The organism is Streptomyces sp. BR1, from assembly GCF_052373795.1.
GTDB lineage: Bacteria > Actinomycetota > Actinomycetes > Streptomycetales > Streptomycetaceae > Streptomyces.
This window is the reverse complement of sequence record NZ_CM126252.1, coordinates 3,083,681-3,198,119: the sequence shown is the minus strand read 5'-3', so window position 1 is coordinate 3,198,119 and position 114,439 is coordinate 3,083,681. Positions and strand designations below refer to the sequence as shown.

99 protein-coding genes, 3 rRNA genes and 1 pseudogene (1 of these 103 only partly in view) are annotated in these 114,439 nt (G+C 70.7%); 67 read left to right on the top strand and 36 right to left on the bottom strand.

What is annotated here, in order from left to right; all coding sequences use genetic code 11:
- Positions 1-67 precede the first annotated feature (67 nt).
- Positions 68-610: a hypothetical protein gene (locus ACT1U9_RS13815; RefSeq protein ID WP_444538592.1), complete on the top strand. Its 543-nt coding sequence runs from the start codon at positions 68-70 to the stop codon at positions 608-610.
- 131 nt (positions 611-741) lie between these two features.
- On the opposite strand, the gene ACT1U9_RS13810 is transcribed toward ACT1U9_RS13815, so the two are convergent.
- Together ACT1U9_RS13810 and ACT1U9_RS13805 are read right to left on the bottom strand one after the other, a co-directional pair.
- Positions 742-1,185 (bottom strand): hypothetical protein, encoded by a 444-nt coding sequence (locus tag ACT1U9_RS13810; protein WP_444538591.1) that lies wholly within the window; start codon positions 1,183-1,185, stop codon positions 742-744.
- Between the two features lie 94 nt (positions 1,186-1,279).
- Positions 1,280-2,791: an FAD-binding oxidoreductase gene (locus tag ACT1U9_RS13805; protein WP_444538590.1), complete on the bottom strand. Its 1,512-nt coding sequence runs from the start codon at positions 2,789-2,791 to the stop codon at positions 1,280-1,282.
- A gap of 273 nt (positions 2,792-3,064) precedes the next feature.
- Here ACT1U9_RS13805 and pdxR point away from each other — a divergent pair, with 273 nt between their 5' ends.
- The 5 genes from pdxR to ACT1U9_RS13780 all read left to right on the top strand — a co-directional run bounded on the left by pdxR (position 3,065) and on the right by ACT1U9_RS13780 (position 11,669).
- On the top strand, positions 3,065-4,495 hold the full coding sequence (gene pdxR / locus ACT1U9_RS13800; protein ID WP_444538589.1) for a MocR-like pyridoxine biosynthesis transcription factor PdxR: 1,431 nt from the start codon (positions 3,065-3,067) through the stop codon (positions 4,493-4,495).
- A 48-nt stretch (positions 4,496-4,543) separates the two neighbouring features.
- Complete coding sequence (locus ACT1U9_RS13795) at positions 4,544-6,259, top strand: alpha/beta fold hydrolase (RefSeq protein ID WP_444538588.1); 1,716 nt, start codon at positions 4,544-4,546, stop codon at positions 6,257-6,259.
- 445 nt (positions 6,260-6,704) lie between these two features.
- A complete protein-coding gene (locus ACT1U9_RS13790) occupies positions 6,705-9,740 on the top strand; it encodes a BTAD domain-containing putative transcriptional regulator (RefSeq protein WP_444538587.1) in 3,036 nt (1,011 codons plus the stop codon).
- A gap of 74 nt (positions 9,741-9,814) precedes the next feature.
- Positions 9,815-10,336, top strand: a complete 522-nt coding sequence (locus ACT1U9_RS13785; RefSeq protein WP_444538586.1) for a SigE family RNA polymerase sigma factor — start codon at positions 9,815-9,817, stop codon at positions 10,334-10,336.
- Positions 10,337-10,424: 88 nt separating this feature from the next.
- Positions 10,425-11,669 (top strand): hypothetical protein, encoded by a 1,245-nt coding sequence (locus ACT1U9_RS13780; RefSeq protein ID WP_444538585.1) that lies wholly within the window; start codon positions 10,425-10,427, stop codon positions 11,667-11,669.
- A gap of 252 nt (positions 11,670-11,921) precedes the next feature.
- Here the strand turns inward: ACT1U9_RS13780 and ACT1U9_RS13775 are convergent, their stop codons facing one another.
- Positions 11,922-13,613, bottom strand: a complete 1,692-nt coding sequence (locus ACT1U9_RS13775) for a bifunctional 3'-5' exonuclease/DNA polymerase (protein WP_444538584.1) — start codon at positions 13,611-13,613, stop codon at positions 11,922-11,924.
- A gap of 77 nt (positions 13,614-13,690) precedes the next feature.
- On the opposite strand from ACT1U9_RS13775, the gene ACT1U9_RS13770 reads away from it, so the two are divergent.
- Positions 13,691-14,842: a DUF2786 domain-containing protein gene (locus ACT1U9_RS13770; protein ID WP_444538583.1), complete on the top strand. Its 1,152-nt coding sequence runs from the start codon at positions 13,691-13,693 to the stop codon at positions 14,840-14,842.
- Positions 14,843-14,919: 77 nt separating this feature from the next.
- Entirely contained in the window at positions 14,920-17,004 is a 2,085-nt protein-coding gene (locus tag ACT1U9_RS13765) for an FUSC family protein (protein WP_444538582.1), read from the top strand.
- 1 nt (position 17,005) lies between these two features.
- Here ACT1U9_RS13765 and ACT1U9_RS13760 read toward each other — a convergent pair whose 3' ends face one another.
- Positions 17,006-17,503, bottom strand: a complete 498-nt coding sequence (locus ACT1U9_RS13760) for a hypothetical protein (RefSeq protein WP_444538581.1) — start codon at positions 17,501-17,503, stop codon at positions 17,006-17,008.
- Between the two features lie 306 nt (positions 17,504-17,809).
- On the opposite strand from ACT1U9_RS13760, the gene ACT1U9_RS13755 reads away from it, so the two are divergent.
- Positions 17,810-18,049, top strand: coding sequence for a DUF397 domain-containing protein (locus ACT1U9_RS13755; RefSeq protein WP_188272900.1), 240 nt, complete (start codon positions 17,810-17,812; stop codon positions 18,047-18,049).
- Between the two features lie 101 nt (positions 18,050-18,150).
- Here the strand turns inward: ACT1U9_RS13755 and ACT1U9_RS13750 are convergent, their stop codons facing one another.
- On the bottom strand, positions 18,151-18,654 hold the full coding sequence (locus tag ACT1U9_RS13750; RefSeq protein ID WP_444538580.1) for an ATP-binding protein: 504 nt from the start codon (positions 18,652-18,654) through the stop codon (positions 18,151-18,153).
- Between the two features lie 311 nt (positions 18,655-18,965).
- Between ACT1U9_RS13750 and ACT1U9_RS13745 the strand changes: the two genes are divergently transcribed.
- From ACT1U9_RS13745 to ACT1U9_RS13730, 4 genes are all read left to right on the top strand, one after another.
- Positions 18,966-19,829 carry a helix-turn-helix domain-containing protein gene (locus ACT1U9_RS13745; protein WP_444538579.1) on the top strand — a complete coding sequence of 288 codons (864 nt, stop codon included), beginning with the start codon at positions 18,966-18,968 and terminating at the stop codon, positions 19,827-19,829.
- Between the two features lie 107 nt (positions 19,830-19,936).
- Positions 19,937-21,394, top strand: coding sequence for an aldehyde dehydrogenase family protein (locus ACT1U9_RS13740; protein WP_444538578.1), 1,458 nt, complete (start codon positions 19,937-19,939; stop codon positions 21,392-21,394).
- A gap of 157 nt (positions 21,395-21,551) precedes the next feature.
- Positions 21,552-22,088 carry a DinB family protein gene (locus ACT1U9_RS13735; RefSeq protein ID WP_444538577.1) on the top strand — a complete coding sequence of 179 codons (537 nt, stop codon included), beginning with the start codon at positions 21,552-21,554 and terminating at the stop codon, positions 22,086-22,088.
- Positions 22,089-22,122: 34 nt separating this feature from the next.
- Positions 22,123-22,740, top strand: coding sequence for a PadR family transcriptional regulator (locus ACT1U9_RS13730; protein WP_444538576.1), 618 nt, complete (start codon positions 22,123-22,125; stop codon positions 22,738-22,740).
- A gap of 3 nt (positions 22,741-22,743) precedes the next feature.
- Here the strand turns inward: ACT1U9_RS13730 and ACT1U9_RS13725 are convergent, their stop codons facing one another.
- Together ACT1U9_RS13725 and ACT1U9_RS13720 are read right to left on the bottom strand one after the other, a co-directional pair.
- On the bottom strand, positions 22,744-24,174 hold the full coding sequence (locus tag ACT1U9_RS13725) for a glutamate decarboxylase (RefSeq protein ID WP_444538575.1): 1,431 nt from the start codon (positions 24,172-24,174) through the stop codon (positions 22,744-22,746).
- 42 nt (positions 24,175-24,216) lie between these two features.
- Positions 24,217-24,582: a YbjQ family protein gene (locus ACT1U9_RS13720; RefSeq protein ID WP_188272907.1), complete on the bottom strand. Its 366-nt coding sequence runs from the start codon at positions 24,580-24,582 to the stop codon at positions 24,217-24,219.
- A gap of 184 nt (positions 24,583-24,766) precedes the next feature.
- Here ACT1U9_RS13720 and ACT1U9_RS13715 point away from each other — a divergent pair, with 184 nt between their 5' ends.
- Positions 24,767-25,465, top strand: coding sequence for a DedA family protein (locus tag ACT1U9_RS13715; RefSeq protein WP_444538574.1), 699 nt, complete (start codon positions 24,767-24,769; stop codon positions 25,463-25,465).
- Between the two features lie 202 nt (positions 25,466-25,667).
- On the opposite strand, the gene ACT1U9_RS13710 is transcribed toward ACT1U9_RS13715, so the two are convergent.
- On the bottom strand, positions 25,668-27,314 hold the full coding sequence (locus tag ACT1U9_RS13710) for a threonine/serine ThrE exporter family protein (protein WP_444538573.1): 1,647 nt from the start codon (positions 27,312-27,314) through the stop codon (positions 25,668-25,670).
- Positions 27,315-27,442: 128 nt separating this feature from the next.
- Positions 27,443-27,937, bottom strand: coding sequence for an inorganic diphosphatase (locus ACT1U9_RS13705; RefSeq protein WP_101389400.1), 495 nt, complete (start codon positions 27,935-27,937; stop codon positions 27,443-27,445).
- 211 nt (positions 27,938-28,148) lie between these two features.
- Between ACT1U9_RS13705 and dacB the strand changes: the two genes are divergently transcribed.
- From dacB to folE, 6 genes are all read left to right on the top strand, one after another.
- The gene (gene dacB / locus ACT1U9_RS13700) at positions 28,149-29,537 is read left to right on the top strand and encodes a D-alanyl-D-alanine carboxypeptidase/D-alanyl-D-alanine endopeptidase (protein WP_444539102.1); all 1,389 of its coding nucleotides are present in this window, start codon (positions 28,149-28,151) and stop codon (positions 29,535-29,537) included.
- A 54-nt stretch (positions 29,538-29,591) separates the two neighbouring features.
- Positions 29,592-30,722, top strand: coding sequence for a zinc-dependent metalloprotease (locus ACT1U9_RS13695; protein WP_444538572.1), 1,131 nt, complete (start codon positions 29,592-29,594; stop codon positions 30,720-30,722).
- A gap of 210 nt (positions 30,723-30,932) precedes the next feature.
- The gene (gene tilS / locus ACT1U9_RS13690; protein ID WP_444538571.1) at positions 30,933-32,021 is read left to right on the top strand and encodes a tRNA lysidine(34) synthetase TilS; all 1,089 of its coding nucleotides are present in this window, start codon (positions 30,933-30,935) and stop codon (positions 32,019-32,021) included.
- A 45-nt stretch (positions 32,022-32,066) separates the two neighbouring features.
- Complete coding sequence (gene hpt / locus ACT1U9_RS13685) at positions 32,067-32,606, top strand: hypoxanthine phosphoribosyltransferase (protein WP_067161225.1); 540 nt, start codon at positions 32,067-32,069, stop codon at positions 32,604-32,606.
- 181 nt (positions 32,607-32,787) lie between these two features.
- A complete protein-coding gene (ftsH, locus tag ACT1U9_RS13680) occupies positions 32,788-34,815 on the top strand; it encodes an ATP-dependent zinc metalloprotease FtsH (protein WP_188272913.1) in 2,028 nt (675 codons plus the stop codon).
- Between the two features lie 107 nt (positions 34,816-34,922).
- Entirely contained in the window at positions 34,923-35,528 is a 606-nt protein-coding gene (gene folE / locus ACT1U9_RS13675; RefSeq protein ID WP_444538570.1) for a GTP cyclohydrolase I FolE, read from the top strand.
- Positions 35,529-35,687: 159 nt separating this feature from the next.
- Here folE and ACT1U9_RS13670 read toward each other — a convergent pair whose 3' ends face one another.
- From ACT1U9_RS13670 to ACT1U9_RS13645, 6 genes are all read right to left on the bottom strand, one after another.
- A complete protein-coding gene (locus ACT1U9_RS13670; protein WP_361431302.1) occupies positions 35,688-36,170 on the bottom strand; it encodes a DUF3180 domain-containing protein in 483 nt (160 codons plus the stop codon).
- Positions 36,171-36,221: 51 nt separating this feature from the next.
- Positions 36,222-36,836 (bottom strand): 2-amino-4-hydroxy-6-hydroxymethyldihydropteridine diphosphokinase, encoded by a 615-nt coding sequence (folK, locus tag ACT1U9_RS13665; protein ID WP_188272916.1) that lies wholly within the window; start codon positions 36,834-36,836, stop codon positions 36,222-36,224.
- Complete coding sequence (folB, locus tag ACT1U9_RS13660) at positions 36,833-37,192, bottom strand: dihydroneopterin aldolase (RefSeq protein ID WP_361431297.1); 360 nt, start codon at positions 37,190-37,192, stop codon at positions 36,833-36,835. The genes folK and folB overlap by 4 nt, the downstream gene beginning before the upstream one ends.
- Before the next feature lie 163 nt (positions 37,193-37,355).
- Positions 37,356-37,808: a nuclear transport factor 2 family protein gene (locus tag ACT1U9_RS13655; RefSeq protein WP_444538569.1), complete on the bottom strand. Its 453-nt coding sequence runs from the start codon at positions 37,806-37,808 to the stop codon at positions 37,356-37,358.
- On the bottom strand, positions 37,805-38,665 hold the full coding sequence (gene folP, locus ACT1U9_RS13650; RefSeq protein WP_444538568.1) for a dihydropteroate synthase: 861 nt from the start codon (positions 38,663-38,665) through the stop codon (positions 37,805-37,807). The genes ACT1U9_RS13655 and folP overlap by 4 nt, the downstream gene beginning before the upstream one ends.
- Positions 38,666-38,681: 16 nt before the next feature.
- Positions 38,682-39,164 carry a MarR family winged helix-turn-helix transcriptional regulator gene (locus tag ACT1U9_RS13645; protein ID WP_444538567.1) on the bottom strand — a complete coding sequence of 161 codons (483 nt, stop codon included), beginning with the start codon at positions 39,162-39,164 and terminating at the stop codon, positions 38,682-38,684.
- A 142-nt stretch (positions 39,165-39,306) separates the two neighbouring features.
- Between ACT1U9_RS13645 and ACT1U9_RS13640 the strand changes: the two genes are divergently transcribed.
- Positions 39,307-40,797: an MFS transporter gene (locus ACT1U9_RS13640; RefSeq protein ID WP_444538566.1), complete on the top strand. Its 1,491-nt coding sequence runs from the start codon at positions 39,307-39,309 to the stop codon at positions 40,795-40,797.
- 143 nt (positions 40,798-40,940) lie between these two features.
- Here the strand turns inward: ACT1U9_RS13640 and ACT1U9_RS13635 are convergent, their stop codons facing one another.
- Positions 40,941-42,782: a phosphatidylglycerol lysyltransferase domain-containing protein gene (locus ACT1U9_RS13635; RefSeq protein WP_444538565.1), complete on the bottom strand. Its 1,842-nt coding sequence runs from the start codon at positions 42,780-42,782 to the stop codon at positions 40,941-40,943.
- 153 nt (positions 42,783-42,935) lie between these two features.
- Here ACT1U9_RS13635 and ACT1U9_RS13630 point away from each other — a divergent pair, with 153 nt between their 5' ends.
- On the top strand, positions 42,936-44,048 hold the full coding sequence (locus tag ACT1U9_RS13630; protein WP_444538564.1) for an alpha/beta hydrolase: 1,113 nt from the start codon (positions 42,936-42,938) through the stop codon (positions 44,046-44,048).
- 51 nt (positions 44,049-44,099) lie between these two features.
- Here the strand turns inward: ACT1U9_RS13630 and ACT1U9_RS13625 are convergent, their stop codons facing one another.
- Positions 44,100-45,248 carry an ABC transporter ATP-binding protein gene (locus ACT1U9_RS13625; RefSeq protein ID WP_444538563.1) on the bottom strand — a complete coding sequence of 383 codons (1,149 nt, stop codon included), beginning with the start codon at positions 45,246-45,248 and terminating at the stop codon, positions 44,100-44,102.
- A 174-nt stretch (positions 45,249-45,422) separates the two neighbouring features.
- Here ACT1U9_RS13625 and ACT1U9_RS13620 point away from each other — a divergent pair, with 174 nt between their 5' ends.
- The 4 genes from ACT1U9_RS13620 (at position 45,423) to ACT1U9_RS13605 (ending at position 49,073) form a co-directional block, all read left to right on the top strand.
- Positions 45,423-46,109, top strand: a complete 687-nt coding sequence (locus tag ACT1U9_RS13620) for an ABC transporter permease (protein WP_444538562.1) — start codon at positions 45,423-45,425, stop codon at positions 46,107-46,109.
- Positions 46,109-46,795 carry an ABC transporter permease gene (locus tag ACT1U9_RS13615; protein WP_188272923.1) on the top strand — a complete coding sequence of 229 codons (687 nt, stop codon included), beginning with the start codon at positions 46,109-46,111 and terminating at the stop codon, positions 46,793-46,795. Before ACT1U9_RS13620 ends, ACT1U9_RS13615 begins: the two co-directional genes overlap by 1 nt.
- 80 nt (positions 46,796-46,875) lie before the next feature.
- Positions 46,876-47,859 carry an ABC transporter substrate-binding protein gene (locus ACT1U9_RS13610; RefSeq protein WP_444538561.1) on the top strand — a complete coding sequence of 328 codons (984 nt, stop codon included), beginning with the start codon at positions 46,876-46,878 and terminating at the stop codon, positions 47,857-47,859.
- A 104-nt stretch (positions 47,860-47,963) separates the two neighbouring features.
- Positions 47,964-49,073 (top strand): hypothetical protein, encoded by a 1,110-nt coding sequence (locus ACT1U9_RS13605; protein WP_444538560.1) that lies wholly within the window; start codon positions 47,964-47,966, stop codon positions 49,071-49,073.
- A 77-nt stretch (positions 49,074-49,150) separates the two neighbouring features.
- Here the strand turns inward: ACT1U9_RS13605 and ACT1U9_RS13600 are convergent, their stop codons facing one another.
- Together ACT1U9_RS13600 and ACT1U9_RS13595 are read right to left on the bottom strand one after the other, a co-directional pair.
- Positions 49,151-50,293, bottom strand: coding sequence for an NADH-quinone oxidoreductase subunit D (locus ACT1U9_RS13600; protein ID WP_444538559.1), 1,143 nt, complete (start codon positions 50,291-50,293; stop codon positions 49,151-49,153).
- A gap of 231 nt (positions 50,294-50,524) precedes the next feature.
- Complete coding sequence (locus ACT1U9_RS13595) at positions 50,525-51,484, bottom strand: SAM-dependent methyltransferase (protein WP_444539101.1); 960 nt, start codon at positions 51,482-51,484, stop codon at positions 50,525-50,527.
- A gap of 146 nt (positions 51,485-51,630) precedes the next feature.
- On the opposite strand from ACT1U9_RS13595, the gene ACT1U9_RS13590 reads away from it, so the two are divergent.
- The gene (locus ACT1U9_RS13590) at positions 51,631-52,845 is read left to right on the top strand and encodes a sensor histidine kinase (RefSeq protein WP_444538558.1); all 1,215 of its coding nucleotides are present in this window, start codon (positions 51,631-51,633) and stop codon (positions 52,843-52,845) included.
- An 86-nt stretch (positions 52,846-52,931) separates the two neighbouring features.
- Positions 52,932-53,606: a response regulator gene (locus ACT1U9_RS13585; RefSeq protein WP_444538557.1), complete on the top strand. Its 675-nt coding sequence runs from the start codon at positions 52,932-52,934 to the stop codon at positions 53,604-53,606.
- A gap of 105 nt (positions 53,607-53,711) precedes the next feature.
- On the opposite strand, the gene ACT1U9_RS13580 is transcribed toward ACT1U9_RS13585, so the two are convergent.
- Complete coding sequence (locus ACT1U9_RS13580) at positions 53,712-54,026, bottom strand: ArsR/SmtB family transcription factor (RefSeq protein WP_444538556.1); 315 nt, start codon at positions 54,024-54,026, stop codon at positions 53,712-53,714.
- Between the two features lie 109 nt (positions 54,027-54,135).
- Here ACT1U9_RS13580 and ACT1U9_RS13575 point away from each other — a divergent pair, with 109 nt between their 5' ends.
- Entirely contained in the window at positions 54,136-55,110 is a 975-nt protein-coding gene (locus tag ACT1U9_RS13575) for a quinone oxidoreductase family protein (protein WP_444538555.1), read from the top strand.
- A 170-nt stretch (positions 55,111-55,280) separates the two neighbouring features.
- Here the strand turns inward: ACT1U9_RS13575 and ACT1U9_RS13570 are convergent, their stop codons facing one another.
- The gene (locus tag ACT1U9_RS13570) at positions 55,281-56,369 is read right to left on the bottom strand and encodes a DUF5937 family protein (RefSeq protein WP_444538554.1); all 1,089 of its coding nucleotides are present in this window, start codon (positions 56,367-56,369) and stop codon (positions 55,281-55,283) included.
- Between the two features lie 98 nt (positions 56,370-56,467).
- On the opposite strand from ACT1U9_RS13570, the gene ACT1U9_RS13565 reads away from it, so the two are divergent.
- Positions 56,468-56,695: a hypothetical protein gene (locus ACT1U9_RS13565; RefSeq protein ID WP_444538553.1), complete on the top strand. Its 228-nt coding sequence runs from the start codon at positions 56,468-56,470 to the stop codon at positions 56,693-56,695.
- A 10-nt stretch (positions 56,696-56,705) separates the two neighbouring features.
- On the opposite strand, the gene ACT1U9_RS13560 is transcribed toward ACT1U9_RS13565, so the two are convergent.
- The gene (locus tag ACT1U9_RS13560; RefSeq protein ID WP_444538552.1) at positions 56,706-57,890 is read right to left on the bottom strand and encodes a threonine aldolase family protein; all 1,185 of its coding nucleotides are present in this window, start codon (positions 57,888-57,890) and stop codon (positions 56,706-56,708) included.
- A gap of 117 nt (positions 57,891-58,007) precedes the next feature.
- Here ACT1U9_RS13560 and ACT1U9_RS13555 point away from each other — a divergent pair, with 117 nt between their 5' ends.
- The 11 genes from ACT1U9_RS13555 (at position 58,008) to ACT1U9_RS13505 (ending at position 67,016) form a co-directional block, all read left to right on the top strand.
- The gene (locus tag ACT1U9_RS13555; protein WP_444538551.1) at positions 58,008-58,907 is read left to right on the top strand and encodes a Rossmann-like and DUF2520 domain-containing protein; all 900 of its coding nucleotides are present in this window, start codon (positions 58,008-58,010) and stop codon (positions 58,905-58,907) included.
- The gene (gene panC, locus ACT1U9_RS13550) at positions 58,904-59,890 is read left to right on the top strand and encodes a pantoate--beta-alanine ligase (RefSeq protein WP_444538550.1); all 987 of its coding nucleotides are present in this window, start codon (positions 58,904-58,906) and stop codon (positions 59,888-59,890) included. Before ACT1U9_RS13555 ends, panC begins: the two co-directional genes overlap by 4 nt.
- Entirely contained in the window at positions 59,887-61,626 is a 1,740-nt protein-coding gene (locus ACT1U9_RS13545) for an L-aspartate oxidase (RefSeq protein ID WP_444538549.1), read from the top strand. Before panC ends, ACT1U9_RS13545 begins: the two co-directional genes overlap by 4 nt.
- A gap of 2 nt (positions 61,627-61,628) precedes the next feature.
- Positions 61,629-62,639 (top strand): carboxylating nicotinate-nucleotide diphosphorylase, encoded by a 1,011-nt coding sequence (nadC, locus tag ACT1U9_RS13540; RefSeq protein ID WP_444538548.1) that lies wholly within the window; start codon positions 61,629-61,631, stop codon positions 62,637-62,639.
- 3 nt (positions 62,640-62,642) lie between these two features.
- On the top strand, positions 62,643-63,449 hold the full coding sequence (locus tag ACT1U9_RS13535) for a type III pantothenate kinase (protein ID WP_188272938.1): 807 nt from the start codon (positions 62,643-62,645) through the stop codon (positions 63,447-63,449).
- Between the two features lie 149 nt (positions 63,450-63,598).
- Positions 63,599-64,453, top strand: a complete 855-nt coding sequence (locus ACT1U9_RS13530) for an arylamine N-acetyltransferase family protein (protein WP_444538547.1) — start codon at positions 63,599-63,601, stop codon at positions 64,451-64,453.
- 156 nt (positions 64,454-64,609) lie between these two features.
- Positions 64,610-65,182, top strand: coding sequence for a hypothetical protein (locus ACT1U9_RS13525; protein WP_444539100.1), 573 nt, complete (start codon positions 64,610-64,612; stop codon positions 65,180-65,182).
- A gap of 14 nt (positions 65,183-65,196) precedes the next feature.
- Entirely contained in the window at positions 65,197-65,376 is a 180-nt protein-coding gene (locus ACT1U9_RS13520; protein ID WP_444538546.1) for a hypothetical protein, read from the top strand.
- Between the two features lie 181 nt (positions 65,377-65,557).
- Positions 65,558-65,992, top strand: coding sequence for a BlaI/MecI/CopY family transcriptional regulator (locus ACT1U9_RS13515; RefSeq protein WP_444538545.1), 435 nt, complete (start codon positions 65,558-65,560; stop codon positions 65,990-65,992).
- A 9-nt stretch (positions 65,993-66,001) separates the two neighbouring features.
- Entirely contained in the window at positions 66,002-66,523 is a 522-nt protein-coding gene (locus ACT1U9_RS13510; protein WP_444538544.1) for an amino-acid N-acetyltransferase, read from the top strand.
- Positions 66,524-66,677: 154 nt separating this feature from the next.
- Positions 66,678-67,016, top strand: coding sequence for a histone-like nucleoid-structuring protein Lsr2 (locus tag ACT1U9_RS13505; protein WP_188272942.1), 339 nt, complete (start codon positions 66,678-66,680; stop codon positions 67,014-67,016).
- On the opposite strand, the gene ACT1U9_RS13500 is transcribed toward ACT1U9_RS13505, so the two are convergent.
- The gene (locus ACT1U9_RS13500; protein WP_444538543.1) at positions 66,995-67,660 is read right to left on the bottom strand and encodes an SCO3374 family protein; all 666 of its coding nucleotides are present in this window, start codon (positions 67,658-67,660) and stop codon (positions 66,995-66,997) included. The genes ACT1U9_RS13505 and ACT1U9_RS13500 overlap by 22 nt on opposite strands.
- A 450-nt stretch (positions 67,661-68,110) precedes the next feature.
- Here ACT1U9_RS13500 and ACT1U9_RS13495 point away from each other — a divergent pair, with 450 nt between their 5' ends.
- Positions 68,111-70,636: an ATP-dependent Clp protease ATP-binding subunit gene (locus ACT1U9_RS13495; RefSeq protein ID WP_444538542.1), complete on the top strand. Its 2,526-nt coding sequence runs from the start codon at positions 68,111-68,113 to the stop codon at positions 70,634-70,636.
- Between the two features lie 113 nt (positions 70,637-70,749).
- Here the strand turns inward: ACT1U9_RS13495 and ACT1U9_RS13490 are convergent, their stop codons facing one another.
- Positions 70,750-73,905, bottom strand: a complete 3,156-nt coding sequence (locus tag ACT1U9_RS13490) for an NACHT domain-containing protein (RefSeq protein ID WP_444538541.1) — start codon at positions 73,903-73,905, stop codon at positions 70,750-70,752.
- 408 nt (positions 73,906-74,313) lie between these two features.
- On the opposite strand from ACT1U9_RS13490, the gene ACT1U9_RS13485 reads away from it, so the two are divergent.
- Complete coding sequence (locus tag ACT1U9_RS13485) at positions 74,314-74,937, top strand: M23 family metallopeptidase (RefSeq protein ID WP_444538540.1); 624 nt, start codon at positions 74,314-74,316, stop codon at positions 74,935-74,937.
- Positions 74,938-74,986: 49 nt separating this feature from the next.
- On the opposite strand, the gene ACT1U9_RS13480 is transcribed toward ACT1U9_RS13485, so the two are convergent.
- The gene (locus tag ACT1U9_RS13480; RefSeq protein WP_444538539.1) at positions 74,987-75,577 is read right to left on the bottom strand and encodes a TetR/AcrR family transcriptional regulator; all 591 of its coding nucleotides are present in this window, start codon (positions 75,575-75,577) and stop codon (positions 74,987-74,989) included.
- 111 nt (positions 75,578-75,688) lie between these two features.
- On the opposite strand from ACT1U9_RS13480, the gene ACT1U9_RS13475 reads away from it, so the two are divergent.
- Positions 75,689-77,383: an MDR family MFS transporter gene (locus ACT1U9_RS13475; RefSeq protein WP_444538538.1), complete on the top strand. Its 1,695-nt coding sequence runs from the start codon at positions 75,689-75,691 to the stop codon at positions 77,381-77,383.
- A gap of 302 nt (positions 77,384-77,685) precedes the next feature.
- Here ACT1U9_RS13475 and cseC read toward each other — a convergent pair whose 3' ends face one another.
- The 6 genes from cseC to ACT1U9_RS13445 form a co-directional block, all read right to left on the bottom strand.
- Positions 77,686-78,993, bottom strand: coding sequence for a two-component system sensor histidine kinase CseC (gene cseC, locus ACT1U9_RS13470; protein WP_444538537.1), 1,308 nt, complete (start codon positions 78,991-78,993; stop codon positions 77,686-77,688).
- A 34-nt stretch (positions 78,994-79,027) separates the two neighbouring features.
- Positions 79,028-79,732, bottom strand: coding sequence for a two-component system response regulator CseB (gene cseB / locus ACT1U9_RS13465; protein WP_444538536.1), 705 nt, complete (start codon positions 79,730-79,732; stop codon positions 79,028-79,030).
- A 52-nt stretch (positions 79,733-79,784) separates the two neighbouring features.
- Positions 79,785-80,384 carry a hypothetical protein gene (locus tag ACT1U9_RS13460; RefSeq protein ID WP_444538535.1) on the bottom strand — a complete coding sequence of 200 codons (600 nt, stop codon included), beginning with the start codon at positions 80,382-80,384 and terminating at the stop codon, positions 79,785-79,787.
- Between the two features lie 41 nt (positions 80,385-80,425).
- The gene (locus tag ACT1U9_RS13455; protein ID WP_444538534.1) at positions 80,426-81,031 is read right to left on the bottom strand and encodes a SigE family RNA polymerase sigma factor; all 606 of its coding nucleotides are present in this window, start codon (positions 81,029-81,031) and stop codon (positions 80,426-80,428) included.
- Between the two features lie 260 nt (positions 81,032-81,291).
- Positions 81,292-82,203 (bottom strand): A/G-specific adenine glycosylase, encoded by a 912-nt coding sequence (locus tag ACT1U9_RS13450; RefSeq protein ID WP_444538533.1) that lies wholly within the window; start codon positions 82,201-82,203, stop codon positions 81,292-81,294.
- Between the two features lie 44 nt (positions 82,204-82,247).
- The gene (locus tag ACT1U9_RS13445) at positions 82,248-82,862 is read right to left on the bottom strand and encodes a phosphatase PAP2 family protein (RefSeq protein ID WP_444538532.1); all 615 of its coding nucleotides are present in this window, start codon (positions 82,860-82,862) and stop codon (positions 82,248-82,250) included.
- 112 nt (positions 82,863-82,974) lie between these two features.
- On the opposite strand from ACT1U9_RS13445, the gene ACT1U9_RS13440 reads away from it, so the two are divergent.
- Complete coding sequence (locus tag ACT1U9_RS13440; protein ID WP_444538531.1) at positions 82,975-83,793, top strand: hypothetical protein; 819 nt, start codon at positions 82,975-82,977, stop codon at positions 83,791-83,793.
- Positions 83,794-84,084: 291 nt separating this feature from the next.
- Here the strand turns inward: ACT1U9_RS13440 and disA are convergent, their stop codons facing one another.
- Positions 84,085-85,209 (bottom strand): DNA integrity scanning diadenylate cyclase DisA, encoded by a 1,125-nt coding sequence (gene disA, locus ACT1U9_RS13435; protein WP_188272952.1) that lies wholly within the window; start codon positions 85,207-85,209, stop codon positions 84,085-84,087.
- Between the two features lie 36 nt (positions 85,210-85,245).
- Positions 85,246-86,655 (bottom strand): DNA repair protein RadA, encoded by a 1,410-nt coding sequence (radA, locus tag ACT1U9_RS13430; RefSeq protein ID WP_444538530.1) that lies wholly within the window; start codon positions 86,653-86,655, stop codon positions 85,246-85,248.
- A gap of 218 nt (positions 86,656-86,873) precedes the next feature.
- Here radA and ACT1U9_RS13425 point away from each other — a divergent pair, with 218 nt between their 5' ends.
- Positions 86,874-88,568: a BACON domain-containing protein gene (locus tag ACT1U9_RS13425; RefSeq protein WP_444538529.1), complete on the top strand. Its 1,695-nt coding sequence runs from the start codon at positions 86,874-86,876 to the stop codon at positions 88,566-88,568.
- A gap of 26 nt (positions 88,569-88,594) precedes the next feature.
- Here the strand turns inward: ACT1U9_RS13425 and ACT1U9_RS13420 are convergent, their stop codons facing one another.
- On the bottom strand, positions 88,595-89,407 hold the full coding sequence (locus ACT1U9_RS13420) for a hypothetical protein (RefSeq protein WP_444538528.1): 813 nt from the start codon (positions 89,405-89,407) through the stop codon (positions 88,595-88,597).
- A gap of 40 nt (positions 89,408-89,447) precedes the next feature.
- On the opposite strand from ACT1U9_RS13420, the gene ACT1U9_RS13415 reads away from it, so the two are divergent.
- The 4 genes from ACT1U9_RS13415 to ilvD all read left to right on the top strand — a co-directional run bounded on the left by ACT1U9_RS13415 (position 89,448) and on the right by ilvD (position 94,099).
- The gene (locus tag ACT1U9_RS13415) at positions 89,448-90,380 is read left to right on the top strand and encodes a Ppx/GppA phosphatase family protein (protein ID WP_444538527.1); all 933 of its coding nucleotides are present in this window, start codon (positions 89,448-89,450) and stop codon (positions 90,378-90,380) included.
- A 91-nt stretch (positions 90,381-90,471) separates the two neighbouring features.
- Entirely contained in the window at positions 90,472-91,287 is an 816-nt protein-coding gene (locus ACT1U9_RS13410) for a sugar phosphate isomerase/epimerase family protein (protein WP_188272957.1), read from the top strand.
- Positions 91,284-91,910, top strand: a complete 627-nt coding sequence (locus ACT1U9_RS13405; RefSeq protein WP_444538526.1) for a TetR/AcrR family transcriptional regulator — start codon at positions 91,284-91,286, stop codon at positions 91,908-91,910. Before ACT1U9_RS13410 ends, ACT1U9_RS13405 begins: the two co-directional genes overlap by 4 nt.
- Before the next feature lie 338 nt (positions 91,911-92,248).
- Positions 92,249-94,099, top strand: a complete 1,851-nt coding sequence (gene ilvD / locus ACT1U9_RS13400; protein ID WP_444538525.1) for a dihydroxy-acid dehydratase — start codon at positions 92,249-92,251, stop codon at positions 94,097-94,099.
- A gap of 287 nt (positions 94,100-94,386) precedes the next feature.
- Here ilvD and ACT1U9_RS13395 read toward each other — a convergent pair whose 3' ends face one another.
- On the bottom strand, positions 94,387-96,606 hold the full coding sequence (locus tag ACT1U9_RS13395) for a protein kinase domain-containing protein (protein WP_444538524.1): 2,220 nt from the start codon (positions 96,604-96,606) through the stop codon (positions 94,387-94,389).
- A 148-nt stretch (positions 96,607-96,754) separates the two neighbouring features.
- Between ACT1U9_RS13395 and ACT1U9_RS13390 the strand changes: the two genes are divergently transcribed.
- From ACT1U9_RS13390 to proC, 6 genes and pseudogenes are all read left to right on the top strand, one after another.
- Positions 96,755-97,066, top strand: coding sequence for a hypothetical protein (locus ACT1U9_RS13390; protein WP_444538523.1), 312 nt, complete (start codon positions 96,755-96,757; stop codon positions 97,064-97,066).
- An 81-nt stretch (positions 97,067-97,147) separates the two neighbouring features.
- Positions 97,148-97,636, top strand: coding sequence for a hypothetical protein (locus ACT1U9_RS13385; RefSeq protein ID WP_444538522.1), 489 nt, complete (start codon positions 97,148-97,150; stop codon positions 97,634-97,636).
- 42 nt (positions 97,637-97,678) lie between these two features.
- The gene (locus tag ACT1U9_RS13380) at positions 97,679-98,449 is read left to right on the top strand and encodes a class I SAM-dependent methyltransferase (RefSeq protein ID WP_444538521.1); all 771 of its coding nucleotides are present in this window, start codon (positions 97,679-97,681) and stop codon (positions 98,447-98,449) included.
- A 59-nt stretch (positions 98,450-98,508) separates the two neighbouring features.
- Positions 98,509-99,333, top strand: a pseudogene (locus tag ACT1U9_RS13375) (ABC transporter ATP-binding protein); the annotation flags it as partial.
- 230 nt (positions 99,334-99,563) lie between these two features.
- Entirely contained in the window at positions 99,564-100,301 is a 738-nt protein-coding gene (locus ACT1U9_RS13370) for an ABC transporter permease (RefSeq protein ID WP_444538520.1), read from the top strand.
- 195 nt (positions 100,302-100,496) lie between these two features.
- Positions 100,497-101,306, top strand: a complete 810-nt coding sequence (gene proC, locus ACT1U9_RS13365; RefSeq protein WP_444538519.1) for a pyrroline-5-carboxylate reductase — start codon at positions 100,497-100,499, stop codon at positions 101,304-101,306.
- 5 nt (positions 101,307-101,311) lie between these two features.
- Here proC and ACT1U9_RS13360 read toward each other — a convergent pair whose 3' ends face one another.
- A complete protein-coding gene (locus ACT1U9_RS13360) occupies positions 101,312-101,755 on the bottom strand; it encodes a hypothetical protein (RefSeq protein WP_444538518.1) in 444 nt (147 codons plus the stop codon).
- A gap of 742 nt (positions 101,756-102,497) precedes the next feature.
- Here ACT1U9_RS13360 and ACT1U9_RS13355 point away from each other — a divergent pair.
- The 11 genes from ACT1U9_RS13355 to ACT1U9_RS13305 all read left to right on the top strand — a co-directional run.
- Positions 102,498-104,023, top strand: a 16S ribosomal RNA gene (locus tag ACT1U9_RS13355).
- Positions 104,024-104,303: 280 nt separating this feature from the next.
- Positions 104,304-107,424: ribosomal RNA gene (locus ACT1U9_RS13350) — 23S ribosomal RNA — on the top strand.
- Positions 107,425-107,500: 76 nt separating this feature from the next.
- Positions 107,501-107,617 (top strand): 5S ribosomal RNA (gene rrf / locus ACT1U9_RS13345).
- Together the 16S, 23S and 5S rRNA genes form the textbook arrangement of a ribosomal RNA operon.
- 74 nt (positions 107,618-107,691) lie before the next feature.
- The gene (locus ACT1U9_RS13340; RefSeq protein ID WP_444538517.1) at positions 107,692-108,336 is read left to right on the top strand and encodes an HAD family hydrolase; all 645 of its coding nucleotides are present in this window, start codon (positions 107,692-107,694) and stop codon (positions 108,334-108,336) included.
- 58 nt (positions 108,337-108,394) lie between these two features.
- Positions 108,395-109,609 (top strand): MFS transporter, encoded by a 1,215-nt coding sequence (locus tag ACT1U9_RS13335; protein WP_444538516.1) that lies wholly within the window; start codon positions 108,395-108,397, stop codon positions 109,607-109,609.
- On the top strand, positions 109,578-110,741 hold the full coding sequence (locus ACT1U9_RS13330) for an acetoin utilization protein AcuC (protein WP_444538515.1): 1,164 nt from the start codon (positions 109,578-109,580) through the stop codon (positions 110,739-110,741). The genes ACT1U9_RS13335 and ACT1U9_RS13330 overlap by 32 nt, the downstream gene beginning before the upstream one ends.
- Positions 110,742-110,946: 205 nt before the next feature.
- Complete coding sequence (locus ACT1U9_RS13325) at positions 110,947-111,762, top strand: phosphatase (protein ID WP_444538514.1); 816 nt, start codon at positions 110,947-110,949, stop codon at positions 111,760-111,762.
- 128 nt (positions 111,763-111,890) lie between these two features.
- On the top strand, positions 111,891-112,100 hold the full coding sequence (locus ACT1U9_RS13320; RefSeq protein WP_159047648.1) for a helix-turn-helix domain-containing protein: 210 nt from the start codon (positions 111,891-111,893) through the stop codon (positions 112,098-112,100).
- A gap of 109 nt (positions 112,101-112,209) precedes the next feature.
- Complete coding sequence (locus ACT1U9_RS13315; RefSeq protein ID WP_003948845.1) at positions 112,210-112,308, top strand: 30S ribosomal protein bS22; 99 nt, start codon at positions 112,210-112,212, stop codon at positions 112,306-112,308.
- A gap of 242 nt (positions 112,309-112,550) precedes the next feature.
- Positions 112,551-113,636, top strand: coding sequence for an NAD-dependent epimerase/dehydratase family protein (locus ACT1U9_RS13310; RefSeq protein ID WP_444538513.1), 1,086 nt, complete (start codon positions 112,551-112,553; stop codon positions 113,634-113,636).
- Between the two features lie 14 nt (positions 113,637-113,650).
- Positions 113,651-114,439 carry the 5' portion of a lysophospholipid acyltransferase family protein gene (locus tag ACT1U9_RS13305; protein ID WP_444538512.1) on the top strand. The gene runs 318 nt beyond the window's last position, so 789 of the gene's 1,107 nt are visible here — the first part of the coding sequence; it begins with the start codon at positions 113,651-113,653; the stop codon falls past the right edge of the window.

The window sequence follows — 114,439 nt, the reverse complement described above, 5'->3', positions numbered from 1 at the left end:
TGGGTATGGGCCTCCAGTCTGTGGACGGCAGGCGCAGGTGATCTGGGAAGGTCTCAGGGGGGCGACAGTGCTTCTTGATCAACTTCCGGCGCTGATCGGTGTCGTGGTCGGCTCGACGGCCTCGTACGCGACGCAGAACCTGACGGAACGCCGCAAGTGGAAGCGACAGCGGGAGGAGCGGTGGGACGAGAAGCGCTTTGAGACGTACGGTCGCTACGCCAATGCTCTGAAGGCCCAACTCCGCATCGCCCAGCGCATAGGCGCGGCCAAGGGATTCACCGACGTCGCCGACCCGGCGGACCCGGCTGAATGGCTGCCGTTGCTCGCCGAAGCCGAGTCCCGTCGCGCGGAGGAGTGGGAATCAGTGCTGCTCGTCGGGGACGCGGCGACGATCGCGGCGGCGCGGCGGTGGCACGAGACGATCTGGACGATCGAGCTGCTCGTACGCGAGGGAACGGTTGACAACGCCAAGTGGACGAAGGCCCACCAGCTGGCCAGTGCGGCACGTGATGCCTTCTATGTGTCCTCGCGGCGCGACCTGGGGATCGCCGGCGCACCCCCTCCCTCTGGAGAGTGGCCGCGGCCCTGGCGGGTCGAGCTCTCCGAGTGAGTGTTGGGCGGCGTTCAGGCTCTGGTTCCGGTGGCCCGGCCCTTAGCAGTCTTGATGTCTGCGATCACGACCCGGCGGGTCCAGTTCATGGCGTTCGAACCGCCCCGTGCAGTCGTAGTCGTCCACCATGTTCAGGTGGTGGGGAACTCCGCGCGGAACGCGTCCAGCGCGGCGAGATAGTCCGGGCGGGCGCTGTCGGTGGTGGGGAGGGCGGCCAGGCCCTCGGATGCCAGTCGTTCCGCTGCTCGGAGGACTGTTGCCGTCAGTTCTGCGGCGTTGGCCCTGCCGATGGGGCCGGTTGCCGAGGTGATGGTGAGGTGTCGCTTCTCCTTGTGGAAGGTCAGGCCGAAGGACGTGTCCGCGCCGGTGAACTCCAGGGTTTTGGCCCGGCCCCGCAGCCACCCGCCAACGCCGTCGAGCAGGAGCGGGACGGACAGGTAGATCATCATCCCCTGGTCCGGGGTGTGGCCGGTGGAACGGGCCTCGCCGAGTTCGCCGGAGCAGACCATGTCGCCCAGGTCGAAGCCGTCGGGCTCGCCCTGGCCCGGGCGTACGGAGAACTGCATGGTGATCATGGGGTGCAGCTCATTTCTGATCGGAAGGGCCAGGTGGGACGAGAATCCCACCTGGCCCTCCCCGCACGCCTACCCGTCCTGTTCCGTCAGGGGGTCAGTCGATCCCCTGCGCGAACGAGAACACCCCGTACGGGTCGTACTTGGACTTGAGGTAGGACAGGCGGTCGTAGTTGACGCCGTAGTACGCCTCGCGCCAGTTCTGGAGCTTCGGGTCGATGAAGTTCTGGTAGGACTCGCCGCGCGAGATCGGGTCGACGGCCGCGAAGCCGTTGTCGCAGAAGCGCTGGGCCGAGTCGAGTTCGGCGCCGGACAGGACGCCGTTCGCGAAGCTGTAGTACGACGTCAGGAGCGTGCTGTCGCGGTGGACGTACGCCGTCGCCGTGCGCGAGACCGTGTTCGCGGCGCCGCCGAGCGCCACGATCTCGAACATGTGGAAGTGGCCGGCCGTGCGCTCGGTGTCGAAGACGCCGACCATCCGGGCCCAGTCGGACTCGCTGGGCGTGTCGCTCAGCAGGCGGCCGCGGCCCAGCGCGTTGCCGAACGGGGCGAGCTTGCCGTTCGCCGGGTCCCAGGTGTTGTTGTGGCACTGCTGCTGCGAGTAAGTGCCGCAGCCGAAGATCTTCATCATCGCGGACCGGTACGTGTCCGTGTAGATGTTCTGCTGGACGGGGTTCGTGCCGGTCGCGGCGATCAGGCGGGCGATCTCCGTGTCGAACTCCGCGCGCGTGCCGACCGACGCCACCTGGATCACCACCAGCGGCGCGGCGCCCGGCGTCGCGTCGAACAGGTCGATGTTGGAGCGGCTGCCGAACGTCGTCGGCGCGCCTTCCAGCCACTGGGTCAGGCCGTGCAGCGCGCCGACCGCGTGGTCGTAGGTGAAGGTCAGCTCGGCGAAGTTCAGGTTCGGGACCGCCGACGGGGTCACCGTGTACTGCGTCACGATGCCGAAGTTGCCGCCGCCACCGCCGCGGATCGCCCAGAACAGGTCCGGGTTCGAGGTCGCCGACGCCGTCACCTGGCGGCCGTTGGCCAGCACCACCTTCGCCGCCGTCACGCTGTCCAGGCCCAGGCCGTGCGAGCGGGTGAGCAGGCCGACGCCGCCGCCCTGGAGGAAGCCGCCGAGCGCGACGGTCGGGAACAGGCCGCCCGGGATCGCCAGGCCGCTCGCGCCGAGGCCGTTGACGACGTCGACCAGCTGCGTACCGCCGCCGACGGTCGCCGTGCCGGAGCCGGGCGTCACCGCGTTCAGCCGCGAGACGTCGATGATCATGCCGGTCGTGGTCGAGTAGCCGCCGCCGCTGTGGCCGCCGCTGCGCGCGGCCACTGGAATGTCGTGGTACTGGGCGAAAATCAGGCTGTTGGTCACGTCGTTGGCGTTCGCCGCGTACACGACGGCCTGCGGGTTGGTGAGGCTGAACTGGGCGTATTCGACGGTCTTGGCCGTCTGGTACGAGGAGTCGGACGGCAGCACCAGCGTGCCCGTCAGATTCGCCCGCAGCCGGTCCCATTGGCTGGTGGTCGTGGCGGTCGCGGTGGTGAAGCCCGACAGGGACAGGGCCGCGGCCCCGGCTCCCGCCATCCCGATGAGCGACCTGCGTGTGATCATTCCGTGCTCTCCCCTGTGATGCCGAATGACATGAAGACGACCCATGCCATGAGTGCGATCCCCGGCCCCTGTCCCCCCACCCCAAGGGCTGGGAATCCTGCCATGTTTCCGTCAGGCGGGTGGGGCAGTTGACCAGTACGGCGGAACCTCGACCCCCGCTCAAGTCCCGTTGGAATCAGGGATATTGGGCTGCATCACCACTGGGGGTGGCGTTCAAGTGTGGAGCTCCCGCCTAGGGTGAGGTCACGGCGACCAGACGAAAAGGCGGTGAACATGGCGGACTCATGGGTCAATTCCGCCGAGCGGATCGGTGCCGACCTCCATGTGGAACTGGCCGGATCCGGCAGTCGGCGCGCCGCCCTCATCCGGGCGCTGCGCGAGGCCGTACGGGACGGGCGGCTCGCGCCCGGGACGCGGCTGCCGCCGTACCGTTCGCTCGCCGCCGACCTCGGAATCGCCCGCAACACGGTGGCCGACGCGTACGCCGAACTCGTCGCCGAGGGCTGGCTGACCGCGCGTCAGGGTTCCGGCACCCGCGTCGCGCCGCGCGCGGAGCCGGTGAAGGCGGCCCGGGTGCCGAAGAAGGTGCCGTACCGGGCGCCCGCGCCCGCGCACCAGTTGCGGCAGGGGCAGCCGGACGCCGGGTCGTTCCCGCGCGCCGCCTGGCTGGCGGCCGCGCGCCGCGCGCTCGGCGCCGCGCCCAACGAGGCGTTCGGGCCGGGCGATCCGCAGGGGCGCACGGAGCTGCGGCACGCGCTCGCCAACTACCTCGCGCGCGTGCGGGGCGTACGCACCACCCCCGACCGGATCGTGATCTGCTCCGGCTTCGCGCACGCCCTGCGGCTGCTGTTCGGCGGCGGCGTGCTGCAAGGGCCGCTGGCGGTGGAGGCGTACGGACTCGGCTTCCACCGGTCCGTCCTCGCCGCGGCAGACGTACGTACGGTGCCGATCGGCCTCGACGAGCAGGGCGCGCGCGTGGAGGAGCTGGTGGAACACAAGGGCGTACGCGCCGCCCTCCTCACGCCCGCCCACCAGTTCCCGACCGGCGGGCCGCTGCACCCCGCCCGCCGCGCCGGGGTCGCCGACTGGGCGCGGGCCCGGGGGCGGGTGATCCTGGAGGACGACTACGACGGCGAGTTCCGGTACGACCGCGAGCCCGTCGGGGCCGTGCAGGGGCTTGATCCCGAGCGGGTCGTGTACGTCGGCTCGGTCAGCAAGAGCCTGTCCCCGGCGGTGCGGCTGGGCTGGATGGTGCTGCCGGACCACCTCGTCGGGCCGGTCCTGGCGGTCAAGGGCGAGCGCGAGGCGTGGGCCAGCGTCCTGGACCAGCTCACCCTCGCCGAGTTCATCGAGAGCGGCCACTACGACCGGCATGTGCGGCGGATGCGCCAGCGCTACCGGGGCCGCCGCGACCAGCTCGTGGCCGCCCTCGCCGAACGCGCCCCGCACATCACGGCAACCGGCATCGCGGCCGGCCTCCACGCCGTACTGCGACTCCCGCCCGGCACCGAGCGCGCGGTGCTGAAGGCCGCGGCCTGGCAGGGGATCGCCCTGGACGGGCTCGCGGAGTTCCGGCATCCGGATGCCACGGATGCCGGGATGCGGCACCCGGACGGCCTGGTCGTCGGCTACGCCACCCCGCCCGACCACGCCTACCCGGCTGCCCTGGACGCCCTGTGCCGAGCGCTGCCGCCCGCACCGTGAGTTTTAGGGTGTTCAGGGCAACGCAAGCGGCAAAGGGGAGTGGCAGAAGTGACGGACGTCATAGGCGAGTTCGGCTGGGAACGGCTCACGGGCGAGTTCGACGGCGAGCGCATCAGCTGCGCGACGGCCGAGCCGACCGGAGCCATCGCCTCCGTCACCGTCGTCCTGCTCCACGGCGCCGGACTCGGCGACAAGGCGCGGCTCGTCGAACTGGGGGAGGACTTCCGGGCCAGGGGCCACCGCGTCCTCGCCCTCGACTTCTCCGGACACGGCGAATCCAGCGGCGAACTCGGCGAGTTGAGCCTGGAGCGGCGGTTCGTACAGGCGCGGGCGGCGATCGACGCGTACGTACCGCAGCAGCACAGCCTCGTCCTGACCGGCTTCAGCATGAGCGGCCAGACCGTCGCCGACCTGGCCGCGCACTACGGCTCCCGGGTGGCGGGCATCGGGCTCTGCGCGCCCGCCGTGTACGCGGACGAGGCGTGGTCCGAGCCGTTCGGGGCGGAACCCGGCGCGCCGGGCACCCCGCCGGACGCGCCCGTCTCCCGCTTCACCGAGATCCTCCGCACACCCGACAGCTGGCGCGACTGCCGCGCCCTGGACGTCCTGCGGTCGCTGCGCACCCGCGCGGTGCTGGCCGTACCGGCCATGGACGAGATCATTCCGTACGCCGTCACCGAGGCGGTGGCGACCGCGCTGACCTGCGGCAACGAGAGCCGCGTCAGCCACCTCGTCTTCGAGGGCGCGCATCACCGCCTCGGCGTGTGGTTCCGCGAGAACCCCGTCGAGCGGGCCCGGTTCGTGGACGCCGTCCTCGACGACCTGGGCTCGGACGGCTGGGGGCTGGCCCGGGCGTGGGTCGACAAGACGCTGCCGGCGGGCGAGCGCGTACGGGACGCGGTGGCGCTGCGGGGCGGGTGGACATCGCAGATGCGACGCGTACGTACGGAGGCCGAAGGCGCACAAGAGGGAAGGGAGTTGGTGCTGCGGTCGCTCGCCAAACCGTTCTACCGCCGCCACGCACCCGGCCTCCTCGCACGCGAGGCGGCGGTGCTCACGCTGCTGGCCGACACGGACGTACCGGCGCCCACCCTGCTCGCGGCCGACCCCCACGGCGAACACTGCGACCACCCGTCCCTGCTCATGACCCGCCTGGAGGGCGAGGTGCGCCTGGACGAGGACGGCCTGGACCACCGCATCCCCCTCCTCGCCCGCCAGTTGGCGACGATCCACCGGGTACGGGCGGAGGGCCCCGACCGCCCCCGCACGTACGAGCCCTGGACCTCGGCGGACCGGGTCCGCATCCCCGCCGCCACCCGCCGCCCCGACGTCTGGCACCGGGCGATCGACGTCCTGCGCCAGGAGCCGCCCACGTACGAGGGACGCTTCCTGCACCGCGACTTCCACCCCGGGAACGTGCTGTTCACCGGCACGGGCGACCAGACGCGCATCACGGGCGTCGTCGACTGGGTCGAAACCTCCTGGGGCCCGGCCGACCTGGACGTGGCCCACTGCTCCACAGCCCTGGCGCTGCTGCACGGCGTAAGCGCGGCGACGAAGTTCCGCCACCACTACTGGACCGAATCCCCCCATCCCGCCCAAGCCGCCCCGTACTGGCTCCTCTTGGACGCCCTCACCTACGCGCCTGACGCGGAGAAGCTGGCCACCCCGTGGCGAGACCTGGGCCGCACGGACCTGACGCAGGAGGTGTTGGAGAGGAGGCTGGAACAGTACGTAACGGCAGTCCTGGGTGAGGGCGTGTGATCGGCCCGGAGGGCCGTACTCAGGGGCGCGGGGCTGTGACATTGTGCGGCTCCGCCGCGTGGGCGCGACCAGCCCCCACCGGCCCGCAGCGATCCGGCAACCGACACCTGAACCGGCTCAAAGGTTGTACGCCCACGTAAAATTGCCGCAAAAAGTCCCGCCCGTCGCGCGAGCGGCACTCGCGGTCACCACAGCCATGGGGCGGGCCGGGGACGGACGAGATCCCCGGGCACCACACAAGGGGCACCCGAGGATCTCTCTGTCCTTCGGCTCCGGCCGGACGGTGACACTCCCCCGAGTGTGGGCATCCACCGAGCACCGGCTGGCCGGAACCGATGCATTGATCAAACCAGGCGGCACCAACAGATCGCTAACATGTGGCCAACGGTCAACGGTCAAGAGGGCAGCCGCTGGACGGTCGATGGGGCAACCGGTGGAGGTCGGTGTGTGCATTCGGTTCGGCCTGCTCGGGCCATTGACCGTGCGCGGGGAGCCGGTCGGAAGTGGCAAGATCCGGTCCCTGCTGACCGCCCTGCTGATGCGGCCGGGCCGGGTCGTCCCGATCGAGGACCTGAAGCTGGCGCTGTGGGGCGACGAACCGCCCGCGTCCGCGACCGCGTCGCTGCACAACCATGTCGCCCGGCTGCGTCGGCTGCTCGGCGGCGAGGACCGGGTACGGGCGGTGCCGCCGGGGTACGCCCTGCGGGTCGACCCGGGCGAGCTCGACTCCCAGGTCTTCGAGGCGCACGCGCGCGCGGCCCTCGCCGCGCACAACACGGGTGACTGGCCGGTGGTGGCCGAGGAGAGCGCCGCCGCCCTCGCCCTGTGGCGCGGCGCCCCGCTCGGCGGCCTCTACGACCCGGCCGACGGCGAGCCCGCCCTCGTGCAACGGCTCGGCGAGACGAGACTGCTGGTCCTGGAGTGGAAGTACGAGGCGGAGCTGCGGCTCGGCCGGCATGAGGGGATCGGGCCGGAACTGGCGGCGCTGACCGGGGAGTTCCCGCTGCGGGAGGCGTTCCACCGGCAGCTGATGCTGGTGCTGCACCGCACCGGGCGGCAGGCGGAGGCGCTGGCCGTGCACCAGCGGCTGCGGCGCACCCTGGTCGAGGAGCTGGGGGTCGACCCGGGTCCCGCCGTCCAGGAGGCGTACCAGGAGATCCTGCGCGAGCCCGTCCGGCCCGTCGAGCTGCCCGCACCCGCCCAACTCCCGCCCGGGCCCGCCCACTTCACCGGCCGCACCGATGTGGTGGCCGCGCTGTGCACCGCGCTGACCGGGCGCCGCGAGGGGGACGCGTCCCCGGGCGCCAAGGACCTGGAGCTGTCCGGAATCGTGCGTGCCGGATGCGCCCCGGCCGGACCCACCTACCCCGCCGCCTTCGCCGCGCTGTCCGCACTCGCGGGTCCCGGCGCACCGGTGCTCGGGGGGCGCACCACGGCCCGCCCCGACCCCGTGAGCGCCCCGAGCGCCGCCCCGATCGCCGTGGTCACCGGTATGGCCGGGGTCGGCAAGAGCGCGCTCGCCCTGCATGTGGCGCACACGCTGCGCGAGGAGTTCCCGGACGGGCAGCTCTATCTCAATCTGCGCGGCGCGACCCCCGGGCTCGCCCCGCTCCCGCCGATCCAGGCGCTCTCCGCGCTGCTCAGCGCGCTCGGCGTCGACTCCCGGCAGGTCCCGGACGTGCCGGACGCGGCCGCGGCCCTGCTGCGCTCCCGCCTTGCCCCGACCCGTACGCTGCTCGTCCTCGACGACGCGGCCTCGGCCGCGCAGGTGCGGCCGCTGCTGCCCGCCGGGGACGGCTGCGCGGTGGTCGTGACCAGCCGTTCGCCGCTGGCCGCGCTCGACGGCGCGACCCGCTTCCCGCTCACCCCGATGACCCCGGCGGAGAGCCTGGGGCTGCTCCGGGCCGTCTCCGGGCGCCAACTGCCCGATGGTGCGGCCAGGTTGGTGGAGCTGTGCGGACGCCTTCCGCTGGCTCTGCGCGTCGCGGCCGCCCGCCTCGCCGCCCGCCGCGCGCTCAGCCCCGACGCGCTCGCCGGGCTCCTCGACGCCGAGGACGGGCGCCTGGACCATCTGGAGTACGACGACCTGAGCGTGCGGCGCTCGCTGGCCGTCGCGCTCGGCGCCCTCGACCGGGACGCGGCCCTCGCGCTGCGCCGCCTGGGCGCGCTCGACCTGCCCGCGTACGAAGTCCCGGTCGTCGCCCGACTGATGGGCTGCGACGAGCAGCGGACCGGGGCCGCGCTCGACCGGCTCGTCGACGTCGCGCTGCTCGAAGAGATCTCGTACGGGCGTTACGCGCCGCACGACCTGGTGCGGGACTTCGCCCGCGAGCTGGCCGCCCAGGACGCGGAGCGCGAGGAGGCCGTCGAGCGCGCGCTGCGCTGGTACGCCGAGGCCGCCCGGCAGAGCAGCCTCGTGCTCGCCCCGCCCCACCGCGAGGGCCCGGCGCGGGTCCCGGACCCGGTCGGTGACGCGGCGCCGTTCGCGGACGTGGAGGCCGCGCTGGCCTGGGGCGACCGCGAGATGCCCGCCGTCCAGACCCTCACCGAGCGGTACGCGCGTACGTCGCCGACGGTGTTCCTGCTGGTCCGGGCGTACTTCAGCCATCTCCAGTACCGGGGCCGGTACGGCGTGCTGCGCCACCTCAACCGGTTCGTCCTGACGGCCGCGCGCGCGTGCGGCGACCGGGTCGCCCAGGCGCACGCCATCGGCGACCTCGCCGGGGCGCACTTCCTGGCCAGCCGGATCGAGGAGGCGCTCGCCCTCAACGACGAGGCGATCGCGCTCTGGCGGGAGCTCGGCGAGCGGCAGCGCACCCAGCGCACCCTCGCCAACCGGGGCATGCTCCTGGAGCGCCTGGGCCGTTACGCCGAGGCCGCCGAACCGCTGGAGCAGAGCCTCGCCCTGACCCGTGAACTCGACGACGCGTACGGCGAGGCGATCATCCTCAGCCACCTCGGCAACCTCCATGAGCACACCGACGCGCGCGTGGCGATCGGCTACCACGAGCGCAGCCTCGCCGCCGGGCGCCGCATCGGCAGCGACCTGCTGACCCACACCGCCCACTGCAACATCGGCTACGCGCACATCACGCTCGGCGAATGGGCGGCCGGCGTCGTCCACTTCGAGGACGCGCTGCGCATCCTCGGCGAGCACGGCGACTGGCACGGCCGCTCCCAGTCCGGCGTCGGCCTGGTCCGGGTCCTCGGTGAACTGGGCCGTACGGACGAGGCGTTCACCACCTGCACGGCCCTGATCGACCAGGCGGCCGAGCGCTGCGACAGCTACACCGTGGGCCTGGCCCGCCGCGAGTACGGCCGCCTGGAACACGGTCGCGGCGGCATCGCCGAGGCGCGCACGCAGTGGCGCCTGTCGCTGACGGCCCTGGAGGGCCGCGACGCGAAGGGGTACGCGGAGGTCGAGGCGCTGCTCGCGGCCCTGGAGCCCGATGGCGACGGGGCCACCTCAGAACTCGTGTGAAACATTTCGCGACCCCCGTCGCGTCAGTGAGGTGCAGGGGCGGGAAGTGGCACAGGGGGCGGGGGAGCATGAGAATGCCGGGGCGGCAGCGGCAGTCGCGCGCGGAGGAGTTCATGGAGTTCGCGGCGGGCCGCGCGAACCACCTCTTCCGCTCCGCCTGCCTCCTGACCAGCGGAGATGTCCATCTGGCCGAGGACCTGGTGCAGGAGACGCTGGGCCGGATGTACGCGCTGTGGGGCCGGATGGCCCGTATCGACAACCCGGCCGGCTACGCCCAGACCGTTCTCGTACGCACGTTTCTCACCCACCGACGGCGGCGCTCGGCCACCGAACGCCCCCTCGGGGAACTGCCGGACCGCGCCGAGTACAGCGGCGAGGACCCGGCGCTGCGCCTCGCCCTGCTCGACGCGCTCGCCCGCCTCGCGCCCAAGGACCGGGCGGTGGTGGTGCTGCGGTACTGGGAGGACCGCAGTGTCGAGGAGACGGCGGACGCGATGCACGTCAGCTCGGCCGCCGTCCGCACCCGCTCGGTCCGCGCGCTGGCGAAGCTGCGCGAGCACCTGGGCGCCAGCCTGGCGGAGCTGTCGGCGCACTGAGCACCGAGCACGGAGTACGGAACGTCCGGCATTCGATCACAAAGCTCGATCACAAAGCTCGATCACGACGCAAGGAGTGGGGTTCACCATGCCTTTTGAGGACCAGCTCGGCGAGGCGATGCGCCGCACGGGCGACAGTTTCGATCCGCAGGACCGCCGTGCGCTGCTCGACCGGGGCCTGCGAAGCGGCCGCCGCCGGTTGGCGCGGAGGCGGGCGGCCACGGTGACGGGGAGCGTGGTGGCGCTGGCGGCGGTCGGCCTCGGCGGCGCGTGGGCGGGAGGGTTGACCGACGGTACGTCCGGCAGCTCAGGCTCCGGTTCTGCCTCCGGCGCGACCGCATCCGTAGCGGCGCCGCCGAAGGAGTCGGTCCCGGACGGGGTGGTGGTCACCTCCGACCAGATGATCAAGAACCTGAAGAGCCTGCTCCCGGCCGGGAAGACCAGCCAGGAGATGGGCCAAGGCGCGGGCCCGGGCGACAAGTTCGCCATGCCGACGGCGTCGGTCGTCCTCGACGACGGCAAGGGCGCGGCGGCCGTCGGGATCGCGCTGAGCACGGCCGACCCGGCGGGCCAGAGCGCCGCGCAGTTCGTGACCTGCCCGTCCAAGGCGCTGGTGGACTACGACCAGTGCACGGCCGAGGTGCTGCCGGACGGCTCCAAGTACATGTTGCTCCAGGGGTACGAGTACCCCGACCGCCGCGAGGAGACCAAGAACTGGCGGGCCACGCTGCTCACGCCCAAGGGCGTGCTGGTCGACGCCAGTGAGTACAACGCGCCCGCCGAGAAGGGCGCGAAGATCAGCCGGGTCAACCCGCCGCTGACCGGGGCGCAGATGAAGGCGCTGGTCACCGCCGATGTGTGGCAGAAGGTCATGGCGGGGGCGAAGGTGCCGAGCCGGGAGAAGGAGCCGGGCAACGAGCCGAGCTCGGCGGCGATGCAGCGGGAGTTGACCGCGTCGATGCCGAAGGGGCTGACCGTCGAGGACAAGGGCGGCCAGAGCGGCTACGCGTTCGTGGTCGTGAACGACGGCAAGGGCAAGAGCCTCGTCCAGATCAACGTGCAGCCCGGCATGGGCGACATGCCCCTCCAGGGCACGGTGTGGACCCTGCCCGACGGCACTCGGGTGGCCGCGGACCAGCGCCCGGGCGAGAAGGGCGGCGCGGGCGTGGTGTGGTGGACGGTGGACACGGTCCGCTCGACGGGCCTGCGGGTCGTAGTCAGCGCTTTCAACACGGGCAACCAGAACTCCCCGTCCACGCGCGAGGCTCCCGCCTTGACGATGGCCCAGCTGAAGGCGATCGCCCTGGACAAGAAGTGGACGATGCTGCGGTAGGGCTGCGCCGCTGTTTGGCTTTCGTCTGCGGGGTGGTGGGGGCTGGTCGCCCTTCTTCCCCCACCCCACCCCTTCCCGAAAGCCTCCGGCGGGTGTTGTTCGCCTGCGGACCGTGCTGGGTTGCTCGCGCCCACGCGGCGGAGCCGCACATGTCACAGCCCCGCGCCCCTTGATGGGCCCTTCGGGCCCTCTTAGGGGCGCGGGGAACTGCGCGAGCAACCCCCACCGGCCCGCAGCCGAAGCGCCGCCCACTCACTTCGCCTCGGAGTACCGCTCCACAACCGCCGTGGTGAACGGAAACCGCACCGGGGTGTCCCCAAAGGTGATCCGTCCGGCCAGCTCCCCCGCCGAGCGGATCGCCGTCGCCACATCCGCCGCCTCCTCAAGGGGACAGTGCACGATCACCTCGTCGTGCTGGAAGAACACCAGCTCGGCCCGCATCCCGGCGGACGCGAGCGACGCACGGAGCGCGGCGAGCAGCAGCAGCGCCCAGTCCGCCGCGCTGCCCTGGACGACGAAGTTACGAGTGAACCGGCCCCGTGCACGCGCGTTGCTCGATGCGTACCCCGGGGTGAACTCGCCCTCGGGGGAGGCCAGTTCGGCCTCCTGAGGCAGTCCCGCCTCGCCGTCCTCACCCGCACCGGCCGCAGGTGGGCTGGTCCGCCCGAGCCACGTCCGTACGAGCCGCCCCTCCTCGCCCGCCTTCGCCGCGTCGTCGACGTACGCCACGGCCTTGGGGAACCGGCGCCGCAGCGCGGCGAGGTTCTTCAGGCCGTCGCCGGACGTCTGCCCATAGATCGCGCCGAGCAGCGCCAGCTTCGCGTGCTCGCGGTCGCCGGAGAACGCCCGGTCGGACAGCGACGTGTAGAGGTCGCCGTCGTGACCGGCCACTTCCATCAGCCCCGGGTCGCGGGAGATCGCGGCGAGGACGCGCGGCTCCATCTGGTCGGCGTCGGCCACCACCAGCCGCCACCCCTCGTCGGCGACGACCGCCTGCCGTATGACCTTGGGGATCTGCAGCGCACCCCCGCCGTTGGTGGTCCACCGGCCGCTCACCGAGCCGCCCGGGGTGTACTCCGGGCGGAAGCGTCCGTCCCGTACCCAGTCCTGCAGCCAGCTCCAGCCGTGCGCGGTCCAGATCCGGTAGAGCTTCTTGTACTCGACGAGCGGCGCGACGGCCGGGTGGTCGATCTCCTCAAGCGCCCATCGCCGGGTCGAGGTGATACGGATCCCGGCCTCGGCGAACGCCTTGATGACGTCGGCGGGCAGATCGGGCCGCACCCGTCGGCCGAACGCGGCCGACACCTCGTCCGCGAGCTCGGCCAGGCGCCGGGGCTCGCCACCGCCCGCGTACCGCTCGCCGAGCAGGCCGTGCAGCATCTCGCGGTGGACGTCCGCCCGCCACGGCAGGCCCGCCCGGTTCATCTCGGCCGCGACCAGCATCCCGGCGGACTCGGACGCGGTGAGCAGCCGCATCCGGCCGGGGTGCGCCGCCGCGTCGTGCCGTTTCTGCTGGTCCGCGTACACCTCGACCAGCGCCTCAAGCGGCAGCCCGGTGCCGCTCGGCGGCTCGAACAGCGGGGACTGGCGGCCGGGCTCGGCGGCGCGGGCGGGGGGATCCGGCGGCACGGGCAGGCGGTGCAGCCGGGCCCAGGCGGCCGCCGCCGAACGCGGCTCGCCCAGGCGCCCCTCATGGCCCAGGAGCAGCAGCTCGGCGTCCTCGATGTCGTAGCACCGCTCGACGCGCACGCCCGCCGCGAGCAGGCGCGGGTAGATGTCGGCGGTCGACCGCCACACCCAGCGCGTCACCTCGGGCCGCGTCCGCACGGCGGCGGCCAGCTCGCCCTCGTGCACCACGGCCCCTTCGGGCAGCCCGTCCCGCCCGAGGGCGACGAGCCGCGCGCCGCCGTCCTCGGTGGGGTCGATTGCCCACTTTCCGTCCACGAGTGCGAGTGTGACACCGGGCACTGACAATGCCCTGGTGAGCGCGGCGCGCACGGATACGCAAGGGAGACACTTCGATGTCAGCGGGGAACACGACGGTCGAGCGGGCACTGGCCGCCGCGCTGTACGCGGAGACGGACGCGGGCCTCGACACGGGCGCGTCGCTGCTGGCCGCCGACCCCTCGTCGGACACGGAACTCGCCCTGCGCGGCCAGGAGTTGATCACGGGGGCGTGGGAGAGGGGCTGGCAGCCGGCGGATGTGATCCGTATGGTCCGCCGCGAGCTGGCGGAGCCGCACGTACGGCTGGCGGGCGAGCTCGTACGCGTACAGCTGGGGCGGTACGAGCAGTTGCCGCCGCGCTGGCGGGAGCAGGTGGAGGCGCTGGAGGAGCCCTCCGGTCGGGCGGAGGACCGCTTCACGCGCGCGACGGCCGTCCTGGAGCTGTACCGGCTGCTGCTGCGGCTGCCCGCGATCGAGCCGGTGGGGCCGGTGCCGGGGGCCACCGTGCACGCGCCGCCGCCGCACGGCGAGCCGAAGGCGCTGACGCGGATCCGGGCGCTGCTGGTGAAGGCGGAACGGACCGAGTTCCCGGACGAGGCGGAGGCGCTGAGCGCCAAGGCGCAGGAGCTGATGGCGCTGCACAGCATCGACGAGGCGGTGCTGGCGGCGGGCGGGCGGCGCGCGGACGGGCCGGGGGCGTGCCGGATCGGGGTGGACGCGCCGTACGAGACGTCCAAGGCGATCCTGCTCGACGCGGTCGCCTCGGCCAACCACTGCCGTGCGGTGTGGAACGGCGACCTCGGCTTCTCCACGGTCGTCGGTTTCGAGCCCGATCTGGAGGCGGTGGAGCTGCTCTACACCTCGCTGCTCGTGCAGGGTACGGCGGCGATGACGCGCGCGGAGGCCGCGCAGCGGGCGGGTGGCCGTAAGCGTACGAAGACGTTCCGGCAGTCGTTCCTGCTGGCGTACGCCCACCGCCTGGGCGACCTCCTCGCGGCCACGGCCCGCGACGTGTCGTCGGCGGCTTCGGCGGCCGACGACACCCTCCTCCCCGTCCTCGCCACGCGCGCGGTGGCGGTCGCCGACCGCGCGGACGAGATGTTCCCTCGGACTGTACGGACGCGGGTGCGGGGCGCGTGGGACGAGGCGGGCTGGCAGGACGGCGTGGCCGCCGCCGACCGCGCCCACCGCGCCCCGGGCCGGGGCGCGCTCCCCCCGACAGCCTGATGCCCGGTCCGCACCCGACCAGATCCCTCGGAGTCTCGGGAAGGGGCGGGGTGGGGGATTTGTCCTAGGCTCGGGGCATGAGTTGGCTCCGGTCGCTGAAGCACACCGCCCGCTCAGGGCTGACCGTGGAGCGCAGGCGTCTGGAGCCCGCCGTCGCCCTGCGCGGGGCCGCAGGGCTCGCCCTCGTCGTCGGAGCCAGCCTCACACTGCTCGGCCCCACCGCCGCCGTCAGCTCCGCCTTCGGCGCCTACCAGGCAGCCATCGCCACCTTCCAGCGGAGCTGGCGCCCCAGACCCGTACTCGCCCTCGCCTCCGGCGCCAGCCTCGCCGTCTCCACCTTCCTCGGCTACCTCGTCGGCGCCCACTCCCCGTTCTTCCTGCTCCTGCTCGCCGCTTGGACGTTCGCGTCGGGACTCGCCTGGGCCGTAGGCCCGACCGCCGGCATCATCGCGTCCTCGAACGTCGCGATCATGCTGGTCACCGTCACCCTCCCCACCGACCTCGCCGCAGCAGCGGGCCACGCCGCGATGATCGCGGTCGGCGGGATCGTGCAGGCGGCGCTCATCGTGCTGGTGCCCGTACGCCGCTGGGGCGCCCAGCGCGACGCGCTCGCCGACGCCCTCGCCGCCGAGGCCGACTACGCGCGCCGGCTCAGACACGACCCGCGCGCCCCCTTCGACCCCGAGCCCCTGATGACCGCCCGCCTCGCCGCCGCCGTCACACCCCGCGAGGCCCGTCGCCGCCCGGCCCAGCTGCACGGCACGCGGGGTGTCGCCGAGCGCATCCGCCCGGTCCTGGCCTCGCTCGCCGACCCCGCGCTCGGCGTCCCGGACGAGGGCCCCGAGCGCGACCGGGTGCGCGAACTGCTCGGTGCCGCCGCCTCCGTGCTCGACGCGGCCGCCCGCGCCATCCGGCACGGCGTGGCCGTCGACATCCCCGCCCCCGCCGAGGCGGCACTCCGTACGCCCGACACCGGCGCGATCCTCTCCGGCCCCGCCTACCGCGCCGCCACCCGCCTGACCGCGCTGCTGAAGGACGTCGTGGAGACGGCCGCGGGCACCGGCGGCGACGGCGCCGAGCCGCTGCTGCGGCCCACCCTGCCCCGCCTGGTCCCGCTCGCCCTGCGCACGATGCGCACCGAGTGCGGCCGCCGCGACTCCCCGGTCTTCCGGCACGCGGTGCGCGTCAGCGCGGTCGCCGCCGCCGGATATCTGCTCGCCAAGACCCTGCCGCTGGGCCATGGTTACTGGGCGCCGATGGCCTCGGTCATGGTGATGCGCCCGGACTTCTCGCAGACGTACTCCCGCGCGGTCGCCCGCTTCGGCGGCACCCTCGTCGGTGTCGCCCTGGCCACCGGGATCGTGCGCCTCACCCACCCCGGCACCGCGCTCTCCGCCGCCCTCGCGGTGCTCTGCGCGTTCCTGATGTACCTGCTGATGCGTACGGGATACGCGGCGGCCAGCGCCTGCGTGTCCGCGTACGTCGTCTTCCTGCTCGGCATGGGCGGGCTGCGCTGGACGCAGACCGTGCCCGACCGCGTGCTGCTCACCCTGCTGGGCGGGCTGCTCGCGATGGTCTCGTACGCCCTCTACCCGGCCTGGGAGACGCCCAGGCTGCGCACCCGGCTCGCCGACTGGCTGGCCGCCTGCGGGCGTTACGCGGCCGCCGTAGTCACCCGGTACGCCGACCCCGCGGCCCCCGCCGACGAGGTGCGCCGCGCGCTGCTCGCCACCCGCGCGGCCCGGCTCGCCTGGCAGGAGGCGCACGATCGCGCCACCCACGAGCCCGTACGCCACCGGGGCCTGTCCCGCGCCGCCGCCGACGAGGCCGCGCACGCGGTCAGCCAGCTCGGCCGGATCGCGATGCTGATGGAGGCGCATGTGCCCGAGAGGGGCGCGACCCCGGTCCCGGCCGCCGCCGCGTACGCCGGGGCGCTGCGCCGCGCCACCGAGCGGGGCGCGAAGGCGGTACGGGAGCGGCGCGTCCCGGACTGGGCCGAGGTCGAGCAGGCGCTGGCGGAGTGGGACGGGGAGGGAGTGCCCGACCGTGTCGTACGCAAAGGAGCGGGGCTGCTGCTCCGCTCCCTCGACGACTTCTCCGAAGCGCTCACCGCGCCCGCCCCGCCGATGTCCGTGAAGGACACCGCACCGGAGAGGCCCTAGATCAGGGCTTCGGCAGCCCGGTCGTCGGCACGCTCGTCGGGAACTTGCCGTCCAGCGCCGACTTCGCGAACTTGTCGGTCGTCCCGCTCTCCCACTTGACCGTGAGCGTCTTGCCGTCCGCGCTCAGCGTGGGCATGCCCGCGACGCGGTCGGTGTTGCCGTCCGCGCACTTGAGCTCGATCATCGCCATGCCGTTGTCGTTGACCTTGCCGGTGCACGTGTGCTCGCCGCCGAGCGCCACGGTCGTCCCGCTGATCACCAGCGCGGTGGGCTTGCCGCCCGCGATGGTCGCCCAGGCCCCGGCGATGTCCTTGGCACTCACCTTGGCGCTGTCACCGCCGCTCTGCCCGCCGCCGTTGCCGGGGCTGGCGCTCTGCGCGCCGCCGGTGTTCTTGTCCTTGGGCTTGTCGCCGCCGCTGTCGGAGCTGGAGCACCCGGCCAGGGCGAGACAGGCGGCGAGGGCCACGGCGCCCGCCCCGGTACGTACATGCCTGCGCACTGCGAAATCCCCTTGCTTCCACGCTTCCCGGACCGCGACAAGCTACCAGCCAGTGGCCTTCACCACGTTGCCCCCGCCATCGCCCATTGGTTTGAACCAGAGTTGCCCGCCAGGCGTCTCTTCTGTGGGGGAGGGCCCGCGCTCGTACGCAGTGGACGTGCCCCGGAGCGTACGAGGAATGACTGTAACGGCCCGAGCACCCCGCGTGCACGTGCATATGCTCATGCAGGCGCACATGAACACGGCTATGATCCGGGGCAGTTGACCTTTCACAGATGCACGTCTGCACATCCCCCGGGAGCGACCTTGCACCACGCGTACAACGGCATGGCGGCAACAGAGCTTCAGGGTGTCGTCTGGCAGAAGAGCCGGCACAGCAACTCCCAGGGGACCTGCGTGGAGTTCGCCAGACTGCCGGGCGGAAGGGTCGCCGTCCGCAACTCGACGTTTCCGGACGGACCCGCGCTGGTCTACACCCGGGCGGAGATCGAGGCGATGCTGCTCGGCATCAAGGACGGCGAGTTCGACCACCTGATCGTGGACTGACCAGCCGCCGTGAGTGACCCGTAAGAAGCAGTGACCGGTCAAGAAGCAAAGAAACCGGCCGCCCCGCGCGGGACGGCCGGTTCAGTCGGCAGGACGCCGTCTCACTCGACCGGCTGGAGCCGGAACAAGGCCCAGACCACCTTGCCGCTCAGCGTGCCGGTGAGCGGGTGCCAGCCCCAGGAGTCGCTGAACGAGTCCACCAGGAACAGGCCGCGCCCCGACTCCGCGTCGCAGTCGTCCGAGCCGGGCGAGGACGGGCTGTCCACGCTGGGGTCGCGCACCGCGCACACCAGCCGGCTCGTCCAGCGCATCAAGTGCAGCCGCACGGGCGGCGCGTCGGATTCGCGGGCGGTGTCGGCGGGCAGCGCGTGGCGCAGGGCGTTGGTGACGAGTTCCGAGACGACCAGGGCCACTTCGTCGAACCGCTCCGAAAGATCCCACTGGCCGAGGGTCTTCTTGGTGAACTGTCTTGCTCCGCGCACCGCTTCATAGCGGGCGGGCAGCGCACACGAGGCGGAACTGGCCACGGCGGACGGGTCGATGGGCGGGAGGGCCTGCCTTAAAGGCTCCAACGGCTCCAGCATGGTCGATCCATTCGTCCCCATGCGAGGCACTCCCGGGATTCGCGGCCGTGGCGGTACAGGCGAACGTGGCGTACAGCAGAACAGAACGCTAGGCACAGCAGGACACAAGACGAGCACGCAGGTGCGCGGGGACCATGGTTCCGAATGCCCGCTCCTGATGCAAGGGCAGATGCACGTGCACGCGCCGGACCCGTCCCACCCCGTGGTGATTGTTGCTCATTTCTTCCCGAGGCCGATTTCCGGGCTTGACCATTTCCGTAATCGATTGAGTACGGGGTGAAGCGTTTTGGTGGCAGACTGCCGTGCACCGTCGGTTGGGGAGGGACAGCGAAGTGACCGCAGGAGAGTCGAGCGGGTCGGTGGTCCGGCGCATTCTGCTGGGCTCACAGCTCAGGCGCCTGCGCGAGTCCCGGGGCATCACCCGTGAGGCCGCCGGGTATTCGATCAGGGCGTCCGAGTCGAAGATCAGTCGTATGGAGTTGGGGCGGGTGAGCTTCAAGGCAAGGGATGTCGAAGACCTGCTGACGCTCTACGGGGTCACCGACGACGCCGAGCGCGCGTCGCTCCTGGGGCTGGCCAAAGAGGCCAACATCGCGGGCTGGTGGCACAGTTACGGCGATGTGCTGCCCGGCTGGTTCCAGACGTACATCGGTCTGGAGGGCGCGGCCTCGCTCATCCGGATCTATGAAGTGCAGTTCGTGCACGGCCTGTTGCAGACGGAGGCGTACGCGCACGCGGTCGTCAAGCGCGGGATGCCGAACGGGTCGCACGCGGAGATCGACCGCCGCGTCGCACTGCGCCTGGAGCGCCAGAAGGCCCTGGTCTCCGAGCGTGCCCCGAAGTTCCACGCGGTGCTGGACGAGGCCGCGCTGCGCCGCCCGTACGGCGAACGGGACGTGATGCGCGGCCAGTTGAGGCATCTGATCGAGGTGTCCGAGCAGCCGAACGTGACGCTTCAGGTCATGCCGTTCAGCTTCGGCGGGCACGCGGGCGAGAGCGGGGCGTTCACCTTGCTGCGCTTCCCCGAGTCGGACCTCTCCGACATCGTGTACCTGGAGCAGCTCACGAGCTCGCTCTACCTGGACAAGCCCGAGGAGGTCGCCCAGTACGAAAGGGCGATGGAACGGCTCCAGAAGGACAGCCCGGGACCGGAGGAGAGCCGCGATCTTCTCCGTGGACTACTCCAACTCATCTGATACGTCAGTACGATGACGTCACATCAGGGTTGTGCACCAGAAGCGGGGGACACAGTGGACGCGACGACGGACACGGTGGCGGCGCAGTGGCAGCAGTAAGGGATGGCATGTCCTTCTTCACCGACCTGGCCCACCAGTACATCGACGGCGAGTGGCGCACCGGCAGTGGGTCCTGGGACATCATCGACTTCGATCCGTACAACGGGGAGAAGCTCGCCGCCATCACGGTCGCCACGGTGGAAGAGGTCGACCAGGCGTATCGCGCGGCCGAGCGCGCCCAGACCGGCTGGGGCGAGACCAATCCGTACAGCCGAAGACTGGTCTTCGAGCGCGCCCTGCGGATCACCGAGGAACGCGAATCCGAGATCGTCGAGGCCATCGTCACCGAACTGGGCGGCACCCGCCTGAAAGCCGGTTACGAGGTCCACCTCGCCAAGGAGTTCCTGCGCGAGGCGATACAGCTGGCGATACGGCCGGAGGGCCGCATCCTGCCCTCCCCGGTCGACGGCAAGGAGAACCGCGTCTACCGGCTGCCGGTCGGCGTCGTCGGGGTGATAAGCCCCTTCAACTTCCCGTTCCTGGTGACGATGAAGTCGGTCGCGCCCGCGCTCGCGCTCGGCAACGCCGTCGTCATCAAGCCGAATCAGAACGCGCCGGTGGTCGGCGGCGGCCTCATCGCCAAGATCTTCGAGGATGCGGGTCTGCCCGCCGGGCTGGTGAACGTGCTGGTCACGGACATCGCCGAGATCGGCGACGCGTTGATAGAGCACCCGGTGCCCAAGGTGATCTCGTTCGCGGGATCCGACCGCACCGGCCGCCATGTGGCCGCCGTCGCGGGCAGCCACTTCAAGCGGGCGATCCTCGAACTCAGCGGCAACAGCGCGCTGGTGGTCCTGGAGGACGCGGACATCGACTACGCGGTCGAGGCGGCGGTTTTCAGCCGATTCGTGTACCAGGGCCAGGTCTGCATGGCCGCCAACCGGGTGCTGGTGGACCGCAGCATCGAGCAGAAGTTCACCGAGAAGTTCGTCGCGCGCGTGCTGGCCCTCAAGACCGGCGACCCGTCCGACCCGGCCACCGACATCGGCCCGGTGATCAACAACTTCCAGGCGGACGCGCTGACTTCACTGGTCGACCAGGCCGTCGCCGAGGGCGCCACCGCGCTCGTACGGGGCCGCACGCGCGGCAACCTCGTCGAGCCGACCGTCCTGACGGGCCTGCCCGACGACTCCCCGCTGCTGCGCCAGGAGATCTTCGGCCCGGTGGTGCTGCTGCTCTCCTTCGACGGCGAGGAGGAGGCGGTACGGATGGCCAACGACAGCCCGTACGGACTGAGCGGCGCCGTCCACACCGCGAACGTGGAGCGCGGCGTGCGGTTCGCGAAGCGGATCGTCACCGGGATGATCCACGTCAACGACTCGACGATCCAGGACGAGCCGCTGGTGTCGTTCGGCGGCGAGAAGTACTCGGGGCTCGGGCGTCTGAACGGCGACTCGACGATCGAGGCGTTCACGACGCAGAAGTGGATCTCGGTCCAGCACGGCAGGAGCCACTTCCCGTTCTGAGCGCGGGTTCCGGCTGTTCGGCGAACCCGGCGGCTGTGCAGCGGACAGTTCCGCAGTCGCACGCGGTTCGCCGCCCGTCTAGGACGGAACCTGACCTCATTGGTCCCTAACGTGGTGTTCACCAGCACGGCAGGAACCCTGGAAGGGCGTACGGATCATGGTCACTCACGTTCCCTCTGAGCAGCCCGGTGACGAGCGCGGCGCGCTGCTCGCCTTCGTCGAGGCCCAGCGCGGCGGTCTGCGCCGCGTGGTGCTCGGCCTCACCGAGGAGCAGGCCGCGAGCCGCCCGAGCGCCAGCGAGCTGTCGCTCTCCGGGCTGCTCAAGCACGTCGCCGAGGTGGAGCTCAACTGGCTGCGGCTGGCGCAGCAGCGGCCGAACGAGAAGCAGCGCACGATGGAGACCTGGGGCGACAGCTTCCGGCTCGTCGAGGGCGAGTCGATCCCGCAGACGCTGGCCTTCTGGGACGAGGTCGCGGCGGAGACCACGGAGTTCATCCGATCGGTGCCGTCCCTGGACGACACCTTCCCGCTGCCCGAGGCGCCGTGGTTCCCGAAGGACACGTCCGTCTCGATGCGGTGGCTCATGCTGCATCTGATCGAGGAGATCGCCCGGCACGCCGGGCACGCGGACATCATCCGCGAGTCGCTGGACGGCAAGACGGCGTTCGAGCTGGTCGCGGAGGCGGGCGCCTGACCGTCCGGGAGCCCGGGCGCCCTAGGGTGGTCGTATGTCAGCGATCCGCCTCCTCGTACTCGGCGCGGTCCGCCAGCACGGCCGGGCGCACGGGTACCAGGTCCGCAACGACCTGGAGTACTGGGGCGCCCATGAGTGGTCCAACGCCAAGCCCGGTTCGATCTACCACGCGCTGAAGCAGATGGCGAAGCAGGGCGTGCTGCACGCCCACGAGATCGCGCCGAGCCCGGCGGGCGGCCCGCCCCGCACCGAGTACGAACTCACCGACGCCGGCCGCGAGGAGTTCCTGAAACTCCTGCGCGCGGCGCTCACGTCGTACGACCAGAAAATGGACCTCCTGTCGGCGGCGATCGGCTTCATGGTCGACCTCCCGCGCGCGGAGGTGGTGACGCTGCTCCGCGCCCGCCTGGAAAAACTGGAGACTTGGCGCACCTCGGTGACCGAGTACTACACCCCGGCGGACGGCCCCCAATCGCTGGGCCACATCGGCGAGATCATGAACATGTGGGTCCATTCATCAGACGCGGACGCGGAATGGACGAGAGGCCTGATCGCCCGGATCGAGGCGGGCGCGTACGTGTTCGCGGGGGAGGGCGAGCCGTTCGTGGGGGTACTGGGGGAGGGGGAGGCGAACCCGTACGCGACCCGTTAAGGGTCAGTGGTGGAACGCGGTAGCCACAGACTCGTCCCGGTCCAGCGGACCGGTCTGGCGCCGCAGCTCCGGCAGCAGCCGATCCAGGTCCTCGACCAGCATCGCGGCGAGGTCGGACGAGAACCCGTTGCGGCACACGACCCGCAGCACGGACAGATCCTCCCGGTTCGCCGGGAACGTATACGCGGGCACGAGCCACCCCCGCTCACGCAGTCGACGCGACACGTCGAACACGTCGTACCGCTTGACCTCCTTCGCCGTGGTGAACGCGAACACCGGCAACTCATCGCCCCGCGTGAGGAGTTCGAAGTCCCCCAGCGCCTCAACCCCCGCCGCCAGCGTCCGCGCGACGTCCCGCGTGGTCTGCTGCACCGCCCGGAACCCCTCGCGCCCGAGCCGCAGGAACGTGTAGTACTGCGCGACCACCTGCGCCCCCGGCCGCGAGAAGTTCAGCGCGAACGTGGGCATGTCGCCGCCCAGATAGTTCACCCGGAACACCAGCTCCTCCGGGAGCTCCGCCGCCGACCGCCACAGCGCCCACCCCACGCCGGGGTACACAAGCCCGTACTTGTGTCCCGACGTATTGATCGACGAGACCCTGGGCAGCCGGAAGTCCCACACCAGGTCCTCGTCCAGGAAGGGCGCCACCATCGCCCCGGACGCGCCGTCCACATGGACCGGCACGTCCAACCCCGTACGCTCCTGCAACGCGTCGAGCGCCGCGCAGAGTTCCCCGATCGGCTCGTACGATCCGTCGAAGGTCGAACCGAGCACGCCGACCACGCCGATCGTGTTCTCGTCGCAGAGCTCGGCCGCGGCCTGCGGGTCGAGGTGGAAGCGGCTGCCCTCCATGGGGACCTGGCGCGCCTCGACCTCCCAGAAGGCGCAGAACTTCTCCCAGCAGACCTGGACGTTGACGCCCATCACCAGGTTGGGACGCGCGTCCTTGCCCGGGTAGCGGTCGGCGTTCCGCTTCGCCCAGCGCCGCTTCAGCGCCATCCCGGCCAGCATGCACGCCTCGCTCGACCCCGTCGTCGAGCAGCCGACCGCCCCGGCCGGGTCCGGCGCGTGCCACAGATCCGCGAGCATCGCCACGCACCGCCGCTCCAGCTCGGCCGTACGCGGGTACTCGTCCTTGTCGATCATGTTCTTGTCGCGGCACTCCGCCATCAGCACCGTGGCCTGCGGCTCCATCCACGTGGTGACGAAAGTGGCCAGATTCAGCCGGGAGTTGCCGTCCAGCATCAGCTCGTCATGGACGATCTGGTACGCCGTCGACGGCACCATCGGCCGGTCCGGCAGCCGGTGCCGGGGCGGCGCGGACGTCATGGTGCCGACCGGGTCGGCGTCTCCGAAGAACGGATTGAGGGCGAGCCGCCCGCCCTCCTTCTCGCGCTCCTGATCCTTGTCACTGCCGCCCCGGTGCAACGCCATGGCCGTCCTCTCGCTTCGGATGCGCGTGGCTGGTGTCCCGCGTCAGAGCTTCGTGATCACTACCGCCGTCCCGTAGGCGCAGACCTCCGTGCCCACGTCGGCCGCCTCCGTGACGTCGAACCGCATCATGAGGACCGCGTTGGCCCCACGCGCGCGTGCCTGCTCCACCAGCCGCTCCATGGCCTGGTTACGGGTCTGCACGAGGGTCTTGGTCAGCCCCTTCAGCTCACCGCCGATCATCGACTTCAGCCCGGCGCCGATCTGGCTGCCGATGTGCCGGGAGCGCACGGTCAGACCGAAGACCTCGCCGATGACCTGCTGTACCTGATAGCCGGGTACGTCGTTCGTGGTCACGACCAGTACGTCGGACTGCGCACCCTGCCCGCCGCCGAAATCCTCGATGCCCATCGCGTCTTCCTCCTGGGGTCCTGCTTGAGATCCTGGGACACAGCTTTGTACCGGTCCGAGCACGGCGCATCCCCAGGCACACTCTGGAACCTGGATTGAGCCGAACGCGTTGATAACTTTGGCCCGTCAACGCGCGCTTACGCACCTGTCGCCTCCCTACCCCTGACCCAGGAGCCCGGAACCCGTGACCAACCTCGCACTCGGTCCGAGCTGGCTGGACCCCGACCAGCTGCTTTCGTCCTTCGGGCTGGCCGGTCTGCTGGTGATCGTCTTCGCCGAGTCCGGCCTGCTCATCGGCTTCTTCCTGCCGGGCGACTCGCTGCTGTTCACCACCGGCCTGCTGGTCACCACGGGAAAGATCGGCACGCCGCTGTGGCTGGTGTGCCTGCTGGTGGTGGCCGCGGCCGTGCTCGGCGACCAGGTGGGTTATCTGTTCGGCCGCAAGGTCGGCCCGTCGCTGTTCAACCGGCCGGACTCCAAGCTGTTCAAGCAGGAGAACGTGGAGAAGGCCCACGAGTTCTTCGAGAAGTACGGCCCGAAGTCGCTGGTCCTGGCCCGCTTCGTACCGATCGTGCGGACGTTCACGCCGATCATCGCGGGCGTGAGCCGGATGGAATACCGCTCCTTCATCACGTTCAACGTGATCGGTGGGGCGATGTGGGGCGCGGGGGTGACGCTGCTCGGTGCGGCGCTTGGCAACGTCGAGTTCGTGCACAAGAACATCGAGCTGATGCTGGTGGCGATCGTGCTCGTCTCGGTGATCCCGATCGCGATCGAGTTCCTGCGGGCGCGGGGCAAGGCGAAGAAGGCGGGGCCGGGCGCCGCGTCCCCCTCGGAGATGTCCCAGCGCCCGCCGCAGCGCAGGCGCCACGCGAAGCGCTGACGGCCCCCACCCCGCCCCTTCCCTGGACCCTCCGGGGGCGGGTGGGGGTTGAGGTGGTTTCCCCGGGGGCTGCGCCCCTGCGCCCTGCTTCGTCTGCGGATCGTGCTGGGTTGCTCGCGCAGTTCCCCGCGCCCCTGACTACCTAGGGGCGCGGGGAACTGCGCGAGCAACCCCCACCGGGCCGCAGACGAATAACCGCGCGTCAGAACCCTCGCGTGCGCTTCGCCGCCCGCCGGGCCTCCGCGCCGGGGGCTTTCAGGAACATCCGGGACATCTCGCTTCCGAGATTCACCCCGATCGCGATCGCCATCGCCAGCGCCGCCGCCTTGGCGATGCTGGCGAGGCCCTGGTCCCGGTGGTTCTGGGCGATCGCCAGGACGCCGAAGTACGTCGCGGAACCGGGCAGCAACGGCCCGATCGCCGCGGTCACGTACGGCAGTGCCGACGTGTTCCGATAGCGGGCGATCAGCTGGCCGAAGAGGCCGACCAGGCCGGCGGCGACAGCCGTCGCCATGATCGGCGACCCCTTCGCGGTGACCGCGATCGACGCGTAGATCACCCACGCGATCCCGCCGTTCACCGTCGCGATCCACACGGTGGATCGTTCCTGCTGGAGCAGTACGGCGAAGGTCAGGCACAGCGCCATCGACGCGAGCGTCTGCACGACGGGCCGCTCGATGGGGCTCAGGGCGCCTTCCGGATTCAGCTGGGCGTCGACCTGGAGCCCCCCGTACAACACGGTGAGCACGCCGATCACGATCGCCACGAAGAAGTACCCGACCTCCAGGAGGCGGGCGGAGGCGGTGATGTAGAAGCCGGTCAGGCCGTCCTGGACGGCGGCCACCAGCGCCCGCCCGGGGATCAGCGCGAAGAGACCACCGGTGATCACCGCCGACGGCCGCAGGTCCCAGCCGAGCAGGCTGAGCGCCACACCCATCGCGGCGGGCGGCATCGCCGCCACCACGAACTGGTAGAACTCCGGCAGCCCGCGCGCCGCGCACAGCCAGGCCAGCCGGTCGCCGAGGATCGCGCCGGCCGCCGCCACCAGGAACACCGTCACGCCGCCGCCGACCAGCACCGAGGCCGCCCCGGCGAGGCCGCCCGCGGCGAGGGTGAGGAGCCAGCCGGGGTACGGGTGCCGGTTGCGGCGGATCTCCGCGAGCCGCCGGTAGGCCTCTTCGAGCGTGACGTCGTGGTCGTCGCTGGTCATGTCCGTGACGAGCCGGTGCACGGCCGCGAGCCGCGTGTAGTCGGTGCCCCGGCGGCGTACCGTCCGGTTCGCCGTGACCGGGTCCTCCACCAGCGACGGCTGATGGGTGATCGACAGCAGGGTGAAGGTCACCGTCGGCTCGCAGCGGTCCAGACCGTACGAACGGCAGATCGCGAACATCGCCGCCTCGACGTCCTCCGCGGCCTCGCCGCCCGCGAGCAGCAACTCGCCGATACGCAGCGTCAGGTCGAGCACGCGCGGCACGGCGGGGCCGGCCTCGTCGGAGCGCTGGGGCGACTCGGGCACCGGCCGCTCGCCCACCGGCATCCGCAGCATGGTGCGCATCCGGTCCTGCCAGGGCGCGTCCTTGGAGAGCCGCACCAGCGGCAGCCCGGCGGTGGTGATCAGCGCGGGCGGCGCCTCGCGGGCCGAGTAGGTGCTGGGGGGCGCGAAGGCGGAGGCGGGCTGCTCGACGAGGGGCTCGGGCTCCGGGACACCGGCCGGCAGGGCGAACTCGGAGGTCGGCGCGTCCTCCTCCGGCGGTCCGGGCTGCTCCACCCCCTCGGGGGCCGAGAACGCGCTGCGCGCCTCGTCGGACGACGGCTTCCGGTCCTCGGGCGCGGCCTGCTGCTCAGCCACCGCTTGCCTCCCTCCAGCCCCTTCAGTACGTATGCGTGTGCCCAGTATGTGGGCGCGCATGACCACATACGACAGCGGGCGGCGCACCCCGGAAGGTGCACCGCCCGCTGTGGTGGATCAAAGGCGCGTCAGTGCGCGCCGCCCTGCGCCTCAAGGCGCTTGTAGGAGGCCTTGATCTCCTCCTCGGCCTCGGCGCGGCCGACCCAGTTGGCGCCCTCGACGGACTTGCCGGGCTCCAGGTCCTTGTAGACCTCGAAGAAGTGCTGGATCTCCAGGCGGTCGAACTCGGACACGTGGTGGATGTCGCGCAGGTGCTCCACACGCGGGTCGGAGGCCGGCACGCAGAGCAGCTTGTCGTCGCCGCCCGCCTCGTCGGTCATGCGGAACATGCCGATGGCGCGGCAGCGGATGAGGCAGCCCGGGAAGGTCGGCTCGTCCAGGATGACCAGCGCGTCCAGCGGGTCGCCGTCCTCGCCGAGGGTGTTCTCGACGAAGCCGTAGTCGGCGGGGTAGCTGGTCGAGGTGAAGAGTCGACGGTCCAGGCGGATCCGGCCGGTCTCGTGGTCCACCTCGTACTTGTTCCGCGAACCCTTCGGGATCTCGATGGTGACGTCGAACTCCACGGGTGGCTCTCCTCCATGATCAGCACAAGCTGTGACGGTTCCTGCGTCCCCCGGGCGGACCCGGGGCACTCAGCCGGATGGGCCGCCGGTGCTGACCCGGAGTGCCATGTTCGCGGCAAGACGCAGTTCTGGTGATTAAGTGTCCCTCACGCAGGTGTGTGATCGCGAAAGGGGCTGGTCCTCGGTGCCGGGACCCAAGACGTGGCAGCTCATGGCGGGTGCGGCTGCCGCAGGCCTGGCACTGGCGGCCGGAGCCGTGGCAGCGGCCGGTCCATGGGACTCCGGCCAGCGTACGGCCGAACGCGTCCGGGCCGGCGCCCGCGAGCGGACAGGTGGCGCACATCACGGCCAGGCGCCTCCCGCACCGGCGCCCGCGCCCAGTGCGAGGAGCGTGCTCGCCGCACTGAGCGCCCCCTCGGGCGCCCCTGTGGACGGACTGCCCCAGGCGCTTGGCCCCCTCCTGAGCGCCCCCGGCCTCGGCCCGCAGCCCGCCGCCGCCGTGTTCGACACCGCGACCGGAAAGCAGCTCTACGGGGAGCGCGCGGACGCCGCCATGACGCCCGCCTCGACCGTCAAGATCGCCACCGCCGTCGCCGCGCTCTCCGCCCTCGGCCCCGACCACCGGATCGCCACGACCGTCGTGGCCCCGGCCGACGGCCGGGCGCTCACCCTCGTCGGCGGCGGCGACCCCACGCTCGGCAAGGACGGCCTGCGCGCCCTGGCGGACGCCACCGCGCGCGCCCTGCGCGGCCGGGGTGTCACCGAGGCGACCCTCGCGTACGACACCTCGCGCTACAGCGGCCCCGAGACGCATCCCATCGGCCCGAACGAGAACCTCGCCCCGGTCGTCGCGCTGATGACCGACGAGGGGCGTACGGACGGCTCGGACAGCGGGCCCGCGCCGCGCAGCGGGGACCCGGCGGGGGACACCGCCCGTACGTTCGCGGCGCTGCTCAAGGGGCGGGGCGTCACGGCCGCGGCCCCCAGGCCCGGCACGGCCCCGCAGGGCGCCGCCGAGGTCGCCCGGACGCTCTCGGATCCGCTGGCCTCGCTGGTCGAGCGGATGCTGACCAACAGCGACAACGACATCGCGGAGGCGCTGGCCCGCCAGACCGCGATCGCGGCCGGGCAGCCCGCCTCCTTCGAGGGGGCCTCGCACGCGGTCGTCGACCGGCTCGCCAAGCTGGACCTGCCGCAGGCCGCCGCGGCCCGGTTCGCCGACGGCAGCGGGCTCGACCGGGACGACAAGGTCACCGCCGAGCTGCTGACCCGGCTCCTCGCGCGCGCCGCCGACCCCGGCCACCCGGAGCTGCGCCCGGTCCTGACGGGGCTGCCGGTCGCCGGGTTCACCGGCACCCTGCGCGCCCGCTTCGGCGCCGGCTCCTCCGGTACGGGCCTGGTCCGCGCCAAGACCGGCACCCTCTCCGGCGTCAACACCCTCGCCGGCACGGTCGTCGACGCCGACGGGCATCTGCTGGCGTTCGCCTTCCTCGCCGCGAACACCCCGGGCCCCGACCCGGCCCAGCGCGCCCTCGACCGGCTCGCCGCCGCCCTCGCCGGGTGCGGCTGCCACAGCGGCGCGCCGAGCCCCGCCCCGTAACTGCCCGGCGTCAACCCTCCTCCCCTGGAGGAGGGGACAACGTACGGTTGACGCATGACGAGCATCGGTGGTGCCGAGATGGTCGACTGGAACCTCGCGGTGGCGACCGCGACCCGACTGGTGAGGCCGGGCCCCGACGTGAGCCGGGACGAGGCGCGCGCCGTCGTCGCCGAGCTGCGCCGGCATGCCAAGTCCGCCGAGGAACATGTGCGGGCGTTCACCCGGATGATCCCGGAGGGCGCCGAACCGGCCGACACCCCGGTCCTGGTGGTCGACCGGGCGGGCTGGGTCAAGGCCAATGTGGCGGGTTTCAGGGAGATCCTGAAGCCGCTGCTCGACAAGATGCAGGAGCGCCGGGGGAGCAGCCCGGGCGGCGCCGTGCTCGGCGCGGTCGGCGGCAAGGTGACCGGCGTGGAGCTCGGGATGCTGCTGAGCTTCCTGTCCTCGCGCGTGCTCGGCCAGTACGAGACGTTCGCGCCCGCCACCCGCGAGCTGCCCGCAGGCGCCGAGGGCGGCGGCCGGCTGCTGCTCGTGGCCCCCAACATCGTCCACGTGGAGCGCGAACTCGACGTCGACCCGCATGACTTCAGGCTCTGGGTCTGCCTGCACGAGGAGACGCACCGCACCCAGTTCACGGCCGTGCCCTGGCTGCGCGACCATCTGGAGGGCGAGATCCAGTCATTCCTCGGCGAGACCGAGGTCGACCCGATGACCGTCCTGGAGCGGCTGCGCGAGGCCGCCCAGTCGCTCACCGGCAGCCGCCCCGAGGGCGAGGAGGGCGACAGCGGCCGCTCGCTCGTGGAGCTGGTGCAGACGCCCGCGCAGCGGGAGATCCTGAGCCGGCTCACCGCCGTGATGTCGCTGCTCGAAGGGCACGCGGACTTCGTGATGGACGGGGTCGGGCCGCAGGTCGTGCCCTCGGTCGCCGAGATCCGCGAGAAGTTCCAGCAGCGCCGTGCCAAGGGTGCCTCCCGCCTCGACCAGGCGCTGCGCAAGCTGCTCGGCCTCGACGCGAAACTGCGCCAGTACCGCGACGGCGAGCGCTTCGTACGGGCCGTGGTCGAACAGGTCGGCATGGACGGCTTCAACCGGGTGTGGACCTCGCCGAACACGCTGCCGACCAAGGCGGAGATCGCCAAACCGGCGGACTGGGTCGCGCGGGTGCACCGCAGGACGGAGAGCTGACCACAACAGCGCCGACGGTACCCATGGGCCCGGGGCCCACTGGTGTCCCCCGGAAATGCGCAGGATCACCCATCCGAGGGACCGTAGGGCATGGGTAGGCGTGCAATGCTCGGGTAACGGCTCGGTTCTGTCACCATCTACGCACTCTGTGTGACCGATCTTTTCCCCTCGTCCCGAGGCACCCCCCAACTTCACCGAAGGGCACCGGACATGGGTCCCCATCCTGCGGTCGCGGCGATACGCCTGGCGGTCCGCCGCGTACTCCACGACGTACTGCGCGACGCGCTCGTCCTCCAGGACGCCGACGCAAGCGCACCCCACGACACCCCCGAATCCCCCCGTTCCCCCGAAGCACCCCGCGACCACGCGCGCGAGGGCCGCGTGAGCGACCCGCTGGTCCTCGTCGCCTGCTCGGGCGGCGCCGACTCCATGGCGCTCGCCTCCGCCCTCGCCTTCGAATCCCGCAAGCTCTCCGTCCGGGCCGGCGCCATCACCGTCGACCACGGCCTCCAGCACGGCTCGGACCTGCGCGCCGCCGAGGTCGCCGTCCGGCTCACCGCGCTCGGCCTCGACCCCGTGGAGGCCGTCACGGTGCACGTGGGCCGCGAGGGCGGGCCCGAGGCCGCCGCCCGGGACGCCCGCTACGCCGCCCTGGACGCCGCCGCAGAGCGCCACGGCGCCGCCGCGATCCTGCTCGGCCACACCCGCGACGACCAGGCGGAGACGGTCCTGCTTGGCCTGGCCCGCGGCTCCGGCACCCGCTCCCTGTCCGGCATGGCCGCCGTCTCCGGTACGCGCGGCCGCTACCGCCGCCCGTTCCTCCAGATCGACCGGCAGACCGCCCGCAAGGCCTGCCTCGTCCAGTCGCTGCCCGTCTGGGACGACCCGCACAACGCCGACCCCGCCTACACCCGCTCCCGGCTGCGCCACGAGGGGCTGCCCGCCCTGGAGAAGGCGCTCGGCAAGGGCGTCGTGGAGGCCCTGGCCCGTACCGCCGAGCTCTCCCGCGACGACGCCGACGCCCTGGACGCCTGGGCCGCCGACGCCGACGCCTCGGTCCGCGACGACGCGGGCGAGCTGGTGTGCCAGAAGCTGTACGCGCTGCCCGCCGCCGTCCGGCGCCGGGTGCTGCGCACGTCGCTCATCACCGCCGGTTCACCCGCCGGTTCGCTCTTCGCCCGCCATGTCGAGGAGGTCGACCGGCTGATCACGGGCTGGCGCGGCCAGCGGGCCATCAACCTCCCCGGGCGCGTCGAGGCACGGCGCCAGGGTGGCAGACTGGTCATCCGGCAGAGCTGAGCTCACGTACGTACAACGAAAGTGGCCCGGGTGAACGAGAAGGACATGGGCACCGACCTCCAGTCGGTGCTCATCACCAAGGAAGAGATCGACGCCAAGCTGGCCGAGCTGGCTGCGAAGATCGACGCGGAGTACGCGGGCAAGGACCTCCTGATCGTCGGTGTCCTCAAGGGCGCCGTGATGGTCATGGCGGACCTGGCGCGCGCGCTGTCCACCCCGGTCACCATGGACTGGATGGCCGTCTCGTCCTACGGCGCGGGCACCCAGTCCTCCGGCGTCGTGCGGATCCTCAAGGACCTCGACACCGACATCAAGGGCAAGCACGTCCTGATCGTCGAGGACATCATCGACTCGGGCCTCACTCTGTCGTGGCTGCTCTCCAACCTCGGATCCCGCGAGCCCGCCTCCCTTGAGGTCTGCACGCTGCTCCGTAAGCCGGATGCCGCAAAGGTCGCGATCGACGTGAAGTGGATCGGGTTCGACATTCCGAATGAATTCGTCGTCGGTTACGGCCTCGACTACGCCGAGAAGTACCGCAATCTCCCGTTTGTCGGGACGCTCGCTCCGCACGTCTACGGCGGCTGAGCCGGTAACCCGGTCGGGAACCAAGAGCCCCCTTCCTGCGTTGGAGCTTGGGAAGGCGGGTTTGTCAGCCGTCCCTTGCGGCCGCGGGTGACAATGCTGGGGTACCGTCCGAAGAACAGTCTTTACTCACAGCAGCATTTACCTACGGGCAGGAGGGACGGGGCGTTCTCGCTCCGTATGGATGGACGTGAAGCGATACTTCCGTGGGCCGGTCATGTGGATCGTGCTGGCCGTCCTCGCCGTGGTCGTGTTGATGCAGGTCGTCGGCTCGTCGGGCGGCTACAAGACGGTGGACACCTCCGAGGTCGTCCAGGCGATCGACAAGAACCAGGTCGAACAGGCCAAGATCACCACCGGCGACGAGTCGGTCATCAAGGTCGACCTCAAGGACGGCCAGAAGGTCAAGGGCAGCGGCAAGATCCAGGCGAGCTACATCGGCGACGCCCAGGGTACGAGCCTGGCCAACAAGCTGCAGGGCAAGTTCGACAGCGGGGACCTGACCAAGGGCTACACGGTCTCCCCCTCCAAGCAGAACCCGATCGTGGGGATCCTGCTCTCGCTGCTCCCCTTCGTCCTCATCGTCGTCGTCTTCCTGTTCCTGATGAACCAGATGCAGGGCGGCGGCTCCCGGGTCATGAACTTCGGGAAGTCCAAGGCGAAGCTCATCACCAAGGACACCCCGAAGACGACGTTCGCGGACGTGGCCGGGGCCGACGAGGCCGTCGAGGAGCTCCACGAGATCAAGGAGTTCCTCCAGGAGCCGGCGAAGTTCCAGGCCGTCGGCGCCAAGATCCCCAAGGGTGTGCTGCTCTACGGCCCGCCCGGCACCGGTAAGACGCTCCTCGCGCGCGCCGTCGCGGGCGAGGCGGGCGTGCCGTTCTACTCGATCTCCGGTTCCGACTTCGTCGAGATGTTCGTCGGTGTCGGCGCCTCGCGTGTGCGCGACCTCTTCGAGCAGGCCAAGGCGAACGCCCCGGCGATCGTCTTCGTCGACGAGATCGACGCCGTCGGCCGGCACCGCGGTGCGGGTCTCGGCGGTGGCCACGACGAGCGCGAGCAGACGCTCAACCAGCTGCTCGTCGAGATGGACGGCTTCGACGTGAAGGGCGGCGTCATCCTGATCGCCGCCACGAACCGGCCCGACATCCTCGACCCGGCGCTGCTGCGCCCCGGCCGCTTCGACCGCCAGATCGCGGTCGACCGCCCGGACATGCAGGGCCGTCTGGAGATCCTCAAGGTCCACCAGAAGGGCAAGCCGGTCGCCCCGGACGTCGACCTCTCGGCCGTCGCCCGTCGCACCCCCGGCTTCACCGGCGCCGACCTGTCGAACGTGCTGAACGAGGCGGCGCTCCTGACGGCGCGCAGCAACCAGAAGCTGATCGACAACAACATGCTGGACGAGGCGATCGACCGCGTCGTGGCGGGCCCGCAGAAGCGGACCCGGATCATGTCCGACAAGGAGAAGAAGATCACCGCGTACCACGAGGGCGGTCACGCCCTGGTCGCGGCGGCGTCTCCGAACTCGGACCCGGTCCATAAGATCACGATCCTGTCGCGCGGCCGTGCCCTCGGCTACACGATGGTCCTGCCGGACGAGGACAAGTACTCGACCACGCGCAACGAGATGCTCGACCAGCTCGCGTACATGCTGGGCGGGCGCGCGGCCGAGGAGCTCGTCTTCCACGACCCGACGACGGGCGCGGCGAACGACATCGAGAAGGCCACGGCCACCGCGCGCGCGATGGTCACGCAGTACGGCATGACCGAGCGGCTCGGCGCGATCAAGTTCGGCGGCGACAACACGGAGCCGTTCCTGGGCCGTGAGATGGCGCACCAGCGCGACTACTCGGAAGAGGTCGCCGCGCTGGTCGACGAAGAGGTCAAGAAGCTCATCGAGACCGCGCACAACGAGGCGTGGGAGATCCTGGTCGAGAACCGCGACGTCCTCGACAACCTGGTCCTGCAGCTCCTGGAGAAGGAGACGCTGGGCAAGGAGCAGATCGCCGAGATCTTCGCCCCGATCGTGCGACGCCCCGCGCGTCCGGCCTGGACGGGCTCGTCGCGGCGTACGCCGTCGACCCGTCCGCCGGTCCTGTCGCCCAGGGAGCTGGCGCTGACCAACGGCGCGTCCACCGCCAACGGTGCCGCCCCGACGGACTCGGTCCCGACCGAGCAGCTGCCGGGTGTGGAGGACCGTCCCGAGAGCTGACCGTCTGCTCCTCGGACCCGGAATGCATGCCGCGCCCCCCAGGTTTTAGCCTGTGGGGGCGCGGCGCTTTCGTACGCCCGTGCAGAGCAACGAGGAACGAGGCACAGATGACCGACCCGGTGACGCTGGACGGCGAGGGCCGTATCGGCGAGTTCGACGAGAAGCGGGCCGAGAACGCCGTGCGCGAGCTCCTCATCGCGGTCGGAGAGGACCCGGACCGCGAGGGTCTGCAGGAGACGCCGGCGCGGGTGGCGCGGGCCTACAAGGAGATATTCGCGGGTCTGTGGCAGAAGCCGCAGGATGTGCTGACGACGACGTTCGACCTGGGCCACGACGAGATGGTCCTGGTCAAGGACATCGAGGTCATGAGCAGCTGCGAGCACCATCTGGTGCCGTTCGTGGGTGTGGCGCACGTCGGGTACATCCCGTCTTCGGACGGGAAGATCACCGGTCTGTCGAAGCTGGCGCGGCTTGTGGATGTGTACGCGCGGCGGCCGCAGGTGCAGGAGCGGTTGACCACGCAGATCGCGGACTCGTTGATGGAGATCCTCGAACCGCGGGGCGTCATTGTGGTCGTGGAGTGCGAGCACATGTGCATGACTATGCGCGGGGTGCGCAAGCCTGGTGCGAAGACCATTACGTCGGCCGTTCGCGGGCAGCTTCGGGATGCCGCCACTCGTGCCGAGGCGATGAGCCTGATCATGGCTCGCTAGCGCTTTGCCGGGGCGCGTGTTCGGCTGCGGGCCGGTGGGGGCTGGTCGCGCAGTTCCCCGCGCCCCTGGTACGGCTCTCGGGGATGTATACGCGTCCCCAGACCCCGCGGCCCTATAAGGCGCCCGGGAACGTACAGCGACCCCAGATCCCCGCGGCCCCTACTGCGCCGCAGGCGCCTTGCCCTCGTCCTCGTCTTCTGGGAGTTTGCAGACTCGTTCCAGGAAGAACGCCGCTGCTACTACCGCGATGCCGGCCGCTACCGAGAAGCCGGCGTAGATCGCCTGGTCGCGGCGGGCCGGGATGTCGAGGGAGCCGAGCAGGAAGACGCCCGTGCCGCCGTACATGCCGGAGACCAGCGCGGCCACCAGGGCGCTGGACTGGCCGAAGACCACCGCGCGGGCCGCCATCAGCGGCTCGACGCCCTTCGCGCCGGGGCGGCGCTCGCGCTGGGCGCGCAGCCGGGCGCGGATGGAGAGCGCGGTGGCGAACAGGACCACCGCGATCACCGCGAGCACGATCGGCGCCGCCAGCGGGACGCTCGGCAGGGTGCCCAGCGAGTCCCAGAGCCGGGCGCCGGCCCAGGAGAGCACCCCGGCGACGGCGAACAGTCCCGCCAGTACGCCCAGCCGCAGTTGTTTCACCGAAGAGTGCCCTTCGTCTCCAGAACCGATACGCCGTCAGCAGCCTAACGACTACTCGGGCAGGCGCAGTTCCAGGTCGGCGCGCGGCAGCACGCCTTCGCGGCCGATCGCGGCGAGCAGTTCGGCGACCGGGCCCCGGCCGGGCAGCTGGGCCTCCGGGTCCACGTCGTGCCAGGGGACGAGCACGAACGCCCGCTCGTGGGCGCGCGGGTGGGGGAGCGTCAGAACCGGGTCGTCGCTGATCACATCGGCGTAGGCAACGATGTCCACGTCGATCGTGCGCGGGCCCCAGCGCTCCTCGCGGACGCGGTCGAAGGCCTCCTCGATGGCCTGGCCTCGCTCCAGGAGCGAGCTGGGCGGCAGGGTGGTCTTCACCACGACCACCGCGTTGAAGTACGAGGGCTGCGAGCCGGGGGCGACGCCCCAGGGCTCCGTCTCGTACACCGGGGAGACCGCCTTGACCCGCAGGCCGGGGGTGTCCTCCAGGGCGTCGATGGCGCCCTGGAGCGTCTCCATGCGGTTGCCGAGGTTGGAGCCGAGGGAGATCACGGCGCGTTTCGGGTTGGACAGGGTGACGTCCGCCGCGTCCACCTGCTCGACCACCGAGGCGGGCACCGGCTGTACGGTCGGGTCGCTCTGCGGACCCTCGTGCGAGAACACAGTCATACTCGGCTCCGGGTGATGGTGATGGTCACGTCGTCGAAGGGGACGGTGATCGGTGCGTCCGGCTTGTGGACGCACACCTCCACCTGCTGCACCCCGGCATGCTTCAGGCACTGCTGGGCGATGCGCTCGGCCAGCGTCTCGATCAGGTCGACCGGCTCGCCCTGGACCACGTCCACGACCTCCTCGGCCACCACTCCGTAGTGCACGGTCTTCGTCAGGTCGTCGTCGGCCGCCGCGGGGCGGGTGTCGAGGCCGAGCACCAGGTCCACGATGAAGGTCTGGCCCTCTTCGCGCTCCCGGGGGAAGACGCCATGGTGCCCGCGGGCCTTGAGGCCGCGCAGCGCGACACGATCCACGCGAATCACTCCTGCTGTCGTTGGTCAGACGGGACACGGCCGCGTGCGGGCGGCTCATTACCCACCATCGAATCTACCTGCGGGCACTGACAACGCTCGCCCACGGGGGCTATGGACAGACGGCGTCAGGACTGGTACCCGCCCCTACCCCGAGCCCCCTGTTTCAATCCTCGTCCTCGCCCGTTTCCGCCAGGACGGGCGAGCCGTGGTGGGACCAGAGCTTCCAGCCCTCGGGTGTGCGGCGGAACACATTGGTGGCGACCACGAGCTGGCCGACCAGCGGCCCGAGCTCGGCGCCGTCCTGGGCGGGGCCGCCGCTGAGGATGTTCTCGGTGCAGGTGACCAGCGCGGTGTCGGTCAGCACGACGACCTTCACATCGGTCAGGAAGAACTGGATGTACTCCGTGTTGGCCATGATCAGCGCGTACGAGCGGAGCACCTCGCCGCGGCCGGACAGGACCGGCCAGCCGGGGTGGACGCAGGAGATCGCGGTGTCCCCGGCGTCGGTGGCGCTCAGCCAGAGCTCGGAGAGCTCGTCGAAGTCGCCGCGTTCCAGCGTCTCGTAGAAGGCGGTGTTGGCGAGCTCGACGGCCTCGATGTCCGTACGGGCACTCACGTGGCTCCCTCTACCGCGCGCGCGACGCGCACGGCGTCGGCGGTGGCCCGCACCTCGTGGACGCGGACCGCCCAGGCGCCCTCGTGCGCGGCGATGGCGGAGACGGCGGCCGTGGCGGCGTCCCGCTCGCGGGCGGGCGGCGGCCCGGAGCCGTCCCCGGCGAGCACGTGGCCGAGGAACCGCTTGCGGGAGGCGGCGACGAGCAGGGGGTGGCCGAGAGCGCGCAGGTCGGCGAGGTGGGCGACGAGCGCCAGGTCGTGCTCGGCCTGCTTGGCGAAGCCGAGGCCCGGGTCGACGACGATCCTCTCGGGGGCGATGCCGCCCGCGACGACAGCCTCCACGCGTGCGTGGAGCTCGGCGACGACCTCGGCGACCACGTCCCTGTACACCGCGCGGCTGTTCATGTCCTGGCTGAAGCCGCGCCAGTGCATGACGACGAAGGGGGCGCCGCAGGCGGCGACCGCGGGGATCATGGCCGGGTCGGCGAGGCCGCCGCTGACGTCGTTGACGAGCAACGCGCCCGCCGCGACGGCCTGTTCGGCCACCGAGGCCCGCATGGTGTCGACGGAGACGGCGACGCCCTCGGCGGCCAGGCCCCGCACCACGGGCACGACCCGGCGCAGCTCCTCGTCCTCGTCCACGCGCGTGGCGCCCGGGCGGGTCGACTCGCCGCCGACGTCCACCAGGTCGGCGCCCTCGGCGACGAGGTCCAGGCCGTGCTTGATCGCGGCGGCCGTGTCGAACCAGCGGCCGCCGTCGGAGAAGGAGTCGGGCGTGACATTGACCACGCCCATGACCGCGCAGCGGTCCCACTCGGGCAGCCCGGTGACCGTGCCGCGTCGGCGCAACGTACTCATACGTCCAGCGTAGGCGTCAGCCGAGGGTCCCCGGACCAGACCCCGTACGCGATCCCGGGCCGCCGGTCAGGCGCCGCAGGAGCGTGTGCAGGGCGCCCCGGTCGGCGCCGGGGAGCGCGTCCAGGGCGGTGTGGGTGCCGTGCATGCCGGCCCGGACGGTCTCGACGGCCCGGGCGCCCTCCTCGGTGAGGACGACGTTCTTGACCCGGCGGTCGGTGGGGCTGGGTTCGCGGCGGACCAGGTCGCGGCTCTCCAGGCGGTCCACGATGCCGGTGACGTTGGAGGCGTCGCAGTGCAGCGTGGTGGCGAGCGAGCGCATGGAGGCGGGGCCCCGGCGCAGCACGGTCAGTGTCTTGGCCTGGCTGGCGGTGAGGCCCACCTCGGAGGCGGCCGAGGTGAAGTCGCCGTAGTAGTCCGCCAGGGAGTCCCAGAGGGCGTCCATGAGCACGTCGTTCGTCACGGCGTGGGACACGGCGGCCGGGCGGCTGGTTCCAGACATGACGCCACCTTACCGCGAGAAACTTGACGATCTCAACCTTTGAGGTTTACCGTCACTCTAGTTGCTTGAGGTAATCAAGCACTTGAGGTATTCAAGCATCGACCACCTCAAGCAATCCCTCCGGACTCCTACGGAAGAAACCGTGACTCCCACACATCACGTGGCGCCCGCGCGCCCCACCGGCGGCCCCGCGCTCGTCCTGGTCCTCGGGCTGGCCGCCATGGTCGTCTCGATGATGCAGACCCTGGTCGTGCCGATCCTGGGCATCATCCAGAACGACCTCGGCACCTCCACCTCCAACGTCAGCTGGGTCACCACCGCGACCCTGCTGTCCGCCGCCGTCTTCACCCCGCTGCTCGGCCGCTTCGGCGACATGCACGGCAAGAAGCCCACGCTCATAGGCGTGCTCGTCCTGATGGTCGCGGGCTCGGTCCTGGCGGCCACCACCAGCTCGCTGCTCTGGCTGATCGTCGGCCGGGTGATGCAGGGCGCGGCCACCGCGATCTTCCCGCTCGCCCTGTCCGTCCTGCGCGAAGAGGTCCGCCCGGAGAAGCTGCACGGCGCGATGGCGCTGGTCAGCGGCACCCTGGCGTTCGGCAGCGGTCTCGCGCTCGTCGGCGCCGGCCTGCTCACCCAGGGCGACCACCCCGACTACCACCGGGTCTTCTGGCTCGCCGCAGTCCTCGCGATCGTCGCCCTGGTGGCCGTCGTCGCGGGCGTCCCGGCCTCGCGCCACAAGCCCGGCGGGCGCACCGACTGGCTGGGCGCCGGCACGCTGGCGGCCCTCCTGGTCCTCCTGCTGCTGCCGATCTCGCAGGGCCACGAATGGGGCTGGTCCTCCGGCCGCACGCTGGGCCTGTTCGCCGCGGCCGTCGCCATGACCGTGGTCTGGGTCCTGGTCGAGCGCAAGGTCAAGGCGCCGATGGTGGACATGAAGATGTTCGCCCACCGCCCGGTCTTCTTCACCAACCTGGCCGGACTGCTGCTCGGCTTCGCGATGTTCTCGCAGTTCATCGGCGTCTCGTACCTGGTGCAGATGCCGGACAAGATCACCGGTTACGGGTTCACGGCGTCCGTGCTGCGCGCCTCGGTTGAGTACCTGCTGCCGACCACGATCATGTCGCTGCTCGCCGCCCAGTTCGGCGGCATGCTGGTCCGCCGCATCGGCGCGCGCTTCACGCTGACCATCGGCGCCGTCTTCGGTGTCGTCGGCTTCGCCTGGCTGACCGGCGCGCACGACACCACCGCGTCGGTGATCCTCGCGGGCATGGTGATCGGTGTGGCCATCAGCTTCGGTTACGCGGCGATGCCCGCGCTGATCGTGGCGAGCGTCCCGCACCACCAGACGGGTATCGCCAACGGGATCAACTCGATCTCGCGGTCGGTCGGCAGCGCGATCGCCAGCGCGGTGATCACGTCTCTGCTCGCCTCCAAGACGATCCAGCACCTGCCGCCGGGGATTCCCGCGCTGCCGCAGGAGAGCCAGTTCACGCTGAGCTTCGCGCTCGCGGGTGGGGCGTTCCTGCTGGTCGTGGTGGTTGCGCTTCTCGGGCTGAAGTCCGACCGGAAGCCGCAGGCCGTCGAGGCTGTGGCTGGTGCGGACGCCACTGAAGACGCGAAGGTCAACGCCTGACCGGTGCCTTAGCGGGCAACACGAAAGGGGCCCGGGGATTTCCCCCGGGCCCCTTTTTCGGACTTCGTCCGTCGGACGTTTGCTGCGGGCCGTGCGTGGCTTGTCGCGCAGTTCCCCGCGCCCCTAAAAGCCACAAGCCAGGCTTACGCGGCCCGTACCTCGCTCTCCGTCGACGCGAGGTGTGCGCACGGGCGCTTGCGGTTGGCGCGGCTGAAGCGGGCGAAGGGGCGGGGGAGGGCGAGGTTCACGAAGCCCTCGGCCTGCATCACCGCGAAGCCGATGCGCGGCAGGTCACCGTGGGCGCGGTAGACCATGAAGCGCGGCTCCCAGCGTGGCTGGAACTTGGCGTTGAACTTGTACAGCGACTCAATCTGGAACCAGCGGGACAGGAAGACCAGCAGTCCGCGCCAGAGCCGCAGCACCGGGCCGGCGCCGATCTTCTCGCCGCGCGCCAGGGCCGAACGGAACATCGCGAAGTTCAGCGAGACGTGCTCGATGTCCAGCTTCGGAGCGGCCTGCAGCGAGGCGACGATCAGCAGCTCGTTCATGCCCGGGTCGGCGGACCGGTCGCGGCGCATGAGCTCCAGCGACATTCCGTCTTTACCCCAGGGGACGAAGTGGATCATGGCCTTCAGGTCGCCGTACGGCCCCGGCTCGCCCGAGCCGTCGTCGTCCGCCTTGTGGGCGGTGGCGATCACGCAGTCGCCGTCGTCCGGGTCGCCGATCCGCCCGAGCGCCATCGAGAAGCCGCGCTCGGTGTCGGTGCCGCGCCAGGCCTCGGCGGCCCGCTGAATCCGTTCCAGCTCACCTACGGAGAGATCACGAACGCGCCGTACGCGGGTTTCGTAGCCATTGCGCTCGATGCGCTTGACCATCTGGCGTACGTTCCGCATGGCGCGCCCGGAAAGGGAGAAATCCGTGGCGTCCACCACCGCCTCGTCACCCAGCTCCAAGGCGTCGAGCCCGGTCTCGCGGGTCCACACCTCGCCACCCGTCTCCGAGCAGCCGACCACGGCCGGCGTCCAGGAGTGCGCCTTGGCCTCGTCCATGAAGCGCTCGATGGCGCCCGGCCAGGCCTCGACGTCGCCGATCGGGTCGCCCGAGGCGAGCATCACACCGGAGACGACGCGGTAGGTGACGGCGGCCTTGCCGCTGGGGGAGAAGACGACCGCCTTGTCGCGGCGGAGCGCGAAGTGGCCCAGCGAGTCGCGGGCGCCGTGCTTGGCGAGCAGGTCGCGCAGCTGGCGCTCGTCGTCCTCGGTGAGCCGGGCGGCCGGGTGCTCGGGGCGGAAGGCCAGGTAGATCGTGGTGATCGCGGTGAGCAGGCCGAGCGCGCCCAGCGAGTAGCCGACGGTCCAGCTGGTGTCGCCCGCGTACTCGACGGGGCCCTCGAAGCCGAACAGGCCGTACATCACATGCTGGATACGGTCGGCGATCGACGGGTTGCCGACGACCCGGCCCGGGTGGACCGAGACGATCACCAGGCCGAGGCCGAGCGAGCCGGAGCCGAGCAGGATGAAGTTGGCCAGCGCCTTCCAGCGGCTGCGCGGGTCGGGCAGCGCGGTGAACTCGTCGCGGTGGCGGACCAGCAGCACGAGCAGCGCGAGCGAGATCAGCACGCCGATGATCGAGTGCCGGTACAGGAACTGGGCCACCGCGCCGATCGGCAGCAGGGCGACCGCGGCCCGCCAGGCCCGCCGCTTGCGCCGCTTCAGGCCGTGGGCCAGGAGCAGCAGCAGGACGCCGGTGCTGAGCGCCAGGGCTGCCGCGAAGGGACCCGTCGTGCCCGGTAGGACTTCCGTCACAGCGTGCATCCTGCTGGCGCGGAAGCGCGGGAAGATGCCTGCGGCGATGTTGAGCAGGCCTACGAAGGTCGCAGCCGTGCCGACCAGTGAGGGAACCGAGTCGGGGCGCGGTCCGCGGAGGACTTTGCGCGCGCCGGCCGGAACCGAACCCTTTTTGTCCCCATCTATCCTGACAGACATCGCTTCCCGTGACTCCGCGAGAGATCCTGGTTGTCGGAACAGTGACAAGGTAGCCGCTGTCTTCCGGACAATTTGCGCCCTCTAGGACGGCACTTCCAGGGGGCGGGTTCCCTCGGTCTCAGGAAAATCTCAGTCAGAAAGTTTCTACGACTCATGGGTCTCACGAGCAACACGGTCCTGGCACTCGCCGTCGTTCTGGCGGTGGTGTTCTTCGGGCTCACCATCTGGCTCTGGCCGCGACTGGCCAAGCGCAGCTGGCGAGCCGTCGTGGGCCGCATCGGCCTGCTCCTCGGCACGCAGCTGATGCTCTTCGCCTCGGTGGGCCTCGCGGCCAACAACTCTTTCCTCTTCTACGGCTCCTGGGCGGACCTTTTCGGTCAGGAGCAGGACATGGGCGTGGTGGTCGACCACTCCGCCGGCAGCAAGGACATCAAGGTCACGGGCAAGGAGAAGCCCGACACCCCGGGCGCCGGCAACCGCGCCATGGGGGGTGAGATCCAGAAGATCGTCGTCTCGGGCCAGCAGTCCAAAATAGCCAGCCCCGCCTACGTATATCTGCCCCCCGAGTACTTCCAGAAGAAGTACGAGAAGCAGAACTTTCCCGCCGCCGTGGTCCTCACCGGCTACCCCGGTACCGCCGAGAACCTGATCAAAGGGCTGAGGTACCCGAAGACGGCATGGGCGCAGGTCAAGCAGAAGAAGGCGCAGCCCATGATCCTGGTCATGATGCGCCCGACCGTCGCTCCGCCGCGTGACACCGAGTGCGTGGACATCCCGGGCGGCCCGCAGACCGAGACCTTCTTCGCCAAGGACCTCCCCAAGGCTGTCTCGCAGACGTACCGCGTCGGCACCAAGCCCCAGAACTGGGGCTTCATCGGGAACTCGACGGGCGGCTACTGCGCCCTGAAGATCGGCATCCACCACCCCGAGGTCTTCGGCGCCAGCGCGGGCCTGTCGGCGTACTACAAGGCCGCCAGCGACCCGACCACCGGTGATCTCTTCCACGGCAACAAGAAGGAGCGCGACCGCTCCAACCTGCTGTGGGCCCTGGACCACGTGCCCGCGGGCAAGTCGTCGTTCCTGGTCACCAGCTCGAAGTCGGGCGAGGACAACCTGAAGCCGACGCTGAAGTTCATCGAGAAGGTGAAGTCGCCCGCGCGCGTGTCGTCGATCACGCTCAACAGCGGCGGGCACAACTTCAACACCTGGCGGCGCGAGATCCCGCCGACCCTGGAGTGGATCAGCAGCCGTCTCACCGGCAACTGATCGAATTCATCGGGACGATCATCGGCCGCCTCGGCGGCCGCTTTGGCGTGTTTAGCGTGAACTGATCGTTTCCACTTCGACTTCCGCACGCGGGACGTCCTGGGCGTCCGCGTCGATCGAGCGGCGCAGCGCCTCGTGGAGGCGGGCCGGGGTGAGCACACCGAGGAACCGGCCCGTCTCCGCGTTGTCGATCACCGCGATCCAGCCGGCGTCGTACTGGAGCATCGTCGCGAACGCCTGCTTGAGGGAGGCGCCGACCGGCAGCCAGGCCTCCATCCGGCGGGCGTGCTCGCGCACGGTGCCCTTCTTGCCCCGGGTGGCCTCGGCGGAGATCCAGCCGTGCAGATCGCCGGAGCCGTCCAGGACGACCGCCCAGGGGGCGCCCAGGTCGGCGGGGAGCGGGTCGTCGAGCCGCACCACGGGCGGCTGCTCCAGGTCGCCCTCCTCGATGGGCGTCACCGAGAGGCGCTTCAGACCCCGGTCGGCGCCCACGAAGTCCGCCACGTACGGGGTCGCGGGGGCGCCCAGCACGGCCGCCGGGGCGTCGAACTGCTCGATGCGGCCCTCGCCGTACACCGCGATGCGGTCGCCGAGGCGGACCGCCTCCTCGATGTCATGGGTGACGAACAGGACGGTCTTGCGGACCTGCGACTGAAGCCGCAGGAACTCGTTCTGCAGCCGCTCGCGCACCACCGGGTCGACCGCGCCGAACGGCTCGTCCATCAGCAGCACCGGCGGGTCCGCCGCCAACGCCCGTGCCACGCCCACCCGTTGGCGCTGGCCGCCGGAGAGCTGTTCGGGGTAGCGGGACCCGAAGACCTTGGGGTCGAGGCCCACCAGGTCGAGGAGTTCGGCCGCGCGCTCACGGGCCTTGGCGCGCTTGACGCCGAGCAGATGCGGGACGGTCGCGGTGTTCTCCAGGACGGTCTTGTGCGGGAAGAGCCCGACCTGCTGGATCACATAGCCGATACGGCGCCGCAGTTGGACCGGGTCGACTGTGGATATGTCCTCGCCGTCCAGGAATATCCGGCCCTCACTCGGCTCGATCAGCCGGTTCACCATCTTCATCGTGGTGGTCTTGCCGCAGCCCGACGGTCCGACGAGCGTGACCAGTTCACCCTCGGCCACCTCGAAGGAGAGGTCGTCGACGGCGGTGGTGCCGTCGGCGTACCGCTTGGTGACATGCTCGAATCGGATCATGGTTCCCCATTGTGGCCGGTGTTCGATCCCGCGTGTGTGAACCCCATGTTGCCGCTCTGTGTGCGATGAGCGGATCCGCCGGCCGGCTCTCGGCGATTGTCAGTGGTCGGGGATAAGGTCGCCAGACATACGTTCGGGGGATTCGGGGAGATCCGACGGGGGAGGTGGGGGACCGTGGCAGCGCAGAACTGTCTGGTGCGCAACGACTGGATCTGCTGGGAGTACGTGCGCTCCCGCAGCCATGAGCTGACCGACGCCACGGTCCAGCATGTCTGGATCACGGCGGTGTCGGTGCTGATCGGGCTGGCGATCGCGCTGCCGCTGGCGCTCCTCGCGCGCGGCCGCAGATCGGTCGCGGGAGCGGTGCTGACCCTGACGACCGTGCTCTACACGGTGCCGTCGCTCGCCATGTTCTCGCTGCTGCTCCCGGTGTTCGGCCTCTCGGCGTCGCTGGTCGTCACCGGCCTGGTGCTCTATTCGCTGACGATCCTCGTACGGAACATCCTGGCGGGCCTCGAAGCGGTCCCGGCCGAAGTGCGGGAAGCCGCACGGGGGATGGGATACGGGCGCATACGCATGCTGGTCGAGGTCGAGCTGCCGCTCGCCCTCCCGGCGCTGCTGGCCGGGGTGCGCATAGCGACGGTGTCGACGGTCGCGCTCACCACGGTCGGCTCGGTGGTCGGCAAGGGCGGTCTGGGCAACCTCATCGGCGACGGGGTGCAGTCCACGTTCAAGGCGCAGGTGCTCACCGCGTCCGTGCTGTGCGTGCTGCTCGCGCTGGTGGCGGACCTGCTGCTGCTCGGCCTCCAGCGGCTGCTCACGCCCTGGACGCGGATACGGACGACGGCGGGGGCGCGCTGATGGGGGTCATGGCGGACGCCTGGACCTGGCTGACGACGGGGTCCAACTGGTCGGGCGAGGACGGCGCCTGGCACCGCCTCGGCGAGCACGCGTACGTGAGCGGGGTCTCGCTCCTGGTGGCCTGCGCCATCGCGCTGCCGATCGCCCTGTGGCTCGGGCACCTCGGCCGGGGCGGCGCGCTCGCGGTCAACATCTCCAACGTGGGCCGGGCCGTGCCCGTGTTCGCGGTGCTCGCCCTGCTGATGCTCACCCCGCTGCGCAAGGAGGGGTACCTGCCGACGATCATCGCTCTGGTGCTCTTCGCGGTGCCGCCGCTGCTGACCAACGCTTACGTGGGCATGCGGGAAGTGGACCGGTCGGTCGTGGAGGCCGCGCGCGGGATGGGGATGTCCGGGCCGCAGCTGTTCGCCCGGGTGGAGCTGCCGCTCGCGTATCCGCTGATCATGATCGGGGTGCGGTCGGCGGCGGTGCAGGTGGTGGCGACCGCGACGATCGCCTCGATGGTGGGCCTGGGGGGCCTCGGCCGGATCATCACGGCCGGGTTCGCCACGTACAACACACCGCAGGTGGTCGCGGGGGCGATCCTCGCCGCGCTGCTCGCGTTGCTGGTCGAGGGCGTGCTGGTGGTGGCCGACCGGCTGTTCAGCCCGCTGCGGCGACGCGGCGGACGGCCCACGGCCGCCTGAGCCGACGGCGGACTCCTCCTCGAAATCGCCGGACCCTTCAGATCCTTCGGACTCCTCGAACTCTCGGATGGTGAACGTTCATGAGCAAGATCCTGCGCACGGCCGGTGCGGTCCTCGGCACGGTGGCACTGGCCGGTTCGCTGGCCGCGTGCGGCGGCGACAGCCTGGAGAAGGACAAGGACAAGAGCGGCAGTAGTTCGAGTAGCGGCGGGGGCGGCAAGAAGGGCTCGCTGACCGTCGGCGCCGCCGGCTTCACCGAGTCCGCCGTCCTCGCCGAGCTCTACGCCCAGATCCTGCACGACGCCGGATACGGCACCTCGATCACCACGGTGAAGAACCGCGAGCTGTATGAACTCGCCCTGGAGAAGGGCGAGATCGACGTCGTTCCGGAATACGCGGCTACGCTTACCGAATTCCTCAACGCCAAGGTGAACGGCGACAAGGCGAAGGACAAGCCGCTCGCCTCCAGCGATGTCACGGCGACCGTCGCCGAGCTCACCAAGATCGCCGGTCCGCGCGGGCTGAAGGCGCTCCCGTCGGGCGCGGCCGTCGACCAGAACGCGTTCGCGGTGACCAAGGAATTCGCCGCCAAGAACAACCTCAAGACCCTTTCGGATCTTGGCAGGTCGAAGGTCAAGGTCAAGATCGCGGCGGGCGACGAGTGCACGATCCGGCCGTTCTGCGCGCCGGGCCTCAAGGCGAAGTACGGCATCGACGTCAGCGGGATCGACCCCAAGGGCGTCGGCACCCCGCAGTCCAAGCAGGCGGTCAAGGACGGTGCCGACCAGCTGGTGCTGACCACGACCACGGACGCGACGCTCGACCAGTACGGCCTGGTCCTCCTTGAGGACGACAAGAAGCTCCAGAACGCCGACAACATCCTTCCGGTGGTCAATGCGAAGGACGCCGGCACCCCGGAGATAGCCGACGTACTCGCGAAGCTCACCAAGGCGCTGACGACCAGTGATCTCGTCGAACTGAACCGCAAGGTGGACGCGGAGCGGGCCAAGCCCGCCGACGTCGCGAAGGACTATCTCCAGTCGAAGGGGCTGATCAAGAAGTAGAAAAGCCGTCGGTCGGCCATCGGTTGGCTATGGGTGGCAAGAAGATTCGGGAGATTGGCGGGCTGGGGCTCCATTGGGCGTCTACGCACGGTAAATTTCAGGCCATGCCACGTGGACGCCACCGCCATTCCCCTCCTCTGCACAGACTTCTTCCACCGTCCGCCGTCGCCGGTGCCGCGGTCCTTTGCGCCGGTGGCGCCTGGCTGTTCGATCAGCCACTGGCACTGAGGAGCATCGCCGCGGCCGCCGCGGTGGCCGCCGTCACCGGCTCCGTGCTGATGCGCGGCTGGGACCGGGCCGCCGGTCGCCGGGTCGCCGAGCTGACCCGCTCGCGCGCCGCCGACCAGTGGCGCACCGAGGAGCGGATCGCCGAGCTGGAGGCGGACCTGGAGGAGTCGCGCGAGCTGCGCGGCCGCCTGGACGCCAAGCTCCGCGCCAAGCGCATGGAGCTCGCCGGGCTGCGCGGCGAACATGCGGCGCTGCTGCGTCGGTACGCGACGGCGGAGACCGAGCGGGCCAGCGCCCTGGAGGGCCGCCGCCGGCTCGCCCTGGAGGCGGCCGCCCCCAAGGAGCTGCCCGCGACGTCCGGCCTGCCGGGCCCGGCGGCGTACACGGCCGCGTCCCTGGCCCTGGAGAACCTGCCGTACGTACGTCGGGCTCAGGAGGCCCGGCAGGCGGCTGCCGCCGAGGAGGCGCGCAGGGCGTCGGAGAAGTCCGCGCGGGCCGAACTGGTCGGCAAGCCCCGGCAGATCGAGCAGCCCCGCAAGGCGGACGCGGCCCGGGACTCTGCACAGGACTCCGGCGACTCCTCGAAGCCGGAGGAGCCGCAGGGGAAGCGCTCGGCGGCCGCCGGGAGCGGGGAGCACGTACGCCCGGCGTCCGCCGCTCTTCCCGCGCTGCCCGCGGCCCCGGCGCCGGTCGCCTCGGCGGTCGTCCCGTATGTCGCGCGCCCGGCCGTACGGCCCGAGGGCCGCTTCGACTTCTTCGGGACCGACGCCGAGAAGGAGGCCGCCGAGAAGGAGGCCACCCAGGCCACTCGGGCCGCGATAGCCGCGGCCGAGGAGGAGGACCTGGCCGACGTGGTCGGCGAGGAGGTCCTCGCGGAGCGCCCCAAGGGCGGCCCCGAGCGGGTCGTCGGCAAGGTCATCGACCTGACGGCGCACGACGAGACGGAGCAGCTGGACGTGGTCCGGCTGCGGTCGGCGATCTCGTAACGTCCGTACACGACAACTGAAAGGACGGGCCCGCTCCGCGTGGGCCCGTCCTTTTGTATGCCGCCTACTTGTGCCGCCTACTTGTCGATGTCGCCGACGACGAAGAACAGCGAACCCAGGATCGCGACCATGTCCGCGACCAGCGTTCCCGGCAGCAGCTCGGTGAGGGCCTGGATGTTGTTGTACGAGGCCGAGCGGAGCTTGAGGCGGTACGGGGTCTTCTCGCCCTTGCTGACGAGGTAGTAGCCGTTGATGCCGAGCGGGTTCTCGGTCCAGGCATAGGTGTGGCCCTCGGGGGCCTTCAGGACCTTCGGGAGGCGCTGGTTGATCGGGCCGGGCGGCAGCTCGGCGAGCCGGTCGAGGCAGGCGTCGGCGAGTTCCAGGGCGTTGTGGGTCTGGGCGAGCAGCACCTCGAAGCGGGCCAGGCAGTCGCCCTCGGTGCGGGTGACGACCCGCAGGGTGTCCTGGAGCTCGCCGTACGCGAGGTACGGCTCGTCGCGGCGCAGGTCGAAGTCGACGCCGGAGCCGCGCGCGATGGGGCCGCTGACGCCGTACGCGTGCACGGCCTCCTGCGACAGGATGCCGACGCCCCGCGTACGCCCCCGGAAGATCTCGTTTCCCAGCACCAGCCGGTCGTACACGTCCATCCGCGAGTTGGCGGCGGCGACGGCGTCGCGGGCGCGGCCGAGCCAGCCGAGCGGGAGGTCCTCCTTGAGGCCGCCGACGCGGTTGAACATGTAGTGCATGCGCCCGCCGGAGACCTCCTCCATCACGTGCTGGAGCTCTTCGCGCTCGCGGAAGGCGTGGAAGATCGGGGTGATTCCGCCCAGTTCGAGGGGGTACGACCCGAGGAACATCAGGTGGTTGAGGGCCCGGTTCAGCTCGGCGAGGAGCGTACGGGTCCAGACCGCGCGCTCGGGGACCTCCATGCCGAGCATGCGCTCGACGGCCATGACCACGCCGAGCTCGTTGGAGAAGGCGGAGAGCCAGTCGTGGCGGTTGGCCAGCATGACGATCTGGCGGTAGTCGCGCGCCTCGAAGAGCTTCTCGGCGCCGCGGTGCATATAGCCGACGACCGGCTCGGCGTGCTGGATGCGCTCGCCGTCGAGGACGAGGCGGAGGCGGAGCACGCCGTGGGTGGAGGGGTGCTGCGGGCCGATGTTGAGCACCATGTCGGTGCTCTCCGCCGCGCCGCCGATGCCGACCGTGGTCTCCGTCATGGGCGACAGTATCCCCGGCCGGGGGGTGTTTCCCCCACCCCGCCCCGGGCTACGCGCCCGGACCCCCTCGGGGGCTTCGCCCCCGCCCGTGTTCGGCTGACCGCCGGTGGGGGCTTGTCGCGCAGTTCCCCGCGCCCCTTAATGGGCCCTTCGGGCCCTCCTGGTGGCGCGGATCCCTCGGAGAGTTCCGGGAAGGGGCGGGGTGGGGCAAGCGCCGCAGGCGAACCCCCGTCACACCCGCTCCCGCAGCCACACGAAGTCCCCCAGCCCGCCCCGCGCCACCAGCTCCGCCGCCTCACCCGCCAGGGACAGCGCCCGTACGTACGCGACCGGGTCCGTCGAGGCCAGGGACAGGGGCGGACGGGCGCCCGTCACACCGAGGCGGGACAGGGCCTCACGCTGGGGGACGAGTTCGCCCCGGGGCCCCGCGCAGGCGTCAAGGGCCACATGCGACGTGATGTCGCAGCTCCCGTCCGGCACCGGCGCGCACTCCCGCCCCGCCCGGAACCCGGTGAGCGTGCCGAAGGGCGGCCGCGCGGAGGCCATGTGCGCGTAGTCCACCGCGACCGCCAGTCCCGCCGAAAGCGTCGACACCGCCCCCGCCCACGCCGCGTCCCGCGCCCGCCCCACCTCCGCCCGCGCCCCCGGCTCCCGCAGCGGCCACCACCGCTCCAGCCAGCGAGCGTCCGCGTCCGCCACGCGCGCGCCGAGGCGTTCGGTGCCGTCGGAGCGGACGAGGACCTGGCGGGGCACACCGTCCGCGTCGGCCTCGGCGACGTCGACGGGGACGTTGTCCAGCCACTCGTTGGCGAACAGGAGCCCCCGTACGCCCTGCGGCGGCTCCGCGACCCAGGCCACGCGCGCGTCGAGCCCGGCCGGACGCGCCGCGCGCTCCACGGCGTACGCCCGTACCGGGAAGTCGGCGGGCAGCGCGGCCAGCACACCCGTGACCAGCTCGCCCCGCCCCGCCCCCATGTCGACGAAGGTGACCTCGCCCCCGCCCAGCTCCGCCGCCACCTCCTGGAGCAGCCGGGCGACGGCTCCGGCGAAGAGGGGAGAGGCGTGCACGGAGGTACGGAAGTGACCCGCGGGACCCTCGGGCCGGAGATAGAAGCCGCCGGGCCCGTACAACGCCCGCTCGGTCGCCTCGGCCCAGCCACACCAGTCGCCCGCAACCGCCTCGTCCGTCACATCGCTCACGCCGTCCGACCCGTCCGTCACCTCGTACCTCACAGGGAAAGGCTAGGGGCCCTCCACCTTGGGGAGTACGCCCGGGCGACCCGGATCGACCCTCCGGTTGACCCATGCACCGATCCGGCTTCCCTACGCTGGGTTACGTGCAGCGCCTCTACGACTTCATCCGCAGACACCCGACCGCGGTCGACACCCTCTGGGCCGTCTTCCTGTTCGGGATCTCCGGCATGTCGTACGTGTCCAACCACAGCAGCCACGGCTCGACCGCGGCGGCGTTGCTCTGTGCCGCGGGGCTGGGTGTCGTGGTCGCGCTGCGGCGGCGGGCGCCCGAGAAGATGCTGGTGCTCGCGATAGTGATGGGCCTGGCGCAGCTCGCCCTGAACGTCCGGCCGAACGTGGCGGACATGGCCATGCTGGTCGCCATCTACACGGCCGCGGCCGTCGGCGAGCGCTGGGCCTCGCGGCTCGCGCTCGGCGGTTCGCTCGTCGCCTCGATGATCGCCATGTGGCGCTGGCCGAACGAGTACGGCGACGGCAGCAGCACCATGAGCGCGGGGCAGGTCGCGTTCGTCGCCGTCGTGATGACCGTCCCGTTCGTCCTCGCCTGGGTCCTCGGCGACTCGATGCGCACCCGCCGGGCGTACTTCGCCCAGCTGGAGGAGCGCGCCGCCCGGCTTGAGAAGGAGCGCGAGGCGCAGGCCAAGGTCGCGGTCGCGGCCGAGCGCGCCCGTATCGCGCGCGAGCTCCACGACGTGGTCGCGCACAACGTCTCGGTGATGGTGGTGCAGGCGGACGGCGCCGCGTACGTCATGGAGAGCGCGCCCGACCAGGCGAAGATCGCCCTGGAGACGATCTCCATGACCGGGCGCCAGGCGCTCGCCGAGATGCGCCGTCTGCTGGGCGTGCTGCGCACCGGCGAGCACCGGGAGGCCGGGGAGTACGTGCCGCAGCCGGACGTCGAGCAGATCGAGGAGCTGGTCGAGCAGGTGCGTACGGCCGGGCTCACCGTGGACTTCAAGATCGAGGGCACCCCGCGCCCGCTGCCCAGCGGCGTCGAGCTCACCGCGTACCGGATCGTGCAGGAGGCGCTGACCAACACGCGCAAGCACGGCGGCCCGGACGCGGGCGCCAGCGTGCGGCTCGTCTACTTCGACGACGGGCTCGGCCTGCTGGTCGAGGACGACGGGCGCGGCGCCGTGCACGAGGTGTACGAGGACGGCGGCGCGGACGGCCAGGGGCACGGTCTGATCGGGATGCGCGAGCGCGTCGGGATGGTCGGCGGCACCCTGGACGCGGGGCCGCGTCCGGGCGGCGGCTTCCGCATCAGCGCCCTGCTCCCGCTCAAGCCCGCGCACTAGCAATCCGTGCGCCCCATGCTTGCTTCCACGCCCCGCTGTTTTCCTGTACGCCACGTTTACCCGTACGTCGTGATGAAAGGGACCCGATGACGATCCGCGTGATGCTCGTCGACGACCAGGTGCTCCTGCGCACCGGTTTCCGGATGGTGCTCGCCGCGCAGCCGGACATGGAGGTCGTCGCGGAGGCGGGCGACGGCGCGGAGGCGATCGAGATCCTCCGTGCCACGGCCGTGGACGTGGTGCTGATGGACGTACGGATGCCGAGGCTGGACGGGGTGGAGGCGACCCGGCGGATCTGCTCGGCCGAGGAGCACCCGAAGGTGCTGATCCTGACCACGTTCGACCTGGACGAGTACGCGTTCTCCGGCCTCAAGGCGGGCGCCAGCGGCTTCATGCTCAAGGACGTCCCGCCGGCCGAACTGCTCGGCGCCATCCGCTCGGTGCACAGCGGCGACGCGGTCGTCGCCCCTTCGACCACCCGGCGGCTGCTCGACCGGTTCGCCCCGATGCTGCCGACGACCGGCAAGGAGAGCGGGCCCGGCGGAAGCGCGATGGAGAAGCTGACCGAGCGCGAGCGCGAGGTCATGCTGCTGGTCGCGCAGGGTCTTTCGAATGGCGAGATCGCGGCGCGTCTGGTCCTCTCGGAGGCCACCGTGAAGACCCATGTCGGCCGGATCCTGACGAAGCTGGGTCTGCGGGACCGGGTCCAGGTCGTCGTCCTCGCGTACGAGACGGGGCTGGTCCGGGCCGGGGGGCTGTAGACCGGAGTGAGGCGTCCCGCGGGCGTGCGGGTCCGGTGGGGGCCCGGCGGAACGCGGAGAGGGCCATGCCCTGGCGGCGGGGCGCTTTTCTGCGGTCCCCGGCGGTCAGTCGCCGCGCAGGACCAGTTCCAGCAGCCCCGGGAAGCGGGAGTCGAACTCCTCGCGGCGCAGTCGGTTCACCCGCTTGGGCCCGTTGTCGCGCTGCTCGACCAGCCCGGCGGCGCGCAGCACCGCGAAGTGATGGCTGAGCGCCGCCTTGCGTACGGGCACGTCGAACGAGCCGCAGCTGCGCGTCCACTCCTCCGACTCGGCCAGTTCGCGCACGAGTTGGAGGCGGACGGGGTCGCCGAGCGCGTCCAGCGCCGTGATCAGCGGAACCTTCTCGGGATGCGTGTGCTCAGGGGCCGCGCGATGGGTCATTTGCTGGTCCTTCCTTCAGCCGGTCCTTGCCTGGTGTTCGATGAGGGTCATACACTCCCGAGTGTTCGACCTTCATTGAACACTTTATGCGGCGAGGGGGAACCACGTCATGCGTGCGATTCAGGTCAGCGAGCTGGGCGGTCCGGAAGTACTGCGGTTGGTCGAGGCCGAGGCGCCCGCGCCCGGGCCGGGCGAGGTCGCGATCGACGTGGCGTACGCCGGGGTCAACTTCGCCGAGGTGAAGGCCCGTTCCGACGGCTACCGGGTCACGTCCCTGCCGTTCGTGCCGGGCCTTGAGGTCTCCGGGCGGGTACGGGCGCTCGGCGCGGGCGTCGAGGGGCTCGCGGTCGGCCAGGAGGTCGCCGCGATGGCCGAGGGCGGCGGCTACGCGGACGTCGCCGTGGTCGCGGCCGCCACCGTCTTCCCGGTGCCCGAGGGCGTCGATCTGCGTACGGCCGCGACGCTGCCCACCGTCCTGCCGACCGCGCACGCGCTGATCCACGAGGTGGGGCGGCTGCGGGCGGGCGAAACGGTGCTGGTCCAGGGCGCGGCGGGCGGCGTCGGCACGGTCGTCGGGCAGCTCGCGAAGCTCGCGGGCGCGGGTGCGGTGTACGGCGTGGTGTCCAGCGAGGCCAAGGCCGCGTACGCGCGTGAGCACGGGTACGACGACGCGTTCCTCACCTCCACCTTCGCCGAGGACGTACGCCGTGCCACCGGTGGCCGGGGTGTCGACCTCGTCCTCGACCCGGTCGGCGGCGAGACCCTGCGCCGGGGCCTCGACGCGCTGGCCCTGTTCGGCCGGCTCGTCTCGTACGGCAACGCGGGCGGCGAGCCCGCCTGGCAGGTCGGCCAGCCCGAGCTCTACCCCCGCGCCCTCTCGATCTCCGGCTTCTCGATCCTGACCCTGGCGCAGGGCGCCCCCGATGCCCTGCGCGAGATCGCGGGCAGGGCGTTCGCGTTGGCGGCGGACGGCCGGGTGAAGCTCCCGGTGACGGCCGAGTTCCCCCTGGAGGAGGCGGCCGAAGCCCACCGCCTGATGGAGGGCCGCACGTCCACGGGGAAGCTGCTGCTGCGGGTCAACTAGCCGTCTACGGACCGTGGGTGGCTGGTCGCGCAGTTCCCCGCGCCCCTAAAGGACTGTGGCTGAGCCAGTTCTCCGGCTGCGGCGGACTGCCTAAGGGGCGCGGGGAACCGCGCGACCAGCCCCCACCGGGCCGCAGGCGAAAAACACGCCCCCCGCGAAGCGGCTGGCGGCTAGCGAAGCACCCCTTCCAAGAAGTCACTGCCCAGCCGGGCAACCACAGCCACGTCCAGCTGATGCAACACATAGCGCCCACGCCGCTGCGTAGTAAGAAGCCCGGCTTTCTTCATCACAGAAAGGTGCCGGGACACCTCAGGCGCACTGATCCCGTACGAGTCCGCCAGCTCGCTCGTCGTATACGCCCCCCGCGCAAGACTGCGGCACAGCCGCATCCGCATGGGGTGTGCGACGGCTTCGAGGCGCGCCTTCACCACGTCCACCGGCGCGGACCCGCCCAACTCGCCGGTGGACACCGGGTACTGGACGACAGGCTGCCACCCCGGCGCGTGCAGCGCGAACAGATGCGGCCAGCCGAAAGCGGTGGGGATGAACGTCAGACCCGTCCCCGCCGCACTGGTGCGCCCATGGCTGAGCTTGTCGACGACGACCCGCTCGCGGCCCTCGTACGTTTCGAGCGTGACCGCGCCCGAGACCGCGCCGATGGCCTCGGCCACCCCCTTGCGCTTCAGGAGCTCCGTCTTGTGCCGCGCGTCGGCGGCGAGTTGGACCCGTACGCGCTTCCAGGTGTCGCCGAAGAACGCCTCGTCGCAGTCCTCAAGCAGCCGCCGTATCCACGCGCGCGCCCCCGGCGGATCGAGCAGGATCCGCTGGACGAAGGCGGCTTGGCGGGGGCCGCGCGCGGCCGCGAGCTCCAGGGCCCGGTTCCGCATCCGCTCGTCGACCAGCGGGGACGGCGCCCCCTCGTTGTAGAGGCTGGCGCAGGAGATCTCCAGCGCCGCCGCCACGTACTTCTCGTCGTCCATCCGGTCGAGGTCGTCCAGCTCCTCGGCCAGGGTCTCGCGCGGGTGGGCGGGCATCAGGATGTCGGAGCGGGTGGAGCGCCACAGGAAGTCCGCCTCGTGCAGCCGGTCGGCGAGCTCCGGCTTGAGCCCGCACGCCGTCGTGGTGATCCAGCCGTGCAGCCGGGCGTGGTGCGCGGGCTCGGAGAGCGCGTGCAGGGCGGCGCCCAGCTCCGCCAGGGGAGAGGGCCCGAAAACGATCCGCTCCGGCGGCAGTCCCGTGATGTCGATGCACACGCTCATGCGCCCATGGTGCACCGCCGCACCGACAACGAACCCGTCGATTGACGCCCCTGGTCAATCGACGTGCCGGGCGGCCGGGACAGGCGCAGCCTGGATGCATGGACGCCATTCAGCAGCAGATGCTCGACACCTACCGCGCGGCCCGCCTCCAGGAGCCCGCACCGCCCCTGCCGGGAACGTACGACGTACGCACCCTGCGCGAAGCGCGCGACTACCGGCGCTTCGAGGCGGTCCTCGCCGGCCACCTCGCCCACGGTCGCCTGCGCGCCGCCCTCGCCCGCCTCCTGCCCTCCCCGCGCCACCACCGCACCCCGGCCTGCCACTGAGCGCCCGGCGTCAGCCCAACCTCCGTACGAACTCGGCCACGGCGTCCCGTACGTCCCCCGCCGACCACTGAAGGCCCGGCTCCGTCACCGTCACTTCGGTGCACGCGACCCCGGGCGGCCCGCCCGCGGGCGCGGGGAACCAGCGGCGGAAGAGCGCCACGCCCGTCTCCTCGGCCTGGCCGAGCCCGGCGTCGTCCAAGGCGTCCGCCTCGTACGGCAGCCACACCTGGAACTGGTGGGTGTGCGGCACCTCCGGGTTGATCCGGAACCACGGCACGCCCGCCTTGGCGAAGCCGTCCGCCAGCCCCTCGGCCACTACGCGCGCGTGGGCGACGTACGACGGCAGCTTCGGCAGCTCCCGGTCGAGCCCGACCAGCGCCGACAGGGCCGCCGGATACTGCTGGAAGAGCTGGCCCCCGTAGCGGTGGCGCCAGGTGCGGGTCTCCTCGATCAGCGACTCGGGTCCTACGAGGGCGGCGCCCGAAAGGCCTCCCAGGCTCTTGTAGTACGACACGTAGACGCTGTCCGCGAGGGACGCGATCTCCTCCAGCGGGCGGTCGAAGTGGACGACGCAGTCCCACAGGCGGGCGCCGTCGAAGTGGACCACCGCGTCCCGTTCGCGGGCCGCCTCGACCACGTCGGTCAGCTCCTGCCAGGTGGGCAGCACGAACCCCGGCTCGCGCAGCGGCAGTTCCAGCATCAGGGTGCCGAACGGCTCCTCGAAGTCGCGTACCTCCTGGGCCGTGGGCAGCCGGGGCGCGTCCGTCGGGTGGACCGTGCGCAGCCCGCTGACCGTGGTGAAGGCGCGCCGCTCGTGCACCTCGGGGTGGGCGAGCGGGTGCAGCGCCACCGTCGCGTTCCCGGTGCGCCCGGCCCATGCGCGCAGGGCGGCCTGCTGGGCCATGGTGCCGGTCGGGAAGAACGCCGCCGCCGGGAAGCCCAGCGCGTCGGCGGTGCGCCGCTCCAGCTCGGTGACGACGCCGTCGCCGTAGAAGTCCGGCATCTCGGTGGTGTCGTACACAGTGCTCGCGTCGGCGGCGAGGGCGGTCAGCCGCTCGCCCATGCTGAACTCGCCGGGCATCCGGCACAGCGTGCGCTCGGAGGCGCGCCACGCCGCGATCCTGCGCCGGCGCGCATCCTGCTCGCTGCCGTTCGCGCCGGGTTCGTTGTCGAGCTGTCCTTGCTGATCTTCCATGTTCCGATCATCACCCACAGCCTGTGGACAACCACAGGGGTTATCGAAACCTGGGCGTAGCATGACGGGGAAATCGTCCGGTACCCCTCGCGGACTGGAACGGAAGGCCCCCGCCGCGTGAACGCACAGCCAGAGACCCGCCCAGCCCGCCTCACCGTCGGCGTCGTCGGTGCCGGCCGGGTCGGCCCTGCCCTCGCCGCCTCGCTCCAGCTCGCCGGGCACCGCCCGGTCGCGGTCTCCGGCGTTTCGGACGCCTCCGTGCGCCGGGCGGCCGCGCTGCTGCCGGACGTGCCCCTGGTGGCGCCCGCCGATGTGCTGGCCGCCGCCGACCTGGTGCTGCTCACCGTCCCCGACGACGCGCTCCCGGGCCTGGTGGAGGGCCTCGCGGAGACCGGCGCCGTACGCCCCGGACAGCTGATGGTGCACACCTCCGGGCGGTACGGGACGGCCGTCCTGGCGCCCGCCACGCGCGCGGGCGCGCTCCCGCTGGCCCTGCACCCCGCGATGACCTTCACCGGCACCAGCGTCGACGTCCAGCGCCTGGCCGGGTGCTCGTTCGGCGTCACCGCGCCCGAGGAGCTGCGCCTGGCCGCCGAGGCGCTGGTCATCGAGATGGGCGGCGAGCCCGAGTGGATCGAGGAGGAGAACCGCCCGCTCTACCACGCGGCCCTCGCCCTCGGCGCGAACCACCTGGTCACCCTGGTGGCCCAGTCCATGGAGCTGCTGCGCACCGCCGGTGTCGCGGCGCCCGACCGGATGCTCGGCCCGCTGCTCGGCGCCGCGCTCGACAACGCGCTGCGCTCCGGCGACGCGGCCCTGACCGGCCCCGTCGCGCGCGGTGACGCGGGCACGGTCGCGGCGCACGTGGCCGAGCTGCGCAAGCACGCCCCCGCCGCCGTCGCCGGATACCTGGCGATGGCCCGTACGACCGCCGACCGGGCACTCGCCCACGGCCTGCTGAAGCCCGAGCTCGCCGAGGACCTGCTGGGCGTGCTCGCGGACGGAGAGAACCGATGAGCCGACTGGTCCGCACCGCCGCCGAGCTGGCCGCCCTGGAGCGCGCCGGGCGCCGCGCCGTCGTCATGACCATGGGCGCTCTGCACGAGGGCCACGCCACCCTGGTCCGCACCGCGCGCGAGACGGTCGGCCCCGACGGCCAGGTCGTGGTCACGGTCTTCGTCAACCCGCTCCAGTTCGGCGAGGGCGAGGACCTGGACCGCTATCCGCGCACCCTGGACGCGGACCGCGAGATCGCCGAACGGGCGGGCGCCGACGCCGTGTTCGCGCCCTCCGTGGACGAGGTGTACCCGGGCGGGGACCCGCAGGTCCGCATCACGGCCGGGCCCATGGGCGAGCGCCTGGAAGGGGCCTCGCGCCCCGGCCACTTCGACGGCATGCTCACCGTCGTCGCCAAGCTGCTCCACCTCACCGCGCCCGACCTCGCCCTGTTCGGCCAGAAGGACGCCCAGCAACTCGCCCTGATCCGGCGGATGGTGCGCGATCTGAACTTCCCCGTGGAGATCGTCGGCGTCCCCACCGTCCGCGAGGACGACGGGCTCGCGCTCTCCAGCCGCAACCGCTACCTGTCGACGGCCGAGCGCACCACCGCGCTCGCCCTCTCTCGCGCGCTGTTCGCGGCCCGCGACCGGCTCACCGCCGAACACGCCCTCCACGCGCGCGCCGCCGCCTCGCGCGCGGGCGCCGGGCGCGCCGTCGCGCTCTCCCGGATCGGCGAGGCCCGCGCGGCCGCCGACGCGTACGCGGTGGAGGCCGCAGGTCCCTCCCCGGCGGTCGTGCGGGCCGCCGCCCAGAGCGTCCTCGACGAGGCCGCCAAGGCGGAGCCCCCGATCACACTCGACTATCTGGCGCTGGTCGACCCGGCGACGTTCGGCGACGCCGAGGAGGGCTTCGCCGGTGAGGCGGTCCTCGCGGTCGCCGCGCGCGTCGGCACCACCCGCCTCATCGACAACATCCCGCTGACTTTCGGAGCCCCCGAATGACCAGGACGACCGACGGTCCGACCGCGACCGGAATACGGCTGGACGCCCCCGCCCCCGGCTGGGCCATCGACGCGGACGTCGTGGTCGTGGGCTCGGGCGTCGCGGGCCTCACCGCGGCCCTGCGCTGCACCGCCGCGGGCCTCGCCACCGTCGTGGTGACCAAGGCCCGGCTCGACGCGGGCTCCACGCGCTGGGCGCAGGGCGGCATAGCGGCGGCGCTCGGCGAGGGCGACACGCCCCAGCAGCACCTCGACGACACGCTGGTCGCGGGCGTGGGCCTGTGCGACGAGAACGCGGTGCGCACCCTGGTCACCGGGGGCCCGGACGCCCTCCGCCGCCTGATCGCCACCGGCGCCCGGTTCGACACCGACGAGTCCGGCGAGATCTCCCTGACCCGCGAGGGCGGCCACCACCGCCGCCGCATCGCCCACGCGGGAGGCGACGCCACCGGCGCCGAGATCTCGCGCGCGCTGGTCGAGGCGGTCCGCGAACAGGCCGTACGGACCATCGAGAACGCCCTCGTACTCGACCTGCTGCGGGACGAGGACGGGCGCACCGCGGGCATCACCCTGCACGTCATGGGCGAGGGCCAGCACGACGGCGTGGGAGCCGTCCGCGCCCCCGCCGTGGTGCTCGCCACCGGCGGCATGGGCCAGGTCTTCTCGGCCACCACCAACCCGGCGGTGTCCACCGGCGACGGCGTGGCCCTGGCGCTGCGCGCGGGCGCGGAGATCTCCGACCTGGAGTTCGTCCAGTTCCACCCCACGGTGCTCTTCCTCGGCGCCGACTCCGAGGGCCAGCAGCCGCTGGTCTCCGAGGCCGTACGGGGAGAGGGCGCCCACCTCGTCGACGCCTCCGGGACCCGGTTCATGCTGGGGCAGCACGAGCTGGCCGAGCTCGCCCCGCGCGACATCGTCGCCAAGGCGATCACGCGCCAGATGCAGCTGCACGGCACCGAGAACATGTACCTGGACGCGCGGCACTTCGGCGCCCAGATGTGGGAGCAGCGCTTCCCGACCATCCTCGCCGCCTGCCGCGCGCACGGCATCGACCCGGTCACCGAGCCCATCCCGATCGCCCCGGCCGCCCACTACGCCTCCGGCGGCGTCCGCACCGACCTGCGCGGCCGCACCACCGTTCCCGGCCTCTACGCGTGCGGTGAGGTCGCCTGCACCGGAGTGCACGGCGCCAACCGGCTCGCCTCCAACTCCCTTCTGGAAGGCCTGGTCTTCGCCGAGCGCATCGCGGCCGACATCGCGGAGGGCGGCCACGCACGCGTGGCCGCCGCCGAGGCCGCCGTCCCCGCCGAGGACGCCCCCGTCTGCCCCCTCCTCGCCCCCGAGGCGCGCATCCAGATCCAGCGCGCCATGACCAACGGCGCCGGAGTGCTGCGCTCCGCCGACAGCCTCGCCGAGGCCGCCGCCCGTCTGGAGGCGATCCGGGCCGGTGCCGACGGCTTCGACGAGCGCAAGGCCGCCGAGCCCGGCGTGGAGGCGTGGGAGACCACCAACCTGCTGCTGGTCGCGCGCGTGCTGGTGGCCGCGGCCGCCGCCCGCGAGGAGACCCGCGGCTGCCACTGGCGCGAGGACCGGCCCGACCGCGACGACCAGGACTGGCAGCGCCACCTCGTCGTACGGGTGACACCGGACCGTACGCTCGACCTCCGCCGTACCGATTCAGCAGACTTCCCCCCGACGGTCTCTCCGACCGTCTCCGACGCCCCCAGGGAGCCGTAACCGTGAGCACCCCCGACGAAATCCGTCCCGAGCCGGTGGACGTACCGCTGATCCAGATCGGCGCCCCCGCCGGCGCAGGCGGCTGCGGCGACGACTGCGGCTGCGGCGACGAGGACGTCTACGAGTGCGGGCTGGACCCCTCGCTCGCCGTGCTGCTCGCCGAGGCGGGCCTGGACCCCGTGCAGGTCGAGGACATCGCGCACGTCGCCATCGAGGAGGACCTGGACGGCGGCGTGGACGTGACGACCGCGGCGACCGTGCCCGAAGAGGCCGTCGCCACCGGTGACTTCACCGCGCGCGAGGCGGGCGTCGTCTCCGGTCTGCACATCGCGGAGGCGGTCCTCTCGATCGTCTGCACCGAGGAGTTCGAGGTCGAGCGGCACGTCCAGGACGGCGACCGCGTCGAGGCCGGGCAGAAGCTGCTCAGCGTCACCACCCGCACCCGCGACCTGCTCACCGGCGAGCGCAGCGCGCTCAACATCATGTGCCGCCTGTCCGGCATCGCGACCGCCACGCGCGCGTGGGCGGACGCCCTTGAGGGCACCAAGGCCAAGGTCCGCGACACCCGCAAGACCACGCCGGGGCTGCGCGCCCTGGAGAAGTACGCGGTCCGCTGCGGCGGCGGCGTCAACCACCGGATGTCGCTCTCGGACGCCGCGCTGGTCAAGGACAACCACGTGGTGGCGGCGGGCGGTGTGGCCGAGGCGTTCAAGGCCGTACGGGAGACGTTCCCGGGCCTGGCGATCGAGGTCGAGGTCGACACGCTCGACCAGGTCGGCGAGGTCCTGGCGGCGGGCGCCGACCTGATCCTGCTGGACAACTTCACCCCGGAGCAGACCGCCGAGGCCGTCGAACTGGTCGCCGGGCGCGCCTTCCTGGAGTCCTCGGGCCGCCTGACCCTGGACAACGCCGCCGCGTACGCCGCGACCGGCGTCGACTACCTGGCGGTGGGCGCGCTCACCCACTCCTCCCCGGTCCTCGACATCGGCCTCGACCTCCGCGAGGCGGAGTAACCGATGCTCCTGACGATCGACGTAGGCAACACGCACACGGTCCTCGGCCTGTTCGACGGCGAGGAGGTCGTCGAGCACTGGCGCATCTCCACGGACGCGCGCCGCACCGCCGACGAGATGGCGGTCCTGCTCAACGGTCTGATGGGCATGCACCCGCTGCTCGGGGCGGAGCTGGGCGACAACATCGAGGGCATCGCGATCTGTTCGACGGTGCCGTCGGTGCTGCACGAGCTGCGCGAGGTGACCCGCCGCTACTACGGCGACGTCCCCGCGGTCCTGGTCGAGCCCGGCATCAAGACCGGCGTGCCGATCCTCATGGACAACCCGAAGGAGGTCGGCGCCGACCGCATCATCAACGCGGTCGCGGCGGTCGAGCTCTACGGGGGCCCGGCGATCGTCGTCGACTTCGGCACCGCGACCACGTTCGACGCGGTCAGCGCGCGCGGTGAGTACGCGGGCGGCGTCATCGCGCCCGGCATCGAGATCTCGGTCGAGGCGCTCGGCGTCAAGGGCGCCCAGCTCCGCAAGATCGAACTGGCCCGCCCGCGCGCGGTGATCGGCAAGAACACCGTCGAGGCGATGCAGGCCGGGATCGTGTACGGGTTCGCCGGGCAGGTCGACGGCGTCGTGACCCGGATGGCCCGCGAGCTCGTCGGCCCCGGCGGTGACCCGGACGACGTCACGGTCATCGCGACGGGCGGCCTCGCGCCGATGGTCCTGGGCGAGTCGCACGTGATCGACGAACACGAGCCGTGGCTGACACTGATCGGCCTGCGGCTGGTGTACGAACGCAACATCTCGCGCCTGTAGTTGCGCACGCCAGGCCGGGGCCCCGCACCCAGGGACCCCGGCCCTAGGCCGAAGGGCCGAGCTCAGCGGCGGAATACCGCCACCTCCCGCATCGCTCCAACCGTCGTACGTATTTCGGCGATTGACGTGATGACACCAGGAGCCCGCGCATGTGGAACGGCGACGCACTCGACCTCGACGCCTATCTGGCCCACCTCGGTCACGAAGGTGACCGCTCGCCCTCCTTGGAGACGCTGCGCGCGCTGCACCGGGCCCATGTGCTCTCGGTGCGCTGGGAGAACCTGGAGGCGGTGCTGCGCAAGCACCGCCCGCTCGACCTGGCGTCGGTTCAGGCCAAGCTCATCGGCAACGCGCGCGGTGGCACCTGCTACGAGCACGTCACCCTCTACGCCGCCGCCCTGGAGCGCCTGGGCTTCACGTTCTTCGCGGTCCAGGGCCGGGTCCAGATGGGCGCGGCCAAGGTGCGGCCCGAGACGCACGCCATGGTGATCGTGGAGCTGGACGGCAAGCGCTGGCTGAGCGACATCGGCTTCGGCGCGAGCCCTCTTGAGCCCATCGGGCTGACCGACGCGACGGACACCACGGACGGGGTCTGGGCGTACCGGCTGCGGCGCGGGGAGGTCACGCCCGGCGCCGACGGGTACACCCTCTACCAGCCCGCCCGCGAGGGCGAGGACCAGGTCGACAACACCGGCGACGGCTGGATGACCCGGCACACCTTCACGCTCAACCCGCAGTATCCGGCCGATTTCCGGGTGACCAACCATTTCGGCTCCAGCAGCCCGTTCTCGCCCTTCAGCGACCGCGTCTTCGTGCAGCGCGTGCACCCGGACCGGCTGCACCTCCTGGACAACCGGACGCTGATCACGGTCCGCCCGGGCGAGCCGGGCCTGCCCGAGAGCCGGGAGCTGGAGCCGAACGAGGTGGTGAAGGTGCTGGCCGACGTGTTCGGGATCGAGCTGTCGGACGAGGACGCCGAGCTCCTGCTGCCGAAGTTGACCTGAGCGGGGCGGGCCGGGGCCGGGGGCCTTCACGGGCGCGGAACCCCGGCGACAGCCCGGCCACCCGCCCAACGCGCCGAACACCGTCCATTAAGCGGATTTTGTCCATGTAGGACGTATCGTCACCGCATGCCCACGCCCTACGGATCCCGCGGCGGAATGGCCTTCAGCGCAGACGAGCTGCGTGTGCTCCGACGTGCCCTCGCCGTCGCCCTCCACCCTGCCCCTCTCGCGGACGCGGACGTCCAGGACTGCCTGCGGCTCGCCGGCTCCGTGGACGAGGCGACGCGGGAGGCGAGCCGGCTGCACGCCTTCCTGCTGGCCGATCTCGCCCGTTACCGCACCGCCCTGCCCGGCTCCGCGCCCGGCTATCTGGAGCTGCTCCAGGACGCCCTGGCGGCCGGTTACGACCCACAGCCCGACGACCTGATGGCGCTGCGCTCCCTGCGCGCCCATCCGGTCGCCGCCGCGCTGCTCGAACGGTGCCGGCGCCTGGCCGAGCAGTCGGTGCGGACCCGCCTCGCGGCCGCCACGCCCGGGCCCCGCACCCGTCTGCTCGCCTTCCCGGGCGGGCGGGCCGCGGCCGACGACCGGAAGCCGGCGCCGGCGCCGAAGCCGACGCCCAAGGCCGAGCCGCAGCCCAAGGCGCCGCGCCCCATCCCCACGCCCGGCGAGGTCTTCCCGCCGCGCCGCAAGCCCACGCCCCCACCGGCGGCCCGCGCGGCCGGGTAGCTACTCTGGTCGGCATGGACTACGTTTCCGCGCTCGTTCCCCCCGTGGTGATGGCCGTCTTCTTCATCGGGCTCATCGTGACGATCGTCAAGAGCCAGGGCGGCCCCAACAAGGGCAAGGAGGACGCGGCCGTCGACGCCGCGATCGCCCGTGCCGAGGCGGCCCAGCAGCAGCCGACCGCCGGCCAGGCCTGAGAGCCGTACCGCCGTCGGGCCCGTGCGGCCCGCCCGGCCGTGCGTACCCGTATACGCGGGTACGCACACGCACACGTAAGCGTGACAAGAGCGCGCGCCTCTTATCGGGGCGCGCGCTCTTTTTGCTGTTCACCACCGTAAATAACCAGCCATTCGCGACATCTCCCACTATGGTGCAGATGTGCCTCGCCAATTGGGAGAGCTGGAAGACGCCGTGATGACGCGCGTCTGGCAGTGGAACCGACCGGTCACCGTCCGGGAAGTCCTGGAAGACCTTCAGCAGGAACGGTCCATCGCCTACACGACCGTCATGACGGTAATGGACAATCTCCATCAGAAGGGCTGGGTGCGCCGGGAAGTCGACGGGCGGGCCTATCGATATACCGCCGTCTCCACCCGGGCCGCCTACGCGGCCGCACTGATGAACGAAGCGTGGTCGCAGAGCGACAACCCGGCCGCCGCCCTTGTCGCGTTCTTCGGGATGATGTCGCCGGAGCAGCGGGAAGCTCTGCGTGATGCCGTACGGATGGCCGGACAGCCTATGGAGAGCGCGCCCGACACCGAGTCCGCGCCCCCGCCCGGGCCCGATGAGACCGGGGACGGCCCGGGGCGATAGCGTCCGCTCATGTCTTATGCCCCTGCAAATGCCGTCACCGTCCGCCGGGCCAGGACCAGCGATGTACCGGCGGTACGCCGTCTTCTCGACGCGTACGTCGGCGCGGGGATCCTGCTCGACAAAGCGACCGTGACGCTTTACGAGGACATCCAGGAGTTCTGGGTCGCGGAACGCGACTCGGATGCCCGGGTGGTCGGCTGCGGCGCGCTGCACGTGATGTGGGAAGACCTCGCCGAAGTGCGCACTCTCGCCGTCGACCGCGACTTCAAGGGCTCCGGGGTCGGTCATCTCGTACTGGACAAGCTGCTCGGGACGGCCCGCTGGCTGGGCGTGCGCAGGGTTTTCTGTCTCACCTTCGAAGTGGACTTCTTCGCGAAGCACGGCTTCACCGAGATCGGCGAGACTCCGGTCGACACAGATGTCTACAGCGAGCTGCTGCGCTCCTATGACGAGGGTGTCGCCGAGTTCCTGGGTCTCGAACGAGTGAAGCCGAACACCTTGGGCAACAGCCGGATGCTTCTGCACCTGTGATCGCGGGAACCCTGGGGAAGCCGACAGAACCCTATGTCCGAATCGCGTACGTTTCCCGCTCGGCCGGGCACCTGAACCTGTCCCGAGGGTTTGTGTTTTCCAGGCAAAAGCGGTTTCCTTTCCGCGTACTGCATTTTCGATGAAAGGAAATCCCGTGGCACAGAAGGTTCAGGTCCTTCTTGTCGACGACCTCGACGGCGGCGAGGCGGACGAGACCGTGACGTTCGCTCTCGACGGCAAGAGCTTCGAGATCGACCTCACCACCGCGAACGCAGACAAGCTCCGGGAACTGCTCGAGCCCTACACGAAGAGCGGTCGGCGTACCGGCCGTGCCGCGAGCGGCCGGGGCAAGGGACGCGCCGTGATCGCGCCGTCCGGCAACCAGGACACGGCCCAGATCCGCAAGTGGGCCAAGGAGCAGGGCTACAACGTGAACGACCGCGGACGCGTCCCGGCCGATATCCGTGAGGCCTACGAGAAGGCGAACGGCTGAGTTCCCGCGTTACCCGACCTCTTCGCGTCCGCCCTCTCGGGGGCGAGTGCGGAGCCGGTTACCGATTTCGTGGGGAACAACCGGGCGCGGTGGCATTCCGTGGCCGCCGCGGCCACCAGCCGGACGAGGTCGGGGGTGCCCCCACCGCCCCCGTCGACCCTGCGTCCGGTGAATCCGGTGAAAGCCGGAAGGGTTGCTTCTACCTCGCACCCCGGCTCGGGAGGCCGCAGCCATACGGCGGTCTCCCGCGAGCCGTCCCACCCGGACGGCACGGGGGCGGTGATCCGGCCGTCGGCGCCGACAGCCGACAGGTCCAGGGCGACCCCGCCCCACTCCAGCCAGTCGAGCAGCCCCGGCAGCTCCTCCGCGCTGCCCGCGGCCACCAGGAACCGCATCCGCCGCCCCATGAGGGCGACCGGGCCGGTATGGGCGTACCGGCTGAGCAGCGCGGCACCGGCCGGAGCCGGCACGTCGAGCACGTCGAAGCGCAGCCCCGTCAGCAGCCGCACCGGCGGCCCGGCCGCCACGGCCCAGCCGAGCTCCCGCTCGTACCACTGGGCGAGCGGAAGGCCGAGCGGCGCGCGGGGCGCGGGGACCTGCGCGAGCGGAGCCGGCAGCTCGGGGGAGGGCACGGTGAGGGCCATGTCCGGAGCAACTTCTGAAACGTCCCGGAGTTACGCAGAGTTTCCGGACGATCGCGCTCCGTTGCGGCAACGGGGGCGCGCAGAGGCATTCGGCAGCGCAAGTGTGTTCGCCCTTAGCTGAGGGAAGCGGGGCGCGCCGCATGGACTGTCAGTCGTTACGGGTAAGACATTCCTAGTGGGGAGGGGCGACACGCTCGTCGGGCCGTCTCGCGTTCGCCATCGGCGTACTGGAGACAGGGGTATCTGCCTGGCCTGCGGGAACATCGTCTCGCACCATCGGGTTGGAGCAGTTGTCGGCTGTTCGGCAGTAAGTTTCCCCGCCTGGGCGGGGGTGATCGGGTCGGATGTCGGCAGTTGGAATGAGCTGTCCCGTCCCACGGGACTAGCATGCGGAAGGACAGGGAGGGGACCGACCCCTAACTGCCCGACCGCTCTGAGGAGCGATTAACGATGTTCGAGAGGTTCACCGACCGCGCGCGGCGGGTTGTCGTCCTGGCTCAGGAAGAAGCCCGGATGCTCAACCACAACTACATCGGCACCGAGCACATCCTCCTGGGCCTTATCCATGAGGGTGAGGGTGTCGCCGCTAAGGCCCTGGAGAGCCTCGGGATTTCGCTCGAGGCGGTCCGCCAGCAGGTGGAGGAGATCATCGGCCAGGGCCAGCAGGCCCCGTCCGGCCACATCCCCTTCACGCCCCGTGCCAAGAAGGTCCTGGAGCTGTCGCTCCGCGAGGCCCTCCAGCTCGGCCACAACTACATCGGCACCGAGCACATCCTGCTCGGCCTGATCCGCGAGGGCGAGGGCGTCGCCGCCCAGGTCCTCGTGAAGCTGGGCGCCGATCTCAACCGGGTGCGGCAGCAGGTCATCCAGCTGCTCTCCGGCTACCAGGGCAAGGAGGCCGCCACCGCCGGCGGCCCGGCCGAGGGCACCCCCTCGACCTCCCTGGTCCTCGACCAGTTCGGCCGGAACCTCACCCAGGCCGCTCGTGAGTCCAAGCTCGACCCGGTCATCGGGCGCGAGAAGGAGATCGAGCGGGTCATGCAGGTGCTGTCCCGCCGCACCAAGAACAACCCGGTGCTCATCGGCGAGCCCGGCGTCGGCAAGACCGCCGTCGTCGAGGGCCTGGCGCAGGCCATCGTCAAGGGCGAGGTGCCCGAGACCCTCAAGGACAAGCACCTCTACACCCTCGACCTGGGCGCGCTGGTCGCCGGTTCCCGCTACCGCGGTGACTTCGAGGAGCGCCTGAAGAAGGTCCTCAAGGAGATCCGCACCCGCGGCGACATCATCCTGTTCATCGACGAGCTCCACACCCTGGTGGGTGCGGGTGCCGCCGAGGGCGCGATCGACGCGGCTTCGATCCTGAAGCCGATGCTCGCGCGCGGTGAGCTCCAGACCATCGGCGCCACCACGCTCGACGAGTACCGCAAGCACCTGGAGAAGGACGCGGCCCTTGAGCGCCGCTTCCAGCCCATCCAGGTCGCCGAGCCGTCGCTGCCGCACACCATCGAGATCCTCAAGGGTCTGCGCGACCGGTACGAGGCCCACCACCGCGTGTCCATCACGGACGAGGCGCTGGTCCAGGCCGCGACGCTGGCCGACCGCTACATCTCGGACCGCTTCCTGCCGGACAAGGCGATCGACCTGATCGACGAGGCCGGTTCCCGGATGCGCATCCGCCGGATGACCGCGCCGCCGGACCTGCGCGAGTTCGACGAGAAGATCGCGGGCGTGCGCCGCGACAAGGAGTCGGCCATCGACTCCCAGGACTTCGAGAAGGCGGCGTCTCTCCGCGACAAGGAGAAGCAGCTGCTGGCGGCGAAGGCCAAGCGCGAGAAGGAGTGGAAGGCCGGCGACATGGACGTCGTCGCCGAGGTCGACGGCGAGCTCATCGCCGAGGTCCTGGCGACCGCGACCGGCATTCCCGTCTTCAAGCTGACCGAGGAGGAGTCCTCGCGACTGCTGCGCATGGAGGACGAGCTCCACAAGCGCGTCATCGGCCAGAAGGACGCCATCAAGGCGCTCTCCCAGGCGATCCGGCGTACCCGTGCGGGTCTGAAGGACCCGAAGCGCCCCGGTGGCTCGTTCATCTTCGCCGGCCCGTCCGGCGTCGGTAAGACCGAGCTCTCCAAGACGCTCGCCGAATTCCTCTTCGGCGACGAGGACGCGCTGATCTCCCTCGACATGTCGGAGTTCAGCGAGAAGCACACGGTTTCCCGTCTCTTCGGTTCCCCGCCCGGATACGTGGGTTACGAAGAGGGCGGCCAGCTGACCGAGAAGGTCCGCCGGAAGCCGTTCTCCGTCGTCCTCTTCGACGAGGTCGAAAAGGCCCACCCCGACATCTTCAATTCCCTGCTCCAGATCCTGGAGGACGGTCGCCTGACCGACTCCCAGGGCCGGGTCGTCGACTTCAAGAACACGGTCATCATCATGACCACGAACCTCGGCACCCGGGACATCTCCAAGGGCTTCAACCTGGGCTTCGCCGCCCAGGGCGATGTGAAGACCGGCTACGAGCGCATGAAGGCCAAGGTCAACGAGGAGCTGAAGCAGCACTTCCGCCCCGAGTTCCTGAACCGTGTCGACGACACGGTGGTCTTCCACCAGCTCACCGAGGAAGATATCATCCAGATCGTCGACCTCATGATCGCCAAGGTGGACGAGCGTCTGAAGGACCGCGACATGGGCATCGAGCTCAGCGCGGACTCCAAGTCGCTGCTGGCGAAGAAGGGCTACGACCCGATCATGGGCGCCCGCCCGCTGCGCCGCACGATCCAGCGCGAGATCGAGGACATCCTCTCCGAGAAGATCCTCTTCGGCGAGCTGCGCCCCGGCCACATCGTGGTCGTCGACACCGAGGGTGAGGGCGACGCGAAGAAGTTCACCTTCCGAGGCGAGGAGAAGTCGGCCCTGCCCGACGTCCCCCCGATCGAGCAGGCGGCCGGCGGCGCCGGCCCGAACCTGAGCAAGGAGGCGTAGCCTCCCAGGGCTCTTCTTGAAGGGGCTGCCCCGGATTCCGTACGGGAGTTTCGTACGGGGCCGGGGCAGCCCCTTTTGGTGAGCACGGCTTTCGTGGGTACGGCCGGGGGCGGTCAGGACACCTTCTTGCCGCCGATCAGAATCTCCACCCCGGGCAGGGCACGGCGGAGTGCCTTGGTGACGTCACGCCGCAGGTGAACCACCCCATGGAGCGCCAGCCGGGTCAGCGAGGGGAATCGCTGGGGCAGGTGCTCAAGACCGTAGGCCTTGAAGTCGAGGCGCCCGAGGGGCAGGTGCAGGACGAGGCTGCGCACCGTGGGGCAGGGATCCGCGGCGAGGAACTGCTCGGCCGAGATGAAGGACAGATCCAGCTCGGTGATCCCGGGCATTCCCGCGATCCGGTTGAGCAGATCGGACGGGTCGGCAAGGCGATCCGCCCTTAGCGACGACAAGCCCTGCCAGGCTTCGATCCCGGCCATGTCGACCGCGCCCTCTGCCGTGAAAGTCAGCGAGGACACGCTGGGAAGCGCCGGTATCGCGGCCAGCCGGTCGACCCCTGCTTTGGTGAGGCTCAGGGTGGTGAGTGCTGGGAGGTCGAGAAGCGCGGAGAAGTCATCGAGCAGGGGACAGCGGACCACGTCGAGTGCCTGAAGTTGCTCGCTGCCGTCGCGTAGGAACGACAGGTCGCAAATGGCTCTGTTGTCCACCATGGCGAGTATGCGGAGTCGCAAGTCGCGCAGGGAGCTGGCCAGTTCCGCGGCGGTGAAGGACCCAGTGAGCTGAAGCCGCTGGAGGCCGGCGACCGTGTGAAGCTCTCGGAGATGCTCCCGCGAGGTCACGTTCAGGGTGCATGCGGCCCAATCGATCCGCGCCAGCACTTCGCGCGCGTACTCCCCGGTGGGAAAGCTGCCCCAGGTGCCGGCGAGGAGCCCGGCCGCCGCAGGAACACCGACCCAGGCACGTGCGTACGGGATGGCTTCGGGCCCTCCGATCATGCTGATCAGAAAGGCCGTGTAGCTCCCGGCTGAGCTGTGCTCGTCGACATCTCGCGGCCCGGGCAGCTGATCGAGCAGAGTGGGGCCGAGGCGGGCGAGCAAGCGGGCTTCCTGCGTTCCGGTGGGCGGCAGCAGCGCATCGACGCAACGCCTGACCCGGGCACGGGTCTCCTCGTCGAGCCACGCCGCGTGCTGGGCGCACAGCGCTCCCAAGATGTGGACCTCCGGCGCCCTGCTCAGGAAGTCCGACCGGTTGATCCGCACCTTCAGCAACCCATTGACCAACGCGGCCAGTTGACTGCGTCCGCAGTGCCCCGCCGCCAGCAGGATCACGTCCTGCCACGGCTCCTCCGTGGCGTGCCGAAGCAGTTCCTTGATGTGGTCGTCCTCGACCAGTTCCTTCGCCGCGAGGAAGTCCTGGAAGGTGCGGTGGGCGAACTGGTAGACGTCATCTGTCCGCTCCTGAAGCAGGCCGGTGCGGTTCAGCAGGTAGCGCAGCACCTCCGTTGCTGAGCCCTGCGCGCTCACGCGATCCATCCCCGGCAGCGCCCGCTCGATCTGGAGCACGGCCTGCTCGGCCGTGAACTCCGCCTGCCCTTCCCGGACCAGCCACACCGCGATCCGCTGGAGCAGCTGCGTGGACTCCTCGACCGTGAGGGTGATGCGCTCGGGCGCGCCCACCTTGCGGCGCTCGTCCCGTTCGCCCAGGAGCATCCGCAGGGCCGACTGATACAGCTCCCAGCGCGTCTTCGGCAGGAAGCCCTGACGTAACCGGTGCAGGGCGCAGATGACCGCGCAGAGCAGGGGCGTACGGGCGAGGGCGGTCAGGGTGGGGTTGGTGCGGAACTGGTGGGCGAGGTCGCGTTCCAGTTCGTCCAGCGGCTCGTGTGCGTCGCCGTCCAGGCGGGCCGCGTTGTGCCAGGCGGTCACGAACGCCTGGATGTCGTCGTCCCGCATCGGCAGCAGCCGCAGCTCCTCGAACCCGTCGCGCCGCAGCCAGCCCGGCTCGACCGCGAGCGGACGTACGGTCGCTACGCAGCGGTTCTCCGGGTAGCGGTAGAGAAGGTTCGAGAGCCAGCGGTGGGCCTCCTCGCGGGCGTCCGGCGGGACCTCGTCGAGCCCGTCCACCAGCAGCAGCGCCCGTCCCGCGTTCAGGACCCGGGCGGCCCATCCCTCCGGAGCCCTGTCGATCATCAGACGTGCGGCGTACGGGAGTTGGCCGGGCAGTGGATACGTGCCGCTGGCCGCGCGCAGCGTGCGCAGGGGGACGACAAACGGAACCAGGCCGTTGAGGTCCGCCAGCTGGGGGCCGAGTGTGCCCGCCGCCGCGTGCGCGGACAGCCACCACACCAGGGTCGTCTTGCCCGCGCCCGCGTCGCCCCGCAGCAGGACGCGCGGCCGGGATGCCAGCAGGGCGTCGACGCGCTGCGGAGCGCTGCTCTCCGGGACCCCGGACGCGCCCGGCTCCTTCGACTGGGCCTCCAGGCTCAGATACGCGGTGTCCAGGTCCCACTCGGAGTCGCGCTTGTTGAGCTCGTCCAGGCCGAATATCTTGGTACGGCGGTACTGGGCGCGCAGGGCGCGGGCGTAATCCCGCTCGTATTGGGCGTCCTCGGGGTGGCTGCTGGTCACCTCCTGGAGGCGCGCTCTCGGCGAGACGCTGTCGAAGGGGCTGTACGCGATGGCGAACTCGGTGTTCTTGGTGATCGTCGACAGGGCGAGGCACTCGACGCGGCGGTGGCCGCGCCCCCGGGGTACCTGCTGGACGATGCCGATCAGCTTGTCCGCGGCGAAGACCGGGGCGCCGGAGAGCCCGGCGAGCGGCGAGGTGCCGTCGGCCCGCTCGGCCGCCGGAGGGCGGTCGAACTCGAAGGTCAGCGAGTTGCGCATACGGCCCGCGACGGGCAGGACCGTTCCCGTGAACTGGTCGAGGTCCAGCCGGTTGCCGTCGTACCGCTGGATGTCCGGCAGGCCGATGATCTCGCAGTCGGCGATCGGCCGGTCGGTGGCGATCACGCCCATGGCGAGGCCGACGGACGGGGGAAGGGGCTTCTCGTCCTGGTGCAGGAGAAGAGCGGCGTCGAGGTCGGGGTCCACCCACAGCGGTACGAACCGGACCTGACCGTCGAGACCGGGGAAGGCGACATACGGCCCGTCGCCCCGGCCGAGGATGTGCGCACAGGTCAGTACGAGCTCGGGCCGGATCAGGACGCCGGTGCCCTGCTGCGCCCCCAGCACGGCGACCGTGTGCTCCGCGCCCCGGAACGTGTTCATGACGCCCCGGCCCCGCCCGACGGGATCGGGATGCCGAACACTCCCGCATCCTCCGGCAGTTGAGACTTCGTGCCTATCAGTCCGGGTTCCACGACGCGTCAGCGTAGCGGGGGGTGCGGGACCTTGGTCCCGAAACGGACGGACTTACGTCCCTGGTGGGGACGGGGGCGGTGACAAGTCGCACAGGGGGTTCGGGCCCTACTACGCCCGATAGCAGGTCGCGGGTGCGGGGTGGTGCGTGGCTGGGCCGGATTCCGTCGGTGATCGATACGGCTTTGGGTAGTAGATGGGCGTTTTGGGGCGGGGTGGGGGTTCGGGTTACCAAGTTCTGGCTCGTTTTGCGCCTGCCCGTATATCCGTTTCCGCATCCGCTTCTGCGTCCGTTCCTGCCCGGAGGTATGTCCCCGTATGTCTCAGCGCACCGCTTTCCGTCTGTCCGCCGCCGTCGTGGGGGCGGGTGTGGGAGTCGCGGCCCTGCTGGGTACGGGGGCGGCCGTGGCGGCCGGTGCGGACGCTCCTGGCCTGACCGGTCCGGCCGCCGGGGTGGCCGCGCAGGCTGCCGCGCAGGCCAAGGCGGCCGTGCAGGCCAAGGAGGCGGCGGCGAAGAAGGCCGCGGTGTGGGTGGACCCGGTGGACTCGTACACGCTCAGCGCGACGTTCGGCAGCGGTGGGTCGATGTGGGCGCATCGGCACTCGGGGCAGGACTTCGCGGTGCCTGTCGGTACGCCGGTCAAGGCCGTGCACGCGGGTGTCGTCGTCAAGGCCGGGCCCGGTGGCGGGGGTGACGGTCCCGCGTACGGGAACGCCGTGGTGATTCGGCATGCCGATGCCACGTATTCGCAGTACGCGCATCTGTCGCGGGTCGATGTGCGGGTGGGGGAGGCGGTGGTCACGGATCAGGTGATCGCGCTGTCCGGTAACACCGGGAACTCCAGTGGGCCGCATCTGCACTTCGAGGTGCGGACCACGGCGGATTACGGCTCCGCCGTTGATCCGGTTGCCTTTCTGCGGGCCGAGGGTGTCACCGTCTGACCCTCGTCTGCGGGCCGTGCGTGGCTGGTCGCGCAGTTCCCCGCGCCCCTTACGGGGCGCTGCTGCCGTCGCCGCTGTGCGCCTGCGTCACCAGGTCGATCGCTACCTCCAGGATCGCCTTGCGCTTTTCCTCCGGGTCGCCCTCCAGGTCTCGTAGGGCGTGCATGCCCACGTGCATGGAGAAGAGGGCTGTGAAGCAGCGGATCTGGTCGGTCAGGGGGGCGCCCGGGTCCTTCAGGAGCTCGACCATCGCCAGCACGCGGTCCTTGAAGTTCTCGCCGATCGAGAGTTCACGGACCGTTGCCTGATTCTCCTGCATGAAGCGGAAGATGGGGGCCGCGTCGATGAGGGCGTCGCTGTAACGTCGCAGGAGCTCGATCTTGGAATCCAAGGTCTGGGGCTGGGTCCTGCCCCATTCCAGGAGTTCGTCCATGGGTGTGGTGAGGTCCTGAAAGACGCTCACCAGGATGTCTTCCTTGGTTTTGAAGTGGTAGTAGAGCGCGGCCTTGGTGACATCGAGGCGTTCCGCGATCTCCCGCAGTGAGGTCTTCTCGTACCCCTGCTCGCCGAAGAGCTCCAGGGCCACGTCCTGGATCCGCTGGCGGGTGTTGACCCGCCGGCGAGGGTTTCCACTGGTCATCGAGCTCTCCCGAAAACTTACTTGACGCCCGGCTAGTGAGGGGTCTACTTTCCCCAGTGTAGTAGTAACTAGCCGGGCGGCAAGTAAGTGTCGGGCAGGGGAGTGGGAAACATGGCTGAACAGATACCTATGGAGGCCGGTGCCGGACCGGTGGCTCCACCGGCGGGACCCAAGCAGCGCAGTGTGCGGGTGGTCCTGCTGGCCCTGATGATCGCGATGCTCCTCGCGATGCTCGACAACATGATCGTGGGCACCGCGATGCCCACCATCGTCGGTGACCTCGGCGGTATGGCGCACCTGTCGTGGGTGGTCACCGCGTACACGCTGGCCACCGCCGCCTCCACGCCCATCTGGGGCAAGCTCGGCGACATGTACGGCCGCAAGGGCGCGTTCCTCAGCTCCATCGTGGTCTTCCTGATCGGCTCCGCGCTCAGTGGAATGGCCCAGGACATGGGCCAGTTGATCGGGTTCCGGGCGATCCAGGGCCTCGGCGCCGGCGGTCTGATCGTCGGTGTCATGGCGATCATCGGCGAGCTGATTCCGCCGCGTGAGCGGGGCAAGTACCAGGGCATGATGGCCGGTGTCATGGGCATCGCCATGATCGGCGGCCCGCTGGTCGGCGGCTCCATCACCGACCACCTCGGCTGGCGCTGGTCGTTCTACATCAACCTGCCGCTCGGCGTGGTCGCGCTCGCGATGGTGACGGCCGTACTGCATCTGCCGAAGAAGAAGTCCAAGCCGAAGATCGACTACCTCGGTACGGTGCTGCTGACCGTCGGGATCACCGCGATCGTGCTGGTCACGACGTGGGGCGGGACGGAGTACGCCTGGGGCTCGGCCCGGATCATGGAGCTGATCGCTCTCGGCGTCGCGTCGCTCGTCGGGTTCTTCTTCGTCGAGACCAAGGCCGCCGAGCCGATCGTGCCGCTGCACATCTTCCGCAGCCGCAACTTCTCGCTGATGGCGGGGATCGCGTTCATCACCGGGTTCGTGATGTTCGGCGCGGTGCTGTTCCTGCCGCTGTACCAGCAGTCCGTGCAGGGTGCTTCGGCGACCAACTCCGGTCTGCTGCTGCTTCCGATGCTGCTGTCGATGACGGTCGTCTCGCTCTTCGCGGGCCGCGTCACGACGTCGACGGGCCGCTACAAGGCGTTCCCGATCGTGGGCAGCATCCTGGTGGCGGTCGGCATGTACCTGCTGTCGACGATGGGCACCGACACGACCCGGCTCACGTCCGGTCTGTACATGGCGATCCTGGGTGCGGGCATGGGCTGCCTGCTCCAGATCACCATGCTGGTGGCGCAGAACAGTGTGGAGCTGCGGGACATCGGCGTCGGGTCCTCGACCAGCACGCTCGCCCGTACGCTCGGCTCGTCGTTCGGTGTCGCCATCATGGGCGCGCTGTTCAACAGCCGGGTGCAGGACGAGATGACCGCGCGCGGTGGCGCCGGGGTGACCGAGAAGTCCGCTCAGCTGAACGCGGCGAGCCTGGCGAAGCTGCCGCCGGCCCTTCGGGAGGCTTACCAGCACGCCGTGTCGTCCGGTACGCATGGGGCGTTCCTGCTGGGCGCGGTGGTTGCGCTGGGGGCGCTGGGGGCGGCGCTGTTCGTGAAGGAGGTGCCGCTGCGGGGGGCTGGGCCGAAGCCGTCTGGCGATGCGCCGGAGCCGGGTGTGGCTGCGGTGCCGGACGCGGTGCCTGCGGCTCCTGGTGCCGGTGCGGCTGCGGCCACGGTGCCGGACGCGGCCCCGACCTCGGCGTCGGCTCCCGAATCCGCGGACCGCACGGACGTACACGAGAAGGTCTGACCCCTCCTCCCCGCCCAGCCCGAAGGCCCCCGGAACCTGTCCTCCGGGGGTCTTCGTTGTGGATTCCCCACCCCACCCCGCCCCTTCCCGGCTGTGACATTTTGCGGCTCCGCCGCGTGGCCTGGGCGGGCGGCCGGGTTCGTCGGCTGCCGGGGGCGTAGCCCCCGGGCAACCCCCTTCACCCCCACCCACCCCCGGAGGGTTTCGGGAAGGGGCGGGGTGGGGGCCCAAGGGCGCGAGCCCGCGACGGGCCGCAGGGGGACCACGTACCGGTCCGGCCTGGGACCACCTACCGGTCCGGACTACTGCCCCGGCAACACCGGAAAGCTCCCCGTCGCCGTCGGGGCATGCTCCGGGAGCCAGAGGACCGCGATCGCTCCGCTCGTCGTCGCGGTGCCCGTGCCCTCCGGCGCCGCGTTGCGGAACGTCAGGCGGGCGCCGAGCACCTTCGCCTGGCCCGCCGCGATCGTCAGGCCCAGGCCGTGCCCGTGGCCCGCCCGGTCGCTGCTGCCGGTGCGGAAGCGGCTGGGGCCCTCGCGCAGGAGGGCCTCCGGGAAGCCGGGGCCGTGGTCGCGGACGCGGACCACGCGGCCCTCGACCGTGACCTCCACCGGCCCCTTGCCGTGCTTCGCCGCGTTGCCGAGCAGGTTGCCCAGGATCCGCTCCAGGCGGCGCGGGTCCGTGTTCACCCAGGATTCGTGGACCACCCTGACCGTTACGTCGGGGTCGAGGAGCGCGACGCGGCGGCTGACGAATTCGCCGAGCGCGATCTCCTGGAGCTCCGCCCGCTCCGACGCGCTGTCCAGGCGCGCCACCTCCAGCACGTCCTCCACCAGCGTCCGCATCGCCTGCGCCCGGTTGCGTACGAGCTCGGTGGGGCGGCCGGGGGGCAGCAGTTCCGCCGCCGTCAGCAGGCCCGTCACCGGGGTGCGCAGTTCGTGCGCGATGTCGGCGGTGACGCGGCGCTCGGCCTCCAGGCGCTCCTGGAGCGCGTCCGTCAACGCGTCCACCGCGCGCGCCAGTTCATCGGTCTCGTCGCGTACGACGCCGCCGATCGCGTCCCGTACCCGTACGTCCGTATGGCCTTCGGCGACCTTCGTCGCCGCCGCCGCGGCCTTGCGCAGGCGGCGCGAGATCTGGCCGCCGATGAGGATGCCGAGCGCGCAGCCGCCGAAGACGACCGCGACCGAGCCGATGACGAGGGCGCGGTCGAGGTCCGATATGACGTTGGAGCTGCGGTCGGTGAACGTGCTGTGCAGCGACAGGATGTCGCCGTTGCCGACCGGCACGGCCGCCCAGATGTCCGGCACGCCGCTCTTCGGCTCGTGCACGGACGTGGCCCGCCGGCCCGCTTCCGCCTTGGCCTTCAGGTCGGGCGGCAGCTTGGGGTCGTTGAGCTTGGCGCCGAACCGGGTCTGCTTGCTCGTCTCGTAGATCCGCTGCGCGAAAAGCACCCGGTCGAGCTGGAGGTCGCGCGCGTTGTCGAGCATCGAGACCCGCGCGGCGTTGTGCACGACCAGGCTCAGCGCCATCACGGTGAGCGCGCCGACGGCGGTGATGGCGATGCTGATCTTCCAGCGGACACCGGTCCGCAAGGCGGGGCGCCTCACGCGCGCCTCCCGCCCTCGGGGCACACCATCCGCCTCACGCCTTCAGTTTGTAGCCGAAGCCACGTACGGTCTCGATCCGGTCCTGGCCGATCTTCGTGCGCAGCCGCTGCACATGCACGTCCACCACCCGGGTGTCGCCGCCCCAGCCGTAGTCCCAGACCCGCTCCAGGAGCTTGTCGCGGGAGAGCACGGTACCGGGGGCGGAGGAGAACTCCAGGAGCAGCCGCATCTCGGTCGGGGTCAGCGCGACCGTCTCGCCGCCCTTGCGGACCTCCATGCCCTCGGTGTCGACCTCCAGGTCGCCGAAGGCGAGAAGGCCCTGCTCGGTGTCCGCCTCGGCCTCGGCGGAGCCCGCACCCGGCCCGCCCGCGTGCCCGAAGCGGCGCAGCACCGCACGGATCCGGGCGACCAGGACGGCCCCGTCGAACGGCTTGGTCACGTAGTCGTCCGCGCCCGCCTCCAGGCCCAGGACCACGTCGATGGAGTCCGCGCGCGCGGACAGCATGATCACCGGGACGGTGGACTCGTCGCGGATACGGCGGCACAGGCTCACGCCGTCGAGCCCCGGCAGCATCACGTCGAGCAGCGCGATGTCCGGCTGGTCGGCGCGGAACGCCTCCAGGCCGGACAGGCCGTCGGGCATCGCGGTCACGGTGAAGCCGTCGCGCTCCAGCGCGAGCTGGGTGGCTTCACGGATGACGTCGTCGTCCTCGACGAACAGGACATGGGTCTCGGCCATCGTGCTGCTCTCAGTTCCTCGGCGTGCGCTTGCCTGCTGCGTACGGGTGCGGTCAGGGCGAGGCCGGTACGGGTGCCTCGGTGCCCTCGTCGTTGCCTACCGCCTTGCTGAAGTCGTTCTCCACCTGGTCGTGCTGGGCGAACTTGGTGCCCGCCCAGCGGTACGTGGTCACGATCTCACTGGAGGCGAACGCCGGCTTGTCGCCCTTGGCGTACATCTGCCGGGTCACCACCAGGTCGCCCCGGTCGATCTCCGCGTAGACCGGCGCGTCCTCGGAGGTGAAGACATTGTCGTACGAGGAGCCGTCCGCGCGATACACATACGAGCCGAGTCCCACCGCGTCGCCGCAGGTCATCACGTTGACCACGACGTCCTGGCCGGTCGCGCCGGTCAGATGGCCGTAGCTGACGTCGATCGGGTACTCGCTCTTCACGCAGGGCTTCAGATCGGCCTTCACGCGCTCGCTGACCTTGGGGTCGGCCTTGAGCAGCTGCACCGCGTTGACCTTCTTGAAGGGCGCCTCGGTGGTCGCGGTCGGCGACGGGGTGGCGTGGCTCACCTTGTCGGTGTGCGCCTCGCCCTCGTCGCGCGTTCCGGTACCGCCCGTGGAGCACCCGGCGGCGAGCAGCCCGAAGGCGGCGAGCCCGGCCATCGCCGTGGTACCCGCCGCCAGTACGCCCCCTCTGCCCCTGCCTAGGCCGCGCACCGCTCCCGCCCCTTTTCGTCGAGCTCGTCACGGGCGGCCCGCCGGTCGGCCTGGCGGCCCACCCGGCCCTGTCCCTCCGCGTTGCCCAGAGCGTGGAAGTCCAGCTCGCGGCTCTCCAGCTCCTGCCGGAGCCGGGCCAGCGCCCGGTGCAGCGTGCTCTTGACGGTACCCGCCGACATCCCGAGGGCTGCGGCGGTCTCCTCCGTGCTCATCTGCTCCCAGTGTCGCAGCACGACGACGCTGCGCTGCTTGGGAGCCAGGACCTTGAGGACGTCCATCAGCAGGGCGCGGTCGGCGCGCTGCTCGGAGCCGTCCTCGATGCGCGCGTCGGGCATCGTCTCGGTGGGCACCTCTTCGAGCTTGCGGGCGCGCCACCACTCGGTGCGGGTGTTGATCATGACGCGGCGCAGGTAGGCGTCGGCGAGCGCCTTGTCGGCGATGCCGTCCCAGCGGCCGTACGTACGGGCCAGCGCGGTCTGGAGCAGGTCCTGCGCGTCGACAGGGTCCGGGACGAGCCGACGGGCGCTGCGCAGCAGGGCCTCCTGCCGGGTACGCACGTACTCCTCGAACTCCAGCACCTCACCCTGCGCCATGCTCAACCGCCTCCGTCCCCGTGACTGTCCTGCTCGTCCTGCTGGTCGCTTACCTGACTGAACCTACGGACGGTCTGTCACGGGCCTGTGCGGGAGAGCCGTCGGGCGGCGCACGGAGAGCCATCGGTTGTGTAACAGCGCAGGTTTGGCCCGTGTTTTCAAGGGGTATGGGGCTTTTCCAGCCTGACGCGGGCTGTGACACAGGGGTCGCGGTGTTACGTGCGTGGCAGGCGCTGCGGTCTTATGTAACGGCAGCGCGGTTACGTCAGCGGCAGCCGGTAGACCCCGCCCGCGAGCGGCTCCACGAGGCCGTCGGCGACCAGCCCGTCAAGGGCGCGCGCCCGCTGCACCGGTTCGTGCCACACCGCGTCGAGCTCCGTCTGCGGGACGGGCTCCACGGCCTCCCGCAGCACGGCGAGCAGCTTGCCGCGCACCTGGCGGTCCGTACCGGCGTACGTCTGGCCGCGGCGCGGCGGGCCGTCGTGGGCGGGCTTGCCGGCCAGCTGCCAGGCGCAGCGCGCGGCGATCGGGCACCGCGCGCAGTCCTCGTTGCGCGCTGTGCACACCAGGGCGCCCAGCTCCATGGAGGCGGCCGCCCAGCGGGCCGCGCGGGCGTCGTCGTCGGGCAGCAGGACGCGGGCCAGGCGCCGCTCGGCGGCGGTGGTGGCGTTCGGCGGGTACTGGACGCCGGTGACGGCCCGTGCGAAGACCCGGCGGACGTTGGTGTCGAGCACCGCGTGGCGCTGCCCGAAGGCGAAGGAGGCGACGGCGGCCGCCGTGTACTCGCCGACGCCGGGCAGCGCGAGCAGCCGGGCGTGGTCGGGCGGCACCTCGCCGCCGTGCCGTTCCGTTATCGCCACGGCGGCCCCGTGCAGCCGCAGCGCGCGGCGCGGGTAGCCGAGGCGCCCCCAGGCCCGCACGGCCTCGCCCGGGGCGTCGGCGGCCAGGTCGGCGGGGCGCGGCCAGCGGGCCAGCCACTGCTCGTACACCGGCAGCACCCGGCTCACCGGCGTCTGCTGGAGCATGAACTCGCTGACCATCACCCCCCAGGCACCGGCCTCGGGGCGGCGCCAGGGCAGGTCGCGCGCGTGCTGGTCGAACCACCCGATGACGGGGGTGTGAAGGGCGGCGGGGGAGACCGTGTCGAGGTCGGTCGTCGGCATCGTCGTCATGGCACCCCCGATCCTGGCATGGAACGGGGGTGCGGTGGGTGGCCCTAGCGGCGGGCGTGGAGAGGGGCGCCGGGACCGGCGAACCAGGCGGCCGCGCCTGCCCGGCCCGTACGCATCGACTCGACCAGCGAAGTGACCGGCCGTGTACCGACCTTGGCCACCAGGAACGCCATGGCGGTACCGAGGATCAGTCCCACCGCGACGTCGTGCGGGTAGTGCACGCCGACGTACACCCGCGAGAACGCCATGAGCAGCGCCATCGGGACGGTCAGCCGCCAGATGCGCGGCCAGGCGATCGCGAGCGCGACGGCGGCGGCGCCCGCGATGGTGGCGTGGTTCGAGGGGAACGACCAGTCGCCGTTGGCCGGACAGGTGATCAGGGGCGCAGCGGCCCCCTTGACGGCCCGGCACGGCCGTTCCTCGTGGATCAACGACTTGATCACCTCGGCGCAGAGGTACGCGGCGGCAGTGGCCAGTGGGGCGAGCAGAGCCAGCGCCATCGCCGACGAACCGTCCCGGCGGGCCCGCCACCAGCCGGCGACGAACAGCACGCCGAACAGGACAAGGCCCACCTCCGTCCAGAGCTCGAAGAGGTGCTGCAGCCACGAGGGCGTGTCGTGGGCGAAGTCGGTGACGTCGCGATAGAGGTTGCTGTCCATGGTGACGGACAGTATGGAACATCCACTTCCGGAATGATGATCCGGAAAAGTTGAGAAGGGTGAGCGGCGGGTGGGGCGGGAGTTGCGCCGGAACTCTCGTAGAGTTTCGTCCGTGGGATCTCTGCGCAATCCGGTCGGGCCGCTTCCCTCCTCCATCTACTGGCGACGGAGGGCAGTCGCGCTGTCCCTGCTCGCGCTGGCGGTGATCCTGATCCTGTGGGCCGTCAGTTCCGGTGGCGGAGGCGGCGGTAAGGGCACGAGCAACGACAAGGGCGCCCACCCGGCCCCCTCGATCACGCCCGGCCCGAGCGGCTCGGGTCCCGCGATCAGTACGGCGCCGGGGGGACGGGACGAGTCGCCCGGAGGTTCCGGCAGCGGCGGCGGTTCCGGTTCGGGCGGTTCCGCTTCCTCCTCCGGCGGTACGGGTGGCTCGTCCGACGGGAGCGGCAACGGCGGTACGGACGGGGGCGGTTCGGGGTCCGGTGGGTCCGGCGGCTCCGTGGCGCACCAGGTGCCGGCCGGTTCCACGCTGCCGACCTGTGCGCCGGGTCAGCTGAAGCTGTCGGTGCGCAGCGTGAAGAACGCGTACGCGCCCGGCGAGAAGCCCAAGCTCGAACTCGCCCTCCAGAACACGGCGTCCTCGACCTGCAAGGCGGATCTCGGGCCGGCGAGTGCGGTGCTGGTGGTGACGGACTCCTCCGACGCGAAGGTGTGGGCGTCGGACGACTGCCCGATCGGGTCGGGGAGCGTGCTGTTCCAGGTGCCGGGTTCGTCGACGATCACTCACACCGTGGAGTGGGACCGGACCCGCAGCGCCGCCCACTGCGCGACGCCCCCGCCGGGCACGCCGGGCCCGGGCACGTACTTGGCCGAGGTGAAGGTGCCGGGCCTTGCGGTCGCCCGAGCCCCGTTCTCGCTCACGAAGGATTAGCTCCTCCCCGCCCCTTCCCGAAACTCTCCGAGGGTGGGTGGGGGCGGAGGAGGGTTTCCCGGGGGCTGCGCCCCCGGACCCCGTTTGTCCGCGGATCGTGCTGGGTTGCTCGCGCCCACGCGGCGGAGCCGCAAATCGATACAGCCCCGCGCCCCTAGGAGGGCCCGTAGGGCCCATCAAGGGGCGCGGGGAACTGCGCGAGCAACCCCCACCGACGGTCAGTCAAAGAACCCGGCTGCCCGCCAGGGGCTTTCGGGAAGGGGCGGGGAGGGGCATCAAAACCCCGCCCAGCTAGACGTACCGCTCCAGGATGGAAGACTCCGCCAACCGCGACAGGCCCTCGCGGACGCTGCGCGCACGCGCCTCGCCGACGCCGTCGACCGTCTGAAGGTCGTCCACGGACGCGGCCAGCAGCTTCTGAAGGCCGCCGAAATGCTCCACCAGCCGCTCGATGATCGCGCCAGGCAGACGCGGAACCTTCGCCAGGAGCCGGTACCCCCGAGGGGACACCGCCGAGTCCAGCGTCTCGGGCGACCCGCTGTACCCCAACGCCCGCGCCACTATGGGAAGTTCGAGCAGCTCCGCATGGGTGAGGTCGTTCAGCTCGGTCAAAGCCTCCGCGACCGTACGCGACCGCTTCGCCGTGGGCTCGGGCACATAGTCCCGCACCACCAGCTCCCGCTCGGGCTCGACCCCGGCGATCAGCTCGTCGAGCTGGAGGGAGAGCAGCCGACCGTCGGTGCCCAACTCCACCACGTACTCGGCGATTTCCGTGGCGATCCGCCGCACCATCTCAAGGCGCTGCGCGACCGCCGTGACGTCGCGGACCGTCACCAGGTCCTCGATCTCCAGGGCGGACAGCGTGCCCGCGACCTCGTCGAGGCGCAGCTTGTACCGCTCAAGCGTCGCCAGCGCCTGGTTCGCGCGGGACAGGATCGCCGCCGACTCCTCCAGGACCCGCCGCTCCCCGTTCACGTACAGCGCGATCAGGCGCATGGACTGGGAGACCGAGACGACCGGGAAGTTGCACTGCTTGGAGACCCGGTCCGCCGTGCGGTGGCGGGTGCCGGTCTCCTCGGTGGGGATGTCCGCGTCCGGGACCAGCTGCACCCCGGCCCGGTGGATCTTGGTGATGTCCTTGTCCAGGACCAGCGCGCCGTCGAGCTTGCACAGCTCGCGCAGCCGCGTCGCCGCGAACTCGACGTCCAGGACGAACCCGCCCGTACACATCGAGTCGACGGTCTTGTCGAGGCCGAGGACGATCAGGCCGCCCGTGTTGCCCCGGAGGATGCGCTCCAGGCCGTCGCGGAGTGCGGTGCCGGGCGCGACGGCGCTCAGCGCGGCACGCATCAGCGCTTCATTGCCGGAGCCTGTGCCGGACTTGCCGGATCCCGCTGCCCGGTCGTTGGCTGCCACTGCACTCCTCCGGTCGCAGACGTTCGACGGCAAAGTCTACCGGCGCTCTTCCTCCCCCCGTGGGGCCTCGGCGCGACGTCCGCGCGGGAGCACCCGCAGCGCGTCCCCCATGTCGGCGACTTCCGTGACCTTCATACCGGCCGGGACCTTCCCCGGGTCGGACGGCACGAGCGCGTGCGTGAAGCCCAGGCGGTGGGCCTCGGCGAGGCGGCGCTGGACGCCCGTGACCCGCCTGACCTCGCCCGCGAGCCCCACCTCGCCGATCGCCACCAGGTTCTTGGGCAGCGGGGTGTCGCTCGCCGCCGACGCCAGTGCGAGGGCGATCGCCAGGTCGGCGGCGGGCTCGGAGAGCTTCACACCGCCGACGGTGGCGCTGTAGATGTCGCGCTTGCCCAGCGCGCTGATCCGCCCGCGCTGCTCCAGGACCGCAAGCATCATCGAGACCCGGGAGGTCTCCAGGCCGGACGTGGTGCGGCGGGGCGAGGGGATCTGGGAGTCGACGGTGAGCGCCTGGACCTCGGCCACCAGCGGCCTGCGGCCCTCCAGGGTCACCGTCAGACACGTCCCCGGCACCGGCTCGTCCCGTCGGGTGAGGAAGAGGCCGGACGGGTCGGCCAGGCCTGTGATGCCCTCGTCGTGCAGCTCGAAGCAGCCCACCTCGTCCGTCGCCCCGTACCGGTTCTTCACGCCGCGTACGAGACGCAGGCGCGCGTGCCGGTCGCCCTCGAAGGAGAGGACCACGTCCACGAGGTGTTCGAGCAGACGAGGGCCCGCGATCGCGCCGTCCTTGGTGACATGGCCGACCAGGAGCGTCGCCATCCCGCGCTCCTTGGACGCGCGGATCAGCGCGCCCGCGACCTCGCGCACCTGCGCCATGCCGCCGGGCGCGCCGTCGATCTCCGGCGAGGCCACCGTCTGTACGGAGTCCAGGACGAGCAGGGACGGCTTGACCGCGTCCAGATGGCCGAGGACCGCGGAGAGGTCCGTCTCGGCCGCCAGATACAGATGGTCGTTGAGCGCGTTGATGCGGTCCGCGCGCAGCCGGACCTGGCTGGCGGACTCCTCGCCCGTCACATAGAGCGTGCGGTGCTCGTCGCCCGCCGCCTTCGCGGCCACGTCGAGCAGCAGCGTCGACTTGCCCACCCCCGGCTCGCCCGCGAGCAGCACCACCGCGCCCGGCACGAGCCCGCCGCCCAGGACGCGGTCCAGCTCGTCGACGCCCGTCGAGCGTGCGGTGGCCTGCCGGGCGTCCACCTGGCCGATCGGCAGCGCGGCCGTGGAGACCCGGCCCGCGGCGGTCGTACGCACAGCGGGCGCGCCGTACTCCTCGACCGTGCCCCACGCCTGGCATTCGGGGCAGCGGCCGAGCCACTTGGCGGTCGTCCAGCCGCACTCGGTGCAGCGGTAGGACGGCCGGTCCTTCGCGGATTTCGTACGGGTAGCCATGACGTCACGGTATCGGCGCCCACTGACAACGCGGTCGGGCCCCGGGCGGTGGCCCGGGCGGGGGCCTGAGAGGAAGGCAATGTTCCGCGCCGGGGAAGGCAATCCTCCGCGATGGAAGGTTGGATTCCTGTCCCCTTTTGAGGGATACATTCACCCGTAGGGAGTAAATGTGCTCAAGCGGCACCGAGGACACTGGATCCTGCGCCTACTTTCGCCGGGTGAAGAGCAGCGGTCTGGATCACCCCACGCACACCACCGGCGCACACCGGGCGCACCGTCGTGCGCCCCGGACGTTGGCGCAGCGCCCGCCCGCGCGCTACGAGGCGTATCTCGACGGCCTGTTCACGTACTGCCTGTCCGTGCTCTGCGACCACGACGAGGCGGTGCACGTCCTCGGTGATGTGCTCGCCGTCTCCGAGCGGCAGCAGGCGCGCTGCCCCGAGCCGGAGGCCGAGTGCCGGGCCTGGCTGTACGCGCTGGCGCGCTGGTCGTGTCTGCGCAAGCTCGCCGAGCGCAAACGCGCGCGTAAAGGCGCCCACACCGGCCGCGCCGAGCCGTGCGAGCAGAGCACGGCCGTGGGCGTCTCCGCAGAGGAGGCCGAGCGGCGCCGTCGCGAACTGGCCCTGCTCGCCTGGCCCGAGGCCGCCGGCACCACGCCCGAGCAGCGCGAGGCCCTGGAGCTCGCCGTGCGCCATCAGCTCGGCGCGCGCGAGGTCGCCTCCGTGCTCGGCATGAACTACCCGGCCGCCCGCGAGCTGCTCGCCGCCGGCGCCTGCGAGGTCGAGCGGACCCGGGCCGCGCTCGCCGTCGTCGAGACCGGCGGCTGCCCGTCGGTGGCCCGGCTCACCGGCGACCACCAGGTGCTGCTCTCGGCCGCCTTGCGCCGTGAACTCGTACGCCATGTCGACGACTGCCCGCGCTGCCGCCGGGCCGCCGAGCGGGCGGGCGCCGCCGGGCCCTGGCCGGGCTCCTCGGTGACCCCGGCCGCGCTGCCGCTCGCCGAGGCGCCGCGCGCGGCCGCGTACACGGCGATGCTCCATGTGCCCAGGACCCGCGCGGGCGCGCCCCGCTTCGACCGGGCCGGGTTCCCGATGGACCCCAAGGACCGCGCGGCCCGCAGAGACCGGCTGCGCGCGCGTGCCGTGACGACCACGGTGGTGGCGACGGTCGTGGCGGCCCCCGCGTTCGCGCTCTGGGCGGCCTACCGGGGCGCGCCCGCGACCGGCGAGACCCGCGACGGCGCCAAGATCACTGCGAGTGAGGCCGACAGCCCCGGCGGCCTGGCGGAGACCCCGTACGAGCGCTACCAGAACGCGGGCAACGCGCGCGCCGAGCCCGACCCGCGCGTCAGCACGGGCAGCCGCGCGCCCGCCGATGTCTCCGTCGAGGTGATCAGCACCGGCTCCGCCCCTGCGGGCCCGGGCGAGCTCTCCGTCTCGGCCCGCTCGGCGGGCGGTACGACGGTGCTGACGATCACCGCGACCGGCGGCTCGCCGGTGAAGTGGTCGCTGTGGACGGACGCGCCCTGGCTCACCTTCAGCCGTACGTCCGGAGTGCTGTCGCCGGGCGGAAACGTATCCGTGTACGTCGCCGTGAACCACGCGCGCGAGCCGCACGGCTACTGGTCGGCGCGGCTCGGCGTGACGCCCTCGGGCACGGTCGTGCGGATCACCGGGGAGGGCGCCTGGCCCACCCCGCCGTCCTCGCCGTCCTCCTCGGCCCCCGGGACACCGTCGACGCCGAGTCCGACGCCGACCCGGCAGCCGCCCACGCCGACGCCGACCCCGACGTCCGCCTCGCCCACCCCGAGCCCGCCGTCCCCGACCCCGTCGGCCTCGTCCGCACCGGCCTCGCCGAGCCTGTCGGACACGGCGTCGGCACCGCAGACGTCGTCACGGACGGGCCCGCCATGAGGCAGCCCGTAATGAGCCGCCGCCCGTCAGCGCGCCGGGTCCGCCGGGTGCGGGGCCACCAGCGGCAGCGAGGACGCCAGGCGCGCCTCACAGAGCCCCACAAGGACCTCGTACGCCTTCTTGCCCATCAGCTCGGTCAGCTCCGGCCGGTAGGTGACATAGACGGGCTCGCCCGCGCCGTGCGCCGAGGTCGCCGAGGTGCACCACCAGTGCAGGTCGTGGCCGCCCGGCCCCCAGCCGCGCCGGTCGTACTCGCCGATCGAGATCTGCAGCACGCGCGTGTCGTCCGGCCGGTCGATCCAGTCGTACGTACGGCGCACCGGCAGCTGCCAGCAGACGTCCGGCTTGGTCTCCAGCGGCTCCTTGCCCTCGCGCAGCGCCAGGATGTGCAGCGAGCAGCCCGCGCCGCCCTCGAAGCCCGGCCGGTTCTGGAAGATGCAGGAACCTTCCCACCTGCGGGTCTGCCGATCGCCGTCCTCGTCGACCTGCGTCCAGCCGGTCGTGGTGCCGATGTCGTGGAACTGCCACAGATCGGGCGTGAGCCGGGCCACGTTCTTCGCCACCCGCTTCTCGTCGTCCTCGTCCGAGAAGTGCGCGCCGAGCGTGCAGCAGCCGTCGTCGGCGCGGCCCGCCTGGATGCCCTGGCAGCCGCTGCCGAAGATGCAGGTCCAGCGCGAGGTCAGCCAGGTCAGGTCGCAGCGGAAGATCTGCTCGTCGTCGGCCGGGTCCGGGAACTCGACCCACGCGCGCGGGAAGTCGACCCCCTGCTCGTCCGCTCGCTGCTTGGGGGTCTTGGGAGCCTTGGCTTTGCCCGGCTTCGCCTTTTTCGTCTTTGGCACGGGACAAGCGTATGTCCGCGACGGCAGTAGCGTTCAGCCCATGAGACTCGGAGTCCTCGATGTGGGGTCGAATACGGTTCACCTGCTGGTGGTGGACGCGCACGCCGGTGCCGCGCCGCTGCCCGCGTACTCGCACAAGGCCGAGCTCAGGCTCGCCGAACTCCTCGACGAGGACGGTGCGATCGGACCGGAGGGCGTCGACCGGCTGGTGGCCACGATCGCCGGCGCGCTGATCGTTGCCGAGGACAAGGGTGTCGAGGAGATGCTGCCGTTCGCCACCTCCGCGGTGCGCGACGCCAGCAACGCCGACCAGGTGCTCGCCCGGGTCAAGAAGGAGACCGGCGTCGACCTCGGGGTCCTGTCCGGCGAGGAGGAGGCCCGCCTCACGTTCCTGGCGGCCCGCCGCTGGTACGGCTGGTCAGCAGGAAAACTGCTGCTTCTGGACATCGGCGGCGGCTCTCTTGAGGTCGCGTACGGCATCGACGAGGAGCCCGACGCGGCCGTCTCGCTGCCCCTCGGCGCAGGCCGCCTGACCGCCGCCTGGCTGCCGGGCGACCCGCCGGACGCCTCCGACGTACGGGCGCTGCGCCGCCACGTACGCGCGCAGATCGCCCGTACGGTCGGCGAGTTCACCCGCTCCGGCACGCCCGACCACGTGGTCGCGACCTCCAAGACGTTCAAGCAGCTCGCCCGGATCGCGGGCGCGGCCCGCTCGACCGAGGGCGTGTACGTCCAGCGCACCCTGAGCCGCAAGGCGCTTGAGGAGTGGGTGCCCAAGCTCGCGGGGATGACCGCCGAGCAGCGCGCCGGGCTGCCGGGCGTCTCCGAGGGCCGCTCGCGGCAGCTGCTCGCGGGCGCGCTCGTGGCGGAGGGCGCGATGGACCTGTTCGGGGTGGAGGAGCTGGAGATCTGCCCGTGGGCGCTGCGCGAGGGCGTCATCCTGCGGCATCTGGACCAGCTGCCGGTGGGGTGAGACCCGTGGACATGGGGGCGGGCGCGGCAGGTTCCGGCCAAGGCGGCGGTCCCCTCGCGGCCCCTCTTGTGGGTGCCCGTACGCTGTCTCCGTGGCAGAACCAGTAGTGCGCATCCCGGATGCGAAGGTCGCCCTGTCGACGGCTTCGGTCTATCCGGAGTCGACGGCGACGGCCTTCGAGATCGCCGCGCGCCTGGGGTACGACGGTGTCGAGGTCATGGTCTGGACCGACCCTGTCAGCCAGGACATCGACGCGCTGAGGCGGCTGTCGGACTACCACCAGGTGCCGATCCTGGCCGTTCACGCCCCCTGTCTGCTGATCACCCAGCGGGTCTGGTCGACCGACCCGTGGGTGAAGCTCCAGCGCGCGAGAGCCGCGGCCGAGAAGCTGGGCGCCTCCACCGTCGTGGTGCATCCGCCGTTCCGCTGGCAGCGCCAGTACGCGCGCGACTTCGTCACCGGCATCTGGCGGATGGCGGACGAGACGGACGTGCGATTCGCCGTCGAGAACATGTACCCGTGGCGCTACCGCGACCGCGAGATGCTGGCGTACGCCCCCGACTGGGACGTCACCAAGGACGACTACCGGCACTTCACGGTCGACCTCTCGCACGCCGCGACCGCCCGTACCGACGCCATGGCGCTCGTCGACCGGATGGGCGACCGGCTCGCCCATGTCCACCTCGCCGACGGCAAGGGCTCGGCCAAGGACGAGCACCTGGTCCCGGGCCGGGGCAACCAGCCGTGCGCCGAGCTCCTGGAGGGTCTGGCCCGTACCGGCTTCGACGGGCACGTCGTCATCGAGGTCAACACCCGCCGGGCCATGTCGGCCGCCGAACGCGAGGCCGACCTCGCCGAGGCGCTGGCCTTCACCCGGCTGCACCTCGCCTCCAAGGTGCGCCGGTGACCTCCGAGGCCCCCGCCCCGCGCCGCCGGGGCCGCCCCCCGCGCGCGCAGGCCGAGGCCGGGCCCGGCGCGCGCGAGCGGATCCTGGAGGCGGCGCGCGCGGAGTTCGCGCAGCGCGGTTACGACAAGACGTCCGTACGCGGCATCGCCAAGGCGGCCGGGGTCGACGCGGCGCTCGTCCACCACTACTTCGGCACCAAGGACGAGGTGTTCGAGGCGGCGGTCGAGATGACCCTGGAGCCGGTCCAGCTCGTGCCGCTGGTACTCGGCGCCGAGGACGACATCGACGGCGTCGGCGAGCGCCTGGCCCGCTACTTCATCGGCGTCTGGGAGAACCCCGCCACGCGCGCGCAGCTGCTGGCCGTCTTCCGCTCGGCCCTCACGCACGAGGCCGCGGCGAAGGTGCTGCGCGCGTTTGTGCTGCGGCGGGTCCTGGAGCGGGTGGCGGCGGATCTGAAGGTCCCCGACGCCCGGCTGCGAGCGGAGCTCGCCGCCTCCCAGATGGTCGGCATCGCGGTCCTGCGCTACGTCATCAAGGTCGAGCCCTTGGCGTCGGCGGACCCGGAGGAGATCGTACGGATGGTGTCACCGACGCTTCAGCGGTATCTGACGGACCCGGGCTAGCTCGACCGTTGCGGTCCGCCGCTGCGGGCCAGCGTGCCGCTACGTCCCCCCTAGCTGCGGGCAATCGTGCCGCTGGGGCGGCACCCCGTCCCCGCCGGGCTGCGCACCCCCTGTTCGGACCCCACCCCGCCCCTTCCCGAAACTCTCCGAGAGGTCGTTCGGCTGCGGACCGGTGGGGGCTGGTCGCGCAGTTCCCCGCGCCCCTTGCGGGGACGGGGAGCCGCCCCCGAAAGCCTCCGGCAGCGGGACCGCGTCCCGCGATCCGGACGCACTGTCCAGATCTTGGAGGCGGGGCGTAGGCTCGAAGGGGTCACACCACAACGAGGAGACGAGCGACAATGCCCGAGCTGAGGTCCCGCACCGTCACCCACGGCCGCAACATGGCGGGCGCCCGCGCCCTGATGCGCGCCTCGGGCGTAGCCGGCGCGGACATCGGCAAGCCGATCATCGCGGTGGCGAACAGCTTCACCGAGTTCGTCCCCGGGCACACCCACCTCGCCCCCGTCGGCCGCATCGTCTCCGACGCGATCCTGGCGGCCGGAGCCGTGCCCCGCGAGTTCAACACCATCGCGGTCGACGACGGCATCGCGATGGGCCACGGCGGCATGCTCTACAGCCTCCCCTCCCGCGACCTGATCGCGGACAGCGTGGAGTACATGGTCGAGGCGCACTGCGCGGACGCGCTGATCTGCATCTCCAACTGCGACAAGATCACCCCGGGCATGCTGATGGCCGCGATGCGCCTCAACATCCCGGCCGTCTTCGTCTCCGGCGGCCCGATGGAGGCCGGCCAGGCCACCCTCGTCGACGGCACGGTCCGCAAGCTCGACCTGATCAACGCGATCAGCGACGCGGTCAACGAGAACGTCTCCGACGAGGACATCCTCCGTATCGAGGAGAACGCCTGCCCCACCTGCGGCAGCTGTTCCGGCATGTTCACCGCCAACTCGATGAACTGCCTGACGGAGGCCATCGGCCTGAGCCTGCCCGGCAACGGCTCGGTCCTGGCCACCCACACCGCCCGCCGCGCCCTGTACGAGAACGCGGCCCGCACGGTCGTCGACATCACCAAGCGGTACTACGAGGACGACGACGCGTCCGTGCTGCCGCGCTCCATCGCCACGCGCGCGGCGTTCGAGAACGCGATGGCGCTCGACATCGCCATGGGGGGCTCCACCAACACGATCCTGCACCTGCTCGCCGCCGCGCAGGAGGCCGAGCTGGAGTACGACCTCAAGGACATCGACGCGGTGTCGCGCCGGGTCCCGTGCCTGGCCAAGGTCGCGCCCAACGTGGCGCCCTCGACCACGTACTACATGGAGGACGTGCACCGCGCGGGCGGCATCCCCGCCATCCTCGGCGAGCTCTACCGCGCGGGTCTGCTCAACGAGGACGTCCACACCGTCCACTCCCGCTCCATCAAGGAGTGGCTGGACGCGTGGGACGTGCGCGGCGGCTCCGCCACGCCCGAGGCCGTCGAGCTGTGGCACGCCGCTCCCGGCTGCGAGCGCTCGGCGACCGCGTTCTCCCAGTCCAAGCGCTGGGAGACGCTCGACACGGACGCGGCGAACGGCTGCATCCGCGACGCGGCCCACGCGTACTCGAAGGACGGCGGGCTCGCGGTCCTTCGCGGCAACCTCGCCGAGGACGGGTGCGTCGTGAAGACGGCCGGCGTCGACGAGTCCATCTGGACCTTCGAGGGTCCGGCGGTCGTCTGCGAGTCGCAGGACGAGGCGGTCGACAAGATCCTCCGCAAGGAGGTCAAGGAGGGCGACGTCGTCGTCATCCGTTACGAGGGCCCGAAGGGCGGCCCCGGCATGCAGGAGATGCTCTACCCGACGTCGTTCCTGAAGGGCCGTGGCCTCGGCAAGTCCTGCGCGCTGGTGACGGACGGGCGCTTCTCCGGCGGTACGTCGGGGCTGTCGATCGGCCACGCGTCGCCCGAGGCGGCGTCGGGCGGCACGATCGCGCTCGTCGAGGACGGCGACCGCATCCGCATCGACATCCCGAGCCGCTCGATCGAACTCCTGGTCCCGGAGGCCGAGTTGACGGCCCGTAGGCAGGCGCTGGGCGGCGTGTACGCCCCCAAGTCCCGCGAGCGGAGGGTCTCGGCGGCGCTGCGTGCGTACGCGGCGATGGCAACGAGTGCGGACAAGGGCGCGGTCCGGGACGTGTCGAAACTGGGCTGACGCCCAAGTCGGCCCCGCCCCGGCCCACGCCGGGGTGTTCCCCCACCCCACCCCTTCCCGAAACTCTCCGAGGGATCCGGTCGGGTGCGGACCGTGCTGGGTTGCTCGCGCCCACGCGGCGGAGCCGCAAATCGATACAGCCCCGCGCCCCCGAATGGGCCCTCCGGGCCCTCCTCAGGGGCGCGCACCGTCCCCCTCCACCGTCGCTGTGGGCATGCGTGCCGCTAGGGGCGGCACGGGTGGGCACAGCGGCAACCCGGCCCCGCCGGACTGTGCAACCCCCTGCCTCACCCCCGCGACAGCGCCCCCGTCGCAACCCCGAACACCGACCCGTCCGGCGCGCTCGCGTACACCACGGACCCGGCGAGAACCGGGGCGGGCAGGCTGGGCGCGAACGTGTTCGGCCCGCCAGCCATGCGCGGATCCGTCTGCCCCACCAGCACACCCCGAGCCGAATCCACCGCCAGCAACCGCCCGTCAGCCCCAGTGACGTACACCCGGCCCCCACCAGCCACCGGCCGAGAGGCACGGGCCGCACCCGTCTCCAGGCGCCACCGCTGCACACCCGCCCGCGCATCCACCGCGAGCAACGAACCGCCCGCCCCGAACACGTACACCGTGTCCCCGTCCACACCCGCCTGCGCCTGATCCAAGGGCGCGGCAAGCGCGGTACGGCGGACGGAACGGGTCGCGGTGTCCAGGCGTACGACAGCCGTCGTATAGCTGTCCGCGTCCGCCGCCAGCAGCGACAGCGCCGACCCAGACGCCCCCACCGGCCCCAACGCCCCCGCCAGCCGCTTGGTCCACAGCACCTTGCCGGTGCCCGGCGAGACGGCCGTGACCAGCGACGACGCCGCGTCCTCGGACACCGCGACGGCGTACAGCGCGGTCCCGCCAGGAGCCGAAACCCACTGCGCGGTCGCCGCGGCGGGCCGCCCGTGCCAGCGCTCCTTGCCGGTGGCGCTGTCCAGGCACCGCACCTCACCGGTGCCGGTTCCGGTGAACAGTACGGATGTGTCGTCGATGCGTACGGACGCGTGCGCGGGCACCGGACGCGTCCAGCGCACCGCACCCGTCGCCGGGTCGAGCGCGTCCAGGCGCCCCGCGCCCGGCGGGACGACCAGGACGAGCCCACCCGACACGCGCGGCTCCCCGTCGTCGGACACCCGCCCCCCGACGCCCCGCGCCTTCACCGACCACAGCACCCGCCCGTCGGCCGGATCGAGCCGGGCCGCTGTAACCCCGGGCGCGGCGCAATAGAGGGCGGTCCCGGCGAGCGAGCAGGCCGGGGTGCGGTTCCCACCGCCGCCGCCCGGCAGCCGCACGGCCCACGGCTTGAACGCCGGTGCGCGATGGGCCTCCTGGCCGACGGCAGGAGCCGCTGAACCAGAATCCCCCGAAGACCAGGCCCGTACGCCCAGAACCCCACCCGTCACCACGGTCACAAGCGCGGCGGCGGCGGCCGCCCACCGGGCCCGGTGGTGCAACGGCCGGGGCGCGGACGGAACCTGCGCAGCCCGCTGATGCGTCGGAATGTCCGACGAGTCGTCACCGCCGTCGCCGGCCGCGGGCCACGGCCGCCCCGGAGCCTCCGCGGGAACCAGCGGCACCTTCTCCACCGGATTCCGGAACCGCTGCGTCGGGATGAACGCCTCCGTTCCGTACGCCGCCGACCGCAGCTCCGCCATCAGCTCGTCCGGAGTGGGCCGGTCCGCGGGCTTCTTGGCGAGACAGCTCTGCAGCAGCGGTACGAGATCGGCGGGCACCCCGGTCAAGTCCGGCTCGTTGTGGACGACTTGGTACGCCACGATGTAGTGGCTCTCCGAGTCGAACGGCCCGTTCCCGGTCGCCGCGTGCACGAGCACCGCGCCCATCGCGAACACATCGGCCTCCGGCCCGACCTCGCGCGGCGTCTGGAACTGCTCCGGCGCCATGAACGGCGGCGTCCCGATCAGCTTCCCCGTCTCGGTCCGCAGATCACTGTCGTACGGACGGGAGATGCCGAAGTCGATGACCTTCGGCCCGTCGGCGGCGAGCAGCACATTGCTCGGCTTGAGATCGCGGTGCACGACCCCGGCCCGATGGATGTCCCGCAGGGCCTCGGCGAGCCCGGCCCCGAGCCGCCGCACCTGCGACGGATCGAGCGGCCCGTTCCGCTTGACCTCCTCGGCGAGGGTCGGCCCCGGGATGTAGAGCGTCGCCATCCAGGGCCGCGCGGCCGTCGGATCGGCATCCACGACGGACGCGGTGAACGCCCCGCTCACCCGTCGCGCGGCCGACACCTCCTGCCGGAACCGCGCCCTGAACTCCGGGTCCTTGGCGTGCTCGGCGTGCACGACCTTGACGGCGAGGCGCAGCCCTGAGGCGGACGCGGCAAGACGCACCACGCCCATGCCGCCGGAGCCGAGCGTCGACTCCAGCAGATACTGCCCGGCGTACTCCGGAGGCTCGGAGCGCCCCGGATGTTCCGCTTCCGGCCCCGGCCCCGTGCTGCGCAGCGGCGGCATCGCCCACCCCCGTGTGTTCGTCCCCGAGCGCGACGCTCGGAGCCTAGTCGATGATGCGTACGAGCCCCGAAGGGCTTGCTAGCCTGCGGGTCGCGTGCGGGGTGCGTACGCACAGTGACGCCTGTGGGCGCCGATGGGGGAGATACAGATGACTGGTGACGAGCTCGCGGGTGCGGACACCGAGGTCGCGGGTATGGCGGCGGACGCGGCCACGCGGCGCTACCCGGTGGCGCCCGACACGCACCTGAACGTCCGCAGCGGCCCGGGCACGGGATACCCCGTGGTCAGGGTCCTGCCGGCCGGGGTGAGCGTCCCGATCAACTGCCAGTGCTCCGGGACGACGGTCTCCGGCCCGTACGGCACGACGGACATCTGGGACAACATCGGCAACGGCCAGTACGTGTCGGACGCGTATGTGCGGACGGGCAGCGACGGGTATGTGACGGTGACCTGCTCGTAGCGGTCCGCCGATCCAGGGGCCGCGCGGCGCTGCTCGTGGCCGTCCGGGGCCCGGGTGGGCCGTCGGGGGATAATCGACCCCATGAGCGAGCAGACCGGCGCCGGGGGCGGCCCCGAGCCCGAGCCCATCCGTTTCTTCGGCACGACCTGGGTCGGCCACGACAACGGCTACGGGCTGCGCCGCGCCGGCGTGGCCGTCGGCTCGCTGGCCACGGCGGTCGCGGCGTGCTTCGTGCTGCGCTTCGCGTATCAGGGCCTGCAGATCGCCGACACCGGCAGCTTTGTGAACGTCCTGGTCGTGGTGATGTTCGCGCTGTGCAGCGCGATGGCGTTCCGTAAGACGTACGAGGGGTTCAGCACGCGCGCGGCCGACCCCGACGCCGAGCGCAACCTCCAGGGCCTGAAGGCGATCGGCTTCGTCGGCTCGCTCCTCGCGTACTTCTTCCGCTCCCTGAAGGAGGCCCCGGGCGAGGGCCTGCGCCGCAAGGAGTACGAGGCGGCCGTGGCGGCGTACGAGCGACGCCGGGCGGGGAACCCGACGGGCCGCAAGAAGAAGCCGAAGCGGAAGTAGTGACGGGGGGAACCCCCCGACCCCCCGAGCCACACTGGGTTCATGGCCTCTGAACCTGAACCCACCACCCGGGCACGGTCGTTCGACAGTGCCGCCGCCCAGTACGCCGCCAACCGCCCCTCCTATCCGCCCGCCCTCCTGGACGCGATCGAGGAGAGCGCGACGCGAGACCTCAAGGGGGCCCGGGTCGCGGACGTCGGCGCGGGCACCGGAATCGCCACCGCCCTCCTGCACGAACGCGGCGCGCGCGTGGTCGCGGTCGAGCCGGGCGCGGCGATGGCGGCCGAGCTCCGCCGCACCCTCCCCGACGTCCCCCTGGTGCGAGGCGACGGCAACCATCTCCCGCTGGCCACCGCGTCCGCCGACTTCCTCACGTACGCCCAGGCCTGGCACTGGACCGACACGGCGAAGTCCGTACCGGAGGCCCGCCGGGTGCTGCGCCCCGGCGGCACGCTCGCGGTGTGGTGGAACACCACCGACCACACCGTGGGGTGGCTCGCCGACCAGGACGCGCGCGTACGCGCGTACCTCGGCGCGAACGGCGGGGGAGGCGCACACGGCGCCCGGGGCGACGGCAAGATCCAGCCGGACCCGCCGGTCTTCGACTTCGTACAGCGCCGCATCCCCTGGACGCGCCACGTCCCGCTCACGACCCATCTGGCGAACCTCGGCAGCCACTCCGCGTTCCTGGTGCTCGGCGCGGAACGCGCGCAGGAGTTCCTGACCGAGGAGCACCGCGTGCTGTCCGCGCTGTTCCCGGACGGAACGGTCGAGGAGAGCTACGTGGTAGACCTCTGGACCGCCACACGCTGAGCCGCCCCGCATGTCCGATTTCCTTGACGCCCGCCCGCGCCAGGCGCATTATTCAACACATGGTGAATTATGAGCCCGAAGGTGCCCGCGTCGCAGCGGCACCGGCGGGCGGGCCCGGGGAAACGTCCCCCGGGTCGCCCGCCGAGCCACCCCTTGGACCCGCCGCCGTCACCGCCCGCGCCCTCACCGTCGTACGCGGTGGCCGGCCCGTCCTGCGCGATCTGCACTTCGCCGTCCCGCGCGGCCGCATCACCGGCCTGCTCGGCCCGTCCGGCTGCGGCAAGTCGACCCTGATGCGGGCCGTCGTCGGCACCCAGGCCAAGGTCACGGGCACCCTCACGGTCCTCGGCCACCCCGCCGGCGCCCCCGCCTTGCGCCCGCTCGTCGGCTACGTCACGCAAGCGCCGTCCGTATACGACGACTTGACGGTACGTCAGAACCTGGACTACTTCGCGGCCGTCCTCCAGCCCGGCCGAGCCCACCGGGCCGACCGCGCGGCGGCCGTGGAACGCGCCATCACGGACGTCGCCCTCACCTCGCACGCCGACGTCCTCGCGGGCCGCCTCTCCGGCGGCCAGCGCAGCCGCGTCTCGCTCGCGGTCGCCCTGCTCGGCGCCCCGGAACTCCTCGTCCTGGACGAACCGACGGTCGGCCTCGACCCGGTCCTGCGCCGCGACCTGTGGAACCTGTTCCACGCCATCGCCGCCGAACGCGGCACCACGCTCCTGGTCTCCTCCCACGTCATGGACGAGGCGGAGCGCTGCCACAACCTCCTCCTCATGCGAGAAGGCCGCATCCTGGCCGAGGACACCCCGTCATCCCTGCGCACCCGCACGGGCGCGGCGACGGTAGAGGACGCGTTCCTGACCCTGGTGGACGAGGCGGACCTGGGCGGGGCGGAGGTCGGCGGGGCGGGCCTCGACGGCGCGGATGTTGGCGGGGCGGGCGTCGACGGCGCGGACGTCGGCGGGGCGGGCCTCGACGAGGCGGACCGCGACAACCCAGGCCGCGACAACGCGGAGCCCGACGGCGCGGAGCCCTCGCGCACCAGCGCGGCGGACCTCGGCGACAGCCCGGCACCCCCTGCGGCTCCCGCTCACCGGAAGGCAGCCCGATGAACACCTCCCGCACCCTCGCGACGGCCGCCCGCGTGCTGCGTCAGCTGCGCCACGACCCGCGCACGATCGCGCTGATGCTCCTGGTCCCGGCCCTGATGATCACGCTGCTCCGGTACGTGTTCGACGCCTCGCCCCGCACCTTCGACAGCACCGGCGCGTCGCTGCTCGGCATCTTCCCGCTGATCACGATGTTCCTGGTGACCTCGATCGCCACCCTGCGCGAACGCACCTCCGGCACCCTCGAACGCCTGCTGGCGATGCCGCTCGGCAAGGGCGACCTGATCGCGGGCTACGCCCTCGCGTTCGGCCTCCTCGCCGTGGTCCAGTCCGCCCTGGCCACCAGCCTCTCGGTCTGGTTCCTGGGCCTGGACGTCCTGGGCTCCCCGTGGCTGCTGCTCCTGGTCGCCCTGCTGGACGCGCTCCTGGGCACGGCGCTCGGCCTCTTCGTCTCGGCCTTCGCGGCGTCCGAATTCCAGGCGGTCCAGTTCATGCCCGCCGTGATCTTCCCCCAGCTACTCCTCTGCGGCCTGCTGACGTCCCGCGACACCATGCAACCCGCCCTGCGCGCCATCTCCAACGTCCTCCCCATGTCGTACGCGGTAGACGCAATGACCCAGGTCCAAACCCACCCGACCCCAACGACGACCTTCACCCAGGACGTACTGATCGTCGGCGCCTGCGCACTACTGGTCCTGGTACTGGGCGCAGCAACGCTGCGACGCCGCACCTCATAGGGGCGCGGGGAACGGCGCGAGCAACCCAGCACGGTCCGCAGATGACAGAGGCGTTAGGGGCGCGGGGAACTGCGCGACAAGCCCCCACCGGCCCGCAGGATGGACACCCCGCCCCCGCCACCGCACGCGGTGCGAGGATGACAAGGAGAGACCCCGCACCGCCGCGGGACCCCGCACCACCCGGAGGGCAACCGCATGACCCACACCGTCGCAGTGCTCGGCACCGGCAAGATCGGCGAAGCCCTCCTCAGCGGAATGATCCGCGCCGGCTGGAACCCGACCAGCCTCCTGGTCACGGCCCGCCGCCCAGAACGCGCCGAAGAACTCCGCACCCGCTACGGCGTCGAGTCCGTCAGCAACGCCGACGCGGCCAAGCGCGCCGACACCCTCATCCTCGCGGTGAAGCCCCAGGACATGGGCCGCCTCCTCGACGAGCTCACCCCGCACGTCACCGCCGACCGCCTGGTCATCAGCGCGGCCGCGGGCATCCCGACCGCGTTCATCGAGGAGCGCCTCGCGCCGAACACCCCGGTCGTACGCGTCATGCCGAACACGCCCGTCCTCGTCGACGAGGGCATGTCCGTCATCAGCGCCGGCAGCCACGCGACCCCGACCCACCTCGCCCACGCCGAGGAGATCTTCGGCGGCGTCGGCAAGACCCTGCGCGTCCCCGAGTCCCAGCAGGACGCGGCCACCGCGCTCTCCGGCTCGGGCCCCGCGTACTTCTACTACCTGGTCGAGGCGATGACCGACGCGGGAATCCTGCTCGGCCTCCCGCGCGCCCAGGCCCACGACCTGATCGTGCAGGCCGCCATCGGCGCCGCCGTGATGCTCCGCGACAGCGGCGAACACCCGGTCAAGCTCCGCGAGGCCGTCACCTCACCCGCGGGCACCACGATCAGCGCGATCCGCGAGCTGGAGAACCACGGCGTACGCGCGGCCCTCATCGCCGCCCTGGAAGCCGCCCGCGACCGCAGCCGTGAACTGGCCTCCGGCAACGGCTGACGTCCCTACTCCTCCCGTCGCCGCCACCGAACGGCGGCGACGGTCGCACCCCCGCCCACAAGAAGCACGGAAACCCCGAGCACGACCGCCGTAGTGCTGACGGGTTCCTCTTCGTCGTACGAGTACGGGGCGGCCGAAGCGCCCCGGACACCGGCACCCCCGGCGACGGGCGCCCGTACGGAGTGCAGCTGCTCCGACAGCCGACACGAGTCACGGAGAAGCCTTTCCAGCCGATCCGCCTCGGCCAGCGAGGCCTCGTCCCCGCACTCCCGCAGCCGCTCGATCTCGTGCCGCGTCTCCTGATTGACGGTGTCGACCATGCGGGCGCGCAGTTGGGCGACACGCTCGTCCCCGTCGGCGGCGTACGAGGTCACCGGCCCGACGACCCCCACGGCGCTCAGGGCCGCGGTGCACACGGCGACTCCGGCAACCCGGACAAGACTCCTCATGCGCCCCAAAGTAGGCGCGCCCCCACCCGCCCCAGATCGGTCGTCCAGCCCCGCTTGCCTCGGCCGAAAGAACCAGCCGACAGGCCCCCTGACCGGGGTTGACACGCCCTCGGCCCGTACGTAGTGTTCTCCGAGTTGTCCGACGTGAGCGCCGACTCCGGTCGGTCCCCGGACAGCCATTCCGCACCAACCACTTGATCCGAACGACGATCACCGTCGTCTCGTTTTTCGTGCGCTTTTGCGAAATGAGGATTCCGCGTTCGAGAGGACGCAGCCCCGATTGGCATCGGGGGCCAGGATTCCGCTAAAGTCTCACTCGTCGGAACGGCCCAACAGCCGGGAAGACAAGCCGACTTGGCTCCGGGAGACCGGAAATCAGGCCCGAAGGGATCTGATAGAGTCGGAACCGCCGGAAAGGGAAAACGCGAGAGCGAAGAACCTGGAAAGCGCCGAGGAAATCGGAACGGAAACGGTCTGATAGAGTCGGAAACGAAGGAAGCGCCCGGAGGGCCCGGAAACGGGAACAAAGGAAGCGTCCGTACCTTGAGAACTCAACAGCGTGCCAAAAGTCAACGCCAGATTGACAACCCCGGCCTGCCAGTGATGGTGGGTTGGAGGTTCCTTTGAAAAGTCCATCCGCTTGCGGGTGGCAACAACACAGCGAGGACGCTGAGGACAACTGGTCATATTCCGACCGGGTTGTTCCGCTCTTTCGTGGTGTGCACCGGATTACCGGTAAACATTCATGGAGAGTTTGATCCTGGCTCAGGACGAACGCTGGCGGCGTGCTTAACACATGCAAGTCGAACGATGAAGCCCTTCGGGGTGGATTAGTGGCGAACGGGTGAGTAACACGTGGGCAATCTGCCCTTCACTCTGGGACAAGCCCTGGAAACGGGGTCTAATACCGGATACGACCTGGAAGCGCATGCTTCTGGGTGGAAAGCTCCGGCGGTGAAGGATGAGCCCGCGGCCTATCAGCTTGTTGGTGGGGTAATGGCCTACCAAGGCGACGACGGGTAGCCGGCCTGAGAGGGCGACCGGCCACACTGGGACTGAGACACGGCCCAGACTCCTACGGGAGGCAGCAGTGGGGAATATTGCACAATGGGCGAAAGCCTGATGCAGCGACGCCGCGTGAGGGATGACGGCCTTCGGGTTGTAAACCTCTTTCAGCAGGGAAGAAGCGCAAGTGACGGTACCTGCAGAAGAAGCGCCGGCTAACTACGTGCCAGCAGCCGCGGTAATACGTAGGGCGCAAGCGTTGTCCGGAATTATTGGGCGTAAAGAGCTCGTAGGCGGCTTGTCACGTCGGATGTGAAAGCCCGGGGCTTAACCCCGGGTCTGCATTCGATACGGGCTAGCTAGAGTGTGGTAGGGGAGATCGGAATTCCTGGTGTAGCGGTGAAATGCGCAGATATCAGGAGGAACACCGGTGGCGAAGGCGGATCTCTGGGCCATTACTGACGCTGAGGAGCGAAAGCGTGGGGAGCGAACAGGATTAGATACCCTGGTAGTCCACGCCGTAAACGTTGGGAACTAGGTGTTGGCGACATTCCACGTCGTCGGTGCCGCAGCTAACGCATTAAGTTCCCCGCCTGGGGAGTACGGCCGCAAGGCTAAAACTCAAAGGAATTGACGGGGGCCCGCACAAGCAGCGGAGCATGTGGCTTAATTCGACGCAACGCGAAGAACCTTACCAAGGCTTGACATATACCGGAAAGCATTAGAGATAGTGCCCCCCTTGTGGTCGGTATACAGGTGGTGCATGGCTGTCGTCAGCTCGTGTCGTGAGATGTTGGGTTAAGTCCCGCAACGAGCGCAACCCTTGTTCTGTGTTGCCAGCATGCCCTTCGGGGTGATGGGGACTCACAGGAGACTGCCGGGGTCAACTCGGAGGAAGGTGGGGACGACGTCAAGTCATCATGCCCCTTATGTCTTGGGCTGCACACGTGCTACAATGGCCGGTACAATGAGCTGCGATGCCGTGAGGCGGAGCGAATCTCAAAAAGCCGGTCTCAGTTCGGATTGGGGTCTGCAACTCGACCCCATGAAGTCGGAGTTGCTAGTAATCGCAGATCAGCATTGCTGCGGTGAATACGTTCCCGGGCCTTGTACACACCGCCCGTCACGTCACGAAAGTCGGTAACACCCGAAGCCGGTGGCCCAACCCCTTGTGGGAGGGAGCTGTCGAAGGTGGGACTGGCGATTGGGACGAAGTCGTAACAAGGTAGCCGTACCGGAAGGTGCGGCTGGATCACCTCCTTTCTAAGGAGCACAGTACCGATTGCAGGCAAATGTTCTGCACGGTCAGCTCATGGGTGGAACGTTGACTATTCGGCATCATCACCTGGTTGTTCCCAGTACTGCTTCGGCGTGGAACAGAACAGACCAGGGGTTGAGGCCGGGCACGCTGTTGGGTGTCTGAAGGTGCGGCCGGTAAGGCCAAAGTCTTCAGTTGCCGGCCCCAGTGCACTCACTACTTGTTGGTGGGGTGATGGGTGGCTGGTCGTTGTTTGAGAACTGCACAGTGGACGCGAGCATCTGTGGCCAAGTTTTTAAGGGCGCACGGTGGATGCCTTGGCACCAGGAACCGATGAAGGACGTGGGAGGCCACGATAGTCCCCGGGGAGCCGTCAACCAGGCTTTGATCCGGGGGTTTCCGAATGGGGAAACCCGGCAGTCGTCATGGGCTGTCACCCATGCCTGAACACATAGGGCATGTGGAGGGAACGAGGGGAAGTGAAACATCTCAGTACCCTCAGGAAGAGAAAACAACCGTGATTCCGGGAGTAGTGGCGAGCGAAACCGGATGAGGCCAAACCTACGACGTGTGAGACCCGGCAGGGGTTGCGTCGTGGGGGTTGTGGGATCTCTCTTTCACAGTCTGCCGGCTGTGAGACGAGTCAGAAACCGTTGATGTAGGCGAAGGACATGCGAAAGGTCCGGCGTAGAGGGTAAGACCCCCGTAGCTGAAACATTGACGGCTCGTTTGAGAGACACCCAAGTAGCACGGGGCCCGAGAAATCCCGTGTGAATCTGGCGGGACCACCCGCTAAGCCTAAATATTCCCTGGTGACCGATAGCGGATAGTACCGTGAGGGAATGGTGAAAAGTACCGCGGGAGCGGAGTGAAATAGTACCTGAAACCGTGTGCCTACAAGCCGTGGGAGCGTCGCATACGTGCTTGCACGTATGTCGTGACTGCGTGCCTTTTGAAGAATGAGCCTGCGAGTTAGCGGTGTGTAGCGAGGTTAACCCGTGTGGGGAAGCCGTAGCGAAAGCGAGTCCGAACAGGGCGATTGAGTTGCACGCTCTAGACCCGAAGCGGAGTGATCTAGCCATGGGCAGGTTGAAGCGGAGGTAAGACTTCGTGGAGGACCGAACCCACCAGGGTTGAAAACCTGGGGGATGACCTGTGGTTAGGGGTGAAAGGCCAATCAAACTCCGTGATAGCTGGTTCTCCCCGAAATGCATTTAGGTGCAGCGTCGTGTGTTTCTTGCCGGAGGTAGAGCACTGGATAGGCGATGGGCCCTACCGGGTTACTGACCTTAGCCAAACTCCGAATGCCGGTAAGTGAGAGCGCGGCAGTGAGACTGTGGGGGATAAGCTCCATGGTCGAGAGGGAAACAGCCCAGAGCATCGACTAAGGCCCCTAAGCGTACGCTAAGTGGGAAAGGATGTGGAGTCGCAGAGACAACCAGGAGGTTGGCTTAGAAGCAGCCACCCTTGAAAGAGTGCGTAATAGCTCACTGGTCAAGTGATTCCGCGCCGACAATGTAGCGGGGCTCAAGCGTACCGCCGAAGTCGTGTCATTGCAGCATGAGGGCCAACGCCCGCTGTGATGGGTAGGGGAGCGTCGTGTGCCGGGTGAAGCAGCAGCGGAAGCTAGTTGTGGACGGTTCACGAGTGAGAATGCAGGCATGAGTAGCGATACACACGTGAGAAACGTGTGCGCCGATTGACTAAGGGTTCCTGGGTCAAGCTGATCTGCCCAGGGTAAGTCGGGACCTAAGGCGAGGCCGACAGGCGTAGTCGATGGACAACCGGTTGATATTCCGGTACCCGCTTTGAAACGCCCAATATCGAATCAGGCGATGCTAAGTCCGTGAAGCCGTTCCGGACCCTTCGGGGAAAGGAAAGTGGTGGAGCCGACGAACCAGACTTGTAGTAGGTAAGCGATGGGGTGACGCAGGAAGGTAGTCCAGCCCGGGCGGTGGTAGTCCCGGGGTAAGGGTGTAGGGCGCTGTCTAGGCAAATCCGGACAGCATGAAGCCTGAGACCTGATGCCGAGCCGATTGTGGTGAAGTGGATGATCCTATGCTGTCGAGAAAAGCCTCTAGCGAGTTTCATGGCGGCCCGTACCCTAAACCGACTCAGGTGGTCAGGTAGAGAATACCGAGGCGTTCGGGTGAACTATGGTTAAGGAACTCGGCAAAATGCCCCCGTAACTTCGGGAGAAGGGGGGCCATCACCGGTGATGAGTCTTGCACTCTGAGCTGGGGGTGGCCGCAGAGACCAGCGAGAAGCGACTGTTTACTAAAAACACAGGTCCGTGCGAAGCCGTAAGGCGATGTATACGGACTGACGCCTGCCCGGTGCTGGAACGTTAAGGGGACCGGTTAGTCACATTTCGGTGTGGCGAAGCTGAGAACTTAAGCGCCAGTAAACGGCGGTGGTAACTATAACCATCCTAAGGTAGCGAAATTCCTTGTCGGGTAAGTTCCGACCTGCACGAATGGCGTAACGACTTCTCGACTGTCTCAACCATAGGCCCGGTGAAATTGCACTACGAGTAAAGATGCTCGTTTCGCGCAGCAGGACGGAAAGACCCCGGGACCTTTACTACAGTTTGATATTGGTGTTCGGTTCGGCTTGTGTAGGATAGGTGGGAGACTGTGAAGCAGCCACGCCAGTGGTTGTGGAGTCGTCGTTGAAATACCACTCTGGTCGTGCTGGATGTCTAACCTGGGTCCGTGATCCGGATCAGGGACAGTGTCTGATGGGTAGTTTAACTGGGGCGGTTGCCTCCTAAAGAGTAACGGAGGCGCCCAAAGGTTCCCTCAGCCTGGTTGGCAATCAGGTGTTGAGTGTAAGTGCACAAGGGAGCTTGACTGTGAGACCGACGGGTCGAGCAGGGACGAAAGTCGGGACTAGTGATCCGGCGGTGGCTTGTGGAAGCGCCGTCGCTCAACGGATAAAAGGTACCCCGGGGATAACAGGCTGATCTTCCCCAAGAGTCCATATCGACGGGATGGTTTGGCACCTCGATGTCGGCTCGTCGCATCCTGGGGCTGGAGTCGGTCCCAAGGGTTGGGCTGTTCGCCCATTAAAGCGGTACGCGAGCTGGGTTTAGAACGTCGTGAGACAGTTCGGTCCCTATCCGCTGTGCGCGTAGGAATATTGAGAAGGGCTGTCCCTAGTACGAGAGGACCGGGACGGACGAACCTCTGGTGTGCCAGTTGTCCTGCCAAGGGCATGGCTGGTTGGCTACGTTCGGGAGGGATAACCGCTGAAAGCATCTAAGCGGGAAGCCTGCTTCGAGATGAGTATTCCCACCTCCTTGAGAGGGTAAGGCTCCCAGTAGACGACTGGGTTGATAGGCCAGATGTGGAAGCCTCGTAAGGGGTGGAGCTGACTGGTACTAATAGGCCGAGGGCTTGTCCTCAGTTGCTCGCGTCCACTGTGTTTGTTCTGAAATAACGAACAGCTGTGTCAGTGCCAGCGTTCAAATTTCATAGTGTTTCGGTGGTCATAGCGTTAGGGAAACGCCCGGTTACATTCCGAACCCGGAAGCTAAGCCTTTCAGCGCCGATGGTACTGCAGGGGGGACCCTGTGGGAGAGTAGGACGCCGCCGAACAAATTTTGAGAAAAGCCCCGTACCGGGATCCGGTACGGGGCTTTTCTGCGTTTACCGGCGTTTAAGGTCGAACCATGCGCTACGACCTCATCATTTTCGACAACGACGGCGTGCTCGTCGACAGCGAGCCCATCTCGAACACGATCCTCGCCGGGTACCTCACCGAGCTCGGCATCCCCACCTCGTACGAGGACTCGATCCGCGACTACATGGGCTCCGCGATGCACCGCGTCCACGAGCTGGTCGAGGAGCGGACCGGGCGGACGCTGCCGGTCGGGTTCGACGACACGTTCCACGCGCGCGTCTTCGCCGCGTTCGAGCGCGAGCTCCAGCCGGTGGCAGGGGTCGCCGACGTCCTCGGGAAGCTGGTCGCGGACGGGGTGCCGTACTGCGTGGCCTCGTCCGGGAGCCATGAGCGGATCGCGGTGGGGCACCGCACGACCGGGCTCGACGAGTGGTTCGAGGACGAGTGGGTGTTCTCCTCGCAGGACGTCGGGCGAGGCAAGCCTGCGCCGGACCTGTTCCTGCACGCGGCCGCCAGTATGGGCGTCGAGCCCGCGCGCTGTGCCGTCGTCGAGGACAGCCCGCTGGGCGTGCAGGCCGCGCTGGCCGCCGGGATGGACGTGTACGGCTTCACCGCCATGACGCCCGCCGAGAAGCTCCAGGGCGCCCGGGGCTTCTTCTCCGACATGGCACAGCTGCGCGAATTGCTCGGGTGATCCATCTACCCAGGGGTAGGTCGCGGGCCTAAGCTCTGCGGCCATGACATCTGGGGGCATGACATCGGGGAGCACGGCGGACGCGCGCCTGCGGCACGGCCGGGCGTCCCTCGCGGGCAGCTTCTTCGCGCAGGGCACCGCGTTCGCTCTCCTGGTGACCCGGATCCCGGCGATCCAGGACCAGTACGGGATATCCGACGGGCTGCTGCCCGCGTTCCTCGCCGCCGTACCGGTCCTGGCCGGCGTCGGCAGCGTCACCACCGAGCAGCTGGTGAAGCGCGTCCCGCCCAGCGTCGTGCTGCGGTGGGTGCAGCCGGTGGTGATGCTGGCGCTGCTAGGAGTCGCGGCCGGGGACCGGATGTGGGAAGTGGGGCTCTCGCTCGGTGTGTTCGGGCTGGCCGTCGGCGGGCTCGACGCGTCCATGAACATGCTGGGGATCAGCCTCCAGCGCGCGTACGGGCGCAGCATCATCCTCGGCTTCCACGCCACCTGGAGCCTCGGCGGGATCTGCGGCGCGTCGCTGGCGTGGGTGGGCGCGCACTGGGATCTGTCGCTGCTCGTGTCCTATCTGCCGGTCGTGATCGTGCTGCTGCCGCTGTGTCTGGTGGGGAGCCGGTGGTACGTGGACGGGGAGGCGGCGGAGGCCGACCCCGCCACCCCGGACAGCGCCCAGCCCCTCGTCTTCCGGCTGCTGCTGCCGCTCTGCCTGGTGATGGCCTTCGCGTACATCGGGGATTCGACCGTCTCCAACTGGAGCGCGAAGTACCTCCAGGACGTGCTCGGCAGCTCCGAGCAGCTGTCGACCGTCCCGTACAACGTCTATATGGTCACCACGCTGCTCGGGCGGGCCGCCGGGGACTATGGCGTGCGGCGGTTCGGGGCGGTCGCCGTGGTGCGGCTCGGGACCGTCGTGGCGGGGGCCGGGTTCGCGGTGGTCGCGGCGGCGCCGGGGCCGTGGGTGGGGATGCTCGGGTTCACGCTGCTGGGGTTCGGGCTGTGCGTGATCGTGCCGCAGACGTTCGCGGCGGCCGGGCGGCTCTTCCCGCACGCCTCCGACGCGGCGGTCGCGCGGCTGAACATCTTCAACTACGTGGGCTTCCTCGTCGGCTCGCCGCTGGTCGGCGGGCTCGGGGACGCGTGGAGCTATCGGGGCGCGATGCTGGTGCCGATGGTGCTGGTTCTGCTCACCCTCGTGTACGCCAGGTCGTTCGGCGCGGAGGGCGCCCGATACGGTGGCGGGCATGAGCGGCCGCGCACTGTTGATGTGGGATGACGCCGTCACGGCGTACGACTTCGGACCGAGCCATCCGATGGATCCGGTACGGCTCTCGCTGACCATGGGGTTGGTGCGGGCGTACGGGCTGGACAAGGTGGTCGACGTGGTGGCCGCGCCGCCCGCCGGGGACTCGACGCTGCGGCTGGTCCACCGGGAGGACTATGTGGCGGCCGTACGGGCCGCCTCGAAGGACCCGTCGGCCGCCGACCAGTCGTACGGGCTCGGGACGATGGACGACCCCGCGTTCGCCGGGATGCACGAGGCGTCCGCGCTGATCGCGGGGCAGTCGGTGGGGGCGGCCGAGGCGGTGTGGCGTGGGGATGCCGCGCACGCGGTGAACTTCGCGGGCGGGCTGCATCACGCGATGCCGGGTGGGGCGGCGGGGTTCTGCGTATACAACGACGCGGCGCTCGCCATCGCGCGGCTGCTCGAACTGGGCGCTGAGCGGGTCGCGTACGTGGACGTGGACGTGCATCACGGGGACGGGGTGCAGGCGGCGTTCTGGGACGACCCCCGGGTGCTGACGATCTCGCTGCACGAGCATCCCCGGCTGCTGTTCCCGGGGACCGGGTTCCCGTCGGAGACCGGCGTGGACGGTACGGCCGTCAATGTGGCGCTGCCGGCCGGGACCGGGGACGAGGGGTGGCTGCGGGCGTTCCACTCCGTGGTGCCGGAGCTGCTGGCCGAGTTCCGTCCCCAGGTGCTGGTGACGCAGCACGGCGCGGACACCCACTTCGAGGACCCGCTGGCGCATCTGGCCGTCTCGCTGGATGCCCAGCGGGCGGTGCAGGAGGCGTGCCATGCGCTCGCCCATGAGCACGTTCCGGGCGGGAAGTGGGTGGCCCTGGGGGGCGGGGGATACGCCGTGGTGGATGTGGTGCCGCGGTCGTGGACGCATCTGGTGGGGGTGGCCGCGCATGCGCCCGTCCCGCCGGAGTCGGTGATCCCCGCGTCGTGGCGGGACGAAGTGTTCGCGCGTACGCGGCAGTTGGGGCCGGGGCGGATGACTGACGGGCGGGCGGTGCTGTGGCGCGACTGGGAGTCGGGGTACGACCCTGCGGATGCGCTGGACCAGGCGGTGGTGGCTACTCGGCGGGCGGTGTATCCGCTGCGGGGGTTGTTGGCGTAGGGGGGATTCCCCACCCCGCCCCTTCCCGAAAGCCCTCTGGCGGGCGGCCGGATGCTTTCGTCTGCGGACCGTGCTGGGTTGCTCGCGCAGTTCCCCGCGCCCCTTGGAGGCCCCTTCGGGCCCCTAGTCCCACCCGTTACGCCAACTGTGCGGTCTCCGGCCTGATTCGGCCCCCGGAGCTCCCCACTGCGAGAGCATCGACCCCGTGCTGAGTACCGGGGCGCTTCGGGCGCATCTGTTGGCCGCCCGGCTGGCCGGGCCCGTGGCGACCTCGCGGGAGGAGAGCCTGCGGAGTTATCGGCTGTTCGCGGCCCGGGATCCGCGTGTCACCCTGGGGCTCGACCCCGAATGGGGCTGGGGCGAGGGCGACTTGCTGCGGCTCATGGCGGACAAGTGCGGGGTGAGCCCGGACCCGGCGCATGTGTCGGGGCCCGACGTCATCGACCCCGAGCGCACCCTCGCGGGCCTCGACGCCCTCGCCGGACGCATCCGCGAGGTGGCCGCGCGGCGCGGAGCCGTACTCTTCGGAACCGGGCATCCGCACCGTCTGCTCGCCTTCTACGCCGCTCTCGCGGACGCTTTGTCGGCGGCCGGATGTGATGTCCTCACCCCCGCGCAGGGGCGATGTGTCGACATAACGACCCGGTTCGGGGTACGCACGTACAACCTTGACTACGTACGGGGAGTCGCGCTGGTGCGCGAACCCGGCGCACGGGGCGCCGGGAGTGCGACCGGCGCACACACCCACTCACCGCTGCCGGTTCGGGTCGCTCTGGGGGCCGCGGCGGGGCTCCGGAGACGGCTGCCGGACCTTGTCGTGGGAGATCACGGATGGGTCTGCGGGGCAGGTCAGCTGGGTATTGAGGCGGTCGGCCTGGCCGATACGGACGATCCCGCGCTGTTCGTCGGAGAGGCCGAGGGGCGGGTGTCCGTAGCCGTTCCGCTTGATGACGCTGTGCGGTCTGATTACTACCGGCCGCTTACTCGCTATGTACTCAATCGAGCGTGTCTGTCACAGTAGGCGGCCGTTGGCAGCTCCTCTTCCCCACTCGCACCACCCGCCCCTAGTCTGGGGAGTGAGCGCACAGCGACGAAGAGTCACCGGAGGGGAAGCCGGTGCGCGTCGGGTGCGGAAGGTACAGGTGGGTCATGGCTGCTGATCAGAGGCCTCTGAACGAGGTCGTGTTCCTGACCGTGGCGGAAGTCGCCTCGGTGATGCGAGTGTCGAAGATGACCGTGTACCGCTTGGTGCACAGCGGTCATCTCCCGGCGATCCGGGTGGGCAGGTCCTTCAGGGTCCCCGAGCAGGCGGTTCAGGAGTACCTCCGAGAGTCCTTTGTGGGGGTGGAGACAGCCTGACGGCGTCCTCGGTTACGACCTCTCCGCTCTGGCGGGTAGGCTAGCCCCTCGTAGGTCGTGTGGGCCCAGACGCCCCGCACCGAGTGAAGAGAAGTGAGCGAGGGTAGTCGTGGGCTCTGTTATCAAGAAGCGGCGCAAGCGGATGGCTAAGAAGAAGCACCGCAAGCTGCTCAAGCGCACCCGCGTTCAGCGTCGCAACAAGAAGTAAGCGACAGCTGTACGTGGTCCCGCAGCCCTTCCGCCGTTCCGGTGGGAGGGCTGCGGTGCGTTTCGGCGCGCATATCCCGGACGCTCTTCCCGCCCTGACTTTTCCCGGGATCCCTTTCGCCGCCTGCGCTTTGTGGGCCCCCACTTTCTCGGCCACGCGAAGCCACGCGGTCATCAACGGGCAACACGCAGCCGCTACGGTGGCGCCCAGGTGCACCTGAATGCCAGAGGAAGGCGCTGATCTTGGGGAAGGTCGTGCTCGTCACCGGAGTGGCCCGGCAGCTCGGGGGCCGTCTCGTGCGGCGGATCCAGCGTGATCCGGAGGTGGACCGGGTGATCGGCGTGGACGCCGTCCCGCCCGGCCACCATCTGGGCGGAGCCGATTTCGTACGGGCGGACATACGGCAGCCCGCCATCGCGCGCGTGCTGGCCGAGCACGCCGTGGACACCGTCGTGCACATGGACGTGACCGGCACGCCACTGGGCGCGGGCGGGCGGACGGCGGTCAAGGAAACGAACGTCATCGGCACCATGCAACTCCTCGGCGCGTGCCAGAAGTCGCCGACCGTACGCCGTCTCGTGGTGAAGTCGAGCACCAGTGTCTACGGGTCGGCGCCGCGCGATCCGGCCGTTTTCACCGAGACGACCCCGCCGAAGTCGCTGCCGAGCGGCGGCTTCGCGAAGGACGCCGTCGAGGTCGAGGGCTATGTGCGCGGCTTCGCGCGGCGCCGTCCCGATGTGGCGGTGTCCGTGCTGCGGTTCGCGAACATCCTGGGGCCCTGCGCCGACTCGCCGCTCGCCGAGTACTTCTCGCTGCCGCTGCTGCCGACGGTGTTCGGGTACGACCCCCGGCTCCAGTTCGTGCACGAGGACGACGTGATCGACGTCCTGCGCATCGCGGCCCACGACCCCAGGCGCGGGACGCTCAACAGCGGGACCTTCAATGTGGCGGGCGACGGCGTGCTGCTGCTCTCGCAGTGCTCGCGCCGCCTCGGGCGGCCGACCGTGCCGGTGTTCCTGCCGGCGGTGCGCTGGGTCGGCCAGGCGCTGCGGTCGGTGGGGGCGAGCGACTTCTCGCCGGAGCAGATCCGGCTGCTCACGCACGGCCGGGTGGTCAGCACCGCGCAGATGCGCGACACCCTGGGCTTCGAGCCCAAGTACACGACGGCGGAGACGTTCGCCGACTTCGCGCGCAGCCGGGGGCCGGGGCTGCTGCCGCCGGACGCCCTGGCCGGCGCGGTGGACCGGGTGGCGCATCTGCCCTTCCGGCCGTTCACACCGCCCGCCGTCCCCGCTGTTTCCCCTGTCGCCACTCCCGGAACGGAATGAGGAGCTCAACCACGATGGCGGACGCCAAGGTCATTCCGTTCGACGACGACCGTTCGCGCACCGGCGCGCAGCGTCCGGGCCGACGCAGGCCCGGCGGGCGGCGCGGGGCGGCCCCGGAGGCCGCCGGTGCCCCGGTGAGCGCCCTGCCGGGCCAGCAGGCGGTCCCGGGGCCGGAGTCCGGCCCGGGAGCCACGGAGGCCGGGCAGGGGCCGCAGGGCGCCGCTGACGACCGCGCCGGGCAGCACCCCGTCCCGGATGCCGGGGGCCGCAGTGGCGAACGGGGCGGCTGGGACCGGCGGGTCGCGGGCGGGCTCGCGTTCCTGCGGCGGCGGATCACCGGCGAGTACGACGTCGACGAGTTCGGCTACGACAAGGAGCTCACCGACCAGGTCCTGATGTCCCTGCTGCGGCCCTTCTACGAGAAGTACTTCCGGGTCGAGGTGAAGGGCGTCGAGAACATCCCGTCCGAGGGCGGGGCGCTGGTCGTCGCCAACCACTCCGGGACGCTCCCGCTGGACGGGCTGATGATGCAGGTCGCCGTCCACGACCACCATCCGGCGGGGCGGCATCTGCGGCTGCTCGCGGCGGACCTGGTGTTCATGCTGCCGGTCGTCAACGAGCTGGCCCGCAAGGCCGGGCACACCCTGGCCTGCGCGGAGGACGCCCAGGCGCTCCTGGAGCGCGGCGAGGTCGTCGGGGTGATGCCGGAGGGCTTCAAGGGCATCGGCAAGCCGTTCAGCGAGCGGTACAAGCTCCAGCGGTTCGGGCGCGGCGGGTTCGTGTCGACGGCCCTGCGGGCCGGG

Excerpts from the sequence above, each read along its gene's own strand:
- ACT1U9_RS13810 (WP_444538591.1), bottom strand. The coding sequence starts at position 1,185 with ATGATCACCATGCAGTTCTCCGTACGCCCGGGCCAGGGCGAGCCCGAC.
- ACT1U9_RS13805 (WP_444538590.1), bottom strand. The coding sequence starts at position 2,791 with ATGATCACACGCAGGTCGCTCATCGGGATGGCGGGAGCCGGGGCCGCG.
- pdxR (WP_444538589.1), top strand. The coding sequence starts at position 3,065 with ATGGCGGACTCATGGGTCAATTCCGCCGAGCGGATCGGTGCCGACCTC.
- ACT1U9_RS13785 (WP_444538586.1), top strand. The coding sequence starts at position 9,815 with ATGCCGGGGCGGCAGCGGCAGTCGCGCGCGGAGGAGTTCATGGAGTTC.
- ACT1U9_RS13780 (WP_444538585.1), top strand. The coding sequence starts at position 10,425 with ATGCCTTTTGAGGACCAGCTCGGCGAGGCGATGCGCCGCACGGGCGAC.
- ACT1U9_RS13770 (WP_444538583.1), top strand. The coding sequence starts at position 13,691 with ATGTCAGCGGGGAACACGACGGTCGAGCGGGCACTGGCCGCCGCGCTG.
- ACT1U9_RS13765 (WP_444538582.1), top strand. The coding sequence starts at position 14,920 with ATGAGTTGGCTCCGGTCGCTGAAGCACACCGCCCGCTCAGGGCTGACC.
- ACT1U9_RS13750 (WP_444538580.1), bottom strand. The coding sequence starts at position 18,654 with ATGGGGACGAATGGATCGACCATGCTGGAGCCGTTGGAGCCTTTAAGG.
- ACT1U9_RS13740 (WP_444538578.1), top strand. The coding sequence starts at position 19,937 with ATGTCCTTCTTCACCGACCTGGCCCACCAGTACATCGACGGCGAGTGG.
- ACT1U9_RS13735 (WP_444538577.1), top strand. The coding sequence starts at position 21,552 with ATGGTCACTCACGTTCCCTCTGAGCAGCCCGGTGACGAGCGCGGCGCG.
- ACT1U9_RS13730 (WP_444538576.1), top strand. The coding sequence starts at position 22,123 with ATGTCAGCGATCCGCCTCCTCGTACTCGGCGCGGTCCGCCAGCACGGC.
- ACT1U9_RS13725 (WP_444538575.1), bottom strand. The coding sequence starts at position 24,174 with ATGGCGTTGCACCGGGGCGGCAGTGACAAGGATCAGGAGCGCGAGAAG.
- ACT1U9_RS13720 (WP_188272907.1), bottom strand. The coding sequence starts at position 24,582 with ATGGGCATCGAGGATTTCGGCGGCGGGCAGGGTGCGCAGTCCGACGTA.
- dacB (WP_444539102.1), top strand. The coding sequence starts at position 28,149 with ATGGCGGGTGCGGCTGCCGCAGGCCTGGCACTGGCGGCCGGAGCCGTG.
- ACT1U9_RS13695 (WP_444538572.1), top strand. The coding sequence starts at position 29,592 with ATGACGAGCATCGGTGGTGCCGAGATGGTCGACTGGAACCTCGCGGTG.
- tilS (WP_444538571.1), top strand. The coding sequence starts at position 30,933 with ATGGGTCCCCATCCTGCGGTCGCGGCGATACGCCTGGCGGTCCGCCGC.
- hpt (WP_067161225.1), top strand. The coding sequence starts at position 32,067 with ATGGGCACCGACCTCCAGTCGGTGCTCATCACCAAGGAAGAGATCGAC.
- ftsH (WP_188272913.1), top strand. The coding sequence starts at position 32,788 with ATGGACGTGAAGCGATACTTCCGTGGGCCGGTCATGTGGATCGTGCTG.
- folE (WP_444538570.1), top strand. The coding sequence starts at position 34,923 with ATGACCGACCCGGTGACGCTGGACGGCGAGGGCCGTATCGGCGAGTTC.
- folK (WP_188272916.1), bottom strand. The coding sequence starts at position 36,836 with ATGACTGTGTTCTCGCACGAGGGTCCGCAGAGCGACCCGACCGTACAG.
- folP (WP_444538568.1), bottom strand. The coding sequence starts at position 38,665 with ATGAGTACGTTGCGCCGACGCGGCACGGTCACCGGGCTGCCCGAGTGG.
- ACT1U9_RS13645 (WP_444538567.1), bottom strand. The coding sequence starts at position 39,164 with ATGTCTGGAACCAGCCGCCCGGCCGCCGTGTCCCACGCCGTGACGAAC.
- ACT1U9_RS13635 (WP_444538565.1), bottom strand. The coding sequence starts at position 42,782 with ATGTCTGTCAGGATAGATGGGGACAAAAAGGGTTCGGTTCCGGCCGGC.
- ACT1U9_RS13630 (WP_444538564.1), top strand. The coding sequence starts at position 42,936 with ATGGGTCTCACGAGCAACACGGTCCTGGCACTCGCCGTCGTTCTGGCG.
- ACT1U9_RS13625 (WP_444538563.1), bottom strand. The coding sequence starts at position 45,248 with ATGATCCGATTCGAGCATGTCACCAAGCGGTACGCCGACGGCACCACC.
- ACT1U9_RS13615 (WP_188272923.1), top strand. The coding sequence starts at position 46,109 with ATGGGGGTCATGGCGGACGCCTGGACCTGGCTGACGACGGGGTCCAAC.
- ACT1U9_RS13610 (WP_444538561.1), top strand. The coding sequence starts at position 46,876 with ATGAGCAAGATCCTGCGCACGGCCGGTGCGGTCCTCGGCACGGTGGCA.
- ACT1U9_RS13605 (WP_444538560.1), top strand. The coding sequence starts at position 47,964 with ATGCCACGTGGACGCCACCGCCATTCCCCTCCTCTGCACAGACTTCTT.
- ACT1U9_RS13600 (WP_444538559.1), bottom strand. The coding sequence starts at position 50,293 with ATGACGGAGACCACGGTCGGCATCGGCGGCGCGGCGGAGAGCACCGAC.
- ACT1U9_RS13585 (WP_444538557.1), top strand. The coding sequence starts at position 52,932 with ATGACGATCCGCGTGATGCTCGTCGACGACCAGGTGCTCCTGCGCACC.
- ACT1U9_RS13580 (WP_444538556.1), bottom strand. The coding sequence starts at position 54,026 with ATGACCCATCGCGCGGCCCCTGAGCACACGCATCCCGAGAAGGTTCCG.
- ACT1U9_RS13575 (WP_444538555.1), top strand. The coding sequence starts at position 54,136 with ATGCGTGCGATTCAGGTCAGCGAGCTGGGCGGTCCGGAAGTACTGCGG.
- ACT1U9_RS13570 (WP_444538554.1), bottom strand. The coding sequence starts at position 56,369 with ATGAGCGTGTGCATCGACATCACGGGACTGCCGCCGGAGCGGATCGTT.
- ACT1U9_RS13565 (WP_444538553.1), top strand. The coding sequence starts at position 56,468 with ATGGACGCCATTCAGCAGCAGATGCTCGACACCTACCGCGCGGCCCGC.
- ACT1U9_RS13560 (WP_444538552.1), bottom strand. The coding sequence starts at position 57,890 with ATGGAAGATCAGCAAGGACAGCTCGACAACGAACCCGGCGCGAACGGC.
- panC (WP_444538550.1), top strand. The coding sequence starts at position 58,904 with ATGAGCCGACTGGTCCGCACCGCCGCCGAGCTGGCCGCCCTGGAGCGC.
- ACT1U9_RS13545 (WP_444538549.1), top strand. The coding sequence starts at position 59,887 with ATGACCAGGACGACCGACGGTCCGACCGCGACCGGAATACGGCTGGAC.
- ACT1U9_RS13535 (WP_188272938.1), top strand. The coding sequence starts at position 62,643 with ATGCTCCTGACGATCGACGTAGGCAACACGCACACGGTCCTCGGCCTG.
- ACT1U9_RS13530 (WP_444538547.1), top strand. The coding sequence starts at position 63,599 with ATGTGGAACGGCGACGCACTCGACCTCGACGCCTATCTGGCCCACCTC.
- ACT1U9_RS13525 (WP_444539100.1), top strand. The coding sequence starts at position 64,610 with ATGGCCTTCAGCGCAGACGAGCTGCGTGTGCTCCGACGTGCCCTCGCC.
- ACT1U9_RS13520 (WP_444538546.1), top strand. The coding sequence starts at position 65,197 with ATGGACTACGTTTCCGCGCTCGTTCCCCCCGTGGTGATGGCCGTCTTC.
- ACT1U9_RS13510 (WP_444538544.1), top strand. The coding sequence starts at position 66,002 with ATGTCTTATGCCCCTGCAAATGCCGTCACCGTCCGCCGGGCCAGGACC.
- ACT1U9_RS13500 (WP_444538543.1), bottom strand. The coding sequence starts at position 67,660 with ATGGCCCTCACCGTGCCCTCCCCCGAGCTGCCGGCTCCGCTCGCGCAG.
- ACT1U9_RS13495 (WP_444538542.1), top strand. The coding sequence starts at position 68,111 with ATGTTCGAGAGGTTCACCGACCGCGCGCGGCGGGTTGTCGTCCTGGCT.
- ACT1U9_RS13490 (WP_444538541.1), bottom strand. The coding sequence starts at position 73,905 with ATGAACACGTTCCGGGGCGCGGAGCACACGGTCGCCGTGCTGGGGGCG.
- ACT1U9_RS13485 (WP_444538540.1), top strand. The coding sequence starts at position 74,314 with ATGTCTCAGCGCACCGCTTTCCGTCTGTCCGCCGCCGTCGTGGGGGCG.
- ACT1U9_RS13480 (WP_444538539.1), bottom strand. The coding sequence starts at position 75,577 with ATGACCAGTGGAAACCCTCGCCGGCGGGTCAACACCCGCCAGCGGATC.
- ACT1U9_RS13475 (WP_444538538.1), top strand. The coding sequence starts at position 75,689 with ATGGCTGAACAGATACCTATGGAGGCCGGTGCCGGACCGGTGGCTCCA.
- cseB (WP_444538536.1), bottom strand. The coding sequence starts at position 79,732 with ATGGCCGAGACCCATGTCCTGTTCGTCGAGGACGACGACGTCATCCGT.
- ACT1U9_RS13460 (WP_444538535.1), bottom strand. The coding sequence starts at position 80,384 with ATGGCCGGGCTCGCCGCCTTCGGGCTGCTCGCCGCCGGGTGCTCCACG.
- ACT1U9_RS13455 (WP_444538534.1), bottom strand. The coding sequence starts at position 81,031 with ATGGCGCAGGGTGAGGTGCTGGAGTTCGAGGAGTACGTGCGTACCCGG.
- ACT1U9_RS13450 (WP_444538533.1), bottom strand. The coding sequence starts at position 82,203 with ATGACGACGATGCCGACGACCGACCTCGACACGGTCTCCCCCGCCGCC.
- ACT1U9_RS13445 (WP_444538532.1), bottom strand. The coding sequence starts at position 82,862 with ATGGACAGCAACCTCTATCGCGACGTCACCGACTTCGCCCACGACACG.
- radA (WP_444538530.1), bottom strand. The coding sequence starts at position 86,655 with ATGGCTACCCGTACGAAATCCGCGAAGGACCGGCCGTCCTACCGCTGC.
- ACT1U9_RS13415 (WP_444538527.1), top strand. The coding sequence starts at position 89,448 with ATGAGACTCGGAGTCCTCGATGTGGGGTCGAATACGGTTCACCTGCTG.
- ilvD (WP_444538525.1), top strand. The coding sequence starts at position 92,249 with ATGCCCGAGCTGAGGTCCCGCACCGTCACCCACGGCCGCAACATGGCG.
- ACT1U9_RS13395 (WP_444538524.1), bottom strand. The coding sequence starts at position 96,606 with ATGCCGCCGCTGCGCAGCACGGGGCCGGGGCCGGAAGCGGAACATCCG.
- ACT1U9_RS13390 (WP_444538523.1), top strand. The coding sequence starts at position 96,755 with ATGACTGGTGACGAGCTCGCGGGTGCGGACACCGAGGTCGCGGGTATG.
- ACT1U9_RS13385 (WP_444538522.1), top strand. The coding sequence starts at position 97,148 with ATGAGCGAGCAGACCGGCGCCGGGGGCGGCCCCGAGCCCGAGCCCATC.
- ACT1U9_RS13380 (WP_444538521.1), top strand. The coding sequence starts at position 97,679 with ATGGCCTCTGAACCTGAACCCACCACCCGGGCACGGTCGTTCGACAGT.
- ACT1U9_RS13370 (WP_444538520.1), top strand. The coding sequence starts at position 99,564 with ATGAACACCTCCCGCACCCTCGCGACGGCCGCCCGCGTGCTGCGTCAG.
- proC (WP_444538519.1), top strand. The coding sequence starts at position 100,497 with ATGACCCACACCGTCGCAGTGCTCGGCACCGGCAAGATCGGCGAAGCC.
- ACT1U9_RS13360 (WP_444538518.1), bottom strand. The coding sequence starts at position 101,755 with ATGAGGAGTCTTGTCCGGGTTGCCGGAGTCGCCGTGTGCACCGCGGCC.
- ACT1U9_RS13340 (WP_444538517.1), top strand. The coding sequence starts at position 107,692 with ATGCGCTACGACCTCATCATTTTCGACAACGACGGCGTGCTCGTCGAC.
- ACT1U9_RS13335 (WP_444538516.1), top strand. The coding sequence starts at position 108,395 with ATGACATCGGGGAGCACGGCGGACGCGCGCCTGCGGCACGGCCGGGCG.
- ACT1U9_RS13330 (WP_444538515.1), top strand. The coding sequence starts at position 109,578 with ATGAGCGGCCGCGCACTGTTGATGTGGGATGACGCCGTCACGGCGTAC.
- ACT1U9_RS13320 (WP_159047648.1), top strand. The coding sequence starts at position 111,891 with ATGGCTGCTGATCAGAGGCCTCTGAACGAGGTCGTGTTCCTGACCGTG.